A 103,966-nucleotide genomic window follows, 5' to 3' on the forward strand; every position below is an offset into this window, starting at 1 on the left:
CTTCCCCCCCCCCGCCCCTCTCCGCCCCCGCCGCGGGGGGGGGGGGCCGCCGGGGGGGGCGGGGGGGCCCCGGGGGGGGGGGGGGGGGGGGGGGCGGCCCCCCCCCCCCTCCCCGCCGCCGCGTCCGCAGCGCGGCCGGGGGCACACGGAACCCCCGGGCCGGTGACCGGTCCGGGGGGCGAGCGGGGGACGCGCGAGCGGCCGCGCCCGGCTCCGGCGGCGAGGCGCCCCGGGGGGCGCACCACCCGCCGGGACGGCGGGCGGCCTCAGCCCTGCTGCTTCTCCTGCTTGCGGGACTTGTCCAGCACCATCACCAGTCCGGCGATGACGAGGAAGAGCAGGATCGGCAGCCCGACGTAGAGACCCAGCGTCTCGCCGACGCTCAGGCCGGGGCCCGGGTCGTCGCCGTCGTCCCGCACGAGCGCGGCCGCGGGGGACGACATCAGCAGCATCATCAGCGTGGCCCCGGCCGTGAGGCCACCGGCACGCAGCACGTTCTTGTAGTCCACGGTGGACAACGTAGCGAACTCCTGCCGGCGCCGCGTGGGCGGGGTGGGCTCAGGACCGTCCCACGGACCGGGCCGGGGCCCCGCCGGCCGGGCCGCCCGCCGCGTGGAGGTGGCGGGCGAGGTCGGACATCAGGGCGTGCAGCCGGGGCGAGACGGCCAGGGTCTCCAGGGTCACGGGGCGGCCGTCGGCACCGGCGATCGGCAGCCGCCAGTTGGGGTACGCGTCGGAGGTGCCGGGCAGGTTCTGCGGGCGGCGGTCCCCGACGCAGTCGGGCAGCCAGACGCCGACCATGCGGGCCGGGGTGCGGCAGAGGAAGCGGTGCACGGCCCGGACCGCGGCCTCCTCGTCGTCGCGCGCGCCGCGGGGCAGCAGCCCCGCCCCGGTGAGGGTGTCCAGCCACTCGGCGACCTCGGCGGCCTCCTCGGCCTGTTCCTCCGCGAGGGGCCGGGTGAGCAGCCCCAGCCGGTGCCGGAGCTCCACGTGCTCGCCGGTCAGCCGGGCGGCCGTGCTCGGCAGGTCGTGGGTGGTGGCGGTGGCCAGGCAGGCGGAGCGCCAGCGTCCGGGAGGCAGCGGCCGGGGCCGGGCCGGCTCCGGGGGCGCCGTACGCGGTTCGCCGCCGTCCCCGCCGGTGTCCTTCCGGCGGGCCCCGCCGTTCGGGGCGCCGCTCCCTTTCCCGGCCGCACCCTCGCCGCCGTCCGTACCGCCCGCGGCGCCCGCGCCGTCCGCGGCGTCCGCGCCGTCCGCGCCGTCCGGGCCTTCGGCGGGCGGGGCCGTCTCCGCCGCCGCTCCGTCGTAGTCACGTTCGAACCAGAACACGGACGTGCCCAGCACCCCGCGTTCCGCCAGGGCGTCCCGCATCCCCGGTTCGACGGTGCCCAGGTCCTCCCCGACGACCACGGCGCCGGCCCGGTGCGCCTCCAGGGCGAGCACCCCGAGCATGGCCTCGATGTCGTAGCGGACGTAGGTGCCCTCGGTGGGGCGGCGGCCCTCGGGGACCCACCAGAGCCGGGAGAGCCCCATGACATGGTCGATGCGGAGCGCGCCGGCGTGCCGCAGCAGCCCGCGCAGCAGCTCCCGGTACGGGGCGTAGCCGGTGCGGGCGAGGGCGTCGGGGCGCCAGGGCGGCAGCCCCCAGTCCTGGCCGTGGGGGGTGAAGGCGTCGGGGGGCGCGCCGGTGGACATGCCGCCGGCGAAGATCTCCTGCCGCGCCCAGACGTCCGCGCCGGAGGGGTGGACGCCCACGGCCAGGTCGTGCACCAGCCCGACGGGCATTCCGGCGTCGAGGGCGGCGCGCTGCGCGGCGGCGAGCTGGCTGTCGGTGAGCCAGGCCAGCCAGCAGTGGAGGTCGACGCGGTCGAGGAGTTCGCGGCGGGCGCGGGCGGCGCGCGGGGAGCGCGGGTCGTCGAGGCCGGCGGGCCAGCTCCGCCAGTCGGGGCCGTGGACCTCGGCGAACGCGGACCAGGTGGCGTGGTCGTCGAGGGCCTGCCCCTGCTCGGCGAGGAAGGCGCAGTAGGCGGCGCGCCGGCCGGGGCCGAGCGGGACGGCGCGGACCAGTTCGAGGGCCTCGCGCTTGAGGCGCCACACCGCGTCGCGGTCGATCAGGGCGCCCCGGTGGAGCACCGCGTCACGCAGGGCGTCCGCGCGCCCGGCGAGGGCGGCGGCGCGCTCCCGGGCGGCGGGGCCGAGCTGCGTGAACTCGGGCACGTCCGGGACGCGGAGGTGCACCGGGTCGGGGAAGCGGCGGGAGGAGGGGCGGTACGGGGAGGGGTCCGTGGCGCCCGTGGGGCCGCCGGGCACGGCGGCGTGGAGCGGGTTGAGCTGGAGGAACCCGGTGCCCAGTTCCCGGCCGGACCAGGCCGCGAGTTCGGCGAGGTCACCGAGGTCGCCCATGCCCCAGGAGCGGGACGAGAGCAGGGAGTAGAGTTGGACCAGGAAGCCGTGGGTCCGCCCCGGCGGTTCGGGCATCCGCGGGGGCGCGACGACCAGCGTGGCCCGGCCGGACCGGCCGCCGGGCGCCTCCGCGTGGAGGGTGTGCGCGCCCGGCGGCGGGGCCGGGGAGCGGGCGGGCTCCCAGGCCAGACGTTCCCCGGTCTCGGTCGTGACGCGGAGGACCGTGCCCTCGGGGAGGGCGGCCAGGGCCGGCGGCTCGCGGTGCGCCGGCCCGTCCGCGCGGACCACGACGGTGGGCGGGAGGAGGCGTTCGCGTTCGGCGCGCCGGTGCCGTTCGAGGGCGGCCTCGACGGTCCGCGGGGTCGAGGCGTCGACCCCCAGCGCGGCCAGGACGGCGACGACGGTGTCCTCGGGAACCTGGAGCGTACGGCCCGGCGAGGGCGCGTACGAGGTCGCGACTCCGTGCACCGCTGCCAGCCGCGCCCGGTTCACTCAGACCTCCGACCACTCCGACTGGGCGGGGTAGCCGGTGGCCGTGGGCTCACTGGTCAGGGGAGGTTCGGTGGCGAACGCGGGTTCGCTGGTGAGCGCGGTGGCTTCGGGGAGGGGAGGTTCGCTGGTCAGCGGGGGTTCGAGGTACTCGCCGGAACTGGCGCCGTCCAGACCCGACTCGATGTCGGTCAGCCCGTCGAGGTCCAGCGGGTTGACCTGCACGGCCGGGTCGCCGGGTTTGGAGAGAAGCGGAGCGGAAATGGCCACCTGGGCCTCCGTAGGTCGGGGTCGGTCGACACAGCAGCCCTACCCCGCGGGAGCGCGGACAGGCCTCCGGACGAGAGGAACGTGACCCTCGTCACATTCCCCTCCCGGTAGTTGATTCAGCGGTCTGCGGGCGTTCTCGGCGCAGAGCTTGAAGTGAGAAGGGTAGTCACGACGGCGGATTTATCGCGAGCCCCGCCGGGGGCATCGTGGCGGACGCAACGAACGAATCAGGACGTAAGGGCGTATAAGCCACGCCCCTGGCGTCCCGTCCGGGGCGATCCGCACCAAGGGCCCCATCGGTCCCGGCGGGCACGGCGGTCCCGGCGGGGGCGCGCGTCACCAGACGCGCGGGCGCGCCCCCCAGCCCCACGGCCGGAGTTCCGGCGCGACCGCCGCCTCCACCTGGGCGGCCAGCGCCAGCAGCGGCCCCTCCGCCCCGTGGGCGGCGCCGAGCATCATCCCGACCGGCAGCCCGCCGTCCGTCCATCCGGCGGGGAGCGAGACGGCGGGCAGCCCGGCGATGTTCCAGGGCGCGGTGAAGGGGGTGAAGGCGGTCTGGGCGGCGAAGTCGGCCGCCGGGTCCGCGTCGTCGCGCAGGGCGCCCACGGGCACGGGGAGGCGGGCGAGCGTGGGCATGAGCACGGCGTCGTAGGGGGCGACCGCCGCCGCGAGCCGCCGGCCGGCCTTCTGCATGGCGTTCAGCGCCCGCGCGTACTCCACCCCGGTCGCGGCCCGGCCCCGCTCGCGCAGCCAACGCGTCAGCGGCAGCAGCGCGTCCTCCCGCTCCGCGGGGACCGGCGCCAGCGCGGCGAGCACCGACCAGACGGGGGTGAAGGCGTCCCGGTCGCCGGGGCGCAGCGGCTGCGCCACGTCGACCACCTCGTGCCCCAGCCCGGCCAGCAGCGCCGAGGTCCGCTCGTACACCGCGAGCACCTCGGGCTCGACGGTGACCCCGGGGACGTCCGGCTCGGCCCAGCGGGCGATCCGCAGCCGGCCGGGGGCCCGTTCGCACCAGCGGAGGAAGGAGGTGTCCGGGGCGGCGAGCGGGACCGGGTCGCCGGGCGCCGGGCCCGCCATCACGTCCAGCAGCGCGGCGGCGTCCCGTACGGTCCGGGCGAGCGGGCCGGCGGTCGGGAGCCCCGAGACGTCACCGGCGGGCGCCGTGCTCACCCGGCCCCGGCTGGGCTTGATCCCGACCAGCCCGCAGCAGCTCGCCGGGATACGGATGGAGCCACCGCCGTCGCTGCCCTGCGCCGCGGGGGCCAGCCCGGCGGCCACGGCCGCGGCCGCGCCGCCACTGGAGCCGCCCGCGCCGCGGGACGGGTCGTGCGGGCTGCGGGCCGGTGGGCCGACGCGGCTCTCGGTGTAGGCGGGCAGCCCGAATTCGGGGGTGTTGGTCTTGCCCAGCAGGACCGTGCCCGCCTCGCGGAGCCGCGTGACCACCGCCGGCTCACCGCCGGGCGGGCGCTCCGGGACGACGTGGCCGGCGAAGGCGGCCGAGCCGTAGGTGCAGCGGACGCCGGGCACCGGGTCGAGGTCCTTGACCGGCAGCGGGACGCCGAGCAGCGGCGGGAGCCCCGCCCCGGCCGCCGCTTCCCCGCCGCCGGAGGCACCGCGCGCGAGCAGGCCGGCGGCGCGGCGGGCGTCCGCCAGGGCCCGGTCCGCGGTGACGGTGAGATACGCGCCGACGGAGCCGTCCAGGCGCTCGATCCGCCGCAGGTAGTGCTCGGCCAGTTCGACGGGGGACAACTCCCCGGCACGGAGGGCAGCGGCCTGTTCCAGCATCGTCAACTCATGGGGTTCCGCCATCCGCCCACTCTAGGGATCGTCCCCCGGCTCTCCGGGGCGCGCCCGGCGCCGGGCAGGGCGGCGCCCTCGGGCCCGGGACGGGGTGCTGCTCGTCGCCGGGCCGCGGCGGCCCCGGGCACCCTGCGGAGCGGGGGCGCGTCCCTCCGCCCGGCGCGCACGGCTCCGGGTCCGCGCGCCGGTCCGCGCCCGATCCGGCCGCTCCCCCGGGCCCGGCCGTCCCCGCCCGGACCGGAAGCGTCCGTTCCCGGGTGCCGGGCCGGCCTTCCCCGGTGCCGGGCCCGGGCGCGCACGGGGCGGGCCGTGGCCGGTGCCGGGCCGGAGCGGCTCCCGGTGGACGGCCGGGGATCCGTCCGCACGGGTACCCCACCGGGGCACCCGCCGCGTCCGCGTCCAGGGCGGCCGGTGGGCCGCCCGGCCCGCGACGCTCGCGCTGCCGTGTCCCGGCCGGGGTCCCCCGGGGCACAAGTGAGCCCGGATCTAGGCCGATATGCCGTCGATCCGGGCCATGGCGTCGTCCGCGCCATAGGGTTGCAAGTAGGGCAACCACCGGGGGTCCCGGTGCCCGGTGCCGATGATGCGCCAGGCCAGCCCCGAGGGGGGCGCGGGTTGGTGGCGCAGGCGCCAGCCCAGCTCGGCGACGTGCCGGTCGGCCTTGACGTGGTTGCAGCGGCGGCAGGCGGCGACCACGTTCTCCCACGAGTGCTGGCCGCCCCGGCTGCGCGGGATGACGTGGTCGACGCTGGTGGCGGCGGCGCCGCAGTACGCGCAGCGGCCGCCGTCCCGGGCGAAGAGCGCCCGCCGGGTGAGCGGTACGGGGCCGCGGTAGGGCACCCGTACGAACCGCTTGAGCCGGACGACGCTGGGAGCGGGCATCACCCGCGTCGTGCTGTGCATCAGGGCGCCGGAGTCCTCCAGGCTGACGGCCTTGCCGTTGAGGACCAGCACGAGCGCGCGGCGGAGCGGTACGACGCCGAGCGGCTCGTACGACGCGTTGAGGACCAGGACGTGCGGCACGGTGCCTCCTTGTACGCCGGCGGCGCGTGGCTCGCGCCGGGACGATCTGCAGACAGTTTCCCCTCAGCGCAGGTGATGGCGCCACCAGTCCGGGAAACGCGGCGGAAGTGTTGTGAACCACACTCCGGTCCGGACCCGCGAAAACGGCTCCCTTCCGCGTAGTTCTCCGTGGAGAACGACGGGGGGTGTCACGCCGCCCCGATAAAATCTGTCCGGTCTGCGGGCCGGGGGCGTCCGCCACCGGCCGCCGGGTCCGTCACGGAGGGTTTCGCACTGTGTCGTGGTTCCTCGCCGCCGCCTCCCCCGCGGCGCCGACGCTGCGGGAGGCGCAGGACAACGCCTCCCAGGCCGCCGGATGGGTGGAGGAGAACTGGGCCGCCTGGCTCGCCGCCGGCCTGCGCATCCTGCTGATCGTCGCCATCGCGTTCGCCCTGCGCACCGTCGTCCGCCGGACCATCACCCAGTTCATCGCCCGGATGAACCGGGGCTCCCGGGCCACCGAGGGGCTGCCGCTGCGCGGGCTGCTGGTCAACGCCGAGCGGCGGCGCCAGCGCTCCGAGGCGATCGGTTCGGTGCTGCGCAGCGTCACCTCGTTCGTGATCCTCGGCACCGCCGCGCTGACGGTGCTGTCCGTGCTGAACATCAATCTGGCGCCGCTGCTGGCCAGCGCGGGTGTGGCGGGCATCGCGCTGGGCTTCGGCGCGCGCAACCTCGTCACGGACTTCCTCTCCGGGGTCTTCATGATCCTGGAGGACCAGTACGGCGTCGGGGACGTGATCGACGCGGGCGTGGCCACCGGTGAGGTGATCGAGGTGGGACTGCGCGTGACCAAACTCCGCGGCGACGAGGGCGAGATCTGGTACGTGCGCAACGGCGAGATCAAACGTATCGGCAACAAGAGCCAGGGCTGGGCCACCGCCGTGGTGGACGTCCAGCTCCGGCCCGACGAGGACCTGGAGAAGGCGCGCCGGGCCATCACCGAGGCCGGGGAACGGATGGCCGCCGGGGAGCCGTGGAGCGAGCGGCTGTGGGGCCCGGTCGAGGTGCTGGGCCTGGAGTCGGTGACGCTGGACTCGGTGGTGATCCGCACCCAGGCCAGGACCATGCCGGGCAAACGGCTGGGGGTGGAGCGGGAACTGCGCTGGCGGATCAAGCAGGCGTTCGACGACGCGGGCATCCGGATCGTGGGCGGGCAGCCCGAGCGGCAGCCGGAGGACCCCGGTCCCGACCCGCTGGCCACCGTGGCGCCCCCGTCGGCCCTGGCCGGCCCCTCGCCGCAGACGGAGCGCGCCTCGCCGCTGCCCCACCAGTCCACCGGGCCCACGGTGCCGAGTCAGCACACACCGAACCTGGCCAAGTAGCCGCCGGCCCCTGCTGCCCCGGCGCCCCCGGCCCCGGGCGGCGGGCGTGCGCCGGCCCCGGGCAGCGGGGATGCGCCGGACCCGGGCGGGGCAGCAACACCGGGAGCCGGCACCACGGCCGGCCGGGGAGGGGACGGACCATGCGACTCGCCGTCGTCGGCGGAGGATCCACCTACACACCGGAGCTGGCGGAGGGTTTCGCCCGGCTGCGCGACACGCTGCCGGTGGACGAACTGGTCCTGGTCGACCCGGACCGGGAACGGCTGGCCCTGGTCGGCGGCCTGGCCCGCCGGATCTTCGCCCGCCGGGGCCACCCCGGGCGGATCACCCTCACCGGTGATCTCGACGCCGGCGTCGAGGGGGCGGACGCCGTGCTGCTCCAGCTCCGCGTCGGCGGGCAGGCCGCCCGGCAGGAGGACGAGCGGTGGCCGCTGGAGTGCGGCTGCGTCGGCCAGGAGACCACCGGCGCCGGCGGCCTCGCCAAGGCGCTGCGGACCGTCCCCGTGGTGCTGGACATCGCCGAGCGGGTACGGCGGCGCAGCCCGCACGCCTGGATCGTGGACTTCACCAACCCGGTCTCCATCGTCACCCGCGCGCTGCTCACCGCCGGGCACCGGGCGGTGGGGCTGTGCAACGTGGCCATCGGCCTGCAACGGAGGTTCGCGGCCCTGCTGGGCACCGACCCGGCCGCGGTGTCCCTGGACCATGTGGGCCTCAACCATCTGACCTGGGTGCGCGGGGTACGGGTGGCCCCTTCCGGCGGGCCGGGGCCGGGCGGCGGCGAGGGCCAGGACCTGCTGCCGAAGCTGCTCGCGGAACACGGCGAGACCCTGGCGGACGCCGTCGGGCTGCCCCACGCGCTGCTGGCGCGCCTCGGTGCCGTCCCCTCCTACTACCTGCGCTACTACTACCGGCACGACGCGGTGGTGCGGGAGCAGCGGGAGAAGCCCTCCCGCGCTGCCGAGGTGGCCGGGATCGAGCGGGAGCTGCTGGAGCTGTACGCGGACCCGGCCCTGGACCACAAGCCGGAGCTGCTCTCCCGGCGCGGCGGCGCCTACTACTCGGAGGCGGCCGTCGCGCTCACGGCCGCCCTGCTCGGCCCGGCCGTGCCGCGCAGGGCGGCGCCCGGCGCGGTGACGGGCGGCGGGACGGACCGGTCCGGCGCGGACGGCACACCGGCCCCCGCCCGGGTGCAGGTCGTCAACACCTTCAACGAGGGCACGCTGCCGTTCCTGCCGGACGACGCCGTGATCGAGGTACCGGCCCAGGTCGGTCCCGGCGGCGCCCGCCCGCTCCCGGTGCGCCCGCTGGAGCCGCTGTACACGGGTCTGATCGCCCAGGTGGCGGCGTACGAGCGGCTGGCGCTGGACGCGGCGCTGCGGGGTGGGCGTGACCGCGTGTTCACGGCGCTCCTCGGCCACCCCCTGATCGGTCAGACCGACCGGGCCGAGCGGCTGACGGACGCGCTGATCGCGCACAACCGGGACCATCTGGCGTGGGCGTGACCGCGCGGCCGGGCGGCGGGGCCCGCCGGCCGGGAGCGGACGGACCGGCCGGCCGCGGGACGCCGCGGGCCGGGGAGCCACGGGAGGGCGCGCCGGCGCGGGACCGGGGGCCGCGGGACCCCGTGGCGCGGATCCGGGGGCCGCGGGACCCGGTGGCGCGGGACGAGGCGTCCCCGGCCCGGCCGGCGGGGGGCCGTCCGCCGGCCGCCGTCCTCGCGATCGACGCCGGGAACAGCAAGACCGACGCCGCCCTGGTCACGGCCGACGGGCGGGTGCTGGGTACCGGCCGGGCCGGCGGTTTCCAGCCCCCCGCCACCGGGGTCGAGGCCGCGGTGGACGTCCTCGCCCGCGCGGTCGCCGGGGCGGTGGAGGCGGCCGGGTTCACAGCGACGGCGGCCGGGTTCGCGGCGGCCGTGGCCGGAGAAGGGGCGGCCGGAACCGGCGAGCGCGCGCCGGGCCGCCCCGGGCCACCGGCGGCGCACGTCTCGGCCTGTCTGGCCAACGTCGATCTGCCCGTCGAGGAGGTCGCGGCGCGGACGGCCGTCGCGGCCCGCGGCTGGGGCCGGAGCACCGAGGTCGCCAACGACGTCTTCGCCCTCCTCCGCGCCGGTACGGACGAGCCGCGGGGCGTGGCGGTGGTGTGCGGGGCGGGCATCAACTGCGCCGGGACGGCCCCGGGCGCCCGCACGGCGCGCTTCCCCGCGCTCGGCGCGCTCTCCGGGGACCTGGGCGGTGGCCGGTGGCTCGCCGAGCAGGCCCTGTGGTTCGCCGTCCGGGCCGAGGACGGCCGGGGTGAGCCGACCGCCCTGGCGGACGCGGTGCCCGCGCACTTCGGGCACGGCGGGACGGCGGAGCTGGTCGAGGCCCTGCATCTGCGCCGGCTCGACCCGGGGCGCCTGCACGAACTGGTGCCCGTGCTCCTCGCGGTGGCCGCCGGTGGTGACGCGGTGGCCCGCGCGGTCGTGCACCGCCAGGCGGAGGAGATCGTCACGCTGGCCGTGGTCGCGCTGCGGCGGCTCGGTCTGCTCGCCGAGGAGACAACCGTGGTGCTGGGCGGCGGGGTGCTCGCGGCCCGCCACCCGGTGCTGCACGACCGGGTCACCGAGCTGCTCGCCGAGCGGGCGCCCAAGGCGGTGCCCCGGGTGGTGACCGCTCCCCCGGTGCTCGGTGCCGCCCTGCTGGGACTCGACCACCTCGCCGCGCCCCCCGCCGCCCACGCCCGGCTGCGCGCCCACTTCGCACCGGCCGCGGGGTGACCGCGGGGACTGCGGGGACTGCGGGGGACCGCGGGGACTGCGGGAAGCCCGCGGGGACTGCGGGAAGCCCGCGGGGACTGCGGGAAGCCCGCGGGGGCGAAGGCCGGGACCGGCGCGGCAGCCGTGCCGTCAGCCCGCCTCCGCACAGCCGATCGACGGGTGCCCCCTGCTCCGGACCTCCCCCAGGGCCGCCCGGCCCGCCGCGCCCCCGGCCCCACCTGCTCGTTCCGGCACCGGCCCGCGGTGCCGGAACACGCGGTGGGGCCCTGCTGGGGGCCACGACGCCGCGCAACGCGGGACGCGTCGCGGCGCGCACCACCGCGAAACGGCGCGCGCCTGGCAGGATCGGCACGGCGGGGCGCGTAAGGGCGGCAGGACCGGGGAGTATGACAGCGCACTGCGAAGGTGATCGGCGACGGGCGGCGCCACGGCGGCGTCCCCGCACACGGGAGAGGTGATCGATGGGGGACCCGGGATCCAGCCCCGGCTCCACGGACGAGCCTCGGAGTCCGGTCCTGGACGCCGACGAGGCGGACCGCGCGCTGGCACGGCTGCACGCGGAGCACGAGGCGATCGAGACCTCGCTGCTCGCCCTCCAGGACCACGCGGGCCGCCGGCTGCTGGAGGGCGCCGGACTGACCGGTGTCACCAAGAGCCGCTGGGCGGTCACCGAGGAGGTCATCGGCCGGCTGTGGACCTGTTTCGACGCCTGCACGGCCACCCTCGCCCGCGCCCGGCACCTGCGTGAACGCCGGCTCCGCCCCGGCCCCGGCGAACTGGCCGAGCTGACCGCGCTGTTGCGCGGCCCGGCCGTCCTCGTGCCGCCGTACGTGCCGGACCGGGGCCAGGAGGGGACGGACTCACCGGAACCCCAGGAGCCGGACGGGGCGCCTCCGGAGGACGCGGGCGGCGCGTCCCCGGCCGGTGAACGGATGACGCTCCGAGCCGCCGTCGAACGGCTGAACGCCGACTACGCGCGGGCGCTGGACGTGGTCGTGGCCGCCGAGGCGGTCTGGTCGGCGCTGCCGGCCCGGATCGACATGCTCGCCGCCGAACTCCGGCGCACGCGCTCCCTCGCCCGCTCCGTCGGCGTACGCCCCGGGGAGCATCCCGCGGGCGACCGCCTGGAGCGGATCACCGGCGAACTGACCGCGCTCCGCGCCGAGGTGGTCTCCGACCCCCTCGCCTACTGGACGCCCACGGGCGGCAGTTCGGCCCCCGGCGGCGGCCGGCCCGACACCACCCGCTACGACCGGGAGGCCCGCGCCCTGGAGGACGTCCGGCGCGAGATCGAGGCCGTGCTCGACGTACGGCAGGACGCGGAGCAGCGGCTCCACCGGTTGCGGGACGTCCTCTCCCGCGCCGACCGCACCCTCACCGAGGCCCGGACCGCGCGCGGCGAAGTGCTCGCCAAGATCGCCGCCTCGGAGGTGCCCGCCGTCAGCGGCCCGCCGACGGCCCTCCAGGAGCAGCTCACCGCCGCCGCCGGATACCGCCGCCACGGCCAGTGGCACCGCCTCTCACCCCTGCTGGACAGCCTCGAACAGCGCGCCGAGGAGGAGCTGGAGCGGGCACGCGAGTCGCTGACGGCGGTGACCGCGCCCCTCGCCGTCCGGGCGGAGCTGCGCGGCCGGCTCGACGGCTGCAAGGCGCGGCTCACCCGGCATGGCGTGACCGCTGACCCGCTGCTGACCGAGCGGTACGACGCGGCCCGCCGGCTGCTGTGGAGCGCGCCGTGCGATCTGCGCGCCGCGGAGCGCGCGGTGCTGCGGTACCAGCAGGCGGCGGCCGAGGCGCTGACGCCGGGCCCCCGGAGGCCGGCCGAATGAACGGATCCACCCCGCACCCCGGCGACCGGCACCCGCACGCGGACCGGCCCGGGCAGGGGTACGGATACGGGCCCGGAGCCGGGCACGGCGCGGCGGGCCACGGTGGTCACGGCCACCCCGGCGACGGACACCGGGAGCACGGGGCCGGAGAACACGGCGGGGAGCACGGAGCCGGAGAACACGGAACCGGGGAGCACGGAACCGGGGTGCACCCTGCGGGCCGGGCCTCTTCCGGCGGTCGCGGCCGCCCCGAGTACGGGAGCGGGCGGCACGGGCCCGGGGAGCACCCGGCGGATGCCGCCTCGTCTCCCGCCGTCCGGCCCGGCTCGCCTCCGCTCCCACCGGCCGCGGGACCGCCGTCTCCGCCTCCACCGGTTCCGCCTTCATCAGTTCCGGGACCGTCGCCTTCACCCCCACCGGTCATGGGACCGCCACTTCCGCCCCCACCGGTTCCGGGACGGCCACCCCCACCCCCGCCGGTTCCGGGACCGCCGACGCCTCCCGCGCCACCGGCCAGTGGTCCCGTGCTGCTGGGCGGGCGCAGCGCGGGGCGGGGTACCGACGGCGGGGCGCCTCCCGTACCCGGCGCGCAGCAGGGCCCGCACCACCCGGGCGCCACCCACACCACCCCGGCGGCGGGAGGCGGCACGGGGACACCGGCCGCCGGGACACGCCCCTTCCCAGAGGCCGGGACGGGGGTGGAGCCCGCCGGTCCCGCCCCGGGGCCGGGCCTCCCGCCGTTCCCCTCCCCGTTCCCCACCGGGCCGTCGTCGCCCCCCGCGGACCAGCCCACTCTCGCCCTCTCGGTACGGAGCCTCATGGAACCGAACGACCCCTCGCCCGCTCCGCCCCACCCGGCCCCGGCGGACGACCGTCCGTCCCCGGGGGACCCGGCGCACCCCGGGCTCCCCGGGCACCCCGGGCTCCCCGGCGCCGCGGACGGCGGCGGGTCCTCCGGCGTACCCGGCGGCGGTCCGGCGGAACGGTTGTCCGGCCCCGCGGACCCGCGGGACGCGTACGGCGACGAGGCCCCGCCCTCAGCACCCGCAACACCCGCGGCACCCGCCGGGCCGCTCCCCGACGCACCCCCCGGGCCCGGGGCCGCGCCGTCCGGCGAGCCCGGAACGGGCCCGGCCCCGGTCCCGGCCCAGTCGGGCGACGTTTCCCCGGCAGGCCGGGCGGACGACGACCCCGCGGCACCCCCCGCGGGCGGGCCCCCCGGCCCCGCGGTCCCCGCCCCCGGTACGGACCCGGCCGGCGGCACCCCTGGTGCGAGCGGCGCGTCCCCCGCAGCCGCACAGGGGCCGGCTCCCGCCGGAGCCGAGTCACCCGGTGGGGCCGAGTCACCCGGCGGGGCCGACGGCGACGCGGCCGTCTGTGTGGCCTGCCGCCGCGGGCCGGTCGCCCGGGACGGCCGCTGCGAACACTGCGGGCACGCGCAGCCCCGCGAACGCGACCACCAGGAGGGCGAGATCGCCGTACCCCCGGGGCAGCCCGCCGGTTCCGGCGGGGCCACGGCCCCCGGTGGGACCGGAGCCGCCGCGGTGAGCGACCGCGGCCTGCGCCACCAGCGCAACGAGGACGCCTTCGCGCTCTGCGCGGCGGAACTGCCGGACGGGACACCGGCGGTGGCGGCCGTCGTCTGCGACGGCGTGTCCTCCGCCACCCGCCCGGACGAGGCCTCCGCCGCCGCCGCGGAGACCGCCCGGCGGTCGCTCGCCGCCGCCCTGCCCGCGGGCACACCGGCGGAGCAGGCGGTGCGGGACGCCCTCACCGCGGCCGGCGCGGCCGTCACCGCGCTGGCCGGGGTGGACCCGGCGGCCCACCGCTACGGTGACTCCGGCCCGTACCGCAACGCCCCGGCCTGCACCATCGTCAGCGCCCTCGTCGCGGGCCCGGCCGTCACCGTCGGCTGGATCGGGGACAGCCGGGTCTACTGGGTGCCCGACGACCGGGGAGCCCCGGCCCGGCTCACCGAGGACGACTCGTGGGCGGCCCAGATGGTCGCCGGCGGACTGCTCACGGAGGCCGAGGCGCACGCGGACCCGCGCGCCCACGCGATCACCGGCTGGCTGGGCGCGGACGCCTACGAACTCGCCCCGCACACCGCGTCCTTCACCCCGGAGGGCCCGGGGACCGTGGTGGTCTGCACCGACGGCTTGTGGAACTACGCGGAGACCGCGGCCGAGATGGCGGTGGCGGTGCCCGCGGACGCGCGTGCCCGCCCGCTGCCCGCGGCCCGGGCCCTGGTCGGGTACGCGCTGGACGGCGGCGGGCACGACAACGTGACGGTGGCCCTCCTCCCCGTCCCGCCCCCGGCCGTCGCGGCCGGGTGAGACACGGCCCCGCCGGCTGACGGCCGTTGACACGGACGGCCGGCGCGAGCGGCCGGCGGGGACCCTGCCCGTGCCGGGACGGGTTGGGACGGGTTGGGACGGGACCGCGGCACCGGCGACCGCTCCCCGGGCCTCCGTCCCACCTCTGCACCACCCCTGTCCGCCTCAGTCCCGGCTCAGTCCCGGCTCCGTCCCGGCTCCGTCCCGGCTCGGTCGCCGCCGAGGTCCGGCGGGGCAACGGGCCCGGGACCGGCGGCCCGTGGGGCAGGGCCACGGGGACCGCCGTGAACCGCGGCCGTCCCGCTCTCCTGCCACCGCCGTACCGCCGCTCTCCCCTCGCCGTCCCCGTGCCGCCCCCGTGCCGTCCGGACTCCGGAGGCCCCTGCCCGGTGGCCGGGACCCCTCCGCGGCACCGGGTGTCCAGGGCCCGCGGCGCCGTCCCGGAGCGTGAGAGATCCGCCGCAGCGGGGCCCACGGTGTCCGCGCCGCCCGGTACTGTGCGGCTGGAAGCGAAGCTGCGGAAACCGACGCCCGGCCGCGCCCCACCCCGGGGGCGGATCCGGGATGCCACACCTCGCGGGCCCTGAGGCCCGGGTGAAAGGGGGAAACGCCGACATGCCGACCTGCCCGAACGGTCATCAGTCGGGATCCGACAACTGGTGTGAGGTCTGCGGGCTGCTCATGCCCGGAGCCGCGGCGCCCGCGGGAGCCGCCCCGCCGCCCCCTCCGCCCCCTCCGCCCGGTCCCCCCGGGCCGCCTCAGGCACCCGGCCCCGGGAGGGCCGGCCCCGAGGACCACGGCCCTCCCGGTGGCTACGGCTTCCCCGCTCCGCCGGCGCGGAACGCGCCCGGTCCGCCGCCCGCCCCCGGGCCGTACGGCGGCTCCGCGCCGGGCGGTCCGCCCGGATACCCGGGGCAGGCGGGCCACCACGGCGGGCCCGGCCCGTTCCCCCAGCCCGGTCAGATCCCGCCCCCGGGTCAGCCCGGCCAGCCCGGCCAGCCCGGTCAACCCGGCCAGCCCGGCCAGCCCGGCCAGGCGGTGCCGGCCGGGCAGCCCGAGGCCTGCCCGCGCTGCCGGCGCCCGCGTGAACCCGGCTCCTCCTTCTGCACCGAGTGCGGCCACCGGTTCTCCGCCCCGGACACCGCGGCCGAGAGCGGCGCGCCGTCCTCGCCGCCGCCCGGCCACAGTCTGCTGCCGCCCGCGTTCCAGCAGCCGCAGTACCAGGCCCGGCCGCCCCAGCAGCAGCCCCCGGGGTACGGCTACCCGGGCGGACCGCCGCAGCAGCCCGCCGCCCCCGGGGAGCCGCGGGGCGGGGACCCCGGCCCCTTCCCGCAGCGGACCGGGGCGGAGCAGGCGCCGCCCGCGCCGCAGCAGTCGTCCTCCGCCCCGCCCCGGGACGCCGGGCCGCCCGCCGGGTTCCCACCGCCCGCGCCGCCCCGGCGCCCCGCCGAGGACGACTGGCCCCTGGCGCCGCCCGGCCCCGGCGCCACGCCCCCGGCCCAGCGGCAGCCGTCCCCGCAGGCCCCGCCCTCTCCGTTCGGCGACCGGCCCGGCTTCGGCGACGGCCCCGCCCCGGGGACCGGCCCCGGCCCCGTCCCTGACCAGGGGAGCGGGAGCGGTTACGGGAACGGCTACGGCGAGGACCCCGGGTACCCGGTGGGCCCCGGGTACGGGGGCGCCCAGGGGTACGGCTCCCCCGCGCCCGCCGGCCCGCCGTCCTCCCAGGAGAGCTCCCCGGCCGGACCCGGAGCCGGCACCGACGAGGAGTGGGTCGCCGTCGTCGCGCCCGACGCGGCGTACTTCACGGCGATGCTCAGCCGCAGCGGCCCGGAGGCAGCCCAGCTCAGCCTCCCCGACCACTCCCCCGAGCAGCGGCTCCCGCTCAGCGGCGAGCAGATCACGATCGGGCGGCGGCGGAACAGCACCGGCGAGGCACCGGACATCGACCTCTCCCTCGCCCCTGAGGACCCGGGCGTCTCGCACCGGCACGCGATGCTGGTGCGGCTCCCCGAGGGCGGCTGGACGGTCGTCGACCAGAACTCCACCAACGGCACCACCGTCAACGGTGCCGAGGAGCCCATCGAGCCGTATGTCCCGGTGCCGCTGCAACCGGGCGACCGGGTACACGTCGGAGCCTGGACCACGATCACGGTGCTCCGCGGCTGACGGGCCGGGGCGGTGCCGGCCGCCGTACCGCTCACCTGCCGGGCCGGAGGCGGTGGGGGCGGCGGAGGCGGCGGCCCGCTGCCGCCCCGGGCCGGCCGCCCGCCCCGGGGGCGCCCGCGGAGCGCGGAGGGCGCGGCGCTTCCCCGGACGGTTTGAGAGCATGGAGGGGTGATGAGGATTCCGCGCGGCACGCTTCAGGAGCAGACCTTCTACGAGCAGGTCGGTGGCGAGCCGACCTTCCGGAAGCTGGTGCACCGCTTCTACCAGGGGGTCGCCGAGGACCCGTTGCTGCGGCCCATGTACCCGGAGGAGGACCTCGGCCCGGCCGAGGACCGGTTCGCCCTCTTCCTGATGCAGTACTGGGGCGGCCCGACCACCTACAGCGAGACCCGCGGCCACCCCCGGCTGCGGATGCGGCACGCGCCGTTCACCGTCGACCGCGCGGCACATGACGCCTGGCTGCGCCATATGCGCGTGGCGGTCGACGAGTTGGAGCTCTCCGCCGAGCACGAGGAGCAGCTCTGGAAGTACCTCACCTACGCCGCCGGGACGCTGATCAACAGCGAGGGCTGAGGACCGGAGAGGGCCGGAGAGGGCCGGCCGGGGCGCGGCGGGCGGGCACCGCGCGGGTGAGTGCGGCCCGGTTCCCGGTTCCGTCCGCCTCCGTCGGCGCAGCGTCCCCCGCCGGCCCCCGTGGCCGCGCCGTCCCGCGCGGTTCGCCGCTTTCGCCGCCCCGCCCCGCCCCGGTCTCAGCGGTCCCGCGTGCCGCTGAGGTAGGCCAGCACCGCCCGCACCCGACGGTTGTCGTCCTCCGAGGGCGCGAGGTCCAGCTTGGCGAAGATGCTGGTGGTGTACTTCGAGACGGCGCCCTCGCTGAGTACCAGTTCCCGGGAGATGGCCGCGTTCGACCGGCCCTCCGCCATCAGTTCCAGCACCTCCTGCTCGCGCGGGGTGAGGCGGGCCAGCGGCGCGTCGCGGGCGTTGCTGGCCAGCAGTTTGGCGATCACCTCCGGGTCCATCGCCGTGCCGCCGCCGGCCACGCGGCGCACCGCGTCCAGGAACTGCCCGGAGTTGAACACCCGGTCCTTCAGCAGATAGCCGACGCCGCCCCGCCCGTCGGCCAGCAGTTCCCGGGCGTAGAGCTGGACGATGTGCTGGGAGAGGACGAGGACCGGCAGCCCGGGCCGCTCCCGGCGCGCCTCCAGGGAGACCTGGAGCCCTTCGTCGGTTTGCGTGGGAGGCAGCCGGACGTCCACCACCGCCACGTCGGGCCGCTCCTCGCGCAGCGCCCGGGCCAGTTCCGGGCCACTGGCCACGGCTGCGGCGATCTCGAAGCCATGGGCCTCCAGCAGCCGGGTCAGACCCTCTCTCAGCAGGAAGAGGTCCTCGGCGAGGACAACGCGCACGGTATCTCCAGGGTCAGCAGGGTGGGTCCGCCCGCCGGGCTGCTCAGGGCGAGAACGCCGTCAAACGTAGCGAGCCGGCGTTCGACGCCGCGCAGCCCTCCCCCTTCGGTGAGGTGCGCGCCGCCCTGCCCGTCGTCGGTGACCGTGACGCGCAGCGCCTCGCGGGGCGTGCCGCGTTCGACCGAGTGCAGATCGATCCAGGCCCGCCGGGCGTCGGAGTGGCGGGCCGCGTTGGTCAGCAGCTCGGACACGGCGAAGTAGACGGCGGAGCGGAGGGCGGCGGGCGGCTCGCCCGTCAGTTCGGAGCTGACCTCGGTCTCCAGCGGGCTGTCGACGGCCACCGCCCGCACCGCGTCCACCAGTCCGCGCTCGGCCAGGACCGGTGGGTGGATGCCGCGCACCAGGCCGCGGAGTTCGGCGAGGGCCCGTTCGGAGGACTCACGGGCCTGGGCGGCCACCGCCCTGGCGGCGGCCGGGTCGTCCTCGACGAGCTGTTCGATCGCCCCGAGGTTGAGCCCGACGGCGATCAGCCGGGCCTGCACCCCGTCGTGGAGGTCCCGTTCGATCCGCCGCAACTCGGCGGCCTGCGCGTCGACCGCGTCGCTGCGGGTCTCGGCGAGCTGCCGGACGCGGAGGGAGAGACGGTCCCTGGCCGTGGGCCGGAGCAGGAAGGCCGAGACCTCGTCCCGGACCCGCAGGGCGGCCGGGGCCGTGGCCAGGCCGAGCCCGATCACGGCGAGCCCGGTGGGCACGGCCTCCAGCGGCGAAGTGGGCCAGGAACCGGTCCAGGAGTGCGGCGGTTGACCCGTCAGCGCGGGCAGCAGCAGCCCGAAGACGGCGTAGCAGACGGCGGCCAGGGGCACCGCGGCCACCACCGCGAGCACCGGGCTCACCGCCGCCCAGACGAAATCACGCCAGGTCGCGGGGTCGGTGATGTAGCGCTGGAGTTTGCGTTCCATCGCCCGGTAGCGGGGCCCGTGCAGCCGGCCGGACGTCACGCAGCCGCGCCGGTGGGCGGGCGGGCGTTGTCCGGATCCGACCTCGTCCGCCGGCCGGTCGCCGTCCTCGGCCTCCCCGGCCGGGGGCAGCGGGGCGTACGGCCGCTCCACCGGGACTCCGGTGCGCTCCCCGAGCCGGCGCCGCTCGGCGTCGGCCACCCGGCGCAGCCGCTCCACGGCCGGTGGCCAGGTGAAGACCATCCCGAGCCCGAAGGTGAGCACCATCGCGGCCGCCGCCATGACGGCGGCCAGCGCCGCGTCGGCCGCCTCGTGCAGCTCCGCGGCCCCCCGTCCCATCGCCCGCAGCCCGCGCTCGCCCGGCCACCGGCGCGGGCCGCGCTTCTCCCGCCGTTCCCCGTTCTCCGTCATGCCCTGATTCTGCGGGCACCGGGCGGGGCCGGGCACTCCCCGTGCACCCCCGGCCGGGGTGGGGCCAGACCCACCCCGGTTCGTGACCCCGGCTCCGAGGTCGGTCGCGGCCCGGCCACCGCCGGAACCGCCGACGGGGCGACGGGCGACGGGCGACGGGCGACGGGCGACGGGCGACGGGCGACGGGCGACGGGCGACGGGGAAGCATGGCGCGGGCGGGGCCGGCCCGGCGCCGCAGGGCCCTCCCCGCCCCCGCCACTCCCGCCATTCGGGAGCCCCGCGGCGGGCCGGCGATCAGGCGGGGGTGACGGAGAGACCCGGCAGGCCGGCGTTCCGGACGGCGATCGAGCCGTATGCCGTACGGAGCCGGAGCCAGCCGCCCGAGCCGAGCAGGGCCGGGGCGGGGTCGGGGACGGTGGGCGCGGGCGGGACGGTCACGGCCGTGTGCGCCCCCGCGGCGCCCGCCGCCCCACCCCGGACGCCCCGGACGCCGGGGACGCCGCGGACGGCGGGGACGGGCTCGGTGGCACGGCGCGGCGCGGGGGGCCGGAGGAAGCCGAGGGACTGCGCCGCGTGCGCGGCCCGGAGCGGGAGGCCGGTGGTGCCGAGCGGCCGGGACCAGATCTCGCGCCCGATCCGGTCCCGCTCGGCGCGGGTGCGGCGCTCCTCGGGCAGCGCCGTGTCCCGGGCCCGGAACTCGGCGACGGCGGCGGAGAGCGCCGCGTGGATCTCCGCCGGGCCCGGCAGGCCCGGAAGCGGCCGCCAGCCCCCGCGCGGGGGCAGCACCCCGGCCCACGGCGGGCCGGTCACCCCGGCGGGGAGCGCCGCCTCGCACGCCCCGGCGGCGCCGTCTCCGGCGCGCGCCGCCGCGTCGAGCGCGTCCGCCAGCTGCCCGGCGGAGACGGTCAGATCCAGCCCGGGGGCCCGGGACGGGGCGGGGGCGGCATCCGCCGCTTCCCCGGCGAGCCGGGCCGTGCGTACGGCCAGCACCTCGAAGGGGGCCGGGCGGCCGAAGACGGCGAGCACGCCGCCGCCGGCCTGGAGGCGGACGGAGGCGGCCCGGTCGTAGTGGAGCAGCCGGGTCAGGAAGGCGGCGAGGTCCGCCGTCTCCCTCCGGTCGGCGAGGCGCAGCGCCGTCATGGAGCGGCGGCCTCCCCGGCGGGGCGGGGCCGGGACGCGCCGGCGGCCCGCGGCTCGGGGCCCCCGGCGGAGTCGTCCGTGTACCGCTCCAGGAAGGAACGCTCCTCGGCGGTGAGCCGGCGTGGCCGGCCCGCGGCGAGGTCGTAGGGGACGACGACGGTGGCGGCCCGCGCGTACACCTGCGCGGCGTCCTTCACCTCGTAGGCGACGGTCAGCGAGGCGGCGCCGATCTTGGTCACCCAGGTCTCGACGGTGACCGGCTCATGGCGGTGGAGCAGGGGCCGCAGGTAGTCGATCTCGTGCCGGGCGACCACCGAGCCCTCGGCGAAGGACGGGGCGCGGTGCCCGTCCTCCGCCGGCCGGCCCCCCGGCGCCAGCCGGAACATGAAGTCGATCCGCGCCTCCTCCAGATAGCGGAGGAAGACCACGTTGTTGACGTGGCCGAAGGCGTCCATGTCCGACCAGCGCAGGGGGCAGGGGTAGACGTGTCGCACGCTCAGCCCCGGGTCAGCTTCTTGTGCGTCGCGCGGTGCGGGCGGGCGGCGTCCGGGCCGAGCCGCTCGATCTTGTTCTTCTCGTAGGACTCGAAGTTGCCCTCGAACCAGAACCACTTCGACTGGCCCTCGTAGGCCAGGATGTGCGTGGCCACGCGGTCCAGGAACCAGCGGTCGTGGGAGACGACCACGGCGCAGCCGGGGAACTCCAGCAGCGCGTTCTCCAGCGAGGAGAGCGTCTCCACGTCGAGGTCGTTGGTCGGCTCGTCGAGGAGGAGCAGGTTGCCGCCCTGCTTGAGGGTGAGCGCCAGGTTGAGGCGGTTGCGCTCACCGCCGGAGAGGACCCCGGCCGGCTTCTGCTGGTCCGGCCCCTTGAAGCCGAAGGCCGAGACGTAGGCCCGCGAGGGCATCTCGACCTGGCCGACGTTGATGTAGTCCAGCTCGTCGGAGACGACGGCCCACAGCGTCTTCTTCGGGTCGATGTTGGCGCGGGTCTGGTCCACGTAGGAGATCCGGACCGTCTCGCCGACCTTGATGGTGCCGCTGTCGGGCGTCTCCAGCCCCTGGATCATCTTGAACAGGGTGGTCTTGCCGGCGCCGTTCGGGCCGATCACGCCGACGATGCCGTTCCGCGGCAGGGTGAAGGAGAGGTCTTCGATGAGGACCTTGTCGCCGAACGCCTTGCCCAGCTTCTCCACTTCCACCACGACGTTGCCCAGGCGCGGGCCCGGCGGGATCTGGATCTCCTCGAAGTCCAGCTTCCGGGTCTTCTCGGCCTCGGCGGCCATCTCCTCGTAACGGGTGAGGCGCGCCTTGGACTTGGCCTGCCGGCCCTTTGCGTTGGACCGCACCCACTCCAGCTCGTCCTTGAGCCGCTTGGCGCGCTTGGCGTCCTTCTGGCCCTCGACCTTGAGGCGGGCGGCCTTCTTGTCGAGGTAGGTGGAGTAGTTGCCCTCGTAGGCGATGGCGCGGCCGCGGTCGAGCTCCAGGATCCACTGGGCGACGTTGTCCAGGAAGTACCGGTCGTGGGTGACGGCGACGACGGTGCCCTTGTACTTCGCGAGGTGCTGCTCCAGCCACTGCACGGACTCGGCGTCCAGGTGGTTGGTGGGCTCGTCGAGGAGGAGCAGGTCGGGGGCCTCCAGCAGGAGCTTGCACAGGGCGACGCGGCGGCGCTCACCACCGGAGAGGGTGGTGACGGGCCAGTCGCCGGGCGGGCAGCCGAGGGCGTCCATGGCCTGTTCGAGCTGGCTGTCCAGCTCCCAGGCGTTCGCGTGGTCGAGCTTCTCCTGGAGCTTGCCCATCTCCTCCAGCAGCGCGTCGGAGTAGTCGGTCGCCATCTGCTCGGCGATCTCGTTGAACCGCTGGAGCTGGTCGATCGTCTCGCGCACGCCGTCCTGGACGTTCTCCAGCACGGTCTTGGTCTCGTCCAGCGGGGGCTCCTGGAGGAGCATGCCCACGGAGTAGCCGGGGGTGAGGAAGGCGTCACCGTTGGACGGCTGCTCCAGACCCGCCATGATCTTGAGCACGGTGGACTTGCCGGCGCCGTTCGGGCCGACGACGCCGATCTTCGCGCCGGGCAGGAAGCTCAGCGTGACGTCGTCGAGGATCACCTTGTCGCCGTGCGCCTTGCGCGTCTTGCGCATGGTGTAGATGAACTCAGCCAAGAGAAACCGTCCGGCAATCGATGAGTGGGTGGGTGCCCCCATCTTGCCGTACGGCCGCTGCCGACCGGAAACCCGTTGCCCGCGCCGCGCCGCCGTCCGGGCCGCTCCCCGGGCCGCGCGGCCACCCGCGGCTGCCCCCGCCCGCACATGCGAGAAGCCGGACCCCTCGGGAGGGATCCGGCTTCTCGCACGCGTGTGTCACCTGCCCTCGTGCGGGGCATGGCGGCCGCCACCGGTGCGTCCGGTGTCAGCGGCGCCGCGGCCCGGGGGCCGCCGTGACCGTGGTCACTCGCCCGCGACGGCCTTCTTCTTGCGGAGGAAGAAGACGGTCGCGCCACCGGCCAGGACCAGCGCCAGGGCAACGCCCGCGATCATCGGGGTGGCGCTGCTGCCACCGGTCTCGGCGAGGTCGCCACCGGGGGTCTCGGCGGGGGTGTCGCCGCCGACCTCGTCACCGGAGCCACCGGCCGTGGCCGGGCTGGGCTCGGAGGACGGCACCGGGCCGTTCTCGGTGCCGGTGGTCTCGCAGTCCAGGACGCCCTCGAAGGTCTTCTCGAAGCCGTTCGGGCCCTTGATCGTGAACTTGTAGGCCTGGTCCTCCTTCACCGGGATGGTGATGGTCTCGGACTTGCCCGCCTCGACGCTGTGGCTCTCGCCGGCGAGGTCGAAGGTGAACGGCTCGTCACCCTCGTTGGTGGCGGTGATGTCCACGCCGCCCTTGGCGCAGTTCTCCTTGGCGGAGACGGCCGGGATCGGGCCGGCCTTGGCCCACTCCGCGGTGGCCGTGGCCGTCACGGTGGACTCGCTGGAGCCGGCGAGGATCTGGGTCTGGCTCTTGCTCTTGCTGGCGAAGGCCCGGCCGACCTCGACCTTGGTGGTGGCCTTGACGCTCATCGACGTGGAGCCGGGCTCGGTGCCGGTCGGGACGTCGAAGAACAGCTCGCTGCCGTTGGACGCGCTGGTGACCGGCTGGCCGTTCTTGTCGACGATCTTGACGTCGGCGGAGGCGGCGCCGGGCTCGACGGTCACGCTGTCGGCGTTGGTCTGCACGCCGATGGGGCCGAGGCGGTCACCGGGCTTGCCGGAGACGGCCGGCGGGGTCAGGCTCAGCGAAGCCTTGGGCTCCTCCAGGCTCTGCGCGTTCTGCTCCAGGTAGTCGGCGAGCTTCTCGGCCTCCGGGTTCTGGGCCTCGACGTTCGCCTTGTCCGAGAAGCGCCAGATGGCGACCTGCGTACCGGCCGCGGCGAGCTCCTTGGTGAGGTTCTGCGCCCCGGCCTTGGAGGCCAGCGCGGAGAGGTCGTTCACCTGGGGGTAGGAGTTCTGCAGGATCCAGCGGATCTTGCCGGCGTCGGCGTTGTTGTGGAGCGAGGTCTGGTCCCAGGCCCGCTCCTCGTACTGCGCCTTGCTCTGGGTGGGGTTGGCGATGTCGATGCAGTAGGTCTGCAGACTGCCGCCACCGTTGACGGTCAGGCCGAAGAGACCGGCGCCGACCTTCTGCTTCTTGCCGTCCTTGTGCGTGATGACCGCAGTCGCGGACTCCTGCAGGCCGTTGAGCGTGGCGGTCACGCCGCCCTCGAACGGAACGGCGTCGTCGGCGACCGCCGGGGCGGCGGTGGCAACCGCGCCCGCGGCGATGAGGCCGGACGCCAGAACCGCCGCGGCGAGACGGGCGGAACCCCGTCTGCGAACAGAGATCATGAAGTTTCCCCTCCGAGCGAGACCCACCCTGGATGAGCCTCGCGGTCAAACCTGTAAGCCCCTGAACCCCCGTGGCTACGCAGAGGGATCTTAGGAAGGAAGTCCGACCGGGAGGTCGGCGAACTCATCGAGCAAGCGTTCCGAAGCGGAATCGTTATACGAATCCAGGTTTCTGAGCTGGTTTTATCGACAAATCTACTTACCCATCAGGGGGTATCACAGGAGGTACCCCCGATTTCCCGGCCCCACCGGGGCAGTCTCCGGAAAGCACGCCGAAACTGCCCCTTCAGGGCGCTCCGTCTCTCCCTGCGAGCACACCACCCGCCGCGCCACGGTCGTACTCCGCCGCCCCGGGATCGGCACCGGCCGCCGGAGCGGCCCAGGGATCGGGGCTTCCCGCCGCGCCAGGGCCCGTGGCGGACGTCCACCGCTCCGGCTGCTCCTGCTGCTCCTGTTCCCCCGGCCGATCCATGAGATCCGGGCGCCCGGGCGGTCCGGCGCCTCTCGGGGGTGCCTCCCGGCGCGCCGCGCCCTCCGTCGGTCCCGATTCCGTCCCGCCCTCCCGCCGGTCCTCCCGCCGGTCCTCCGCCCGGCTCCCCCGCCGGCTCCCGGGCCGGTGCTCCGGGTGCTCCTCCACCCTGCGTGCCGTCAGTTCCGGAGCGGCGCGCACCACCCGGCGGAATGCCGAGGTCCCCCGCGCGAGGTCGTGCCCCACGGTGAGGGCGTCGATGTCGGCGGAGGTCCGCGGCCGGCCTTCGTGCTCCGACTCCCGCACCCGCAGACGGCCCCGCACGACCAGCGGCTCCCCCACCGTGACCGACGCGGCGACGTTCGCCGCCAGCGTGCGGCGGGCCCACACCGTGAAGAAGCTGGTCGGCCCGTCCGCCCACGCGCCGCGCTGCCGGTCCCAGTGACGCGCCGTGGTCGCCAGCCGGAACCGGGCCACCGTCAGGCCGGCCTCCGTCTCCCAGCAGTCCACCCGGGTGGCGGCGTTGCCCGTCACCGTCAGCAAGGTCTCGTTCATCCCGGCGTCTCCCCCTGAGTCTCCGTCTGTCTTCCACTCCGTCACGGCCCGCCTCGCCGGCCGCGAGTCGTGTCACCGGCCCGCGTCACCGGTCCCGCGCCGCCGCGATCCGCGTGCCCCGCGCCCGCATCGGCACGGACCGCGGCGGCACCGGTCCACGCAGGAGGGGACGCGGTCCACCCGCACCCCGCCACGCGGACGGAGCCATCGTGACCGCGCCGGCCGTCCTCCGCGCGGCCCTGTGGACTACCGGCCGGTTGTGGAGAAACGGACTGCCCGTACGGGGGATGGGGAGCCCGGCGGGACCGTGCTACAGGTGGGCGGCGCCTCCCGCCGTGACGGCGTGCTGCACCCGCGCCTCCCGGTACCGCAGCGCCTCCGCGGCCACGGGTTCGAGGATCCGGGACCGCCCGCACGCGGCGGCGGCGTCGCGCAGCCACCGTTCCGTCCGCCGTCCGCGGGCCCGCGCCGGACCACGCGCCGCGAACCGGCAGGCCCGCGCCAGCAGCGGCCCCGCGACGGCCGATCCCCCGAGCACCAGGGCAGGGGGCGCCCAACCGCCCGGCACCCCGCCCGTCGCCGTTGTCACCAGCCACGCCCCGGCGGCGAGTTGGACCGCCAGCAGCAGCCACTGGAGGAGCGAGACGAACGTCCACCAGCGGGGCGCGACGGGAGCACCGGTGGCCGCCACCCGCGCGGCGGCCGAGTCGAGCGCCTCCGACAGCTCCCGTGCGCCCCCTACGGCGGACTCCAGCACCGCGTGGGCCCACGGCCCGGGGAGCCCCCCGGCCGCTTCGGCCGCCACCACGCGCACCGCCTGCTCGACCACGGCACGGGCCGCCCGGGGCTCGGGCCCCGGGCCGGACCGGTCCGGGGCGTCCGGCGTGTCACCGGAGGCCGGGCCGCCGACCGCCGGATCGCCGGCCGCCGGGCCGCCGACGGGCTCCGCGGCACCCGGGCCCTCGCCCACCCGGCTCGGCACGGCCGCCCTCCCGGCACCCTCCGCGGTCCGCGCGGCCGCCGCCTCCGCGCCCCGTTCGCCCGGCACGCCCCGCCGGTGCTGCTCGTCCCGACCACCCCGCCCGGCCCGGACGGCCTGCTCGGCTTCACCGGCTTCACCGGCTTCACCGAACTCTCGGGCTTCCCCGGCCCCGGCGGCTCTTGTGGCTCTTGCGGCTTCCCCGGCCTGTACGGCCTGGCCGGCCTGTCCGCTCCCGGCGGTCTCCGCCGCCTCCACCCGCTCGGCGGTGCTCGCGTTCCGCGGGGCGCGGGCGGCCCCGGCGGCCTTCACGGCCTTCCCCGCCCTCGCGGCCCTCATGACCTTCGCGGCCCATCCCTCCGGGGAGGCCGCCGGCGCGGCTCCCGCCCCCGAGGCCGTCGGCGCCCCGGCGACGTCCCGCCCCCCGGGCACCTCCCGGGCCTGCGGCAGTGCCGCCGCCCCCCGCACCCCCGCCGGCCCGGCGGCGCGGTCCTCCGTCTGCTCCGCTGCCGTCTCCTCCGCCTCCGTCACCCCGCGCGCCCCGCTCCCGCCGCCTCCGCGCCGCGCCTCGCGCCGGCCGCGCACCTGGCTCCACGGTGTGCCGCACCGGCGTGCCGCCAGCCGCAGCCACTCCCGTTCGGCGGCCTCTCCGGCGGCCACGGCGCCGATGGACGCGGCCAGCCGGTCCTCGAACTCCGCCCGCGCCCGCGCCGACAGGCCCGTCCGGCCCTCGGTGCGGCAGACCGGCGCGAGCCGGCGGGCCGCTCCGTCGACGTCGGCGGCGAGCCGCCGTTCGGCCGCCGCTCCGGTGGCGACGAACCGGGCGAGCTGTTCACGCAGTTCGTCGAGGCCCTCCCCGGTCAGCGCGGACACGGCCAGCACCGTCGCGCCCGGTTCGCCGTGCTCCGCGAGGGCGAGGCCGTCCTCGTCCAGCACCCGCCGCAGATCGTCGAGCACCTGTTCGGCGGCCTCGCCGGGCAACCGGTCGACCTGGTTCAGCACGACGAACGTCACCTCGTCGTAGCCCGCGAGCGGACGCAGGTACCGCTCGTGCAGCACCGCGTCCGCGTACTTCTCCGGGTCGACCACCCACACCACCGCGTCGACCAGCCCCAGCAGACGGTCCACCTCCCGGCGGTGACCGGGCACGGACGAGTCGTGGTCGGGCAGGTCGAGCAGGACGAGCCCGCTCAGGTCCGGGGCGGTGGCTGGCGCTCCCCGCCGGTGGCGGAACGGCCCGGGCGCCAGACCGGGCCACTGCCGCGCCGGGTCCCGGGGTGCGCGCCGCCGTAGCGCGGGCGGGATCCCGAGCCGGTCCAGCAGCCCGTCCGCCCCCTCGGACCAGGTGCAGGCGAGCGTCTCCGTGGTCGTCGGGCGGCGGACGCCCGCCGCCGAGACCTGTGCCCCCACCAGGGCGTTGAACAGCGAGGACTTGCCGCTGCCACCCGCGCCGGCCAGCGCGACGACCGTATGGCCGAGGGAGAGCCGGTGCCGGGCCACCGCCTCGTCCAGGACGTGCCCGGCCTCGGCGAGCGTGCGGGCGTCCAGCCGGGCGGCCGACAGACCGACGAGTTCGCGCAGCGCCTCCAGCCGGGTCCGCAGGGCGCGGCTGAAGCCGGCCGGGTGGGAGGCCGCCGGGTGGGAGGCCGCCGGGTGGGAGACGGTCGTGGCGGTCCCCGGACGGCGTTCGGGAGCCCGGCCGGAGGCGCCGGGTCCGGCGGCGGCCTCCGGGGGCCGCGCCCGCTCGATGTCGAACGGCCGGGAGGAGCGGAGGGCGCCGTTCCCCGGGGCGCGCCGGGCGATGAGACCGTCGTTCCAGGCCAGCCCGTCCCCGGAGGTGCCGGACGGCGGGGCTCCCCCGGGTTCGGTCCGCCCGGACCCGGGCGGTTCGGAGGCGGCGGAGGACGGGCCGCTCTCCGGAGCGGCGAGCTCGTCCACCACGGCCGGCTCCTCCCCGGACGGCGTGTTCCCGGCCGGCGCGCTCCCGGCGGGCACGTTCCCGGGCGGAGGGGAGGTCTCCACGGCGGCCGCCCCCTCCGCCTCCGCCATGACGAGCAGTTGCGACGCGGCGGGGAGCTCCGGCCGCCCCTGCCCCGTACCTGCGCCGGAGCAGCGGAAGCCACCGGAGCCGCGGGGGCCGCCGGGACCGCCCGGGGCACCGAGAAGCGCAGCCCCGTCGGAGCACTCGGAACCCCCGGAGCCGTCAGTGCGCCCGGGGCGCTCGCCTGCCTCGGTCACGCCGCTCACCTCTCCTTCTGCAGTACGGACAGCGCCGCGATCAGCCGCGCCTGCACGCCGGGCGTCACATGGAGGTCGTCGAGGGGCGTCAGCCGCCGGTCGCACTCGCCACCGAGGGTGCGCTCCAGGCACTCGGTGAGCAGCACCTCCCCCCGCTCGCACAGCAGTTCGGCGACCTCCTCCCCCACCGCCCCGGTGAGCCGGTGACCGGCTGTGCGGGACCGCCTGCCGCCCACGAGGGCGACGCCGAGCATGGCCGCCACATGGTCGGTGTCGACGGCTCCCGGGCGTTCGAGCAGGCCGACCGCCTCCTCCACCGTCTCCTCGACGCATCGGGCCCAGCGCCGCACGGCGACCCCGATCCGGTCGGCCGAACCGGTGGCGCGGGCCGCCATCTCGGGCAGCGGGCCCGCACCCGCCGACCGGTCGCGCCGCCAGCGCTCCCGGGTGCGTTCGTCGGCCAGGACGACGGCGCAGCAGAGCTGGGCCGTGAGGCTGTCGGCGCAGGCCTCGAGGAGTTCGCGGGGACCGCTGTGCCAGGGGTAGCCGCGCCACCGGGCGAGCGCGTCCCCGGCCAGGACCGCTCCGGCGGCCAGGTCACTCCGGACGCCCGCCTCCGCGTCCGCGTACGCCCGTTCGACGCACTGGGCGAGGCGGACGGCGGCGGAGTGCTGCGCCGCGGCGGCCGCGGCGAGGGCGGGCACCCGCACGTCGAGGGAGGCCAGCACCCCGCCCACGGTGCGGGTGGCGGCCACCGCCCGGGCGACCGGGTCCCGGGCGCGCTGGGCGAGCCATTCGCGGAGCCCGGCGACCGCGCTGGCGGGGAGCAGCCCGCCGCCGTCCCCGGCGGACTCGGGCAGCTCCGGCACGGTGAAGCGGGGCACGTCCCCCAGCCCGGCCCGTTCGAGCAGAGCGTCGTAGCTCCGCGAGACCTCGCCGACGACCTGGTGCGGCACCCGGTCGAGGACGGTGACGAGCGTCGCGTCGTACTCCTTCGCGGAGCGCAGCAGATGCCAGGGCACGGCGTCGGCGTAGCGGGTGGCGGTGGTGACGAGCACCCAGATGTCGGCCGCGCAGACGAGCTGGGCGGCGAGTTCGCGGTTGGGCGCGACGAGGGAGTCGATGTCGGGGGCGTCGAGCAGGGCGAGCCCGGGCGGGATGGAGTCGGCCGTCTCCACACGGAGCGCGGGCCGCTCACCGTCGGCACCGGCGGCTCCGGGTCCGGCGGTGCGGGCGGTGGGGGCTTCGGCGGGGTGGGCGGCGGCATCGGTGCCGATCCCGGCCCCCGTCCCGGTCCCGGTCCCGGCCCCGGGGAGATCGTCCCCGGTGTGCCCGTCCGTCCCCTCCGCGCCGTCCGGCGGCGGCAGGTCACGCCCGTCCCGCGCGCGGCGGCGGCCGGAGCGGGGCGGCGGGTCGGCCGGGGCGCGGACCAGCCCGGGCAGGACCCGCCGGTCCGCGAACCAGTGACGGTCCCGCGGATGGCAGACGAGCACCGGCGTGCGGGTCGTGGGCCGCAGCACCCCGGCCGGGCTGACACACCGTCCGACGAGGGAGTTGACGAGGGTGGACTTTCCCGCCCCGGTCGATCCGCCGACGACGGCCAGCAGCGGGGCCTCGGGGTCCCGCAGACGGGGGAACAGGTAGTCGTCGAGTTGCGCCAGCAACTCGGCCCGGTCCTGCCGGGCCCGGACCGCCCCCGGGATCGCCAGCGGGAACCGCAGGGCGGCGACCCGGTCGCGCAGGGTGGACAGCGCGTCGAGCAGCTTGGGCTGTGCATGCGAAGTCGACACATGCGAAGAATGCCCGGTTTTGTTCGTTTTTTGAAGCGTATGACAGCCCTGCGCGCCGAGGAGATCGTGATACGGCTGTGACCCGTGGGGGTCAGGCATAACGAGTACACAACACCCGGCCCCAACGAAGCGAAAAGCGATGCGGGAATCGGACCTGCCTGCGAGTATCTATCCCGCTTCACGGAACCTCCACAAGGTGGCACGGAGGTGAAGCAAGCGGGGCGAGGTGCGAGGAGCCCTATCCTTGTCCCGGCAGTACGAGGCCACGGTCGGCCGCTCCGGGCACCGGCACCACCGCCCGCGCGACGGTCGGTCACGGCCGGCACCGGGCTCCAGGCCACCGAGGCCATCACCGGCCCCCGTAGCTCAGTGGATAGAGCAGGTGCCTTCTAAGCGCTTGGCCGCAGGTTCGAGTCCTGCCGGGGGCGCCACTGACCGCCGGTCAGGCTGGCGACGTTTTCGCAGGTCAGACTGCGTTTTTCTGGTCTTCCGCGTTAATCGGACTCTTCGCCTCCGCCGGGGGTCGAGTCCGGCTGGCACCGGCCAAAACCGGGCTTCTACGGGTGTCCGTCCCACATACGTCCCACAAAATCGGGGGGCGCGGGACTGCCCGACACCCCCTCGGAGCACAAACCAGAGCGGCCTCGGCCCCCCTCTTCGTGGGGTTCTGAGGCCGCTCTTCACGCCGCCACCTCTGGGAGCTCCAGAGCAGCTTCGGCGCGTTTCAGGTAGACCTCCCGCTGGCCGATGATGCAGCGCGCATAGATGGCCTGCAGAACCGGCACACTGTTGCCGGCCATCTCGGCGACCTCTGAATGCGGGATGCCCTCGTTCATCCAGGCTGTCAGGCAGGTGTGACGCAGGTCGTACACACGCTTGCCGGTTGGCGACTTGAACTCGTGCTCGGAAAGGACCTCCTCGCGCGCCTTGGCCCAGACACGCCGGAACACTGACCCCGCGAGCATGTCCCCCCTCTCTCCCGGGAAGAGAAGGTCGGCCGACCCGAGGTCATACTTCTCGATGATCTCGCGAAGGATCACGGCGAGACGCGGGTGGATGGGGACCAGACGCGTGTCGCCCTCTGCCCGTCCTTTGAGATCCCGCTTCTCATGGACCTCACCGGTGTCGGTCCACTGGCTGCCGACTTCGGGCTGAGCCTCATGGACCAGGAACTCACCCCACCCCGTCTCCGGCAGCGTGGCGTCCCCCACACGGAGGGCGACCGCCTCCTCGGGCCGAAGGCCGGCGTAGTAGAGGGTGGCGAAGAACGCCCGGTAGATGCGCCCGCGACGCGGGCGCTGGCCTATCCAGTCCAGCATCTTCGCGACCTGGTCTCCGTTCAGCAGGCATCGCTTGTCGATGGCCTGGGCCACCTTCGGAGCGGTGCGCTCGCCCTTACCCTTCGGCAGAGGGTTGGCCTTCAGGTAGTTGTGCCTGATCGCGTAGGCCATGACCAAGTTCATGATGCGGTCGTTGCGCCTGACGGAGCTGGCGGCTGCCGCAGTACCGTCAAGGCGCGTGCTGAGGGCTGTTACGACCCTGTCAACGTGCTCGGTCTTTTCCCACGCGCTCATCGGGAGAGAGTTGCGCTTGACCCAGTTGAGGATCGTCTGCACCTCGGCCGGCACGGGCTTCTCCGCGTCCGTACGCTGTCGGACATTGAAGGCGTACTCCCGCAGCGCTCTGCGGACCTTCACCGGTTCGAAGTGCTGGGGCGGCGGCGTGCGCAGCAGGGCGACGGTCACGGGTGTGAGAGCCTTCGCCAGGTTCTTCCGGGTGTTGCTGGAGGCGCTGGGCCACTTCCAGTCGACATACTCGACCGCAAAGTCGTACCAGTTCACCTCAGCAGCCTTGGACATCCAGGAGATCGGCCGCCCGGTTTCGATGTCGAACGGCTCGCGTTTCCTGTGCGCGGACATCAGCTTCGCGCGCTCGTCGTCGGCTACCGCGCTCTTCTTATAGGTCTTACTGTGTTTCTTGTGGGCCACCTTCCAACGGACGGTGTAGGTGTTTCCCTTGGCTCGCTTGTTCGTCTCAATGGGGTAGAAGCGAACGTCCAACGAGCTCGTGTCCGTCAAGAGTGGTCCTCGCAATCCATAAGCCAGTTTTCGAAGTCACCGCGCCGTATTCGGAGGGAGCCGTTGGGCAGTCGAATGCAGCGCGGGCCGCGCCCCTTCTGGCGCCAGTCGTAGAAGGTCGATCGGGAGATCTGCAGCTCAGCGCAGACCTCGTCGACTGTCAGCTTCTGCCCAGGTCGCACCGCTACCGTCATGGCGCCACCTCGCGATTGCGGATGGATACGGGGTTGGCGAACAATGCGGGCGGGTCCGCCGGCCCGGGGTGGAAAAGGGCAGGCGGTATCGCGGATCGGCACATGAGGTGGTTCCTTGCGATGGAGCGCGCGGGGCGACAGAGCGGAATTAACAACGCCGGGAGCCCACGCCTACTCGGCGGAGGCATCGCTGCATTTCAGCGAACAGGCGCTGTGGATTTCAGGGCAGCAGCAGGCGGGAGCCGATCATTTTCCCCTTGCGTCTTTTGCGGCACTGCCTACTGCGTCCGCCACGGCTCCACCGCCAAGCACAGCCGCTGCGAACACCCTCAATGGTCGTCACGATCGCCGGTTTGGCTAACCGGCGATCGTGGTCTATGTTTCGCCCCGCCACAGGGAAGTTCCGGGACAGTTCTCAACTGATGAAGCTCAGGAGGCCAGCCGTCGCGACCGGAGCCCCGGGGTCGTGCCGCCTGTCATGAGCACGAACCAATCGTCGGTGAGCCGGTCGAGGAGGGGTGCCACGATACGCTCGGGAGCGCCGACCGCTCGGGCGACGTGCCAGGTTGCGACTCCAGGGTGTGTTGCAGTGTGCACGAGTACCGTTCGGTCCCAGCGGTAGCCGTGTTGCAGCAAATCGTCACCGAACAACCCAGCCGCACAGGCACAGAAACGCTGCGCCGTGGAGAGGGCGCCGTAGTCCTCTCACTCCTGTGCAGTCCACGCGTTCGGGGTGACAAGCGCCAAGAGATGGCAGCAGTGAAGCAAGCCGATCGGAGAGCGGGATTCGACAGGTGGGCCTCCTTGGGGCGGGCCTCGGCAGCAAGACCGAGTAGGACGCGGGTACAGGCTGCCGGGGAGGTCGGCATGCCGCGGTCGCCCCGGAGGCCCGCGTCTATACGCTGACCTGGTGTTTTACGGGACGTTGTACGTTGACATGGTCCCGGAGGAGGGTTCCAGTCCTTTGGCGCTCTTTCTCGTCTGCCGTGGGCGAATCCGCCCCGGGAGCCTGTGGGATCTCAGGCCCCGTGGCCGAATTTCACGAACCATGGCCACTGAGTGGCCAGTTGGCCGCAGTCGTGAGACTGGCCGGCTACCTCGTCGCATTCACAGCCACCAGCCGGCGCGGCCGGGTTCCCCTTTGGCGTGATCTTCGGCGTGAAACAATGCCGGGATGGATGAGGGGGCAGCTGCCGTACTCGCGGCGCTGATCGCGGTGGCAGGTGTGGCGCTTGGCCTGTTTGGGGCCCGCTGGCAGGCACGCGGCATGCAGGAGCAGGCGAACGCAGCCATCGAGGCGGTCAAGGCGCAGGGACGAGACCAAAACGCACAGTGGCGTCGGACCGTAAGGCGCGACGTCTGGGTCGAATATCTCGGCGCCGTGGATGAGTTCAGACTGGCTGCCGGGGAGGTAGCAGGACATCTCGCTGACGAAGACTTGCCGGAAGCCGAGCTGGGACTCGAAGTGGCTCATTCTCGGTCTGTGGTCGCAACCGACGCATATCGCAAGATCGAGCTCGAAGGACCTGAGCAGATCGTCTCTAAGGGCTACGCCTTGCAGGGCGCCGTGGTCCAGACGATCTTCGAGCTGGAGCAGGCACTCACCGCCGCGCGAGCGATGGGAGTACTCGAAGAATCCGCGCAGCGTGAGCAGCGCGAAGTTCCCTCCGATCAGCATCGGCCGATCGCGGCGGTTCTCAGTTCGCTACGCGAGCTGCGGGGAATGGAATCCGACGATCCGGGCCGAACGGAGTACGGACAGCGCCTCGGCCTCCAGATCCTCGCCTTGGACTTGCTATCTGCCTCTGACACCACGGCCCTCGTTTTCACGTACGCACACCAGCTGTCGCTAAGCGAGGCTGTGGAGCGCTACCCCCACGGGCGGTGGCAGCGTTTCCACGAAGTGCGAACAGACTTCGTTCAAGCGGCTCGCTCGCATCTCGATGGCAGCACTTGAGCCTGCCACCGGTCAAGGCTCGGGTAGGTCGTCGCTCAAGCCGAGCGCCGGTCCGAGGATTCCGACACAACCGTGAGACTGGCGGGCCGGGGCACAGCGCGAGACTCGGGCGAAACCGGGCACGATGCGCTGCATCACACGAGCTGCGAGATCCTACAAGCCCCACTTGCGGCGGCGAGGCTGAGTACCCCGGCCAGTCCTCGCTGAGAAAGCGACCCCGGAGGACCCCGTCATCATCGCCCACTGCAATCAGCGAACGGCGAATGGAAATTTTTCAGTCATTTTCTGGAGTTGGCGCTTCTCCGGACGCCGTCTTGGTCGCGCCTCCATGCTTCGTCACTCTGGGACGGCACCGGACACGGACCGCACCGTGAGTGAAAGCCTTATCTGTTGCCTTGCTTGCCCATACGTACGCTTCACCGGGCTGCAACTGTGACATCTGCTCGGAACGCAGCCCGGAGAAGGCGGCGTTGGCCTTCTGAAGGTGCTTCAACCAGGCGGGCGACGTGAACTTGTGCAAGATGACGTGATCCGAGAGCTCGATCAGGGAGATCGGTACCGAAGGTGGGTCTTGGCTGGCAACCAGAACGCTCATGCCCTTGTGTCGCATCTCTCGGACCGTCTCGACGAGTCCTGCGACGAGATCGGGGCTGTCGATGTACTTGTGCGCCTCGTCGAACACGACCAGCTTGTTGAAATGCTCACCGCCGCTGCGCGCCTCGGCGAACAGCTGCATCAGCACGACGAAGAGGCCGAGCGCCTCGTCCTTCTCGATAAATTCGTCACGAAGGTCGACGATGATCAGACGTCCCGGGCGGATGAGGCTGGTGAGCTGGGCGTTGTCGTCGATGTAGTCACTGGCGAGGTTGAGTCGCTCCTGGGCAAGCTGCTTGACATGGTCCGGCATGCCCGAGTCGGCCACGCCCTGTCGGATGACGTCGAGCCTCAGGTCGTTGCGATGCGCTCGCATGATCCGCGTGAGCTGGCGGATGTAGGTGGACTGGTTGCCCACGGCCCCCATGAGGAACCGCCAGTGGGAAGCCTGCAGCTCGGCGGAGGAGAAGGCCAGCGGCTGGACCGCAATACCGGGGAACTGCCGCTGCCGATCGGCGACTTGGTCAGCCGGCGCGAGCAGCAGGACGTCCTCAAGGGCTCGCGGCTCGGCCCCGTAGCGCTCCTTGAGGACCCTCAGCTGAGCCTTGTCGTCGTTGGGGCGCGCCATCGAGGTGAATTCCGGGGCGTAGTCCATGGTCTGGCTGTAGTGGAAGACCACGGTTGCCAGGGGGTGCGGGAGCTCGTTCACCGGCGGTGACGGTAGGGAGGCCATCTCGATGATGCTGCCAAGGGTGTAGCTCTTCCCGCCTCCCTGGACGCCGAACAGGCTAATCGTGTGTGTCTCGTTGAGGTCGAGCGCGACTGTTCTGCCTGCCACCTCGCCCAGCAGGCCGTGCTGCGGCGAGGGGTGGTCGACACCGAGAAAGATTCCAGGGGTCGACGAAGCAGGCGCTGAAGCCGCGGCTGAAGGAGCCAAGGGAGCATTGACGGTGACAGCGTCTGGGAAGCCCTGTGGGGCGTGCATGGTGGCTGAGCGGGGAGGCAAATCAGTGTCACCGGGAGCAGGGCCACCGTGTGCGCTATCGTGCACGTCATCCCGCTCCGGGCCAGGCTCCGATTCCACCGGATCCGGTCCCGACGGAGGAGTTACGGAGTCCGTTCGGTCCTGCTGGTCCGATGATGCACTCGGGGTGTCGGTAGAGGCCCGGACATCAGCTTCGTCCTGCTCGGTGACGGCCGACTCCGACACCGGAGCGTCCTCGCTGTTGCTCTCCGGGGGAGCCTCTGCTTCCTGCGCACGGAATTCCGCGTCGGCCAGGCGTGGCACCGACAGCTGCAGCAGCGCCAAGGTGGGCGCCGTGGCTTCGCCGTCCGGCTCCGGGGCCTGGTCCTCCACAGGGGTGTCCCCGAGCTCGGGCAGTCCCGGCCGTACGGTGGGGATGGCGTTGATGAGTTCGGTGATCAGGTCGCTGCCGATCCGGTGGAAGTGAACGCCGTCGTCGAGCTCCCGGTCGGTGCCGCTGCGGGCGAGGTCAAAGATCAGGCCGCTGCGGGTGAAGCGCAGTTTGTACCCCTTGTCGAGGCTGTCGAGCAGCGCGTGTGCTGCCTCGCGGGGTTTGTGCCCCATGGTGCCGTGGCGGGCTGCTCGCTCCAGGTAGAAGCGCAGCATGGAGCCAAGCACAAGGTTCTTGACCGTGCGGTCGACACGGTCAGGAGTGGTACGCGCCGGGTCGAAGGACTCCGCTAGGACGGTTTCGCTGCGCTCCAGCTGCTGAGCAACCTTCGTCTTCAGCCTTTGGTAGGCGCCGATGTCGTCAAGGGCGGTGTAGCACTTGACCTCGATGAGGTGGCAGACGACGGTCCGTTCCCTGGCATTGAGGTGGAAGAGGGCCAGGTCGCTGCGCTGGAAGGAGAAGGCGTCGCCGAGTTCCCGGGCCAGGCGCCTGGCTTCGCTGTACAGCTCAGGGTGGGCGTCGAGAGGGACGACGATCTGGTTGTGGAGGACGTCCTGGTAGTCCAGGTAGAGGCGGGCCAGGGAGAGGCCGAGGACTTCGGTGCGCTGGTTGGGTGCGGTGGAGGCCAGTTTGAATGCGAGGTTTCCGGAGAGCAGGCGCAGTTGCTCGAAGAAGGTGTTGAGGTGGCGTTCTTCGACGTCGAGTCCGTGTTGCTCCGCCGTGGGGCCGAGCAGGGTGCGTAGTTCGTCGACCGAGTTCGAGCTCACCATGATCTGGTGGCCCAGCCCGCCGGCGAGAGAGGGCGCGTAGTCGATGACGTATTCGGGCCTACCGTGCTGTCCGGCGTGGTCGAAGTACTCCAGGCCAAGGGTTCGGTCGATGGTGACGACCCAGTCGCCGGCCTGGTGTGCCTGGTAAAGCAGGGCCCGGTCCGCGTTGCCGAGCGACAGGACGGTGCACGGGACGTTGCGCGGTGCCTGTCCGGCGGTGGCGACATTGGCAGCCGCGCTGGCGAGCAGCCCAGGCATTCTGCTCATGAGTGTGGCGAGGTCTTCGGCGTCCTCTGTGGCCAGGGCGGTGCCTAGACGCGGGGCGGTACGCCAGACGATCTGCTGTTCGTTGTCCGCGTAGGTGGAGGCTGTCGTTTGGACGAGTCCGTGTACCGGCGCGTTGACGATGTCCTGGCGTACAACGGAGCTGTACTGTTCGCCGCCGAAGGCGTCGATCAGGATGGTCAGGTGGGCGTCGAACTCGGCAGGGCGTTGGTTGAACTCCTGTACGGAGCGGACGGAGTAGACGAGCTTCGCGGTCCGTGTGCCCCCCGCTGTGTGCAGAAAGGCTTCAGCCTCGGCGGAGGCGATCTGGTTCTGGGCGCTGAGCAGTTCGCCGAGGGCCGCTCCGGTTTCCTGTGCTTCCGGGTCGGTCGCGCACAGGCGGATGTCGTACGTGAGGTCGCGGGTGGCCGTGCGTTGCTGCAGTTCGAGGAGCGCGTCGGCGATGATCTCGCCGCGGCCCGCGTTGACGACGTTCAACACGAGGGTGCGGACGTACGGGTGGAGGCGGACGTACCTTTCGATGCGGTCGGCCAGCGCGGTTCCGGACAGTGCGCTCGCGCCGTTCGAGGTGCGTGAACTTACGGTGGGGAGATTCAGGGCGGTGGTTAGGCGTCCGAGCAGGCCGCGGGGGTCCGAGGTCTCGCTGGGGAGGTAGGCGCCCCAGTATGGGGTGAGGTTGTCCGCGGCGGCCATGAGTCGCCCATCCTGGCGGGGAACAGCGAACGGGAAGCCCAGTGGGGACAGGGTGCCAAGGAACGATTCCCGGGCCGCGATAATCTGGCGTTTGTCTGCGTCGCCGAGTCGCCCGACCCACTCCTGGCCCATAGCGGACCAGGTCGCCAGCCAGAGCGCGCGCAAGGGATGGGTGGGCGAGACGAGCAGGATCGTGTCGCGCTGCCCGAGGCCGTCGGTGAGGGTGATTGCGGCACAGTCGATCTGTTGAAGTCGCGCCAGTGTCACGAGTGCGGCGCCACGGGTGTCGTCTGTGGACCGCTCGACCTGGAGCGATTGAGCTGCCACCAGCTCGGCGTACGCCTCGGCATAGGCAACTAGGACTTCGCGTACCGGCTCGAAGTCGATCGCCTCGCTCACCAGGAGGTCCCCGGTGTCCGCTCCGCCTGCTCTTTCGTCGCTCTGACCGCTCACTGCGGTGAAGTAGGCGTGCCGTGCGGCGAGGAAGGTGTCGTACGCCTCGGCTGCCCGCCCGCTCAGTTCGCGTTCCAGGTTTTCGTCGGTGCCGGTGGGCGATTCGACTGTGCCGTTCGAGTTCAGCATCAAGCGGCGCAGCGTGGTGTCGCTGGGCCGAGCCAGCAGGTCCTGCTGGATCTGTACCAACAGAGGGGCGAGGCGGATCTCGGCGCTGCCGGCCGTGTGGATTCTGGCGTTGAGGACGCGCTGCGGGCTGCGCGGGGTGATCGCCTTCCAGCGGATATCAGTGACTGTTACACGCGACGGGTCATCGCCGGCGGCCAATGCTTCGAGCTGCAGGGACCGCAGTGCCTGGACGACGCCGTCGTAACGCCCGGCGCTCCGATCGGGTGGTTCCTCGGTCTCCGCATCGGGGATGACGTAGAAGCGTTCACTCTCGCCGCCGGGTTGGTCGTGGGCGCTGGGTGCGACGTCGAGCGCGACGTCCGACGCGTCGAGTGGGGTGACGCGCACGTAGTGCCACCCCTCCTCCCAGTCGATCTTGTTCAGACGCTGCAGCGGGGCCCTGAACTCGGCTGTCGCCGTCTTTCCTTTGCCGCGGTAAGCGATCCGTCCGATCGGTCCGCCGTTCTCAGAGACGATTTCCACCCGGAAGCGTTCGAGCCCGTCCACCTTGCGGGGGTCCGGCTGCACGGAGAACCGTGCCGTCACCTGGCGTACGCCCTTCTCGCCGGCGAGAAGGTAGGGCTGCCCCACCATGGCCTCCAACGCCGGATGGGCGCGCAGATCCTCGGGGTTGTCTCCGGCGGCCGGCAGTCCGAGCTCTTGCACTTCGATGGAAACGGTGGCGCGCCGTCGCTCGTCGATGTGCCAGTTACCGAAGGACAGTCCCCAGTTCTCCCGCTCGACGACGATACGGCGGGTCCAGGCCACCGGATCTTCCAGTCCGCAGCGGGTCGCAAAGCCGGCGAGCCGGGCAGCGAAGTCCGCATCGCTGAGTCCAAGGTCTAGGACGCGCTGACGTTCAGATCGCGTCGATCCGGTCAGCTTGTCGACCAGCCCGCGGTTCCGCTCTACGCGTTCCCTGACGAGGGTAGGGTCGGCGAACAGGTCGAAGTCGGGCACCAGCCCGAAGTGGAAGACGGCGGCGCCAGCGACCTGCTCACGGTACGCGTTGGCCTGAAGTGTCAGCAGGTACATCGCGACAGCACGGTCACCCATGCGACGGTCCGAGCCGTCCCGGAGCGCGGCGAGCAGCTCGTCCACGCCTTGGCGCAGTCGGTCCGGCACCTGGTCGAGAAGGTGCTCTGCCAGCTGCCCGTATGCATCGCCCAGCGGCACCTCTTCGAACGTCGCGATCCCGAAGGAGTCTTCGGCGCTCACGCGCATCCCCGGCGGCACGAAGACCAGCAGAGGACCTGGGAGGACTTCGTCCTCCGTTCGGTTGCGGAGCTCGACCAGCTTGGTGCTGGTCACAGTGACGTCATGGAACGGCAGGTCAGGGGCCAGGTCGTTGGCAGTGCCGAGGACACAGACTGTGGCGTCGGGGCCGAGCGCTCCCCGAAGCCGGCGCACAAGCGGCGCAGCGAGTTCGGCCTCCACCTCGGTGATCCGCATGCAGTGCCCAGCGGTCCGCTCACCGACGAGCTTGGCCAGCCGGGGAACGAGGACGCCTTCGAGGGCCTCGCGGAGATCTTTGGGGGTGATCTCTGCCAGTCCGATTGTGCTCATCGGGCCGTCACTCCCATCTTCTCCACTGTGCCAATGGCGTACCGGGGAGTGATGGTCTGCGTCAGATAGGCGTCCGACATATCCTGGTAGTAGCCGATCTCGCGAAGCCGGTTAAGGAATGCCGCCGAGTTGGCGCGCAGTGCTGCCTGGTCGTCGAGGTGTGCGCCTGAGAAACCGTCGGAGTCGGGCAGCTGGTCGATGTACAGCCCGTAGCGATCCCGCAAGAGGGCGAGGAACTCATCCACACGCATCGGCGATGTCTGCAGATCACCGGACGAGTTGTTGCCCTCCCGGAGCAGCGACACCTGAAGGAGCACTTCTAGTAGCCGCGCATCCAGCACGAAGCGGCGGGCGGAGTTCTCGCCACCGCTGCGACCGCCACGCGGCTGGGCGAGCAGGGCGCCGGGCCGGTGCTTGAGCAGCATCGAGTCGAGGCAGTCGACGAAGTAGCGGCGGTAGTAGCGCCCCTTGTAGTGCATCAGCATCTCGACGTACTCGTCGAAGGGGTCAAGATCAAGCTGGGTGATCTGCTTCAGCTCCGCGGGAGTGTCCTCTTCCTCGTCGCGCACCCGGTTGGTCCGCTGCAGGAAGAAGGCGTCGCGATCCTTGCGGTACGACTTGCCGAGCAGCCGCAGAACTTCCTCCGGGGTGAAGTAGTTCCTCCCGCGGGGCCGACTGAGTTTGTCTGTCTTGACGGCAAGGTGCTCGGCGAAGTCGTCCAGCTTCTTCACCTGGTAGGTCGCCTGCACGAAGCGGGGAATCCGCCGGTACCAGATCTCCGCACTGCGTTCGGCCAGCACGGCGGCCGGGGTGCCCGGTGTTCCTTCGACGTCGAGGAAGAGCCGCACCCTGTACGGACAGCGGTCCGCGGCGTCCTCCCCAGCGTGTCCTTTGCGGCAAGACGCGGGGGCCGCGCCCGCCTCGACGACGGCGGGCAGCAGCTTCATCATGCGCAGGTGGTAGAGGGACAGATGGAAGGCGAAGAGGATTTTCAGATAGTCCACGAGCACGGTGCGCGGCATGTGGTCCTGGTGGTACAGCAACCGCATGACGTCCTGGCACAGCTGCCGCGCTGGCTGAGCGCACAGCGGCGGGTAGGGCGTGCGGGGTTTGCTGGTGTCCGGCCGGTCCTGCATCTGGTTTCCGGCCTTCTCCACCAGGTGGAGCAGAGCCTGCGTCTCCACGTCGGTGCCCGGGCCGGGAGTGATCGCCCCGGTGGCCCGGTCCACGTCGGAGAAGAAGAACTCACGCAGGCCCGCCAGGGCGCCCGGGTCCTCGGCGAGCATCTCGTACAGCTGCTCGTCGGCCCCGTACGGGCGAGACTTTCGGCTATTGCGGAAGCGGTAGGTGAATCCGTGCAGAGGCCGGGGGCTCGCCACCGCCTCGGTTGCCTTGCCCCGGTTGACAAGATCCAGGAGATGGGTGGCCGTCCAGCGGGTGGTGGTCTCCCGGTCGAAGCCGTCAAACACCTCGGGATGTTGCAGGAACAGCTTGACGAACACGTCGACCTCGAGGGTCTTAGCCCGGCTGATCTTGCTGGGCAGTCCCTGGTGCCAAAGCCGTGCCAGGAGCGCGGTGAGGACACGGTCCATGTCCAGCGCCTTATAGTCGATCCGGCTGATGCCGGGATGGTGGAAGGTGCCCAGGGACCCGGTCAGCGCCATGTTGTCTCCTCCACCCGGTCGGCGCCCTCGGCGAGCGACTCATCTTCGCCGTCCGGCTGCCGTGCCGTCAGCTCTTCCATGTGCAGTACGGAGTCCTCGGTGCGGTGGATGCGACGCAGGTCGTGTCCGTGTGTCGTTAGCAGCACTTCCTGATACGGGACGGCGGCCAGCCTGTTCTTGAACACGGCAAGGGCGAGCTGCTGTCCTTGGAGGTCGGCGACAGACGGCCGGTAGCCACGCTCGAACCGCTGCAGAAGCTCGAACAGGTCGAGCCGGATGTCCAACTCGGCTGTCCCGCCCTGGCTGCCGGCCGGGTCGCGGTAGCTGAGGCGCAACGAGGTGCGCCCGGACTCGATGTATGTCGAGTCCGGGGCTTCTCCGGGTTCGAGGCGGAACCCTGCGGAAGGGAATCGGCGGAAGCTGCGGACGGTTCCGCCCTGCACGTCCCGCACCTTCAGCGCGAGGGCGTCACCGATCCGCTCGGGGACAACCAGTCCTTCGCCGCGGTTGAGCGCACGCAGGATGCCGTCCCGCTCCTCTGCAAGGGAGCTCCGGGCCGAGAGCAGGTCCATGAAGCGCAGCACCGAGGGGAACGGCAGCATCCGCTCTGCGCGCTCCTCGTCGTGGAGCTCGAAGTAGAGCAGACGGCGGGCCGCGTCCACGTAGCGGCGGTGCGCCGCCGCCTGGGAGGTGCGGGCGGCAGCCGACCGGCCCAGCTGCTGGAACTGCTGGTCCAGCAGTGTGCGGCCGTGGTCGCTGCGGCCGTCGACCGTGACCAGTGCACGGTCCTCGAGAAGTCCCGCATAGTCGAGCCGCCGGTCCAGCTGTGGCTGAGGAACCGACGCCACATCGGCCTCCCGCAACAGGGAGAGCAGCCGGTCTCGTTCCCGTGGAGTCCCGTCGGCTGCGGGCGGAGTGCCAAGGTGCGCGGAGAAGTAGAAGCTGTCCAGAATCTCCCGGGCGTCGCCAGCCGCATACAGCTGGTGGATCTCGGCGCAGTCACGGCCCGAGGTGAGGGTGAAGGCGAGGGCCGACCTCAGGTCCCGGAGGGTGATGTGCAGCTTGCCACGTAGCTGGGTCAGTTCGTAGACCCGCCTCAGCCGCCGCTTGACCTGTGGGCCGGCTGCGGGGTGCTGGAAGGTTTGGGCGTTGTGCCGTGCGTAACAGGTCGCGGCGAGGTCACAGCTCTCGCAGTCCTCCCAGAACCGGTTCTGCGTCATCCGGTCGAGCATGCGCTCAAGCAACGACTCGCCGTCTTGGGGCATCCCATCCGTGTCGAGGGGACGGGCCGCCACGTCACGCGCGTTGAGATTGACCACGGCGGCGGCCTGTCCGGTTGGCCGACCCGCCAAGCCCAGGTTGACGAGCTTGGCAAGGTGTGGAAAGCGGTCGTGGTGATGGCTAAGGAAATCGACCAGACGCCCCTCGTTGATGGCGATCAGCCTGGTCTCGCCTTGAATCGGCCACGCCGAGTCGTCGGCACCGGTGAACGGCGCGAAGAACTCTTCCAAGACCTCGTCGCCGCTGGTCTCGCCTTCGTCCTGGCTTCCGTCGTGGTTGGTGCGGAAGCGGTGACCATCCAGGGTGAAGTCGGTGCCGTTGGGCCGCCGCGGCCCGAACGTGGCCCCGAGATCGCGGGCCTGCCGTTCGAAGCTCTCCAGAAACGCGGTCTTGCCGTCGCCCGCGTTGCCGGTGACCACGACGAGCGCGTGCCGACCTTCGCGGAGTGCCGGTACGAGCTCACGGTCCAGGGCCGTCTCGACATACACGGACATGCTGTGCGGGTCGAGTCCGCGAGTGCCTCGGTTACTGCGGCGGCTCTGGCTGTACAGCGTCTGGAGGTGCGCGACGAAGGGATTGCTGTTCGGCTCAGACCGCAGAGACTCGTCACCGCTGCTGGTGGCCGGCGGAGCGGGCGCCACTTCGGAGCGCGCGGGCAGTGGCGGCGGTACGGGCGCGATGCGCGCGGATTCCAGGGCCTCCAGTGCGCGCAGCAGCTCTTCAGCTGTGGTGAACCGCTCGCCACGGTAGGGGGAAATGGCCCGCAGCATAATCTCAACTAGGCCCGGTGAGAGGTCTCCGAAGCCGCTGTAGGCGGTGCGCGGATCGACCGGGCGCACCCCGGGCGGCGGATACTCGACGCCTTCCCACGGATACTGTCCACCGGTCAGCGCCTCGTACAGGGTGACGCCGAGCCCGAACAAGTCGCGGTCGGTGTATCCGGTGCCGTCAGCAGGGACCTGGTCCAGATCGGGCGGGGTGTAGCGCGGACTGGTGTAAGTGTGCCCTTCGGAGGAGTCCGAGGTCTTGGATATCCCGAAGTCGATCAGCTTGACCCCGTCGTCGGTCCAGAGCAGGTTGCTCGGCTTGACGTCGCAGTGCCATACCCCGAGTTCGTGGATGTGCCGCAGCCCGCGGGCCGTGTCGATCGCGAGCCGCAGCACGTCCGCCGCGCCCATCCGCCCGCCGCGGACCACCTCGGCGACGTCCTTGCCGTCAATGAACTCGAAGACCAGGTAGGGGTATTCGTCGGGAGGCAGCAGCCTGTCCGCGTCCACCATCGACACCACGTTGCGATGCGGCGCGTGTTGGAGTCGCTGCAGCACGTCTGCTTCACGGCGCAGCCGCTCCAGGACGGAGTCCCGGTCACGAAGGACCAGCTTCACCGCGCGGTCAACGCTCCTGATGGTGTCGTACACCCGGTAGGCCACGCCGAACGATCCGGGGCGGCCCAGCCGGTGCCGCACCAGGTACTTCGTTCCCAGCTGGAAGTCGGCGGGCAGGTCCTTGAAAAACTCAGGACCGCGCGGTCCATCCACGCCCGCCGCAGAGGCGGACTGGGGCGCTGCGGAGGAGCCGATGCGCTTGGACGGCATGTTTCGCGCGCCCATAGCGAGATCGAGTCGCCGCAGCGCCTCGAGCGCCGTCGGCCGATCCGTCGGGTCCGTCGCGCAGAGCTTCTGGAGCCAATGGGCAAGCTCGACCCGGACACCGGCACCCTCCAGGCCGCTGACCGGGAGCTGCCCAGCCACGCTTACCTGCTCCGTGGCCGAAGTGAAGGGGAGCTCGCCGGTGAGAAGCTGGTAGCCGATGACGCCAACCGCATAGATGTCCGACTTCATGCCCATCGCGGCGGGGTCCGCATGACATTCGGGCGCCAGATAGGACCGGTCGGCAACCTGGTGGGCTTCCTGCATCACCGTGTGGACGCGCCGCTGCGCGGTCTTCGCGTACTCGAAGCCGGTCAGCATCGCCCGGCCGTCCTGCGCGATCAGGATGGTCGACGGATTCAGCTCTCGGTGCGCGATACGCCGTTGGTGGGCATGGGCGAGGCCCATCAAGACATGCCGGATGATCCGCAGTTTCGCGTCGGCGGTTAGCGGATCCTCGGACCCGGTCAGATGCAGCTTCAGAGCGTGGCCGGGTACATCGTCGAAGACGGTGACGAAGACGTCCTTGTCCTCGTCCGCGAAGAAGTCCCGCACCCCGACGATGTTCGGGTGCGAAGGCAGCTTGCCCAGCGCCTCGTAGGCGATGCCTATCCGCTTTTGCTGCAGCAGCCGATCGGCCTCCGGAGCGTACGGATCGGCCTTGCGAACGGAGAGCCGGACCGTGCCCGACCCCTGCACGGCCAGCGCATTCTTCGCCCGGTACTCGCTGTGGATGTCGGCACCGTCATCGGGTGCCGTCTCGCTGAGCCGCTCGATGACCTCCCAGCTGCCGAATCGCAGCGGCCCAGACGGCGGTCGGGAGGACCCCTGGACCGTACGCACGATCAGCTCGTGATGCGCCGCGATGTCCGTGTCGAACCGCCCCGAGACCGTGGGGACACGGGTCACATCAGCAAGCCGTCCGATCAGGTCGGGCAGCGTGACGGTGTCCCTGGCATCCTGCTGTCGCGGCGTGCGATCGATGAGCAGGGCATCCCGCGCAGTCAGCACCACAAGCGCGTCGGTGTAGAGCCGGGACAACGGCCGATGGGCCGTCTCCAGGATCGTCTTGAGCTGCTTGGCGTGCCCGCGCAATTTCGGCAGCGGGCTCCGGAACGGGGCCCGTCTCGCCGGATGCCACCGGTTGCCAGCGACCTCAATACGGCCGCGGGTGCCCTTGACGTCGATGACGAACACGGCATGTCCGGTGACGACGACCAGGTCGACCTCGAACAGCTCGTTCCGGTACGGGATTTCAACAGAGTGCAGGACCGTCCAGTCGTCGGGGGCATGATCACGCAAGTGCGCGATCACCCTCCGCTCGGCATCGTTGACGGCCTCCCCAACAGCAACGATCCTGGCACCCATCAGCCGGCGGCCTCCTCAATGGCAGCGGTGAGCAGCGCGAGCGCCTTGTCTTCGAGGACGTCAGCGCGGTCGCGGCACTGGTAGGCATAGCGGACGGTCTGGGCGATGCGGGCGCGGTCGGCAGGGGGCGCGAGCGGGACCGGGATCTCGGCGCGTAGGCCCTCGTGAATGTCCTGCTGCTTGCCGCCTGTGCTCAGAGAGCGCAGGAGACGGAAAGCCACCTCGGAGCGGAAGAAAGCGAAGAGATAGGCGCCGGGGATCTCTGGGTCGCCACTAACGACACGCAGGAAGTGCTCAGAGTAGGCATACTGCAGCCAAGAACCCGTCACCAAGATCGGGCGGCAGTAGACCTCATTTTCACCCAACGTGCCTTGCGCTGCGACAAGGATCGTCTCATCCCTCGCGAAAACCTCCGCAGGCGTCGTCGACGCCCTTAGCCACCGACCCTCGGGCCGAAGCCAGAACGCCTGCCGCTGCCCGACGAGCTGGACGCCGTGCTCAGGGTCACTATCGGTCCTTTTGAACCGAATCCCTCGACTCAGCTGACCGCTGGAGCAGATATCCCCGAGCTTCGCACCCGGCACGGAGTCCAGTCGCTCTACCAATCGCCGCGCCCTGGGCGCGAAATTCAATGCCCGCAGCGAGATCGGCCCCACGCTCGAAACCTCGAACCCAAGGTCTCGCTCCTGGTGCCAGCGAATGTCGTTCAGCTCGGACAATCCGACGCTGCTGAAGAAATCCTTCGTTGCAGCGACAAGACCCGCTTGGTACCTCGCCCGCAGCCACGCGCTGCGTTCCACCATCTGGTGAATGCGCTCCTCCAGCCCCTCATCGAACCGAGGTACGGGAAGCCCAGCGATGTGGTGCGGCTCGATGTGCTTCACGGCCGACCCGTAGACCGATCCGCGGACGAGTGACTCCCCGAACCGGCTGAGTAGGAAGGCGTAAAGATACCCGGACTTGATCTTCTCCGGGTTGGGTTCAACCTTGAGTGTGTCCTGCGAGGACCAGCAGTCGCCCATGTCCGGGCGGACGTAGGCCCTCCTGCCGGCGTTGAAGCCTGAGCATGAGATCAAGGTCATCCCGGGCTTGACCTGAAGGTAGGACAGGGCCGCCGACGTGGCGTCGGACTTCCGTAGCCGGGGCAGCCCCGTGAGGTCAGCCGCCATCATGTCCTTCGTGCCGAGGAACGGCACGCTGTGCTCAGGGTCGGTGAGATAGACCCGGCGAAACATGGGTCCATTGAAGATGCCCCCATTGTGGCCAGAGGTCACACTCGCCAGCGGCACCGTGTCCGGCAGGCGCTCGAGCATCTTCTTCGCTTCCAGCGAGCCCGCGATGTATGGCGATGCGTCGAGCCGGAGCCCCTGGTCCGCCAGCCAGTCGGACATCACCGGGTTGGAAAGGCTGGCGACCTTCACGTGCCCGCCTCCGTGCCCCTGCGCGGGTCCACGCCCGGCACCGGGTGTTTGGCCCGGAACTCCCGGTATTTCTCCGCGATCACCGGCAGGTCGTTGTCGATGACCGGCTGGCTACGCTTCAGCGGCCGGGTCACCACCTTGCCCCGGATACGGAGCCGCTCCATGTCGACCTTCGTCTCCACCACGATGTCCCCATTGGGCTTGCGCTTGTAGAGGTCGTTCCCCCGGCGGTCGAACCCGACCGTCTCGGCGACCGCCATGAAGACCGGGTACGGCTTCTCCGTTCCAATCCTGTGGTTGCGCACCTCCCGGTCGGTCTTCCGCTTCAGGAAGAGAAGTGTGGTGAGGATGTTGACGTTCGCGTCGACGATGAAGGTCTCCACCGGCAGTTCGATGCTCGCGAGCACCCAGCAGTGCTCCAGGATGTACCGGCGGATCGCCTCGTCGGTCGGCCCGGGATTCGACAGGATGCCGTTGGGCAGGACGATGCCGATACGGCCACCGGGCTTGACCCACTCGATGGCGCGCTGGATGAACAACTGTTCGGGCGCCATGCTTGCCGGTGTACTGATCCCGCTGGCCTCGACCTTGCCGGTCTCCTTGTTCCGCGCCCACGACTTGGCGATGCCGTCGCGGAACGCCCCAAGGACCGACTCGTCGCTGACGGGGATGTCGGCGCCGAACGGGGGATTGGTGAGAAGTACGTCCACAGCCTCGCCGAGCGGAATTTGCTTCTTCGCCAGCTCGACGTCAGGCAGATGCCCTCGGGGGAAGGCCAAGGAGTCCATGTGGAAAACATTCCCGGTGGTCTCCGCGAGCGTCATGATGTTCATGGTGGTCGCCCGGACCAAGAACCGGTCGAAGTCCGCGCCGAACAGGTGCTTTTCCGCGTACGCTTTCAACCGATCCCGGAAGCGTTCGCGCTGCTCGTCGGTGTCGGGGAAGCCGAAGGTCCCTTCCTGTTTCTGCCAGGTGTGATGCAGGTGGTTAAGCGTCGCCTGGAGGAAGCCGCCGGTACCGCAGGTCGGGTCGAGGACGGTTTCGTCCTCCTGGGGATTGAGGATCTCGACCATCAGGTTGACCGCGCCGCGCGGGGTGAAGTACTGCCCCCGGTCACCGCGCAGGTTAATGCCGACGAGCTCCTGGTAGGCGATGCCCTTGGCATCGACGTCCGTGCCGCTCAGGTCGTAGGGCGCAAGCTCGCTGACGATGAAGGCGAGGGCTCCGTCGGACAGAGTGATCTCGTCGGTGGGCTTGAAGACATCTTTGTACTCGCGCTTGACGTCCTCGAACAGTTCCTTGACCCGGGCGCTGATGGCTGCACGGCCCGCCGGGTCAAACATCTCCTTTAGGCCCGTACGGAACCTTCCGTGGGCGGTTCCCCGGCTGACCCGCTCGTCGTACATCTTCGCGAACAGGAGGTAGAGGAACTGCCAGAAGGCGGCATCCTTCGGCATGCCCTCGTTGCCATGGATGTAGTTGTGGCAACGTCGGAAGGTCGTCTTGAGCATCTCCGGCTCAGCTCGCCGAAGCCGCTGATGAGAAGCCACGGTCCGGCTGCCTCTAGTCCCCTCGGCGACCTCCCAGTCGCTCCGGTCCTCGAAAGTCGCCCCAAAGTCGCCGATCACCTTCTTGAGGAAGAAGAAGTCGACCCCGTCCGTCCACATGCCGTCCGCGCATTCGGGACGGTCTTCGTTGCCCATCAGCTCCTGCAGCTCGGCAAGATCCTTCTCCGCCTGCCGCGGCTCGCGAAGCTTGACCACGTTCTTGCCGCGCTTCGGCTCAGGCTTGCAGATCACCACGCGGCGTAGGTTCGCTGTGGTGTGCTGGGCGCCGGACTCGAAGATCGCGATGTCGGCCTTCTTCGTCCGCTTACGGGGAGCCCCTTCTTCACTGACCGTGACCGAGAAATCGCGCGACATGTCATGAGGGTCGATGCCGTGCTCGTGTACCAGTGCACGAACGATCCTCTGTCGGACCTTCTCCTTCGGGGTCTCCTTGATCGCCTCACCGGTGATGTAGTCGACGACCTGGCCCTCTTCCAGGGCGGTGACCCTGGGCTGAGTGTCCTCCGCCGCTGGATCGATGCCATCCCCGAGCTGCGGCGGGATGTCCAGGTCCAAGGTCAGTTCCTCCATCAGCGTGCTGCTTCTTCCCTGTGCTCGGTGGTGCTGGCGGTGCTTGTGGGACCTGACTGGTCCGCACCCATCGCAACCCGCAGCCTGCGATTCTACGACCGCAGCGGTATCCTCCGCGGCGCTTCCCGCTAGGCTGCGGGCTCTCTGCCATGCGGTGCGGCGCGAGCCTACAGCGGACCACTGACAATGCCCCCTATGTCCGCCCTGGACAGCAGGCCCACCGCGCTCCGGGAGCTACGTCGCTCGGGCGGGCAGTCACCGTCCGCCCCAGGGTCAGCCGCCGGCCGACTCGTCCCCCGTGTCCAGCCCTTCCTCCAGGCGCACGGCCAGCGCCAGTTCATCGAGTGACCCCTCGCCGGGCACGAACCACCGGAGGGTGCCCTGCACCGAGGAGCTCACCCCTGAGGCGAGACGACGCATCTCCCGCGCGAGGCCGCTGGGCGAGTACCACTCCTCGTCCGCATGCCATTGCAGTGGGTAGCGACCACCGTCGTTACTCCAGGTCGCGCGTGAACGCTTCGGGTCCTCCGCCAGCCACTCTGTCATGTCGCGGCGCTCGGGCTTGCTGTACGGCCGGTACTCGAGGACCGTGCCGTCCGGAATACGCCCCTTGGCAATCAGGGTGGTAACGGCGTTGACCTGACGTCCGCGAGTCTCGACCTCCGTGACCTGGTAATTGTCTTCCAGAGCTGGCGCGTTGCGACCGGAATCCAGGCCGCGCAGGGCTGCCCGTACGACCCGCTCGATCCGCTCGGTGTTCCGAACTGCGGCGATGATGTGGCTGGTCTTGCCGTACTCCTCGTCGATGGCGGTCAGCGACCAGGCGAGGGTGTCCCGTACCAGGTCGGGGACCTTCGCAAGCTCTGCAGCCCAGTCGTATTCCGGGTCCTCGATTGAGCGGGTGTTCAGACGGCGGAAGACGATGTGGGTGACCAGGAGGTCTCCATAGAAGGCGGCTGCATCGGCGCGCCAGAGCAGTCCGTCCCGCAGTGCTTGAAGATGGGTGCGGACCTCGCGGAGAAGCTGGACGCAGCGCCAGACGCGGAATGCGTTCGGAGCTGGCCCGAAGATCTCTTGGTACGTCTCGTCCTCCCACAGGCCGGCGAGGTTCTGATCGCGCTTGGCCACGGCAGCGAGTTGGGCGTTCGGGCTCGTGGCGGCCAGAGCCTCAGCGGCCTCCGCCATCGAGCAACCGTGCTCCGGCTCCGGAGTCGTCTCACCCCGCTTGATCACGTAGCTGAGGTGCAGCAGGAGGGCGAAGTCGTCGCGAAGCTGGACCTGTCCACTGTCGAGGGACTTGAAGTCGCGTTCCTCGATCGGGTTCTGCGTATTCGTGGTCGTGGTCACATGATCGCCGAAACCGGGAGGGCAGTCCTCCAGGGAGATCAGACGCACCATCACCCGTCCGTACTGCGCGGTGTCGGGGTCGGCGGTGTACGCCCGGTGGATGGCACTCACCGTCTGGGCACCGTTGACCACGCTGGCCCCAGTGAGCTGGAAGTCCCCGACCTTGCCGGGCACCGCCTTGCCAACCGGCTTGATCGTCTCGCAGAGCATGGTGATGCCGTTGCTGAAGTACCAGAAGTGCTCCGGCTGCTCAAGCAGCGTGTTCCTGATCTTGATGTTGACGTCGGTCAGATCCAGGGAGTCACGGATGTTCCGCGCGAAGAGGCCGCGCCGGTGCTCGCCGTAGAGGTCCGCGAGGTCGGGAACGGTCATGGTGCCATACAGGGCCTTGTACGGAGTCGACTCCTGCACGAAGCCGTCCAATCGGACCTTGGCGTCGATCCTCGGCGCCGCGGCGTCGCCGAGGATGGCACGGTGGAAGTCACGAAGGTCGAGGATCTTGTACTCGACCATCTCCTCGACCTGGTTCAGCTCCGCGACCTTCTCCTCCAGGAGCTCGCGGACGTCCTCGTTGATCGGAGCGGTCCGCATTAGCGCGAGGACGAGTGTGATCTTGGGCGTCCCGAGCTCATATGCCCGCTCAATGTCGGGGACGAATGGCTGAAACCGGCTGTTGAACTTCGTGAAGTGGCGGTCAAGCATCAAGTTCAGGCCCTGGATCATCTTGTGAACCTCGGCCTCGCCGAATCCGCCCTTGCCCTGGTCGCTCCACTTGGCCTGCACCAGGCAGATTCGCGGCTGGGCGGACCTGAGCTCCACGGCGATGGAGTCCAGTCCGCGGTCGTCCTGACCGTCGAAGACACTGAGTGCCGCGGCACGGTCACTACACGGGTGCTCGATCTGCACGGCGAGTGCGGCTAACCCACGACTAAGGAAAGCTTGATGGCGTTTCTCGTCGGAAAACCGTGCTTGGTCCGTAATGTCGATTAGGCCGGTGAAGCGCTCTTCGATCGCCTTACGGACGTACCCGACGTGCAGTTTGCTCATGCCCCCACTCCCGTCAATGCTCCTGGCCATCGAGACTCTATCGGGCGAAGAACCTTGGTGTTCCTCGTGCTTCACGCCTTGACCAAGTAGATGATCCCCACCCAAATCGGCAAGATTAGGTATTAGCTGACATACCTGGGCCCATGCGCAACAGGGCAGCTCGCACCAGCGCTCGGTACGGCGGCATCATCCACAGATACAGGTAGGGCTCACGAGGCTCGCGCCCCAGGGCCTCACACGGCAGGGGGCGACCAACGCCGGATCGGCACCCGCGGCGCTCCCCGCGCTGAGGGGGAGCAGGCGTTTCCCAAGCGGGCAAGTCATTCGCTTGTTGGGGCCTGGGTGATTCCAATTGCGGCGGTGATATCACCTCAGGAATAGGGAGTCAGGCCGCCTGTGGTCCATGGTGGTCGTCCGCCACCTGCTGGGCTGCTGTCGTCCGTGCTACCGCAAGGAGGCCGGCGGCTACCGCACGGCCGAGCGGGGGACCCTGCGCGGGCACCAGTTCAACAAGGTCGAACTGTTCCAGTTCACCCACCCCAGCGCTTCGGACGCCGTGCACGGAGAACTCCTCGGCAAAGCCGAGGCGTTGGTGCAGGAGCTGGACCTGCACTATCGGATCACACGGCTTGCGGCCGGGGACACGAGCGCGGCCATGGCCAAGACCTACGACGTCGAGGTATGGCTGCCGAGCGTCAGCGCGTACGTCGAGGTCAGCTCGGTGTCGAACGCCCGCGACTACCAGGCGAGGCGCGGCAACATCCGCTACCGGCCCCGGCAGGGCAAGTCGGCGTACGTGCACACGTTGAACGCCTCGGACCTGGCCACCAGCCGTCTGGTGCCCGCGCTGCTGGAACAGCACCAGCAGGCGGACGGCACCGTGGCGTTCCCGGACGTCCTGCGGAAGTGGATCCCGAGCGGTGTCCTGGCAGCACCCGTGCCGGCCTGACGCTGAGCGGGCTGCGCGTCGAGCACCGAACGGATGTCCCGCGGGTCAGAATGCCCAGCCACGCCGGTCGGCCAGCCACCGCAGGGTGACCTCTCCGCACCACGTCTGATGCTGACGAATGTGCGGGGACCACTCTGCTGGGGGCTGTCCGCCGGAGGTCAGGAAGAAACCCGAGAGTGTGGCCAGCGCCGCATCGAGTTGTTCGTCGGCGACTCCACGGGCTGTGGGGTGCTGGATGAAGAGGGACGTGGCATCGTGGCCGTCGGCGTAGGCAGTGGCCAGGAGGAGGACCAGATCGAACCAGCTCGCCCCCAGGCATGGCCAGTTCCAGTCGCAGATCCACGCGGCGCCATAAGTGTCGATCAGCACGTTGTCCTGGCGCAGGTCGTGGTGAAGGACGGCATTTCCAGCGACGGCCTCCCGCCAACCGCTCTCCAGGCTGGCCAGCACGTCTAGGAGGTCGAGTGGCATCCATGAGGGGAGGACGTTCGTGGGCGTCGCGCCACCGGCGAGGTCGCACCAGTCAGCGAAGTCACCATCTGCACCCACTGGCTTGAGACCAGTGTGCTGGAGTCGTGCAGGTGGGGTGGCGAGCGCTTCCGCAGTGATCGTGTAGGCGTCGAGGGTGGCCGTGAGCTCGTCAGGTTTCCATGGCGTGGTGGGCAAACGGCCGCCGTCGACAGCATCGATGCCGAGGACGACCCATCCGTCCTGCTCCTCAATCCACTGCAGGCGTGGCGCCGGAATCGGTGCAGGGAGCGCCTGGTTGATCAACGCTTCCCGGCGGTAGCAGTCGGCGACCACCGCATTGTCCGAGCTGTTGACCGCTTTGATGAACTGAGGCCCGGACGTGCCACGGAGCACTGCGGCGAAGCCGCTGGTGAATCCGCTCCCCGTGCTTGGCTCGGCCTGTACCTCGCCTCCGAGGCGGTTTGCGATGAGTTGGCGAATGTCCTGGGGGAGGTCCTGCCAGTGTGGGCGTACCGCCGTGGAGTCGTACCGGAGGCGGGGGGTGATTATGTGGGGCATGCCGTCAGGATGAGGGAACCGTATACTCCAGCGCCACGCAGTTGTCGCGTGGACGAGTCCCGGTCCATGCGCTCACTGAGCCGCGTAAGGGGTCTGGCCCTCATCCTGATGATCATCGGTGCGCCGCACCCGCTCGCGAATCGGCCGACTGGCACGATCACGCGCTGCGGGCGGAATGAGGCTTGGCCCAACCGGTGGCGGCCACCACCTCCCGCGCGATGTCCACGACAGGTCGTCCGTCCGTCACCACCCGCACGGTATCTGCGGCGGCCCGCAGGTCCAGGGGCCGCGCCTTGCGGACGCTCCCTTCCAGCTCCTTCTCCAGCAAGATCACACCCTGCTCAGGAATCTCGCTGTCCTCTCGGGGGCCCGCGTCGCTATCCTCCGTGGCAACGCGATGACGGAGACGAGTAGCCCGGGATCACGCGAGCCGAGAGAGCTGCCAGCAGCTGGGAAGGCAGCCTCGCGCCCCGTGGTGAAGACCCTCCCGAGTGCGGGGAGGAACGGCCCGCCGGCCCAATGCCCCGCCGACTGGCCCCGTAACCGGCCACGAAAGAGGCCGCCGCCGTCGAGTGGCGGTGAAGGCGCGGTGGAACCGCGAGTCCCCTTCTCGCCCGCGCCCCCAAGGGATCACCATGACGCCCTGGAGGGCTGCGATGATCCACACGACCAATCGTGTACTGGTATCCGACCTGCACGAGCACGTGGACCGGACCGTGTCCGTGTCGGGCTGGGTACACACACTCCGTCTGCTGAGCAAAGTGCAGTTCCTCGTCGTACGCGACCACACCGGCTGATGCAGGTCACTCACCAGCGAGGCGGCGCAGGCGACGAGATCGAGGCCGCCCTGCAGCAGCTCACCCCGGAGTCCGCGGTGCGGATCACCGGCCGCGTCGCCGACAACCCGATCGTGAAGCTCCACGGCCTGGAGATCATCCCGGAGCGGGTCGACGTCCTGAACCGGGCAGAGACACCGCTGCCCATCGACGAGGGCACCGGCCTTGAACACCGCCTGGACTGGCGATTCCTGGACGTACGGCGCCGCCCCGGCCGCGCAGCTGCTGTTCGCCGTGCAGACCACGCTCGAGCAGGGCATGCGCGAGTACGCCTACGGGCAGGGCTGCACCGAGATGCACACGCCGAAGCTGATGGGCACCGCCTCGGAGTCCGGGGCCGAGGTGTTCGAGCTCGGCTACTTCGGCCGCTCCGCCTACCTGGCGCAGTCGCCACAGTTCTTCAAGCAGATGGCGATCGCGGCCGGCGTCGACAGGGTCTTCGAGATCGGACCGGTCTTCCGCGCCGAGCCGTCCTTCACCTCGCGGCACGCCACCGAGTTCACCGGAGTGGACGTGGAGCTAGCGTGGATCGACGGGGTCGAGGATGTCATGACGTTCGAGGAGCGGATGCTCGCGCACGCCATCGCCCAGGTCGCCGACGCATACGGGGAGGCGATCCGGGAGACGCTCGGCGTCGAGGTGACAGTGCCGGCAACGCCCTTTCCACGGCTCACGATGGCTGAGGCTCAGGAGATCCTGCGGGAGAAGGGCTGGGACCCGCAGGGCGTGAAGGAGGACCTTGCCCCCGAGGGCGAGCGCGGTATCGGCGCGCATCTCAGGGAGCACACCGGCCATGAATGGGTGTTCGTCACCCACTACCCGACGAGTGTCCGGCCCTTCTACCACATGCGGCCGACGGACAACCCGGCTGTGACGCTCAGCTTCGACCTGCTGTGGCAGGGACTGGAGGTCACGACCGGCGCGCAGCGTGAGCATCGCTACGACGTGGTGAAGCAGGCTGCGGAGAAGGGCCTGAGGCATGAACCGATGCAGGACTACCTCAACGTCTTCCGGTACGGCTGCCCGCCCCACAGTGGCCTGGGCCTGGGGCTGAGTCGGGTGCTGATGGTGTTGCTCGGGCTTGACTCGATTCGCGAGGCCACGTTCCTGTTCCGCGGCCCGAGCAGGCTGACTCCGTAGCGGCCGAAAGACCGGGGTGTAATCAACGGTTTGTCGCTTCACGGCAGTTCAGTGTGAGGCTGACGTCGTCAAGGGGACCCGATAGCCTGCATTGAGCGATCTCTGAGGGGCGAGATTCATCCTGGCTGAGATTGGTCAGAACTTGGGGGCGAGGATGGGCGCAACAAGAACGGTGGCCGTCTACTCTCTCGGCGGCACCATCGCCATGACCACCGATCCGGCGACCGGCAGCGTCGTCCCGGCCCTCTCCGCCCACGACCTCCTCGCGGCCGTGCCCGGCCTGGATGGCCACGGAATCGATCTGCGCGTGCACGACTTCCGCCGTGTGCCCGGTGCCTCGCTGACCTTCGACGACCTCACCGAACTTGGCGCGGCGGTCGACAAGACCCTCGCCGGCGGCGACGTCGACGGTGTCGTGATCACGCAGGGGACCGACACCATCGAGGAGACCGCGTTCTTCCTTGACCTTCATCACGGCCACGAGCAGCCGATCATCGTCACTGGCGCCATGCGCAATCCCACCATGGCCGGTCCCGACGGACCCGCCAACCTGTACGCGGCCGTCCTCGCCGCATCCGACCCGCAGCTGCGTGGCGCCGGTGCCCTGGTCGTCCTGAACGACGAGATCCACGCGGCACGCCACGTCCGCAAGTCCCACACCACCAGCCCCTCCGCCTTCACGTCACCCGGCGCAGGGCCCATCGGCCGGATCGCCGAGGACCAGGTACGGCTGACCGCTGCGCTTCCCCACCGCTATGGCCCCTTGACACGGCCGCGAAGCCGTGAGGTGCGTGTGGGCCTGTATACGGTCAGTCTCGGCGACGATGGGGAGCTGCTCGCGGCATGGGACGGCCGATGTGATGGGCTCGTCGTCGCTGCTTTCGGTGTCGGCCACGTTCCTCAGCGACTCGTCGAGAGCCTGGAACGGCTCGCCGCGCGGGTCCCCGTGGTCCTCTCATCGCGCATCGGGAAGGGCCCTGTCCTGACGAGGACGTACGGTTTTCCTGGATCCGAGAAGGATCTGATCAGCCGTGGGCTCATCCCAGCTGGCGATCTTGGCCCCTACCAAGCACGCCTCCTACTCCATGGGCTGCTGGCACAAGACGCGGACCGCGAGACGATCACGGAGAAATTCTCCCTCTTCGCGCGCTGACCTGCGCACCTCAGCCCGTCCGACGGGACCCCAGAGACGTGCCAACGGTGCCGTTCCCGAGGATCGGGAGGACCGAGGAACAAGGGATCCAGCAGTTCGGCAGCCGACCTTTTAGGGATCACCACTGATCGGGTGACTCGATACTGACCAGGCCAAGTCCCAGTTCGTTGCGGCAGATGTGATGACTCGCCACCGCAGTCTGACGACAAGATCACGAGCAGAAGTGGAGCATCAGGAGACTGTCCGCAAAGGTGGGCCTGGAGCGGCAGCTACGGGGCGGAGCATCGGCCCCGTGATGTCGACGGGCGCGTTCAAGCCGTCCAGGAGCACGATGATCCGGTCGATGTTGGTGAGGCGTCGCTGCCCAGATTCCAGCATCGACAGAAAAGCCTGGCTCAGCCCCGTGAGGAGGGCCATGTCCTCCTGACGGAGGTGGCCGTACTCTCGCACGAGTTGGCACAGCCTGCCGAAGTCCTTGTGTAACAGGGCGTCCCTGACGTCCTGGCGAGCCCATACATGGGGTGGAACGGGGCGCGCAGGCTGTACGACTGTCCCACTCCGAGCGCAGCCGGAACAGATATCTTCCCTGTTGTACCGACTCAGGCGACATCGGCAGAGGCTGCAGAGCCGGGTGCGGCTGGTTGGCGTGGAGGTGCTTCTTGTGGCGCTCACGGGGATTCGCTCCGTGCCCGACGGCGTTGGGGCGGCATCAGACGAGCGTCGAGATGAGTAGTCATTGCCACCCATCGCATCCGCGCGTGCGTTCGGGTCGCTCTTGGATGCGTCGCCCCGGGTCGTTGCGCTGGGGAGCGCCGCGCTCAATCCCTGATCGGGCATCCGGTCCCTCCGTCAGCCGGTGATGCCCTCAGACTGGCGCCGGTCAGGACGAAGGGCCCGGACAGACTGTCCGGGTCCAATTCTTCTTGTTTCCGAGCTTTATTGATGGAACGTCAGGAGATTGCCCTGCTGGCCTCGTCGAGTACGGCTTCCCACGGGTACCGGCGCCCCGGCATCCCAGCCCGCGGCTCGGCGAGCGGCCATACCTCGTCTCCGTAGATCAACCGCACCCCTGAATCGTGAAGGGCTTGGATGTGCCCTTCCCATGCGGGGTGGCGAGCGTGCGCGGCGTTCACGCGGGGCCAGACGACTACCGGGAGGTCCAGTGTTCCGATGGCTTCGTTGACCTGTGTCAACGCCTGGTTGTCTGAGATCCCCAGGGCGAGCTTGGCGACGGTGTTGGCACTTGCCGGGGCCACGACGTAGCAGCCCACCGGGGGATGTGGCCGGGAGTCACCCGGCAGGCGTGATTCGGACCGTACGGGAAGGCCGGTCAGCCCTTCGAGCTGCGCCGTCTCCCCGCTCACGCGGAGCCACTGACCTGCAGTCGGTGTGAGCGTGACCGCAACCGTCCAGCCCCGTTCGAGCGCCGGGACCACGAGCCCTGTGCGGAGGTCCTCAATCCCGCCGGCGCTCGATCCGACGACGCCCAGCACCTTGCCCTGCATCGAAGTCACTGCACCGCCCTGCATCGTTGGGCCATGGCCAGCAGCTCGGACGAGTGGCTGCCGCCCGTGACCGGGGACTGCTTCCTCAGGTCGCGAAGGGTCTCGCGTACACGTGGATTGTTCCGCACGAGCTGGGGTGAGGTGCGTTCGGCCTCCCGCAGTTCCCTGAAGGACTCGTCGACGCGCCCCCTGAGGCAGAGGCCGCGGGCGTAGTCGATGCGATGAGACACGGCGCGTTCCGCCGGCATGTGGGAAACGTCGATGCCGCCATGCTCGACGACGTACGGGATGTTCTCCAGGTCAAGCTCGATCGACAGGCGGTGCAGCTCGACGTTCGTGGGACCGAAGCACGTCTGCCAGTGGTTCTCGTCGGAACCGAGCCGGTCGGCGAGCCGCTTCGCCTTCTCCAACAGGGAGTTGGCGGTGTGTCGATCCTGGTGCCGTGCAGCGGCCACAGCAGCCCGCAGATGAACCATGCCAAGCAGGCTCAAGGCGGCCGGGTCGTCCTCGCGAACCTGACTGGCGAGCCAGGCCGCGGCGGTATCGCCCAGTTCGAGGGCGTCCTCGTATCGCCCGTTGGCCAGCAGTGCATGCGTACCGGAGCGGGCGGCGGAGACGAGCGACAGCGGGTCCTCGGATTCGTCGGCGGCCCGCATGGCGCGCTCGGCCGCGAGCCACGACAAGTCGGACTCGCCCACCTTGGCGAGGGTGGTTGCCGCCAGGTGATGCGTGCGGGCCGAGACAGCGAGGCCGCATCGCCGCTGATCGCCAGGCGGAAGGTCTTCCAGATCCTGGGCCGTCCTCAGCAGACCGGGCAGGGCGGCAATGACGTCGCCAAGAAGGCCAGCCTGATAGTCATCCCAGCTGCGCTCGACGAAGACCTGCACCTGCTCCGGCCTCGGCAACTGCCGGTCCGCCGTGGGACCGAACAGCTGCTTGGAGAGCCGTCGAGGGCTCATCAGCGCATCGCGGACTGCTGGCACGTCGTCCATGTGCTTTTCCTCGTCCTCCAAGAGGACGGGCTGCCCCATCAAGTCGCCGAGCGGGACACGCAGTACGCGAGCGAGCTCAGCGAGCTTGTCGATTCTCGGAGGCTTTCGTACTCCTCGCTCAATCTTCGACAGCCAGTCGGTGCTGTGCCCGACGAGGCCGGCGAGGACGGGCTGCGTGTAGCCCCGGCGCTCGCGGTAGAACGAGATCCGCTCTCCTATGCTGAGGTGATCACCAAGACCACGCATGCGCGCTGCCTCCCCAACTTTGGTCCGTCATTCACGGTAGCGGCCGAGCAGACCGCGAGATCAGGCAGCGAGTCGGGCTGCGGTGCCATGTTCAACATCCGCTCTCGGGCCTGGAACAGCCCGGACACTTTGTCCGGCTACACCCACAAGTCCAGGAGGTGCCAGAGCTTTGCAGGTCCGCCTTCCCTGCCAACGCTCTATGCCCTGGGGATTACTTGCGTGGCGGTGCAACGCAATGGAAGTCGCCGATCCGCCGGATTATGAAGAAGTCTCCAGCGAACTCGTTGCGCACTCCACCCCACAGCAGCGCCTTGCCCTCAGTCAGAAGGCATCACAAGATCTTCGGTAGAGCTGAATACTGGGATCGTCCACAGTGACCCGAGCGCCCGTTGGAAATCGGTAGGCTGCCTGTATGCCTGATGCCTCCACACGCGTGCGTTTCGCCCCGTCTCCCACTGGAATGTTCCACGTTGGCGGGGCTCGGTCGGCTCTCTACAACTGGGCCGTCGCACGACAGTCGGGAGGCAAGTTCGTCCTGCGCATCGAGGACACCGACACGGCACGCAACAAACCCGAGTGGATCGAGGGCATCATCAGCGCGCTCGCGTCCATCGGGATCTCCAAGGACGATCCCACGTTCGAGGGCTCCTACTTCCAGTCGCACAACGCCGACCGTCACCGCGAGGCCGCCCAGGAGCTCTACGCAGAGGGCCGCGCGTACTACTGCGACTGCTCCCGTGAGCAGGTGCAGGAGCGGACCGGCTCGCAGCACCTCGGCTACGACGGTTTCTGCCGGGACCGGGGCCTGGAACACGTGGAGGGCCGGGCTCTGCGGTTCCGTACGCCCACGGAGGGCGAGACGGTCGTCGTGGATCTGATCCGAGGTGAGCCGTCCTTCCCGAACTCGGCGATCGAGGACTTCGTCATCGCCCGCGGCGACGGCTCTCCGGTCTTCCTGATCGCCAACGTCGTCGACGACCTCGACGAGGGCATCACCCTCGTCATCCGTGGTGACGAGCACCTGTCGAACACGCCCAAGCAGCAGTTGCTGTGGGAGGCGCTCGGCGCGAAGCCCCCGGTGTGGGCGCACCTGCCGGTGATCGTGAACGAGAAGCGGCAGAAGCTGTCCAAGCGTCGCGACAAGGTCGCTCTTGAGGACTACCTCGCCGAGGGTTACCTGCCGGAGGCGATGACCAACTACCTGATGCTGCTCGGCTGGGGCCCCGGCGACGATGCCGAGCTCCGCCCGTACGAGGAGCTGGAGCAGAAGTTCCGCGTCGAGGACGTGAATACCTCGCCGGCCTTCTTCGACATCAAGAAGCTGACCGCCTTCAACGGCGAGTACATCCGCGCCCTTCCGTTGGAGAAGTTCATCGAGGCATGCGAGCCGTGGCTGCGCGCCCCGTATGCCAACTGGGCGCCCGAGGACTTCGACCAGGCCGCCTGGGAGGCGATCGCCCCGCATGCCCAGACCCGCGTCGCCGTCCTGTCGGACATCACAGCGAACGTCGATTTCCTGTTCCTGAAGGAGCCGGTGGAGGACGAGGCGTCCTGGGCCAAAGCAATGAAAGGCGACCCGGCAGTCCTCCTGGCCACGGCCCGCGCCAATTTGGAGACGGCCGACTGGACCAGCCCCGAGTCCCTCAAGGAAGCGGTCCTGGCCGCCGGCGAGGAGCACGGCCTGAAGCTGGGCAAGGCCCAGGCCCCGGTGCGCGTCGCCGTCACGGGCCGCACGGTCGGTCTGCCTCTCTTCGAGTCCCTGGAGGTCCTCGGCAAGGACTGCACACTGTCCAGGATCGACGCGGCTCTAGCGAAGCTCGCCGGCTGACACTTCGCGATCAAGATCCCGTCGCCCGCGTGGGGAGGCGGGACCCGACGTCGCGAATTGTGGGCATGGACCGCAAGAGGAGGAGGGGCGGAGTGCGTTCGCCAACGCGCGGATTGTTCGGTTGTTGCCGCCGTGTGAATGACCGACCCGCTCTCAATGACATTGCGGCGGTGATATCACCTCAGCGATAGGGGGCAGGCCGCCGGTGGTCCATGGTGGTCGTCCGCCACCTGCTGGGCTGCTGACGGTTTCGTTGGATCACCTGTGGACGCACCCGGTGAAGTCGGCGAGCGATCCATTCACTTGTGGGAGATCGCGTTGACGCCATCGCTCCCGCCCCCGCGAGAGGTCACAGCCATGCCCCGCCAGTCCGGAGATTCGCCCTACGCGTTCACTGTTCCCCCCTCGGTGGAGGCGGTGCCAGCCGCACGAGACCGTGTTGTCCGCCGCGCGCAGCGACTCGGGCTGATCCTGGATGAGGAGCTGACTAACGACCTGCAGTTGCTGGCCGGAGAAGTAATCGCGAACTCGGTCACGCACACGCAGGCTGCGTGCGTGGTGTCCGTGCGGTATATCGGAGAGCGGCTGCGCGTAGAAGTCACCGACGCCGACCCCACCTTGGTACGCCCCTCCCAGGCCGACGTGATGGACGAAAACGGGCGTGGCCTGTTCCTCGTTGCCGCCTTGGCAACCGCGTGGGGCTCACAGCCTTGCGCGGTGGGGAAGAAGACATGGTTCGAACTGGCGGTCTCCGCTTCCGGGGTGGACACCGCAGACGTGGCCGCCTCACAGGCTGATGCTGCTGCAGAGGAGTCCCCGTCAATAACCGGTGCACAGTTACGAATCGAGCATCGAGCAGCCTGACCTCCCCCCAGGCCGACATCGCCGACAGACCGATCGGAGCCTTGCCGAAGGGGCCGCAGAGGTGGGTCCCAGGTGGCGTTCCAGCGAGCCCACCATCACACCGCGACTCCCCTGCTCGAAAGGCACGGCGACCAGCCCGACGCGCCTCGGTCCAGATGAGGGAGTCTCGACGAGGGCCAACGATTCAGCCGCCGCCGGCAGCGGGAACATAAAGATCACACGTGTGCGGGTGGGAGGTGCGCGCGTCAACCACGGGCACCATTGGCTTCCCCATCTCACGTGTGATCGGCCGGACCAACGTGGCAAATCTCGTGGTGGAGCCCTGCCCTCCGGCCACGGGGGGAGCCGAAGGGCAGGGCCGCTCATCAGCAGAACGGTCATGTGAGACCGAGTCCTGTTGGTGCTCTATTGCAGTTCGCCAATCAGCGAGGCAGCGAGTTCAGCCATGGTGTCGGTCAGCGGTGCCTTCCTTCCTGTCCGGCGGAAGGCGCGCTCGACGTTGGCGCAGAGTAGCAGGCGGGACAGCTTGCCGCTGCGAGTCGAAAGGACGTCGGAGAACAGGGTCTGTACTCGTTCTGCGAGCGCCGGCACGGTCAGGGAAGCGGACCACAGACAGGCCGCGTCCCATCCAACTGGGCCCATACCCCAGCTCTCCCAGTCGATGATCGACAGACCAGGGCCGCAGAGGTTGGCGTAGCCGAGATCTCCGTGGGCGCAGGCCCAGTCGGCGATCGTGGTGTCGATGTCCTTCCCGTAGACCTCGTGGATTCGCCGAGTGAGGTGGGCTTGGCCCATGGACACGCGGTCTGTGGAGTGTTCCGAGAGGTTGGCAAGCGCGATCCTCAGGTCCATCCACCACTGCTCCGGCAGTCCGGGATCCGAGGTGATGTCGCCTGTGGCGGAGAGAGCCCCGTCTTCTACGAGCGTCATCTCGTCCGCACGCCACACCACGCCGCGTGTCTGGTCGGTCCAGACGGCTGCTGCCAACCATTCGGGACGAGGAACGCCTTCGATGGCAGCTGCAGCCTCGTAGCCGGTCCAAGCCTGGGAGTCGATCTCCACCGTGCGTCGCCAGGCGAGCCGAACCCACGTGGCTTCGTCGGTTCGGAAGCCGGCGGTGCCGTTGTACTTGCTGAAGTGGCCATCCTCCCTCTTGAGCTGCCGTCCGAGCCGCCGCTCGACGTCATCGAGGACGTCATCGAGCGCAACGGTCGAGAGGTCATCCAAGGTGGCTTGCACTATCGTTCCTTCCTGGACAGGGCTCTTGCGCTCACGGTAGCCCTCTCACGCAACAGCGCCCGATACTCCGTCACCCTTTCGGTGCTGACCTCAAGTCGCGAGCCACAGACCGCTTCGGCGAGATGCTCGACGACGGAGGTGCCGACCGCGAGTCGGGTGACTTTGGGTATCGCGAACGCTGTGGCGACGCCTGCCTGCAGCGCTCCGCCCTGCTGGCCCGGGAGGAGAAACGTGGAGGTGTCCACGGTCTGCCATATCGAGTCGTCCGCTTTTCCCGCGAAGGGAGCCATGCCCCACAGCTCGGTGATCTCTGCACGGTCGACGAGCTCGTCCACTGCGTTGAGGATCGCGGCGGAGACCGTCAGGCCGGCGCGGACCATCACCACGTCGGGACGTGGGATGGCCCAGTGGGCTTCGAGGAGACGCCTCGGGTCCCAGGTAGAAAACCCCCAGTTCTTGCAGAGTCCCGCGTCGCGCATCTCCCGGAGCACGGTGCACGCGCAGGCGAAGCCCTCAACCGAGGACTCGGGGTTGTGCAGAAGCACCGTGTCCGGAGTGCGGCCGAGTTCCCTCGCCGACTGCTCGACCGCAGCGCGAAGCCGCGCCGGGTCGAAGTCGTGGCCGTCGGGGAAGTAGCCGACCTTCGTGGAGATGGTGAAGGCGGGGAGCAGGTCGCCGGCGATCGCCGCGAGGGTCCGGTGCGAGGCAAAGTGGTGGTAGTTGAACGCGGTGTCGAGGTCCGTGACACCCAGCTCCAGTGCGCCCTCTAGTAGGTGCCGGGTGTGACCAGTCCGGTATAGGCCGAGAGCGATTCGGCGGTCAGCGGTGCGCACAGCCCCTCCTGGATCAGGTGCTCGGCGAGCGTGTTGAGGTCTTCGTCGTTGTCGGAGAGGCGCACCGGGTGCCCGGACAGGAGGCTGCGGAGGCCGGGTTCTGCGCGGCCATGGAAGGTGAGGCGCTTGCCGCCGCCGACCACTTGGACCGTGTCGCCGGAGGGTGTGATGACCGGTTCGAACTCGGTGACGGCCGCGACGTATTCGAGCGGGCCGAACACCGGGATGTGGGGCATGTGCCGAGCGGGCGGGGTGTTCGCCCGTAGTTCGGCGAGGTACCGCTTGGGGTCGTACTCGCGGGCGAGGTCGGTCAGTTTCGCGGCGAGTACGGCGCCGTCGGCGGTGCCGTCGCTTCGCTCCAGGTCCATACGGAAGTCTTCGTCCGCGCGTGCGGCGTCGGACAGGAAGTTGGCCCAGGTCACGCCGGTGCGCTTGGTGAGGCCGAAGGTCACGTGGAGGGAGTGACCGTCGTCGCCGGAACCGATCCTCGTCGCGGTGTGCCAGAAGCCGCGGGGTATGTGCATGACGTCACCGGCCCGCATGGTGCCCTTCCAGAGCACCTCCTCCGACGGGGTCAGGTTGCGTTCGGCGTCCCTGTACATGGGTGCCGGCCGCGATGGGCCTCGGACTTCCCAGGACTTCTCGCCGGAGAGCTGGACGGCGATCACGTCGTGGTCGTCCCAGTGGAGATTGAAACCGTCCGTGTCGCCGACGGCCAGATAAGCGTTGGCGGATGTGAGCTCACCGGACCACCAGCCCAGAGCACGGCAGGCGACTTCCAGCGTCGGATCGAAGAAGTCGACGTGGTCCAGGACCACGGTTCCGCCGCCGTTGAGGATGCGACCGAGGGCCGCCATGTCGGCCTGGCTGACGGCCTGCCTGCGTCGGTTCACGTTGGTGGACAGGAAGAGTGAGGGGTGTACCTCGTCTCCCTCCGCGTAGCAGCGCAGCTGGGGGTTGGCGAGGTGGCGGTGCCGGATGGTTTCCAGCAGCCGGTTCGGGGTCATCAGGCGGGTAATCAGGTCCGGGTCGGCGAGGTGCCCGCGAGCGAACGCGGTGCCCACGGGCCCCGGCCCGCCCCAGCCGAGCGCCTTCTCGATACCAGTGACGAGCCGGTGCTCCATGGTGCCTCCTACTCCTTGGGAAGGTTCAGGTCGCGGTTGTCGCCGTCATCGCCCGCGCTGTTCTGCGAGCTGGTGATGTCGGACCGCTCCGCCTCGCTGCGGTCGTGGGCCACGGCGAGCTGCTCGACGGCGACCATCAGGCTGACGCTGGTCCCGCCGCCTTCCTTGGCCTTCGTGCCTTTCGTGGTCGTGGTCACTCGGCTCTCCTCTCATCGGGGCCGCTCAGCCAGCGAGTGGCCCAGGGATCCTGCGGCTGCGGGGGATGCAGCCGCTGAGCGGTGGTGCAATCTGGCGCTGGAGACGCCAGGAACCGCCCCCGGGTGTCCGAGGTGTTTCGGGTGGAGCGGGGGCGGTGCTTGTAGGCGGCACGATGCCTCGCGGTTATGCGGCGCTGAGGCGCCTGCACTGCCGGAACCATGTGTTCCTGGACGTCAGCCCGAACTTGTGGGCTGCTCATCCACTGGCCATAACCCTGCTTCCAGTGGGGCGACTTCGCACATCACAGTCGTGATATCACCCGGGTAATCCAGGGTCACCTGTTGCGCATCGCGGTGGATCGAGAAAGACATAGAGTACGACTGCTGAGGAAAAGGAACCCAAAACTCCCCCCTTCCAGAAGCCGCGTCGGCATGCATTGCATGTGGAAGAATTTTCAGAAAATTCCTCGCCTTACATATTCCTGCTCACCTAGCCACACCCATCAAGTCATCTCTACAATCGAAGCATGGGGCCAGTTAGTTCGACTGGCACCTCAAGACCGTTAAGCAACTCGACGATCTTGTCGATGTTGGTAAGTCTTCGCACCCCTGACTCCAGCATGGACAGGAAGGCTTGACTGAGGCCCGTAAGCTCCGCCATATCACTCTGTCGTAGAGAGCTTCCAATTCGCACAAGGTGACAGACTCGACCAAAGTCTCGGGCGTAGAGAGCTTCCCGGACGTCTTCCCGCTTCCAAACTTCTGGCGCCACGCGGGGCGGCGGCGAAGGGGTGGTAGGTACATGCCGCGAGCAAGCACTGCAGTACGGTTCACTGTTATATCGGCTCAGGGGGTGTCGACACCATCGACACCGACGTTCGCGCCCAGCGGCGTCAGTTCTTGACGAGGGCGAAATGCCGCCCTGCCGGGCCCCTGCCCCAACTGTCGCTACACCTAATGACGTCCGGAGTTCCTGGGAGCCCTCGTCAACTGCTAAGGCGAGCAGATAGCCATCACGAGCATCAGTCGACATGGGTCGCGCCGTCCCGCGAAGGGTAGTCAAACTCTGCCCATGTCGATACCCCAGCACCCAAAGATTTGTTCCACCGGTCGGCCAAGGCACCTATGAGCCTCCGCTGGAGATCTCGAACGGTACCCGAGACGTCCGTTATCGCCTGCCGAAATTCATGAATTCCATCATGCACCTCGATCCGTAAGCCACTTCCGATTCGCAGATACCGAGTCTCGATCTCGCCGATTTTCCGCAAATGGCCATGCCGTATCGCATTAGTCAAGATCTCCGAGAGCACGAGGACTGCTGGGTCCTCAATGCTTGAGAGGCCCCATTCGCCGAGCGCCTTGCGGAGTTCACGACGCGCAAGACCAACGCAGCGCGGATGGCGACTCCAGCGGAGCACCACCGCGTTACCACTGCAGTCGGACCCGACGCCATCGTCCGGCCGGTAGGTCATGGGCACTCCGATGCCTCCCCGTACGCGTGGCTTGGTCGCAACGACCGTAGAAGCCGACGGGGAGGCAGACCCGGAAAATTCTTCCGGGTCTGACCTTGAACCTCTTTGCAAGAGGCTCTACTTGATGGCGCCGAGCCGCACCGCCAGGTCTTGGACATCCCGGCGGCGGGAACGCTTGTGGAGACGACGCGCTAGGTCCCGGGCAAACTCGTGGGCCTTGATCTGCTCGGGAGCTGTCCGGTAGGCACGCTTGAGATGGTCTATCGCCTCATCGGTCCGCCCTGCCTCGGCGTACGCGCGGGCAACATCCAGTCGCGCCCGCCCTCGTCGTTCTATGGGTAGTCCTGTCGCTCTGACACTGGGTGCTACGTCCACGGCCAGTTGGACGTCCTCGAACTCCAGGGCGAGCGCCAGCCGGTGGATCTCTACGTTGCTGGGGCCGAAGGACGTCCACATCTCGTTGGAGTCGCCTCCAAGGAGGTGCGCTGCCTCGTCGGCCTTACCCATCATGTGATCTGCCAGCGCACGGTTCCTCATCCGAGCGGCTGCGACGGCCCCATTCAGGAACAGGGTCCCGTACAGCGAGAGGGAGGCCGGCGTGGAGCGCCACCAACCGCGCTCGAGGTCGTCGGCCGCGTCCAGTGTGACGCTCACGGCCTCTGCCGGCATGCTGGCGCCGAGTTGGACATGTGCGACACCTCGCCGCAGGGCGAGCATTGTGGCGGGGTCCCCGGACTCTGCGGCAGCCATGTCGCCTTGGTCTACAGCGGTCCAAGCCAGGTTCGTCTCGCCCAACTTGCGTAGAAGCACCGCTGCGACGTGGCAGGCCAATGCGAACAACCGTAGTGACTCGGCGTGTTCGGTGCTAGAAGTGCGCTCCTGTGTTGCCAGCCGGGCATCCGCCAGCAGCCCAGGCAGGCACGCTCCAAGGCGCGCGAACTGGCAATTCTGGTAGAGCCGCCAGGCTTCCTCGACAGCGAAGGAGAGACGTTCAAGGCGCACGGTTTCACGGTCGTCGTACAGCGAGCCCGCCAGTCGTCGTGACTGCATGAGTGCGATTCGAATCGCCGGAATGCTGGCCGCGTGCGGCCCGCGGTCGTCCAAGAGTGTTGGCGTGCCCTGAAGATCCTCAACGTGCACTCGCAGAGCGTGCGCCAGGTCTGCGAGCATCTTCACGTTGTTCACCGGGATGCGTTCGGACTCCACCCGGTACACCCAGTCCTCAGAGCGTCCCAGAAGATCGCCGAGCTGCCGTTGGCTCAGGCCCCGGCGTTTCCGGTAGAACCGGACTCGCTTGCCGAACGGAAGATGGTCGGTCATGCCCCGCATTGGCGCGCTCCCCTCACCCTGCTCGATCGAGTGTCACACAGTGTGAGCGCGTAGGACAGGAGAGCCATCGCCTGAAGACGTCTGTGATCCGGAACGTAGGCTGGTGCCCATCGAGGGTGCGGCTGATCTCCGTGTGATGCCCGGAGACGGGGCTGTACGTTTTCAGCGGCGGGGCGCAGTCGTTGGCGAACATTGGAGGGCGAGGGTAAGTGATCTCAACGCAGGCATGGGCGGATGCTCGGCGGCTGTGGGACTTCCAGCAGATGCGCCACGAGCTGCGCCCTTGCTCCGTGGCGATCGGACTCGGGAGCCACGACCTGGGGGTGGCCGACACCACCGCAGACTTGTACCACCGTGGCATGGCGCCGCTCATTGTCTTCACCGGAGCGACGAGCCGTACCACGCGTGAGCGGATGCCCCGCGGTGAAGCCGAACACTACCGGGACCGCGCGGTGGAGCTGGGGGTTCCTGCGAGCGCCATCATCGTCGAGCCGAAGGCCAGGAACACAGGCGAGAACATCCGCTTCTCCCGCGCCCTGCTCGAAGAACAGCGTGTTCCCGTCTCGTCGGTCCTATTGGTCAGCAAGCCGTACGAGGAGCGACGGGCCTACGCAACGGCGCGAAAGCTCTGGCCGGATGTCGAGTGGGTGAGCGCCTCCACGCCTATGACGCTCTCCGAGTACGTCGACTCGATCCAGGACGCGCGTCTCGTCATCGACATGTTGGTGGGGGCCCAGCAGCGTCTCATGGTGTACCCAAGGCAAGGGTTCATGATCGAGCAAGAGATTCCTGACGAGGTAGCGGCGGCTTTCGAACGGTTGCGTAGCGAGGGCTTCACGAGTCGGCTCGTGCCGGAAGAGGCGGAACGGGCCTGAGCGCCGGTCCACCCCCTCTGAGACCGCGTCCTATGTGGCGAGCTTCGCGCATCGCGTCGGTTGTATCGCTTAGGTGATCCAGCGGCCTTGAGAGGCATCGAATCGGGAGACCATCAGAAAGCGGGCTGGCGCTCAGGCGCGCACACTTTGCCCAGAGCGCCGGTCCGTGCAGGCGATAGCCGTTGCATCTCAAATGGCCGGATCACTGCATCACTCCAGTGATATCACTCGTGAAATGTGCGGTTCGCCGCCGCAGTCACCAGTCTTACGGAATGCGTCCGGAACCCGTGCTAGTACGGCGGGCGCGGACGGCACTCTCATAAGCGCCCACGAACGAGGGCGCAACTCGCCGCCCATCGTGGAGTGCGGGCCGACCGAGCATGGCTCCGCATCCCACGGCGGCCTCCGACGGAGGTGACACCGTGCTGGGCCAGGGGACCACGTTTGGCGAGAGCCAAACGATGACCTTGATGACCACCACCGGGCAGTCCACACAGACGCCCTCGTTGCACAGCACTCCCGCATCTGCGCTTTGCTGCCGACCTGACGGTCTGCCACCTTGTGTGCGCCCGTTTCACAAACGGGCTGAGCCCGGGCGTCATCGCCGACACAGTCATGGTCACAACCGAACTGATCGTCAACGCCTCTGCGGCTATGGGGCATCCGTGCCGTGAAGTTCGGCGTCTGGTCGGCTGACGCAGATGGTGTCGACCAGGTAGAGGGCCCGGCCGGCAGCAGGCCGAGGATGTCGGACGACGAACAGATGGAGACCGGCCGGGACGGATTCTGGTCGCAGAGCTCACCCACGAGCGGCCGGACACCGTTCCCCGAGGGGACAGAGTCGTCTAAGGGCTGATCAGCACGGCCCCCGATTCGTTCGCGAAGACCAGCCGGTGCCGAACCTGGCTGGGCCCGCCACACCCTGATCGCACCATGAGCGGGCACAGCTATGCCAAGTTTCATCCGAATTGCGAGAAAGAGGTGTTATGGATACCTCCACAAGGAGGCAGGATTTAGCGGGGCGAGCGCCTTTCCGCCGAGCCGTCGTCACCGGAGGTTGCGGATTCGTCGGCTCCCACCTGTGCGATCTGCTACTCGACAGCGGTGTCGACGTGGTGTGCGTTGACAACCTTCTTACGGGCTCAGCGGACAACATCGTGCATCGGCAGACGGATGGCCGTTTCGAGCTGCTGGTTCACGATGTCACCCATCCGCTCTCGATACAGGGCGCTGTTGACCTAGTACTGCATCTCGCTTCGCCGGCCTCCCCACAGGACTACATGCGCCTGCCGATCGAGACCCTCCAGGTCGGCTCGTTGGGAACGCTCAACATGCTGGAACTGGCCCGGCGCAAGAAGGCCCGCTTCATACTCGCCTCCACCTCTGAGGTGTACGGCGACCCGCTTGAACATCCGCAGCGCGAGTCGTACTGGGGCAATGTCAATCCGGTCGGGCCGCGCAGCGTGTACGACGAGGCGAAGCGGTTCGCCGAGGCGGCGACCATCGCCTACCGCACCGAGCATGGCGTCGACGCCGCGATCGTGCGGATCTTCAACACGTTCGGGCCGCGGATGCGTGCCGAGGACGGGCGGGCGGTACCGACCTTCATCCGCCAGGCGTTGGCGGGCGAACCGCTGACCGTCACCGGCGACGGCTCGCAGACACGTTCGCTGTGCTACGTGGACGACACCGTCCGTGGCATCCTCGCCGTCGCCGCAGGTCATCACGCCGGCCCTCTGAACCTGGGCAACGCCGCCGAGACCACGGTCCTGGAGCTTGCACATCTGGTCCGCGAACTGTGCGGATCCTCGTCTCCGATCAAGTTCGTTGACCGCCCGGTCGACGACCCGGGCCGTCGCAGGCCCGACCTCGCCTTGGTCTGGGAGAAGTGCGGCTGGAAGCCGGAGACCGACCTTCGCAAGGGCCTCAGCACCACCATCGACTGGTTCGCCAACCAGCTCACCCCCACCGCAGCGAGGGAACGATGACCCAGCATCCACCGCGCCCGACCGGCGCCTTAGCGTCGCCACTCGGCGAGGAGCCGCTCCGAGACTTTCATACGGACGGCTACACCGCTCTTCCCCAGCAGGTTACTGGGGTGGCGCTTGAAGCACTCCGCATCGAGGCTGCCAACCTGATCCGGCGCTTCACCCATGACGGCTTCCGGTCGCCCGACTACTGGTACTTCACACCCGCCGGCACCGATACACCCGTCCTCTACCGGATCCACAACCTGCAGGACCAGGGCGCACCGGAATCGGCACGCTTCTACACCGACGGAAGTCCCCTGCACCTTCTGGCCGCCGCCATCCTTGGCGGCCCCGTCCGCGCCACCGCCTGCGCCATGATCGTCAAGCTGCCCGAGGTGGCCGCCCCCGTGCCCTGGCACCGCGACCGGACCGATGTGCCGCCCCACACCGTGTGCAACCTGAGCGTCTTCCTCGACGACTCCGACCCGGGCAACGGATGCCTGGAATTCGTCCCCGGCTCGCACTTCCAGCCCGACGGCGAGGACGCCGAAGCGCTCCAGGCGCAGGGCCCTGTCCGCGCGGTCTCGCTCGCAGCGGGTGACGTAGCCGTCCACGACGTACGCATCGCCCATGCCTCGCGCTGCAACACCTCCCCGCGCATCCGGCGCAGCATCGTTGTCGAGTTCGCCCTCGCAGACCTGGAGCTGCCGTGATCGGCCCCCACTCCGCCGGACAGGCGCCGCTCGTGCGGGTAGCGACGATTACGGTTGGCACCAACGAGCGCCGCTGGCTGGAGCCCTGCTTAGCCTCACTCCTGGAGAGCGACATCCCCGGGATCGACCTGGCGGTCTGGTATGTCGACAACAACTCCCACGACGGCAGCACCGCCTTCGTGAAGGACCGCTTCCCGCAGGTGCGGATCATCCAGAACGAAGGGAACGTCGGCTTCGCCCGCGCCAACAACATCGGCATGCGTGCGGCGCTCGACGACGGCGCCGACTACGTCTTCCTCGTCAACCCGGACACCCAGACTCCGAAGTCCCTGCTGCGCGACCTGACCGAGTTCATGGAGACCTGGACCGACTACGGCGTGGTCGGCCCCATGCAGTACGAGTACGACGAGTCGAGCAGCATCGCCCTCGACGCGTACAACGACTGGTCAAAGACCGCTCTGCGCTGGGGCGAGCAGCACGCCTTCGCCAGTGACTGGCCGAACCACCCATCACCCGCCGGCCCGCCCGAGGGGCGAGCCCCGAACACCCTGGAACACGCGTACGTCCAGGGGGCGGCCTTCTTCGTCCGCGCCGCGCTGCTACGCACCGTCGGACTCTTCGACGAGGTCTTTCATACGTACTACGAGGAGACCGACCTGTGTCGTCGCGCCCGCTGGGCCGGCTGGCGCGTCGCCCTCCTGCTCAACCTCGGGATACAGCACTACGGCGGCGGTGGAACCACGGGTAGCAGTTACCGGCGCGTCCAGATGCGCCGCAACCGCTACTACTACCTCCTCACCGACATCGAATGGCACCCACTGCCCATGCTGCGGCTGGCGACCCGGTGGCTGAAGGACGATCTGCGCGGGCATGGCGTGGGCGGAGTCACCACCTGGTGGCGCGGGACGTGGGAGACCGCCGAGGCCGTGCGCTGGCTCATGCGCCGCGCACCATTGATGCGGGCCCGCCGCCGCGCCCACCGCCAGCTCGGCCGACGGACGGACAGTCACAGTCGTCCGCAGGCGAGGAGCGCACGATGACCACACCCCGGATTCTGTTTGCTGGCGTCTTCCACTGGAACGCGGGCTCCAGCCACATGATCGCCGAGTACTCCCAGGTCGCTGCAACGGCGGGATGCGAAGTCGGCGTCTCCAGTCAACTGTCGCGCCTGGACGGCACGGTGAACGGCCACCTGCCGCTCGTGGACGACCTCACCTGGGCGACCCACCTCGTCCTCGTCTTCGAGAGCAGGCAGTTCCTCTCGGCCCAGCAGCGTGAACTCTGCGAGGCCGTGCCGCGGCAGCGGCGGATCGTCGTCGATCCCGACGGCCACTGGGGTCCGTACGTCACCGCCGGCGTGGACGACAACGCGGGTGCGGACACCGTCGAGTCCTGGCACAAGCTGTATGCCGACCTCAGCGATCTGGTCCTGCAACCGCGCATGAACGAACGTCTTCCCGACGGAGCCGAGTTCTTCAGCTACTTCGGTATGCCGGACATCCATCGGCTCGCCAGCGACCTCCCGCACCCGCAAGCACTCCCGTACGAGCTGCAGTACGTCGGCGCGAACTGGTGGCGCTGGAGCGAGATGACCAGCCTCATCCGGGCCGCAGCCGCAGCCCGGCCGCCGATCCGGCGCATCCGCGTGTGCGGACGCTGGTGGACCGGCGACCCGCACCCCGACCACCTGACCGCCACCGCCAACGTGTCCGGCTGGATGCAGGATCACCGTGTCGAGGTGGCACCACCCGTTCCGTTCGGACAGGTGATCTCCACCATGTCCCAGGCGGCGATCACGCCGGTGCTGGCCCGTCCGCTGCTCGCGCGGATGGAACTCCTGACCCCTCGCATGTTCGAGACCCTGGCTTCGGGCAGCATCCCCGCGCTCTGGCCGGACCTGGGCTACCTGTCCGCACTCTACGGCGACGACACGGAGCTGTTCCTGCTCGACGACGATCCCGCCGAGAGCCTCGCCCGAATGATCCGCGAGCCGATCCGGTACCGCGAGCGGCTGGCGACCATCCAGCGCCGAGTACACGAACGCTTCAACTACCGCGCAGTTCTGGCCGAACTCATCCGGTTCACCCGATGAGCCCTGAAAGGTGTGCTGTGCCCAACGTCCTGATCACCGGCATCACCAGCTGTGAGAGCCGCGGCGTCGAGGCCCTTGCCCGCTCCATCATCGAGCAGCTGAACACCGAAGGCAGCAAAGGAGGCAACAACGTCACCGTCCTCACCCAGACCCCGGTGCTCGACGCGGAAGCCCTCGCCCCCACCGGCACCCGTTGCGTGGCCGATCCGTTCGTCGTCTCCCGTTCCTGGCAGCAGATGCGCCCCCAGGAGAGCCCTGCCGAACTGGCCGCACGCCGCGAGCAGCTCCTCGCCGAAACCGATCTGGTCATCGCCACCGGTGGCGACCTGCACACCTCGGACTACGGGGTCTCCACGCCGTACCTTCGTGCCCTCACCGCCGCGCAACAGCGGGACATCCCGACGGTCATGATCGGCCAGTCCGTCGGACCCTTCGACGACCCGGCCGATGCCGCGGCGTGGCTCACGGTCGCCGCCCGGTGCCATCTCCTCACCGTCAGGGAGAGCGTCTCCCTCGGCTATCTCGTGGGCAAGCTCGGCCTTCCCGAGCACCGTGTGCGGCTGTCCTCCGACCCCGCCTTCCTGCTGCCGGCAGCCACCGGCGAGCGGATTTCGGCCGTGCTCGGACCGCTGGGGCTCGCCCCTGAAGACCCCTACCTCTGCCTCGCTCCCAGTCAGGGCATCACCCGCTTCAGCACCCTGGAGGATTCCCAGCACGCGGCAGCGCTGACTCGACTGGCCACCTCCCTCGTCCGCACCCGGAAGATGCCGGTCGTCCTCGTCCCGCACTGCCACGACTCCCGCCCACACAACGACGACCGCATCCTCGCCGCCCGCATCGCCGAAGCTGCCGGCATGCCCGAGGTCATGGCGCTGCCGGGCACACTGACAGCCTCCGACTACAAGGGCGTGCTGTCACAGGCCGAACTCGTCATGTCCGAGCGCCTGCACGCCGCGATCGGCGCACTGTCCGGCGGCACCCCGGCCATCGCGATCGGCCACTCTCACAAGTTCAACGGGGTGCTCGCCGAAACCTACGGCGACACGGTCGACGTCGACGGCATCCACGCGGACGTCCGCACTTTCGCCCAGGACGCCACCGTCATCGACCGGCTCGTCAACGACACCGACGCGACCGTACTGCGCACCACCCTGCGGCAGCGGCTTCCGCTGATCACGGACCGCGCCCGCAGCGACTTCGCTCAGATCAGCAAGCTCCTCGGAGCCTGAACCACCAGTCGCACAGGGCGGGCGCCTGCCCGCACGGCATCTCGCACCACCCGCTGCGGCCCGCTCCGGGGCAGCAGCGGGACCCCACTCAAGCCATGGGAGACACGACATGCCCACGCATCTGGTGACCGGCGGCGCCGGTTTCATCGGGTCCCACCTCGCCGCGTCCTTGATCGAGCGCGGCGACGACGTCGTCGTCCTGGACAACCTCGACGGCGGCAAGACCGAGAACGTACCCGACGGCGCGACCCTCCTCGTCGGCTCGGTTGCCGACCAGGCAACGGTCGCCGAACTCTTCGCCTCTTACCGCTTCGACGGTGTCTACCACTTGGCCGCCTTCGCCGCCGAAGGCATCAGCCACGCCGTCAAACACCACAACTACTCCGTCAACCTGCTCGGCAGCATCAACCTGATCAACGCCTCACTCGCCGCCAAGGTCAGGTTCTTCGGCTTCGCCTCGTCGGTCGCCGTGTACGGTCACGGACACGTCCCCATGCGCGAGGACGAGCGCCCCGTCCCCGCCGATAGCTACGGCAACGCGAAGCTCGCCGTCGAGCGCGAACTCGCCGTCACCATGAAGCTGCAGGGCCTGCCGTACTTCGCCCTGCGCATGCACAACGTCTACGGCGAGCGGCAGAACATGGGCGACCCGTACCGCAACGCCGTCGCCATCTTCCTCAACCAGATCATGCGCGGCGAGCCGATCAGTGTGTACGGAGACGGCAGCCAGATCCGCGCCTTCACCTACGCCCCGGACATCGTCGGCACCTTCCTCGCCGCGGCCGACCAGCCGGCCGCCTGGGGCCAAGTCCTCAATGTCGGTTCCTCGCATACCAGCACCGTGCTGGACATGGCGCTCGCCGTGCGCACCGCCATGGGCGTACCCGACCACCAGATCAAGCACTTGGCAGCCCGCGCCGAGGTCCACGCCGCGTACACCGACAACGGCCTCGCCCGTAGGACGCTCGGCGACTGGGCCGACACCCCGCTCGCCGAAGGTCTGCGACGCACCGCGGCCTGGGCCCGTAAGCACGGCCCCGTAGAACCCGTGACCTCCCTCAGCATCGAGAACGACACCGAGGACAAGCCCGAGTGGTTCACCTGGGCCGCCGGACGGGCGGTCACGTCATGACGGGCCACACCCTGGCCATCGACGTCGGCGGCATCCTCTACTACGACGAGCCCTTCGACCTCGCCTGGCTCCAGGGCGTCTGGGAACTCACGCACGCGGACGATCCAACCCTCACCATGAAAGCCTTCCTCCAGGCGATGCGGGACTTCTACCAGGACCGCACGCCCGGATCACCGCCTCCCAGCCTCTTCCCACCCAACGGCACGAAAAGCTGGCAGAGCGTCCGCGAACACTGGACCTCGCTCGTCCAGCCCATTCCTGGAGCCGTCGACGCGCTCGGCCAACTTGCCGGGGAGTACGACGTGTGCATCGTCGCCAACCAGCCCCCGGAATGCCTCGCTGCCCTGTGTGCCATCGGCGTCGAGGACCAGGTCCAGCTCGTCGCCCTCGACTCCCTCGTCGGCTACGCCAAACCCGACCCCCGCCTCTTAAAGTGGGCCTTGGAGCGGCTGAGCTGGAAGCCGGAACACACCATGGTCGTCGGCGACCGGACCGACCACGACGCTGCTCCGGCCCTAGCTCTCGGCTGCTCCGCAGCGATCGTCAACGTCGACAGCGGATGGAACGCTCCTGCTGGAGTCGGTCCCGAGATCGTGACCGCCTACCGCGAGCTGAAAGCCCATCGTGACCACACAACCGAGGGAGGCGCGAGGCACTGCGCCGTCGCTGCCTTCGGAGACCTGGCCGATGTTCTCCGGGCAATCGGCCGCGATGAGAGCTGCCCACGGCCGAGCCAGGAGGTGCGCCTGTGACTCCCGGCGCCCACCTGCCCCTCACCATCGCCATCTGCAGCAACCGCCCTGATCTCCTGCCGGGAGCCGTCGCTCGTACCGCCGCGGCGATCGGCCCCCGAGACCGCCTGCTGATCATCGCGGATATGCCCGCCATCCACCTTCCCGCACTACCCTCGCGCTCCTCGCTGCCTCTCTCACGCATCCGCGTCATCTGCAATGAGGGAAACCAGGGACTCGCCTACAGCCGCAACAAGGCCATGAAGGAGGCCACGACACGGCACCTCGTCTTCCTCGACGACGACATAGTCCCCACCGTCGAGGCGCTGACGCAGATACGGGCCGCGCTGACCGCCGGTGCGCATGTCACCGGGACGAGGATCAGCGCCCATCTTCAGGGGCACCACTGTCCGTGGTTCCTCACCTCTGGCCAGCTGCACTACCTCGGATCCCATGTTCCTGCCCGGCCGGCGTCGATCTGGGGCGGCAGCTTCGCCATCGACTCCGAGCAGGCCCGCTTGCTCGGAGTCGGCTTCGACGAACGCCTCGGCCGGATCGGCGGCTCCCTCAACTCGGCCGAGGACACCACCTTCGTACGGGAGATGACCGCGCGCGGCGCCACCGCGACGGTCTTGCATGACGCCGAGGTCCAACACCTCATCCCCGCTCACCGGCTGACCCTGTCCTACTTGCTGCGCCGCGCCTTCTGGCAGGGGCGCAGTGAAGCACGGCGCAACGATGCGCGGCGAGGCATCGGGAAGGAATGGAACCGTAACTGGTCGGGGGACGGCCCCCGTCCAGTGCGAGCTGCCCTCGCTGTGCTCTACACCGCGAGCGTCCTCCTCGGAGTCCTCCGGGAGGCCATGGCCCAGAGCCCGACCGGCGCCGCCAATGTCGAGACCAAGGGTGACCGATGAAGGTGGCCATGGTCATTCCGCCGTATCGGTACGGGGCCGACCCCAGTCAGTGGATCACTGTGCCGCCCCAGGGCTACGGCGGTATCCAGTGGGTCGTAGCCACGCTCATGGACGGACTGCTGGAGGCCGGGTGCCAGATCCTGCTTCTCGGAGCCCCTGGAAGCCCCGTCCAGGCGGGAGTCACGGTGTCCGCCGCGGTTGAGACAGCCGAGATCCACGCCGCCATCGAGGCGTTCGCCCCGGACATCGTCCACGACCACTCAAACGCTGCCGCGCTTCCACCGGACGTGCTAAGGCCAACCGTGAGCACGCACCACCTCAACGGCGTGCCGGAGCGTCAGATCAACGGCATCTACCTCTCCTGCGCACAACGCACCGCCGCGGGGTCCGTGTCCGCCCCGGTGATCCGGCTACCGGTCAATCCCTCGCGATATCCATTCCAGGAGGCGAAGGACGACTACCTGCTCTTCTTGGGTCGGGTCTCCGCACACAAGGGCGTACGCGAGGCGGCGGCATTCGCACGCGCCGCCGGCCTGCCGCTGACCGTTGCCGGACCAGCCTGGGAGAAGGACTACCTGGACGCCTTGCTGGCCGACTTCCCGCACACCGTCCGCTACGTAGGCGAAGTCGGCGGCGGCACCCGTACCCGACTCATCGCACGCGCCCGGGCACAACTCGTGCTGTCTCAGCCCTGGGGCGGCCCGTTCGGCGGACGATGGATCGAGCCCGGCGCCACCGTGGTCTCGGAGGCCGCAGCCAGCGGCACCCCGGTGATAGCCAGCGACAACGGTTGCCTGCCTGAGATCGTCCCCGGCGTCGGCACGGTACTACCGGTCGGGCAGAACATCACCCTCGGAGACGCGAAGCGGGTGCTGGCATCGCTGCCCACGGCCCAGGCCGTGCGCGAAACAGCGGTCGACCGATGGGGCCACCACACCATCGCGCGCCAGTACCTCGCGGTCTACAAGAGAGCGGTCAGCGGCAAGGTCTGGACGTGACCTCGGCAGATCACGCCGAGCGCTGCCTCGCGAGACGCTGACGGCGCGCCTCGTAGAGAACGACGGAGGCGGCGTTCGACGCGTTCAGGGAGCTGGCCGAGCCCGTCATCGGAATGCTGATCACGTGGTCGCAGAGCTCACGCCAGGCCGCACTGAGGCCCGCGGTCTCATTGCCGATCAGCAGCAGGACCGGCTGGGTCAGGTCGAATTCCGAGACTTCGGCGTCACCGTTCTCGTCCGTGCCGACTACGGCCACCGGCCGCCCCTGAGTGCGCACCTTCTCCAGCCACTCCATGACCTCGTGGTGCGACTGGCTGCGCACCACGGGCACGGCGAAGAACGACCCCGTGGAGGCACGCACCGACTTGGGGTCGTACGGATCCGCAGCGTGTCCGGTCACGATGAGCCCGTCGGCACCGAACGCGTCGGCCGACCGCACGATGCTTCCGATGTTGCCGGGCTGCGTCGGCCGGTCGAAGACAAGACCGAGAAAGTCGTCGTGGACCTTGATCCGCGACAGACTGTCCGGCGCCATCTCGACCACCGCTAGGACCTCCGCAGCCCCGTCGGCCTTCTCGCTGAGCTCGGCGAGCAGCTGCGGTGCCATCGCTACGCGCTCGGCACCGATGCCGCGAAGTAGATCCTCAGCCCATCGGGAGAGCGGGCGGCTGGCGTCGTAGAGCAGGGAACGAATGGTCCAGCCGTGCTCCACGGCCATCGTGATCGGACGTACGCCCTGGACCAGGAACTCCTTGGCACGCCCTCGCTTGGTGCGGTTGTTGAGCAGCGTCTGCAGCTGCTGGAAACGGGCATTGCGGGTCGTGATCCGCTGCACTGCTACCCGTCCTCCAAGCCAAAGATGAACATTTGCTAGCCCGGCCGTCCCTCGGTGAACCACGACACCGGGCAACCAGCAGGTTACACGCCCCGCAGAGGTGACCATGTGTGCCCGACTCGTTACACCATGGGCTCGGTCGCGATGTGCGCGGAGGTGAGGGCCGGCCAGTTTTCGAAAGGGGGCCGCTCGCGCCCAGGCGATGTGGTCGAACTCCTTCGGCGGAGCGCTGCGCCTCTCGAACCGGAGAACGGCCCGAAACCGTAGGAGTGGCGATCAAGCTGCGCTCCACTGGGCCTGACCGTCTTCGTTCCTGAGCGTTTCAATGCGGTAGCCAAGCTGCTTGCCAGCCGCTTCGTCGCCACGGTCCGCACGCCGAATGAAGGAACCGAGTGTGTGTAGGTCACGGATTCCGCAGAGGACCCGAAGGCCAGGCCACTCCCTGATGTCATAGCCGTACCGAAGGCTGAATTCGTCCAGTTCCTCAGTGCTACGACCGAAGCGGATGCCTTGGAATGTGTTCGCCAGGTCGATCTCGCGTGGACCGAATGATGCCTCGTCCCAGTCACCGAGCCTCACCTCTTGGCCGTCCCACAACGTGTTGCCTGGATACGCGTCGGCGTGGAGATGACCGTACCCGAGAGGAAATTCCAGATCCCTGTAGGACTCCAGGAGCTCACCTCGGCGTGCGGTGAGCCATTCACGCTGAGATGACGTCAGGTAGGTGCTGGCGTCCAGCGCAACCTTGAGAGAGGCGAGTGGCTCGTACTCCGGCAGCTCGAGAGGTGGGGACGGCAGATCATGCAGGGATCGCAGCAGGCTCCCCAGGTGCCCGGCCGGCGGGGTGCTCGATGCTGGCTGCGGGTAGTGCCGCCAGAACGTGATGACGTACGAGCTCTCCGCTACTGGCTGTGAGACATCCGCTGGTTCTGTCGCGGGGAAGCCGCGCGCGAGGAGCCAGCGTGTCAGAGAAACGGCAGTTTCGAGGCGCTGCCGCTGCGGAGCTGAGCTCACCCGGACCACGATGCCTTCATCCGGCAGCAGGAACACCGAGGTGGCGTGGTTATGAAGCGGAGTGAGAGACCGGCCGTCCAATCCTGAAAGCCGGCAGGCAGCGCGGGCGGCGGACTCGGGAGAGACCGTCGTTGTCATGAGGTGAGGGCCTTCGCTCGGGTGTCGATCGCCTGATAGCCGCGTGTCGCGTCTGCAAGCTCGCGGGCAATCCGGCTGCGGGCGAGCCGCGGGTCTTCTAGAAGCCTAGCCACTCCCTGCATAGCGTCGCCGATCTGCCGGATCCGCCTGTCCTCGGGGAGTTCGAGGATGGGCTGGAGCTGCTCGCCAGCTCCCTCGATCTCCCCTGCGGCTATGCGTGCGGTGACGATGTCGAGCCGCGCCAGGGCCTCATCACCGTACGACCGTTGTTCCCTCGGACCACCCTCATACAGTTCGATCGCTGCGGTAGCGTGCTTCTCGGCCTCGTGGTGGTCACCGAGCAGCGCGTAGGTTCCGCCGATGTAGTACTCCTGCTTGGCCTCTGGGAACGTGAGCAGCCCGCCGAATCGGGTGAGGCCGTCTGCGGCTGTTCGTTGATCGCGGGCACGCTGCAGTTCTTCGAGCGCGGCCAGTGCTGTGCTGCGGTCGCCGATGCGTGCGGCAGCCCTGGCTTCGATCGCGGCCGTCCTGATCCGCGTCTCGCCGCTGGGTGCCAGTCCGGTCGCTTGCTTTGTGTAGTCGAGGGCTGTGCGCTGGTGAGTCGACCATTCGGCGATCAGTGCCGCTGTTCCCTTCACCCAAGCACGCAGATCGGTGTGGCCGGCGTGCTCTGCGAATGTCCATGCCGTCTGGAGTTGGGCCACTGCAGAATCCTGGTCACCAAGGTTCTGTGAGGCGTGTGCGAGGAGCAGGCAACTGGTGCCGCCGAGGAGGAACAATTCGCAGGTCTGGCGCGGCGGCTGATGGCCACTCAGCAACGAGAAGATCTGATCTCTCGTGGACAGGAGATCCCTGAAGAGGGGATATAGCGGAGCGTGGACGTAGTCGGTCGCGATTCTCGCGATCCTGGACTCCAGTTCCTCGAGTTCCACATCACTCACGTTGCTCTTGGTGATTTCCTCGGTGAACTGCAGCGATTCTGCGGCAGCCTGTGCCGCCAGGTCGTGTAGGCCGACCGTGCGTCCTGTGCTCACAGGATCAATCTTGTGAGCAACTCGTCCTGGCGGCGAAGGCGTCGCCGACGTGGAATGCGCGTCGTGTTCACGGAACGGAGGGGGAAGCAGGGCGTGAGGTGTTTCAATGCCGCTCAGGAACTTGGCGACCTTGTCCAGGTTCGTTAAGCGACGGGTTCCCGCTTCCAGCATTGACAGGAAGCCTTGGCTCAGCCCGGTCATGTGAGCCATGTCGTCTTGACGTAGCCTCGCCCGTGTGCGGATGAGGCGACTTGCCCGGCCAAAGTCCCATGCAGCAATCGCGGTTTGGACTTCGACATCGTGCCAGACAGCGTCTGGCACGCGAGGCCCAGCGTGGACATCGAATCGCCTGTCGCGTGCACACGCTGCACATCGGTCGTCTTGGTTGTATTGGCTCAGCCGACATCCGCAGTCCGCGCACACTCGAGCGTGCTTCCGCATCGCACCCCCGTTTCTCGTCCGCGCGCGACAGCGTATGTCGGGGCACTCAAATGCTCCTATCACTCGTGTGATACGGGCAGCTGAGACGTACCGCCGGCGAGTCGCTGTCACTCGTGGTTGACGGTGACGGCGGTGATCACGCTCAGGAGCTGAGAGACGTCTTCAAGGCTGTCGAGTACCACCTCGGCTCCCGCCGACGCTAGTTGGCTGGAGGTGGTCTTGCCGGACGCGATTCCGATTACCGGTGCGCCGCCTGCAAGACCAGTACGGACGTCCTCGAGGGAGTCCCCGATGATGACGGTGTTGGAGCGGGCAAAGGCCGCCCCATGCTTTGCCTGAGCGCGTTTCTGGGCGACGGCGACGAGCGCCGGACGGTGCGCATCGTCAGAGGAGTATCCGCCGATCTCCGTGTCGAGGAACCCATCGAGGTGGAACGCTTCGAGCTTCAACAGTGCGTTGGGCCGGAGATTCCCTGTAACAACCGTCGGTACGAGGTTCGCCTGTGCGTGCACCGCTTTCAGGGCAGGCACGGCACCGGGCATGAGGACTCCTTGCTCACGTAGGTCCTGCGCATGTGCCGCGAGACGCCGTGGCAGGAGCTCCACCATGCGAGGGAGCAACTCAGGGACTTCCAGTTCCGGGACGCCGTTGTCGAGAAGCAGGGACCGGATCGCGAGGGGCATGGTTACGCCAGTACCCCGGGCCGGTAGCTGCTCCGCAGGGCGCCCGACGACCTCGGCGAAGGTCTCGCGGTAGACCTGACGGTCGATGTCGCCGACGTACAGCAGAGTGCGGTCGATGTCCCACAATACGAGGACCCGCTGGGTCTCGCTCAATTTCGGCCTCCTGCTCCCGTCACGGTGGCGGCTCGTTCCAGTACCTCCTGAGCGTACGGGGTGTGGATCACCGGTTGGAGCCGGCGGAGCATGGCCTGGACATGATCGTTCAGGCGAGCAGACTCGAGCTGTTCGGCGAGATCGAGGGCTTCGTGCGCCGCGGCGCATCCAGCTTCGAGATCCGCTTGGTCGATGTGGGCGGTAGCAGCACGGGAGAGGAACAGGGCCTTGGTGCGGTGGTCGGTCGGGTTGAGAGCTTGACGCGCCTTGGTGAAGCTCGAGACAGCGTTGCCTGGGTCGCCCAAATCGAGGTAACAGCTGCCGGCCTGTCCATGAATCTCGCCCTCGTTGATCCAGTACAGCCACTGAGGATCGCGTTCTGAGCGCCCTTTTGCGCAGAGTTCGGCTGCTCTTCCGAGTGCGGCGAGGGCCGCTTGTCGCTCGCCGAGTTTCGCGTGTCCGCGTGCCTGTCGGGTCAGCAGCATGGCTTCGAGCGCGGGAGTGCCGAGCTTCTTGACCTTCTCACGTGCCCGGTGTGCTGCGGTGACAGCGTGGTGCGGCGCTCCGGTGGAATAGCCGTGGATTGCGATGTAGGACAACGCGCCGGCACCGAGTCGGGCATCTCCCGATGCCTTGGCAGCACGGAGCCCGGCGTACAGATACCCCAGCGTCCGGTCACGCTGGCCGGAGTCGAAGACGAACCAGCCAGTCTGCGTAGCAGTGTCGGCGATGACGGCTGCGAGCTGCCGTCCCGTCGTTTCGTCGTACGACGTGTGTTCCACGAGGTGCGTGAGAAACCGCAAGTGCTTGTCACCCAGCGCTGTGAGGGTTCCGCTGCCGTCGCTTGCATCCATGCTCCGAAGGCTGTCCGTCGTGCGCTGGAGCCCATCGAGCAGACTGTGCGAGAGGCGGCTTCCCCCGGCCGCGCGACGTAGGGGCTCGGCCTCGGCTATGTCCCACTGGTTCACGAAGGCGGTCAGCGCTATGCCGCTTGCGGTGAGGAACTGCCGACGGTCCATCGTGCTGCCTCCTACCGCAGAGTCCAGTGCTGCCACCATACGGGCTGCGGTCCAGGGCAGGGTCGGGTCCGCGTCGCCAGCGAACGGGTCCGAGATTGGTTGCGGCACGTTTGCCCTGGCCTGAGGGACGGGGAGCGGGACGAGTTCGGTGGGCACGCCCAGGCCCGTCAGGAACTCGACGATCTTGTCGATGTTGGTGAGGCGCCGACTGCCCGCCTCCAGCATGGACAGGAATGCCTGACTCAGACCGGTGAGCTGAGCCATGTCCCCTTGCCGGAGCGAACCGCGCAGTCGGATCAGGCGACTGGCCTGGCCGAAGTCCCATGCGGCGAGCGCAGTATGGACATCCGGGTCGGACCAAACATAGTCCGGCACGATAGGGGTGTGTTGTTGGAGGACGCGGGATCGAGCACAGGCGAAGCACAGCGTGTCGGTGTTGTAGCTGCTCAGTTGGCCACCGCACCGGTCACAGCTCCGCATCGGCTGCTGATGCACGTCATGCCTCCCCACAAGTGAGCCCGCGCAACCCCAACTACTCCTGGTGAGCTGGAATCACACAAGTGATATCACCTGCGGAATGTGTGCGCGGGACGTTTTGCCGCCAGTGTTGGGAGCCCCGGAGCGCGGCGCGCAGAGCGGGCCGAAAACTGATCATCGGCCCATCTGCTCGTCGCGCTAACGCGAACCAGTCGCTGATCCCTCAACGGAGTCCACTTTGTCCTCCGCACCACGAACAAGGTTGGCCTGCGGCCTGATCCTCTCCCCGCAGGGCACATTTCATGTGCCTCATTGGGCGGGAGCACCGGGCCACTGGATGGTGCACAGTGGCCGTTAGCATCTCCGCCGTTGTGCTCCTGGGCATCCTCGTCTTCATCTTCGTCAAGAAGAGCGGCCTGAATGCGGCGCATGCCATCGTGTGCAGTCTGTTCGGATTCTTCCTTGCGAGCACGTCGATGGCTCCGAGCATCAACCGGTTCGTTACCGGCATTGCAGACATGATCGGTCAGATTCGCTTTTAGGGCGACTCGTGTCATAGCCGGGCGCCCCATCCCGCCGAGTTGGTTGACGCCCCTACATTTTGCGGCCATTCCCCACAATTCCCCTGAGGCCCCCCTGATGGCAATCACGCTCAACCGGAGACGCACCTCGCATCCTGCTGCCCGCCCTCAGACGAGCAGCCCCGTCCAGCCTTCGGGGCGTGGCCAATCCCGATCCGAGGGCCCGTGATGCGTCTTGTGTATCACCCAGCGGGTCATGACGACGACCTGCGTGTGGCCTTGGAGGAGTTGGAGGCGGGCCGCTGGCGAACTACCAGGAAGCTGCTTCTGGACACTGGCACGCACTGGGCGCTGCGGACGTCGCGCACTCAGGTGCTGGCCGTGGCGGCAGCTCGGTCGGATGTGGTCGGCGTGTGGCTCCACGAGGAGCCTGGCTGCTACGACGCGCAGGTGATGAGTGCTCGCGTATCAGTCGAGCGGGCGCTGCGTGCGCACCGTCAACGGCATCCGGGGACATTGGAGTTGGAGTTCAAAGCGCGGCGCGAGGTGTTGCTCGCGGCTCGTCGCGTGCCGCAGGATCCGGTGCCGTGGGTGTGCCTCATGGCGTTGGCGCAGATTGACACCCGCCAGCTGCGTCATGAGCACCGTGCGGTGCCCGCCGAGCCGATGCTGCCGAGCGGTCCGTGGGGGTTGCTGTACGAGGTCAACCAGCGTGATCCGTACAACCGCGAGGCTTATCACCGCGTGCTGCAGTTCATGCTCGCACTCGACGGACTGCAGGCCGCGTCCCTGGCCAGCATCTTCGACTTCGGGCGATGGGTGGCGTCGCAGCGGCCCGTTGGGTCGCCGTTGTTGCTGCTGCCGGCGTACGCCCAGGTCGAGCAGCGGCGACGGTCGCAGGCTGACCCTTTGTGGCGGCGCCAGTGGGCGCAAGAGTCGACGCTCGACTACACGCTGAATGCCTTCTACGACTGGTTCCGCAAGGCGCCCGCTCGGGAGCGATCGGTGGCCGATCTGAACCTTCTCGCCTACGCGTTGTGGGCGGGCCACCAGTATGTGGAAGCCGCCGAGGTCTTCGAGGCGATGGGCCCATACGCGGCTCGCGAGCCGTGGGCCTCGGTGCATGACGGGGCTCCAGGGCCGGACCCCGGTACGGCTCTGCTCCTGAGAGCGCGTACAGAGTCACTTTCCTTCGCCCGCACACATAGACCCCGCACCAGGCCCCATCCGTGACATGGGACTTGGCATGGACCTGCTCACATTCTCTTCACCCTGGACCTTGGAGGTTGCCCATGTCTCGCTTGAGCCCTGGCCATCGCGCAACAGCCCGGAAGCCCGACGACGCGTACTTGCGGGAGCTCGGCTACGAGCCGGTGCTGACCCGGCGTATGGGACCGTTCGGGAACTTCGCGATCAGCTTCTCCGTCATCAGCGTCTTGTCCGGCTGCATGACCCTGTATGGGTTCGGTCTGAACACCGGCGGTCCGTCCGTGATGCTGTGGGGCTGGATCGTCGTGGGTGCCATGGTGATGTTCATCGGCGCCGGGCTGGCCGAGGTGACGTCCGCCTATCCGACCTCCGGGGCCTTGTACTACCAGGCGGAACAGCTCGGTGGCAGGAAGTGGGGCTGGTACACGGGCTGGCTCAACCTGTTGGGCCTGCTCGGCGCGATCGCCGGCATCGACTACGGGGCCGCGCTGTTCACGGGCGCGTTCCTGAACCTGCAGTGGGGCTTCGAGCCGACGCCCGGCAAGATCATGGTGATCTTCCTGTGCATCCTCGCCCTGCACCTCACACTGAACCTGTTCGGGGTCCGGCTGGTCAGCATCCTCAACAGCATCAGCGTCTGGTGGCACCTGGCCGGCGTCACTGTGATCGTCGGCGCGCTGGCGATCGTGCCCTCGCACCACCAGTCCACCGACTTTGTGTTCGGCGAGTTCGTCAACAACACCGGTTGGTCCAGCCCCTTGTACGTGGCGGTGCTCGGCCTGCTGTTGGCCCAGTACACGTTCTGCGGCTACGACGCCTCCGCGCACTTGTCGGAGGAGACCACGGACGCCCAGGTGTCCGCGTCCCGCGGGATCATCCACGCGATCGGCTGGTCCTGGCTGGCCGGATTCGTACTGCTGGCCGGCCTCACGTTCGCGATCCAGGACTACGCAGGCACCGTCGGCACGGCAACGGGGGTGCCGCCAGCGCAGATCTTCCTCGACGCTTTGGGCGTGGCCGGGGCGAAGGCACTGCTCCTGGTCGTGATCGTCGCCCAGCTGTGCTGCGGCAACGCCGAGACCGCCGCGGCCAGCCGCATGGTGTTCGCGTTCTCGCGTGACGGTGCGCTGCCGGGCTCGCAACTGTGGCGACAGGTGGACCGCCGTACGGGTACTCCGCGCAAGGCCGTGCTGCTGTCAGTGGTGTGCGCCGCGTTGCTGGCCCTGCCGAGCCTGTACAGCCCGGTCGCCTACGCGGCGATCACCAGCATCAACGTCGTCGGCATCACCCCGGCGTACGCGATCCCGATCTTCCTGCGGGTCAAGAACCGGCATCGGTTCAGGCCCGGCCCGTGGAACCTGGGCAGTTGGGGCGTGACCGTGGGCACGATCGCGGTCATCTGGGTGGCGTTCGTGACCGTCCTGTTCTGTCTGCCGCAGACCCGCCCCGACGGTGGCGCCCTCGTCACGGTCGACACGTTCAACTACGCCCCGGTGGCTCTACTGGTCGTGCTCGCGCTGGCGTGGGGGTGGTGGCACAAGCAGGGCAGCACGTACGAGGTGCCGGCCCAGAACTTCGACCGCTCGGGGAGCACGTACGCGGACGAGGTCGTGTGATGACGGGGACCATAACGGACAACGGCACGCCGGCACGCCACGTCTCTTCCTCCGCTGCTCCGGGCAGGCGCTCCGAGAAGGCGGTTTCTCCGGCCGATCTGCGCAATATGGTCAAGGCGGGCACGATCGACACGGTGTTGCTCGCGCTGCCCGACCTGCAGGGGCGGCTGAAGGGGAAGCGGTACGACGCGGGCCATTTCCTCAAGCGCGTCATACACAACGGCGCGGAGATGTGCGCGTACACCTTGGCGACCGATGTTGAGATGAGCCCGGCTGATGGCTTCGAGCTGACCTCGTGGGACAGCGGCTATCAGGACCTGACGGTTCGGCCGGATCTGGCGAGTGTGCGCGTGGTGCCGTGGATGCCGCGTACCGCCGTGGTGCTCGGCCACGCCGTGCACGAGTGTGGCACGCCCATCGGGGTCGCGCCCCGCCAGATCCTGCACCGGCAACTGGCCCGACTCGCCCGGCATGGCCTGCACCCCCAGGCCGGTATCGAAACCGAGTTCGTCCTCTACCAGGGCGCCTACGCCGAGGCCGAACAGACCGGGTATCACGGGCTGCGGCCGGTGACGACGCAGAACCTGGACTACGCCCTCGACCATGATCCGGTCTCCGACCGGTTCTTCCGCCGCCTGCAACGGGCACTCGCCGGCGCCGGCATGCCCATCGAGGCAATCAAGACCGAGGCGGGCCCCGGTCAGGTCGAGGTGACCTTCCCGTACGGACCGGCGCTGACCGCCTGCGACCAGCACCTGCTCTTCAAGCACGCCGTCCGCACGCTGGGCTCGCGCGCCGGGCTGACCCCCACCTTCATGGCCGCCCCCGAGACGGGCCGGGCCAACGGCCTGCACCTGCATGTGTCGCTGTGGTCGAAGTCCATCAGCCAATTCCACGCCCACGATAACGACCACGAACTGTCCCCGACGGGGCGGCACGCGATCGCGGGTCTCCTGGCCGGCCTGCCGGACCTCGGCCCGTTCTACGCGCCGAACGTCAACTCCTACAAGCGGTTCACACCCGGCTCCTTCGCGCCGACCGTGATGAGTTGGGGCCGCGACAACCGCACCTGTGCCGTCCGCGTCGTCGGCCGCGGGGAGGGGCTTCATCTGGAGATCCGGGTGCCCGGAGCGGATGCCAACCCGTATCTGGCCCTGTCCGCCGTGCTAGCGGCCATCGATCACGGTATCGAGCAGCAGCTGCCCCTCGGCACCGAGGAAACCGGCAACGCCTACCGCGGAAGCGGAACACTCGTGCCGCCCACCCTCGCCGACGCCTTGGTCGCCTTCCAGGCAAGCACCCTGGCCCAGAACGCGTTCGGCACCGAGGTCGTCGAGCACTACGCCCGTCTCGCCCGCCTGGAACTCGACCACCACGAGCGCCTGGTCACCGACGCCGAACGGCAGCGGTGGCTGGCCCGCGCCTGACGACCACGCCCATCGAGAAGGAAAGGATCCAAGGCTCCCGTGAGTGCACGACCGGCGCGCCCAGCCGCCACGCCCCTCGATCTCACCCCCGCACAGGTTCGGATTGTTCAGAAGGTCGCGGAGGGTAAGAGCACCGGTGCGATCGCATCCGACCTGACGATCACTGCCGGAACGATCAACGTGCAGATGAAGCACTGCGGTCAGAAGCTCGGGGTCAGCGGCCGGGCGGCCGTCGTCCACGCCTGCTACGTCACGGGGCAGCTCAAACGCCCCGAGAAGGTCGCCTTCCCGGCGACCTTCTCGGAGGCCGAGATTGAGACGTGGCAGATGATTGCCGCCGGTGCGGCCTCGAAGGACTACGCCGACCGGGCCCGCATCAGCCGCGGCGAAGCCCTGAAGCGGATCAAGGCGCTCCGAGAGCGCGTCCGGGCGGACAACGACCCGCACCTGGTGACGCTCGGCTGGACGTACGAGGTCCTCGACGAGTCCCTCGTGGAGATGCTCTCCGGAACGGTCCTCCGTGCCCCGGCTCAGCTATGACCAGCTCACGCCGCATTGTCAGTGCCCTCTGGCACACTCCCCACCCGCACGCAAGTACTCAGAGCACCCAGTCCCTCACAATGCGCGATTCGGCTGGGTGGCTTGGTCAACGGAAGGGCACACCAGACGTGACCGATATGCCCAGTGCACTCCACCAGCTGGTGGAATCGGTGACCGACACATACACCGTCATTGCCGAGCACCCCCGGCCCGGCAACAACAGGCCGTCCCTCTGGGAGATCGACGGGCTCTACGGCGCGCGGTGGTTCGCCAAACAGCACGCAGGCCCGAAGCTGCACCGGCGCGAGGTCGACACGTACCGGAAGTGGACGGTCTGCCTGGGCGCCGACCGCGCGCCCGAACTGATCGCTGCCGACACACAGACGCGCTCCGTCCTGGTCACCGCAGTGCCCGGACGAAGCCTGGACACACTGCGACTGCCAGCCGAGCAGGAGCGCAAGGCGTACGAGCAGGCCGGTGAACTCCTGGCCCGGCATCACACCGCAGCAACGGACGCGCCAGCCACGGACGCGGCCGAAGAGACCTGGGACGCGACCGCTGCAAAGCTGCTGGATGGTGCCGCGTCCTACGTACCGGAACACGACATCGCGATGGTGCGGGCGCTAGCCATGGAAGCTCCGCCGCGTCTGCCGCACGTGGCAGCACACGGCGACTACATGCCCAAGAACTGGATGTGGGACGACACCGAGCAACGGCTTCGGATCATCGACTTCGAGCGGGCCGAACTCCAGCCCGCTGCCCGCCGGGACTTCAGCCGCCTGCGCTACCGGGTCCTGCTACAACGCCTTGACCTCATTGCCGCCTTTCACCACGGGTACGGCCGCCAGCTCACCGACGACGAACTGGCGGCATGCCGGGCCTACGGGGCTTTGGACGCCCTCGACTCGCTGTCCTGGGGGATCCAGCACCGCGACATCGGGCTCGTCGACGAAGCCCACACCATGCTGGAGAACCTGCGCCGAGAGAACGGTACGCGTATGTGGGGCGGGTGGGGTGCGTGAACGCCTTTGCCGGAACCTCCTCCTATTACCGGCGCTTCCGCCCCGGCATCCCAGCTGATCTCGCTGCACTTCTCGCCCATGAAACGCCCGCGGGCTCTCCGCGGCGCCTGCTCGATGTCGGCACCGGTCCAGGGCTCGTTGCCCTTGCGCTCGCGCCGTACTTCGACGACGTGATCGCTGTCGATTCCGACCCGACGATGTGCGCCGAGGCCGATGCCGTACTCCGTCCCGCGCTCTCAGCTGGTCACCGTTTGCAGATTGGGCACGCGCTCGCAGAGGACTTCGAACCGCCGGCGGGATGGCAGCCGCACCTCGTGACGTGTGGCCGTGTCTTTCACTGGCTCGACCAACGCCACTTCCTCAACCGCCTGGCCGAGTACGTCGCGCCCGGCAGTGTGCTGGCGGTGTTCAGCGACCGCAGTCTGTGGACCGCCGCCAGCGCCTGGCAGCAGGCCGTCCGCGCCGTCGTCCAGGAATTCCTCGGCGAGCAGCGGCGCGCAGGGGACGGCATCTTCGGTCCGGACGGGCCGCCGTATGAGGAGGTGCTGCGCGCTTCCGCCTTCTGCGATGTCACCACCGCGGCCATCCCCGTGCGCCGCGAGTGGAGCATCGACGAGGTCATCGGCTACCTGTACTCGACGTCGTTCGCGGCCCCGCACCTGTTCGGCCACCGCCGCGAGGCATTCGAGGCTGCCGTCGCCGACGCCCTTACGCCTTTCCTCGACAGCGGGTTCCTCGTGGAGGACAACGCGTTCACTGTCCTCACCGCACGGCGGCCCTCCTCCAGAGGCCGGTGAGGGGGATGAGCGATGCGGACTGGAACGCGTCCGTGGCAGCTGACGTACTGGAGGAGCGGTACGGGCTGGTTGCGCTCGTGGTTGAGCCCGTGCCCATGGGCACGGACACGATCAACCGGCGGGTCCTGACCGAGGACGGACTACGGCTGTTCGTCAAGGAGTACCGGTCCAGTGCGGACGTGGAGGCGGCTCGCACCGCCTGGGACATGTCGGAGTACTGCCGGGCCGCGGGCCTTCCCATCCCGCGTGTCTGGGACGACAAGGATGGCAACCTGGTCACAATCGCGGAGGGAAGCGCGTGGGCCGTGGTTGACGAGGCGCCCGGCCGTGTGACCACCTCGGCGATGACGGTGCCGCTCGCTGAAAGTATCGGCGCGGTGATGGGGCGAATGCACCGCGTTCTGGCTGCCTACCCGCTGCCGAAGCACGTGCAACAGTCCCGCTGGCGGACCGGCAGGGTCGAGGACGCAGTCGCCAAGTGCGACACCGTGATGGCCACGGCGCTGCGGCAGGAGCACGAGGGCCATGAGCAGCTCCGGGCCGACCTCGATCAGCGGCGGAAGGACCTGAAGAACCACGTGCCCCGGTTGCGCAAGCACTTGCCGGGCACGTTGGTGGAGCAGGCGCTGCACGCTGACCTCTCCCGCACCAACTTGATCGTCCTCGCTGATGTCGTCACCGGTGTCATCGACTTCCGGGGCGCAACCGGCATGCCGGCCTGGGAGCTGGGCCGGGCCGCGTTCGATCCGCGCACCGTGGCCACCAGCCCGGAATGGGACGCCTGCGCACTGGCCATGGTGGGCGCCTACCACGCAGAGAACCCCAGCCTCCCTCTCGAGGAAATCCGAGCCTGCGCCCGGATCGCATTGCTGTACATGCTGTTCAGCTTCTACGGCGCCACGACTGCCGAATACGGGCTTCCGCCCGAAGCGGAAGCCGACCTGAAGCGGCACTGGAACGAGCGGCAGACCGCCATCCGCCGCTTGCTGAACAGCCTTTCCGACCTCGATGACGGGTTCGCCAGCCTCCCCACGGGCGGAGGCCGCTCGTGACAAACCCACCGCGCATCGGCCCACAGGTCAACCCTCTCGGACCTCACCCACTGCGGGATGACGCCAATCGCTCGACGAACGTTCCCCACCTGCCGCCCACAGGGGAACCCCGACTCCATCCGCTTTCCGACATCCAGTTCGGCGTGACCCACCTTGCCCTCGAACTCGTCGAGCGCGGCCACCGCACCCCGCCCGCCTCTACCAGCTCGCCCGCTCCTGACCCTCACGCCACCAACCGCCGAAGGAGACAGCCCGTTGGCCTACACCGAACAAAAGGAATGGGACGAGCACTACGCCGGAGGGCAGGGCTTCCGGCAGCTCGGGGAGAGTGAGCAGAGGCTGCTGGCCGAGCATGTTCCCGCCCCCGCCGAAGACGGCCGCGCTCTCGACCTCGGCTGCGGTCTGGGGGACCTGGCCGCCTACCTGGCGTCGCTGGGCTACACGGTCGACGCGGTGGACTGGTCCGAGAGCGCCCTCGCCCGCGCCCGCGACCAGGGGTCCGGAGTGCAGTGGCTGAGCCTTGACATCGAACAAGGCGACCTCGAGCCGCTCCGCGAGGGCGGCTACGACCTGATCACGCTCCGGCTGATGTATGCGTTCCTAGGCGACCGCACCCGCGTCATGCACGAACTCGGCTGCCAGCTGCGCGAGGGTGGCGCGATCGTCGTCATCACCCCGCTCGCCGCGAACACTCCCGCAGACAGGCAGGACATCGCCCTGGACGAGAAGGAGATCAGCCTGCTGGCCAGCGGGTGGGAACGGATCCAGCGATTCGATGCGGACGGGTTGGCCGTGCTCATCCTGCGCGGCCCACGCCAGGAACACGCCAAACCTGTAGAGAAGGAACGGCCCACCACGCATGCGGTGACCGGTGCCTGCGCGGTGGTCACCGACGGCAACGGCCGAGTCCTGCTGGGCCGCACCAGCAACATGTGGGAGCTGCCCGGCGGACGCACCGACGCCTCGGAACCGTTCGAGGAGGCAGCGGTGAGGCAACTGGCCGAGGAGACCGGCCTGATCGCCGACCGGGCTGACGCCCACGTGCTGACGATGCTCTGGGACGATAGCCACGGCGTCCCCCGCCTGACCGCCGTGGTCCGCCTCACCGCCTTCTCCGGCACCCTCACCTGCCGTGAGCTCACCAAGTTCTCACGGTGGGAGTGGCACCCTCTGCACCTCCTGGCCCACCTCGATCGGATCTTCGCCCCGTCGGCTCACGCACTCAACGTGGTCTGGCCCGGCGTCATCCCCGGCCTGTCACCCGTCCACGACTACCCGCACGCCACCAGCCAGCTGCCCGTGCCCGGCGAGTCGGCCGAAGCCATCCGGCTGCGCCAGAAGATGGCCGAGACGGTCATCGCCGGCGGATGGGCCCCGTCCGAGCCGGTCCAGCAGGCGCTGCGCACGGTGCCCCGCCACCGCTTCGTCCCGGAGAAGGACCTCAAGACCGCATACGACGGCACCGACCGGGCCGTCATCACCCGCCGCGACGAGACCGGGCAGGCGACCAGTTCGGTGTCCGCAGCCTGGCTCCAGGCTGACATGATCGAGAGCCTTTGCCTGAAGCCGGGGGCGAGCGTGTTCGAGGCGGGCTCCGGCGGCTACAACGCCGAACTGATCGCCCACGTCACCGGCCCCACGGGACGGGTCGTGAGCGGCGACATCGACCCGTACGTCGTGCGCCGGACCCACCGGTTCCTCGCAGAAGTCGGCAGCGGACGTGTCACCGTCTTCCACGGCGACGCGGCCCTCGGCGCACCCCCCAGTCTCGTGCCCCGGGGCGGATTCGACGGAAGCATGATCACGTACAACGTGTGGGATATCGCCTCGGCCTGGCGAGAGCAGCTTGCCGAGGGCGGGCGCCTGGTCCTGCCGCTCGAGATCCACGGCTACACCAGGGCCATCACCTTCGAGCGTCGCGGTGCTGTTTTGCACGCCCGGAAGTTCACGCACTGCGGATTCGTCCGCGCCCAGGGCGAGCATGCCCACAGCACCCCAGTCCTCGACCTCCTCGGTGGTGAACTGCAGCTCCGTTTTGAGGACGGCGACGCTGGCCCCACGGAGGGGGTGGAGGAGGCGTTGCGCGGGCAGCGGCACGAGGTCGCCACGGGGGTGACCATGGACAGCGGCTTCTACTTCGGCTCACTTCAGCTCTACGCGGCCACGACCGTGCCTGGCTTCTGTCGGTTGGCCGTCCTCCAGGAGCCGAGGGCCGGGGTCACTCAGATCACGAAGGGCAGGGACGCGCCGGCGATCCTCGGCGACGCCTCGCTGGCCTACCTCATCCATGTCCCGACCCGGCACGGAGACAGCCCGGCCGAGAGGGAGTGGGAGTGGGTCGTCCACGGCTTCGGCGAGCGGGGCACGCAGCTCGCCGAGCAGCTGGTGGAGACGGTGAGGGCCTGGGACCGTTACGTGCGCAGCGACGACGGCACGGGAGGCGACCCGATTCTGACTGTCCATCCGGCCGGCACGTCCGACCGTTTGCTGCCCGCCGGGGACGTCTTGGACAAGCGTGACTGCCGCTTGGTGTTCCAGTGGCCGGGCCGTAACGCACTTGCCCCGGCCCCCGTTGAGGGCACCGAAGAAGTCGCCGCGACAGTGGAGGAGGCAGGGTCCTCTGGCTGAAGGGGGCCGTTCGGCGGCGGGAAGTGCGCCCTTGTCTCGATGACCACTCGCTCGGAGTCCGGGGCCGGAGTCCGCCCCTCGACTTCCGTAGCTAGTTACTCGACCACTGTCCGTGTCCAGGCGCACTACGGCCGTACTGTCCAGCATCGCCGACGCCAGGCGCCGATGGCATGAGACAGTCAGCCGCGTGCCCGGAACACGTCTCGCCTGGCGCCGCACCAGCGTTCGTCAGCGCATCGCGCTGAATACAACAGCGGCGGCCAGCCCTCCAAGCAGGGCGCCGACAACCGTCTGGGCGGGAGTATGGTCGCGGAGCGCGACGCGGGACCAGCCGATTGCCGCGATGCCGAGTACCAGCGGTGCCATGCTCGCGCCGTAGGCGAGGAGCAGGATCACGACCACTCCGCCGGCAACGGCAGTGTGGACCGAGACCTTCCACCAGACGGTCACCATCATGGTTGTGATGAGGCCGACGAGCATGGCGACGACCAGGGCGAAGACCTCGCGGGGTGCCTGGAGCGCGACGAGCAGCGAGATGCCGATCAGTACCGACGCCATCGTGGCGAGGAGAGGCACGGCGCGCTGCTCACGGACTCGCACGTGTTTGTCGGTCCAGTGGCCGCGCTTCACCCCGAGCATGATGACGGCGAACGGAATGCCACCGCAGAACAGGGCAGCCAGTAGGCCCCAGCCGAGCCCTGTGACGCTGCTCGTGCTGTGCCAGCCGATGATCAGCAGTATCGCAACGACGAGGTTGGCCGGCGCGAGGGTGTCGGTGATGAGGCGGGCCATGCGGGACTCGGTCACTGTGTCGTCTCCAGCGTTCGGGCGTGGTCGAGCTTGGCGGCGAATGCACGGGTGAGGTCGGAGTCGTAGGCCCTGGCAAGTTGTTTGAGCGCGTGGATCTCGCTGGGCAGATCTCGGCCGCCGCTGGCGGGGGGAAGCGGCTCGCCGGACGAGGGCTCGTTGTGCTGCCGGGCTTGTTGGGCGCCGATGATCCAGCAGGCTTCGCCTGCGATGTCGGCTTGGGCACCGATGAGGCCGGAGGCCGCGACGTGGGCGCGGGCCCGGTCGCGCAGCGCGCTGGGGGCGTGTTCGCTGAGGGTTAGCACGGCGTCTCGGATCTCGATGGTGCGGCGGTACAGCCGGTCGTGAACGTGACGGGGCCGGAGAATCTCGGAGGCCCATCGCCTGGGCGGGTCGAGACGAACGTCGGGTACGGCGTCCGTGAGGCTGAGCCAGAGCGGGTACAGCTGCAGCAGGTCGCGGTATTCACGGCTCCAGCGGCGCAGTCGGCCGGCGGCGGGCAGCGTGCTACCGATCACGATGAAGAGCAGCGCGCTGAAGAGCAACAGACCGCTGATCGCTTCAGTCGTGCCGGCCGAAAGGGGGCTCTGCCCCAGAAAACGCAGCACCACGGCGGCCACGCGGTGCATGGCGTAGACCATGCCGATGGTCGTTCCGATGCCCGTGAGGCGCAGGCCACGGCCGAGGAGGCCGGTGCCGGGCTGCCGGCCCCAGCGCCAGCACAGCCGGGAGGCGCTGAACAGCGCCGCCCCGAGGTACGCCGTCCACACCCCTCCATAGGCAGCGATGCGCCAGTCGGTGGCGTACTCGGTCAGCAGATCGACCGCTTCGTGCGGCTGCGGAGTGGCCATGAACAGCACCGTGATGATGGCTGCCGCAGTGGTCGGGACCACTAGGTGGAGGCGGGAGGACTTAAGGCCGGCTGCCTTCTCCTCGGCCATGTTGTGGACGAAGGTCAGCACTGAGTGCGCCGCGACGATGCCGCTGAGGTGCTTGCCGAGAGAGCTCAAGTTGTTGACGCCGAGTGCAGCGTCCATGGGGGCGGCGATGGAGGACAGCCTGAGCGTCATGGCGACAGCCAGGGCGAGGAAGGCGCTCCACAAGACGCGTTTGCTCGGCTTACGCCATGCGGCCGGGGTGCGCCACGCGGTGACCAGCCACAGCAGGACCGCACAAAGCGTGTCGATCATTCCAGGGCACTCTTACGAGTCGCTGAGCGCGTCGCCCAGGCGCCGCAGGACACTGCTGCGGGGCGTCTTGCTGGTCCGGGAGGTGGCGGCTTTGCCTGCGATCAGCCCTGCGAGACGCTCGGCGTCCCGTTCGTCCTCGGTGCCATAGCTGGTCCTAGTGAGGAGACTGACCACAGTGTCTGGGTCGATGTCGGGGAACAAACCGCCGCCGTCTGTCTGGACGCCGTCGAGGATCGAGCGGTGGCCCAGGAGCATGTGACCGATCTCGTGCAGGATGATGTGGTCTTGGTGCAGCGGGCTTGTCGCCGCCTCGTGGAAGATGTGGTCGGCCTTCTCGGTGGCGATCCATACTCCGCAGGGGGCATCGCTGCCGGAGATGCCGGGGACACTGTGCAGGTGGAGCGGGCGACCGCGCTGCGCCGCGATTCGGTCACAGAAAACCTGCACGTCAAATGGGTCCGGGATGTCGATCGAGGCGAGCACGTCCCCGATGTCCGGGCGGTCTTGACGTCCGTCGCCCGGCTGCTCTCTTCGACTACGCAAGGGCAACTCGGCTCCGCAGGTAGCGCTGTACGTGTCCGCGGCAGATGCGGCGCCGGAACCCAACATTCCGGCACAGGAACGATACGGCAAGCCACAAGGAAATATGCCAGCAGCATGCTCAAATTGAGCTCAACGCAATAATGATCAAGAAATCCGCCTGATTCGGCATCACTTGATCAAGGCTGAATTGCGCGGCAATCCGGGAGCACTCCGCCGCGAACCACGCAGGCAGATTCCCCGTAGTGACCTGCACCACTTCTTCCGTCGGGCCGCACCCTCACACCCCGGGTCACGTCCCGTTCACTCGCTGGATGCTTCACCGTCAGCTAGCCCTTCCAGCTGGCGGGCCCGCTCGATGAATCCCTTGATCGTCTTTAGGGTCTCCACCGACAGGCCGGAGGCCCTGGTGGCGACCTCGACCACATCGTTGTTCCGCATGGTCTCGATCAGTTCCAGCTGGGCAGCGATCCGCTCAGAGGACTCGTCATTGAAGAAGTAGGCGGGAGCGACACCGAAGAAGCCGGCAAGGGCCTCCAGGTGCTTCATGGTGGGATTGTCCTTCTTGCCCTTCCGAAGGGTCCAGATGTAGCTCGCCGAGATGGTGGGGCCCCCCGCCTCTTGGATGGCTTGCGCCACCTCTTCGTAGGTGTACTCACCGCGGTTCTTCGGGTGGACCGTCCTGAAGAGGTGGTCGAGCTTCTCCGCGAGGGTGCGCTGCTTCGCCGGCGCTCCTTCGCTCATACGGGCCCATCCTTCGGTGACTCACAGGGGCTCTTCGACTGGCGTGAACGATACACCGCCAGGCGCAACGATTCCATTCTTGCCAGTTGACGTGATCCATCTTCACTGGTCTATTGTCATCGCAGCTGCATCGACTGGTGCGAATGCGCAGGCAGCGCTTTCGACGCTCCGACGGGAGGGGGACGCCGTGTTCCGTCAAGGTGATGACGGAGAAGGACTCGCACCGTCCCCTGCTGCGGGCAACGGTCCGCCCCGCTTCCCGCCAGGCGCGCGACTTCTACAGGGTTTAAGAACCAAGTCTGGATCTTGACACAGAGTCGTGCGTATGTTCGTCGTCCCCTGGGCAGCCCGCCCGGCACGACGAACACAAGGAGCAACCGGCATGCGCGCACTCCGGGCCTCGTAGGCCCGCATACAGCGACGGCGCCCGAGAGCGGCAACTCCCGGACGCCGAACGCTTCACGGCACAAACCGCCCCGGCAAGGGCGGATATCGCCACCATCACCACGCTGATCCCTTCCACGGGGCGTCTCAGCGTGGCAACACCAAAGGAGAGTGTTACATGCGCTCTGCCCTGCGCAAAAGGCCCGACGGCCTGGCCTGCGCGGCAGCCGCCCCCTTTCCCGCGCCCGCCCGCCTCGGGCGTGAGCGCACCCGTGCCACCGCGCCGGCGTACACCTCCCTCCTGTCGGCCGGGAGCGGCCGATGAGCAGCGACGCCCGCGAGTGGGTGTGGGAGCACAGCTCCAGCCGGGGAACCTCTCGCCTGGTCTTGCTGTCGATCGCCGACCGGGTGCCCGACGAGCAGTGCGCCGCCTGGGCATCCCTCTCCAGCCTGATCGAGCGTACGAACGCCAGCCGTACCGCGGTACGCGACGCCCTCGACAAGCTCATCACCAGCGGCGAGCTGGAGCAGCGCGACGACCTCCAGGGCCCGCAACGGACCACGGTCTACCGCCTGCCCCTCGCCGCCGCGTTCCTGGCCAGGGTCAAGGCCGACGAGGAGAAGGACCCGGCCGCGGAGATCCCCCAAGCACCGGAGGCGCACCCGGTGCCCGAGCTGAGGATCGAGGAGCTTCGGCCGTACGGAATCTGGCCCAAGAACGGTACGGATTCCGGCCCCTCACGCCGGAATGCGACCGGTACGGATTCCGGCCCCTCACGTCGAAATCCGACCCCCCGACGTGCCGGATTCCGACCCTCGGAGGGAACGGATTCCGACCCCCAGAACCGTAGTGAACCGAAGGTGAACCGTAATGGCAGCAGTAGTGCTGCCGTCACCTCAGCCAGCGCATGGCAGGTCGACCCAGCCACCCACGCCTGGGCCCGCCAGCAAGGTCACCTCGCCCGCCTCGGGGAGGACGGCCTGCGCTCCGCCGACGCGAAGTGGCGCGCCCACCGTGCGGCCTGGAAGCCCCGGCCGGCAGGCGCCTGGGCTGCCGACTGGCGTGCCTGGGTCGCCCGAGAGCACGCCCCAGGCCGCCCGAACCTCTACGCCCTGCCCGGAAAGGATCCGGCCCTGGCAGCCGGCATGACCCGCGCAGAGGCGCACACCGCCGCCCTCCTCGCTGCCCTCGACGAGCCGACCGGAACGGAGTAGCCATGGACCGTCGCGAAATCGCCGCCCTGCTGGCGTACATCGGCCGACTCGACCCCCGCACCATCCGCACCGACCAGGGTGAGGCCCGCGACCAGCTCGCTCAGTGGCACGAGCTGCTTGGCGACGTGCCGATGGCCACGCCGCACGGCTGGGACGCCCGCGTCGCCGCCCGCCAGCACATCCGGCTCTCGCCGTACCAGATCCTGCCCGCGGACATCGCCCGCCCGTGGGAGAGCTACCGGCGTGACCGCCTTCAGCGTCACACCGATCCCACCCCCACCGCCGACCCGGACGACCAGGCAGCATGGACCGCCGAGTTGGTCCGCACGCGGCACGCCGTTGCCTCCGGAGCCGCAGCACCCACGACGTACCGGCAGATCGCCAGCGGCCGGGGCGACCCGGGCCTCGAAGGGCACCTCAAGGCGATCGGCCGGTACATACCGGATGCCGTCCGCGCCGAACTCGCCCCCTACCGGCCAGCCCGCGCGGCCCGCGAGGCCGCTGTCGCCCAGGGGCAGCCGGACTTCCTCAGCGTCCGCTGCGAGTGGTGCCACGCGCAGGTCGGCGAGCCGTGCCGCCGTCGGCGCATCGGCCCCGACGGCGGTGCACGCGGTACCGCGCCCCGCGCAACCCCGCACCCCGGACGCGTCGACCTCGCCGCAGCGCGGGTCCAGCAGCCCGCGATGGCCTGACCGGCACACCCTCGGTGCACCCCGCCCGGCGCACCACCGCACACCACCGTCCTGTCCGGCTGCGGCGCCCGCCCTGCGCCGCGGCCGACGCCTGACGCCGCGTCCGCCCACCGTCGGAGTTGACCGGCCGACGCGCCAGCACATCGGAGACAGACTTGCGCACCATCACCACCCACAACGCGCCGGCCACCGGCCTACGCGGCATCGGCGACACCAGCTGGCAGCCGCATGGCGTGTGCCACGGCATGGACCCCGAGGACGCCGACGCAACCTTCTTCCCGCTGCCCCGGGACCATGAAGCCATCGCCGAGGCCAAGGAGCTGTGCGCCCAGTGCCCGGTCAAGCGGGACTGCCTCAACTTCGCCCTCGAGAACGTGCTGAAGGAGGGCATCTGGGGCGGGCTCACCGAGGCCGAACGCCGCCCATGGCACGACGGGCTGCCCCAGCGCCTCGACTACAGCCGGGTGATCGCGTTCTTCAACGGCCGTGACGTGCACCTCACCGCCAAGGAGCAGAAGGTCGTCGTCGATCACGCCTATGCCCGGGGCTGGCGTGCCGACCGGCTCGCGGTCGCCCTGCAGATCAGCCACAAGCACGCCCGCGACCTGCTCACCCAGGCCGCCCACAAGGTCTTCCACCGGGACCTCACCCTGGGCGTGCCCCCGAGGAAGAAGAAGCGGAAGCAGTCGAAGCCGTCCACGAGCAAGCCCCCGACCGGCCAGCACGCCAAGGAACAGCCGGTGTCCCGCCCGGTGAAGTCGACCTCCGCGCACGCCCCTCTCGGAAAGGCAGCATGACCCACCTCTCCCTGTCCTTCGGTGCCGCCCCGGACCTGTCCGTGCTCCTCGCGGTCGGCATCCCCGTCGCCGCCCTGACCCTGGCCCTGACCGGCTGGGCGATCCTCCGTCGGGGAGCCGGCCTGCAGAAGAAACGTTCCGGGAGCGCCGCAGTCACGGTCGCCGCCCTCGCCGCGCTCGGATGCACCATCTACAGCGCGGACACGAGCTGGCGGTTCGCCGCCGACTACCTCGACATGGCCGGCACCGCCGAGCGGGCCGGCATGTTCGCCGCCGCCGAGCTGGCGCTGTTCGCGACCGCGCTAATGGCGCGGCAGAACCTGGCCATCCAAGGGGCACCGGGCATGCCGGGCACCCTGGTCTGGGTCATCACCGGAGTGCAGGTGATCCCCGCCTACGCCGAGAGCGGCCTCGTGGGCGGCACCGTCCGCGCCTTCGTCGGCCCGATCCTGGCGGCCGTGCTGTGGCACCTCGCCATGGGCATCGAACTGCGCCAGCGCACCCCGGGCGCCGCCTCCCGCGGACTGATCGCCACCCTCGGGCGGGAAGCACGCGAACGTCTGCTCTCCCGCCTGGGCATCGCCGCACGCGACCGCGACGCCGCACAGATCACCCGCGACCGCGCCACTGCCCGTGCCGTCACCCTCGCCGCCCGCCTCGCCGAACGCACTCCCAAGCAGCAACAAGGCCGAGGCGGTCGACGGCTTACGCGGCGGCTCTCGAAGGCGATCGGCCGGGCCTCGGTCGGGACGGACCCTGCCCAGCGCGCCCAGCTGCTCGGCCAGCTCGCGGCCCGTCGGCACGCACTCGCCCTCGCCACCATGCCCCTGCCCTCCCCCTGGTCCCCGCACTCCGACGGAGCAAGTCTGGTCCCCGAAACGATCGGCGGGACCGCCGCGCTGAAGGCCGCGGTCCCCAGCGACGGTCCCCGTCCCCACGCCAACCCGGCCGGGGACCGGACCGCACAAGAGAGGGGACCGGTCCCCGGGACCGACCCGGCACCCGGCGGTAGCACGGTCCCAACATCCGGGGACCGTGAGGCGGGGACCGCGAGCACACAAGCTGGGACCGAAGCGTCTGAGCCGGGGACCGACAGGTCCCTAGGCAGCAACGAGGGGACCGGCCAACAGTCGCACGAAGTGCCTGCTCAAACCCCCGCGGGCCAGGGGCCGAGCGGCGCCGAGTCGGGGACCGACCCCACCGGGGACCGGGGACCAACCGACACCGACACGGGGACCGACCCCACCGGGGACCGGGAACCGACCGACACC

76 protein-coding genes, 1 tRNA gene and 2 pseudogenes are annotated in these 103,966 nt (G+C 69.7%); 37 read left to right on the top strand and 42 right to left on the bottom strand.

Going from position 1 to position 103,966, the window contains the following annotated elements; all coding sequences use genetic code 11:
- Positions 1-266: 266 nt before the first annotated feature.
- From HCK00_RS23340 to HCK00_RS23360, 5 genes are all read right to left on the bottom strand, one after another.
- Positions 267-509 carry a hypothetical protein gene (locus HCK00_RS23340; protein WP_168104005.1) on the bottom strand — a complete coding sequence of 81 codons (243 nt, stop codon included), beginning with the start codon at positions 507-509 and terminating at the stop codon, positions 267-269.
- Positions 510-558: 49 nt separating this feature from the next.
- Positions 559-2,892 carry a 4-alpha-glucanotransferase gene (malQ, locus tag HCK00_RS23345; protein ID WP_168104006.1) on the bottom strand — a complete coding sequence of 778 codons (2,334 nt, stop codon included), beginning with the start codon at positions 2,890-2,892 and terminating at the stop codon, positions 559-561.
- Positions 2,893-3,159 carry a hypothetical protein gene (locus HCK00_RS23350; protein ID WP_311765447.1) on the bottom strand — a complete coding sequence of 89 codons (267 nt, stop codon included), beginning with the start codon at positions 3,157-3,159 and terminating at the stop codon, positions 2,893-2,895.
- Positions 3,160-3,495: 336 nt separating this feature from the next.
- A complete protein-coding gene (locus tag HCK00_RS23355; protein ID WP_168104007.1) occupies positions 3,496-4,968 on the bottom strand; it encodes an amidase in 1,473 nt (490 codons plus the stop codon).
- 477 nt (positions 4,969-5,445) lie between these two features.
- Complete coding sequence (locus tag HCK00_RS23360) at positions 5,446-5,982, bottom strand: HNH endonuclease (RefSeq protein ID WP_168104008.1); 537 nt, start codon at positions 5,980-5,982, stop codon at positions 5,446-5,448.
- 275 nt (positions 5,983-6,257) lie between these two features.
- On the opposite strand from HCK00_RS23360, the gene HCK00_RS23365 reads away from it, so the two are divergent.
- The 7 genes from HCK00_RS23365 to HCK00_RS23395 all read left to right on the top strand — a co-directional run bounded on the left by HCK00_RS23365 (position 6,258) and on the right by HCK00_RS23395 (position 17,008).
- Positions 6,258-7,343, top strand: coding sequence for a mechanosensitive ion channel family protein (locus tag HCK00_RS23365; protein WP_168104009.1), 1,086 nt, complete (start codon positions 6,258-6,260; stop codon positions 7,341-7,343).
- 140 nt (positions 7,344-7,483) lie between these two features.
- Positions 7,484-8,848: a 6-phospho-beta-glucosidase gene (locus HCK00_RS23370; protein WP_168104010.1), complete on the top strand. Its 1,365-nt coding sequence runs from the start codon at positions 7,484-7,486 to the stop codon at positions 8,846-8,848.
- Positions 8,849-9,000: 152 nt separating this feature from the next.
- Positions 9,001-10,104 (top strand): N-acetylglucosamine kinase, encoded by a 1,104-nt coding sequence (locus HCK00_RS23375; RefSeq protein WP_168104075.1) that lies wholly within the window; start codon positions 9,001-9,003, stop codon positions 10,102-10,104.
- 461 nt (positions 10,105-10,565) lie between these two features.
- Entirely contained in the window at positions 10,566-11,933 is a 1,368-nt protein-coding gene (locus HCK00_RS23380) for a hypothetical protein (protein ID WP_168104011.1), read from the top strand.
- A gap of 818 nt (positions 11,934-12,751) precedes the next feature.
- Complete coding sequence (locus HCK00_RS28780) at positions 12,752-14,269, top strand: PP2C family protein-serine/threonine phosphatase (protein ID WP_168104012.1); 1,518 nt, start codon at positions 12,752-12,754, stop codon at positions 14,267-14,269.
- Positions 14,270-15,307: 1,038 nt separating this feature from the next.
- A complete protein-coding gene (locus HCK00_RS23390; RefSeq protein WP_311765448.1) occupies positions 15,308-16,435 on the top strand; it encodes an FHA domain-containing protein in 1,128 nt (375 codons plus the stop codon).
- Between the two features lie 171 nt (positions 16,436-16,606).
- On the top strand, positions 16,607-17,008 hold the full coding sequence (locus HCK00_RS23395; protein WP_168104014.1) for a globin: 402 nt from the start codon (positions 16,607-16,609) through the stop codon (positions 17,006-17,008).
- Between the two features lie 176 nt (positions 17,009-17,184).
- Here HCK00_RS23395 and HCK00_RS23400 read toward each other — a convergent pair whose 3' ends face one another.
- The 9 genes and pseudogenes from HCK00_RS23400 to HCK00_RS23440 all read right to left on the bottom strand — a co-directional run bounded on the left by HCK00_RS23400 (position 17,185) and on the right by HCK00_RS23440 (position 30,239).
- Positions 17,185-17,841, bottom strand: a complete 657-nt coding sequence (locus HCK00_RS23400) for a response regulator transcription factor (RefSeq protein ID WP_168104015.1) — start codon at positions 17,839-17,841, stop codon at positions 17,185-17,187.
- A complete protein-coding gene (locus tag HCK00_RS23405; protein WP_240966062.1) occupies positions 17,805-19,208 on the bottom strand; it encodes a sensor histidine kinase in 1,404 nt (467 codons plus the stop codon). The genes HCK00_RS23400 and HCK00_RS23405 overlap by 37 nt, the downstream gene beginning before the upstream one ends.
- Before the next feature lie 295 nt (positions 19,209-19,503).
- Entirely contained in the window at positions 19,504-20,349 is an 846-nt protein-coding gene (locus HCK00_RS23410; RefSeq protein ID WP_168104016.1) for a DUF8010 domain-containing protein, read from the bottom strand.
- Positions 20,346-20,843, bottom strand: coding sequence for an acyl-CoA thioesterase (locus HCK00_RS23415; RefSeq protein ID WP_168104017.1), 498 nt, complete (start codon positions 20,841-20,843; stop codon positions 20,346-20,348). The genes HCK00_RS23410 and HCK00_RS23415 overlap by 4 nt, the downstream gene beginning before the upstream one ends.
- A gap of 2 nt (positions 20,844-20,845) precedes the next feature.
- A complete protein-coding gene (gene ettA, locus HCK00_RS23420; protein ID WP_168104018.1) occupies positions 20,846-22,510 on the bottom strand; it encodes an energy-dependent translational throttle protein EttA in 1,665 nt (554 codons plus the stop codon).
- A gap of 285 nt (positions 22,511-22,795) precedes the next feature.
- Entirely contained in the window at positions 22,796-24,208 is a 1,413-nt protein-coding gene (locus HCK00_RS23425; RefSeq protein WP_168104019.1) for a Cys-Gln thioester bond-forming surface protein, read from the bottom strand.
- Between the two features lie 598 nt (positions 24,209-24,806).
- A pseudogene (locus tag HCK00_RS28570) lies at positions 24,807-25,232 on the bottom strand (single-stranded DNA-binding protein); the annotation flags it as partial.
- A 310-nt stretch (positions 25,233-25,542) separates the two neighbouring features.
- Positions 25,543-28,449 (bottom strand): GTPase, encoded by a 2,907-nt coding sequence (locus HCK00_RS28575; RefSeq protein WP_311765449.1) that lies wholly within the window; start codon positions 28,447-28,449, stop codon positions 25,543-25,545.
- A 5-nt stretch (positions 28,450-28,454) separates the two neighbouring features.
- Entirely contained in the window at positions 28,455-30,239 is a 1,785-nt protein-coding gene (locus HCK00_RS23440) for a dynamin family protein (RefSeq protein WP_311765450.1), read from the bottom strand.
- A 355-nt stretch (positions 30,240-30,594) separates the two neighbouring features.
- On the opposite strand from HCK00_RS23440, the gene HCK00_RS23445 reads away from it, so the two are divergent.
- Positions 30,595-30,670 (top strand) — tRNA-Arg (locus HCK00_RS23445).
- Between the two features lie 249 nt (positions 30,671-30,919).
- On the opposite strand, the gene HCK00_RS23450 is transcribed toward HCK00_RS23445, so the two are convergent.
- Together HCK00_RS23450 and HCK00_RS23455 are read right to left on the bottom strand one after the other, a co-directional pair.
- A complete protein-coding gene (locus tag HCK00_RS23450) occupies positions 30,920-32,317 on the bottom strand; it encodes a tyrosine-type recombinase/integrase (RefSeq protein ID WP_206320793.1) in 1,398 nt (465 codons plus the stop codon).
- Entirely contained in the window at positions 32,314-32,511 is a 198-nt protein-coding gene (locus HCK00_RS23455) for a helix-turn-helix transcriptional regulator (protein ID WP_168104023.1), read from the bottom strand. Before HCK00_RS23455 ends, HCK00_RS23450 begins: the two co-directional genes overlap by 4 nt.
- A 1,174-nt stretch (positions 32,512-33,685) precedes the next feature.
- On the opposite strand from HCK00_RS23455, the gene HCK00_RS23460 reads away from it, so the two are divergent.
- The gene (locus HCK00_RS23460; RefSeq protein WP_168104025.1) at positions 33,686-34,468 is read left to right on the top strand and encodes a hypothetical protein; all 783 of its coding nucleotides are present in this window, start codon (positions 33,686-33,688) and stop codon (positions 34,466-34,468) included.
- Positions 34,469-34,742: 274 nt separating this feature from the next.
- Here the strand turns inward: HCK00_RS23460 and mads8 are convergent, their stop codons facing one another.
- The 6 genes from mads8 to HCK00_RS23490 form a co-directional block, all read right to left on the bottom strand.
- A complete protein-coding gene (gene mads8 / locus HCK00_RS27980; protein WP_168104026.1) occupies positions 34,743-40,412 on the bottom strand; it encodes a methylation-associated defense system ATP-binding protein MAD8 in 5,670 nt (1,889 codons plus the stop codon).
- Entirely contained in the window at positions 40,409-42,076 is a 1,668-nt protein-coding gene (mads7, locus tag HCK00_RS23470) for a methylation-associated defense system protein MAD7 (RefSeq protein WP_168104027.1), read from the bottom strand. The genes mads8 and mads7 overlap by 4 nt, the downstream gene beginning before the upstream one ends.
- Positions 42,067-46,374 (bottom strand): methylation-associated defense system protein kinase MAD6, encoded by a 4,308-nt coding sequence (gene mads6 / locus HCK00_RS23475; protein WP_168104028.1) that lies wholly within the window; start codon positions 46,372-46,374, stop codon positions 42,067-42,069. Before mads6 ends, mads7 begins: the two co-directional genes overlap by 10 nt.
- Positions 46,374-47,795 carry a methylation-associated defense system restriction endonuclease subunit S MAD5 gene (gene mads5 / locus HCK00_RS23480; RefSeq protein WP_168104029.1) on the bottom strand — a complete coding sequence of 474 codons (1,422 nt, stop codon included), beginning with the start codon at positions 47,793-47,795 and terminating at the stop codon, positions 46,374-46,376. The genes mads6 and mads5 overlap by 1 nt, the downstream gene beginning before the upstream one ends.
- Positions 47,792-49,933 carry a methylation-associated defense system DNA methyltransferase MAD2 gene (gene mads2 / locus HCK00_RS23485; RefSeq protein WP_168104031.1) on the bottom strand — a complete coding sequence of 714 codons (2,142 nt, stop codon included), beginning with the start codon at positions 49,931-49,933 and terminating at the stop codon, positions 47,792-47,794. The genes mads5 and mads2 overlap by 4 nt, the downstream gene beginning before the upstream one ends.
- Before the next feature lie 273 nt (positions 49,934-50,206).
- Entirely contained in the window at positions 50,207-52,327 is a 2,121-nt protein-coding gene (locus tag HCK00_RS23490; RefSeq protein WP_168104032.1) for an AIPR family protein, read from the bottom strand.
- Positions 52,328-52,730: 403 nt separating this feature from the next.
- Between HCK00_RS23490 and HCK00_RS23495 the strand changes: the two genes are divergently transcribed.
- Entirely contained in the window at positions 52,731-53,276 is a 546-nt protein-coding gene (locus HCK00_RS23495) for an aminoacyl--tRNA ligase-related protein (protein WP_240966065.1), read from the top strand.
- 45 nt (positions 53,277-53,321) lie between these two features.
- Here the strand turns inward: HCK00_RS23495 and HCK00_RS23500 are convergent, their stop codons facing one another.
- Both HCK00_RS23500 and HCK00_RS23505 read right to left on the bottom strand, forming a co-directional pair.
- Entirely contained in the window at positions 53,322-54,305 is a 984-nt protein-coding gene (locus HCK00_RS23500; RefSeq protein ID WP_168104034.1) for a phosphotransferase family protein, read from the bottom strand.
- Positions 54,306-54,462: 157 nt separating this feature from the next.
- Positions 54,463-54,639, bottom strand: a complete 177-nt coding sequence (locus HCK00_RS23505) for a hypothetical protein (RefSeq protein WP_168104003.1) — start codon at positions 54,637-54,639, stop codon at positions 54,463-54,465.
- Positions 54,640-54,961: 322 nt separating this feature from the next.
- Here HCK00_RS23505 and aspS point away from each other — a divergent pair.
- Positions 54,962-56,281, top strand: a pseudogene (aspS, locus tag HCK00_RS23510) (aspartate--tRNA(Asn) ligase).
- A gap of 172 nt (positions 56,282-56,453) precedes the next feature.
- Positions 56,454-57,434, top strand: a complete 981-nt coding sequence (locus HCK00_RS23515; RefSeq protein WP_311765451.1) for an asparaginase — start codon at positions 56,454-56,456, stop codon at positions 57,432-57,434.
- Between the two features lie 231 nt (positions 57,435-57,665).
- Here HCK00_RS23515 and HCK00_RS28280 read toward each other — a convergent pair whose 3' ends face one another.
- The 3 genes from HCK00_RS28280 to HCK00_RS23530 form a co-directional block, all read right to left on the bottom strand.
- On the bottom strand, positions 57,666-58,271 hold the full coding sequence (locus HCK00_RS28280; RefSeq protein ID WP_311765452.1) for a helix-turn-helix domain-containing protein: 606 nt from the start codon (positions 58,269-58,271) through the stop codon (positions 57,666-57,668).
- A 113-nt stretch (positions 58,272-58,384) separates the two neighbouring features.
- The gene (locus HCK00_RS23525) at positions 58,385-58,939 is read right to left on the bottom strand and encodes a flavoprotein (RefSeq protein ID WP_168104036.1); all 555 of its coding nucleotides are present in this window, start codon (positions 58,937-58,939) and stop codon (positions 58,385-58,387) included.
- A gap of 5 nt (positions 58,940-58,944) precedes the next feature.
- On the bottom strand, positions 58,945-60,177 hold the full coding sequence (locus tag HCK00_RS23530) for a helix-turn-helix domain-containing protein (RefSeq protein ID WP_168104038.1): 1,233 nt from the start codon (positions 60,175-60,177) through the stop codon (positions 58,945-58,947).
- A 460-nt stretch (positions 60,178-60,637) separates the two neighbouring features.
- Between HCK00_RS23530 and gltX the strand changes: the two genes are divergently transcribed.
- Entirely contained in the window at positions 60,638-62,005 is a 1,368-nt protein-coding gene (gltX, locus tag HCK00_RS23535; protein WP_240966067.1) for a glutamate--tRNA ligase, read from the top strand.
- A gap of 357 nt (positions 62,006-62,362) precedes the next feature.
- Complete coding sequence (locus HCK00_RS23540) at positions 62,363-62,869, top strand: ATP-binding protein (RefSeq protein ID WP_168104040.1); 507 nt, start codon at positions 62,363-62,365, stop codon at positions 62,867-62,869.
- Between the two features lie 405 nt (positions 62,870-63,274).
- Here the strand turns inward: HCK00_RS23540 and HCK00_RS23545 are convergent, their stop codons facing one another.
- From HCK00_RS23545 to HCK00_RS23570, 6 genes are all read right to left on the bottom strand, one after another.
- Positions 63,275-64,108, bottom strand: a complete 834-nt coding sequence (locus HCK00_RS23545; protein WP_168104041.1) for a protein kinase family protein — start codon at positions 64,106-64,108, stop codon at positions 63,275-63,277.
- Positions 64,108-64,941, bottom strand: coding sequence for an aldo/keto reductase (locus HCK00_RS23550; protein WP_168104042.1), 834 nt, complete (start codon positions 64,939-64,941; stop codon positions 64,108-64,110). Before HCK00_RS23550 ends, HCK00_RS23545 begins: the two co-directional genes overlap by 1 nt.
- On the bottom strand, positions 64,875-66,065 hold the full coding sequence (locus tag HCK00_RS23555) for a JmjC domain-containing protein (protein ID WP_168104043.1): 1,191 nt from the start codon (positions 66,063-66,065) through the stop codon (positions 64,875-64,877). Before HCK00_RS23555 ends, HCK00_RS23550 begins: the two co-directional genes overlap by 67 nt.
- Positions 66,066-66,073: 8 nt before the next feature.
- The gene (locus HCK00_RS23560) at positions 66,074-66,262 is read right to left on the bottom strand and encodes a hypothetical protein (RefSeq protein ID WP_168104004.1); all 189 of its coding nucleotides are present in this window, start codon (positions 66,260-66,262) and stop codon (positions 66,074-66,076) included.
- 514 nt (positions 66,263-66,776) lie between these two features.
- On the bottom strand, positions 66,777-67,295 hold the full coding sequence (locus HCK00_RS28285; protein WP_168104044.1) for a helix-turn-helix domain-containing protein: 519 nt from the start codon (positions 67,293-67,295) through the stop codon (positions 66,777-66,779).
- Between the two features lie 556 nt (positions 67,296-67,851).
- Positions 67,852-69,054 (bottom strand): helix-turn-helix domain-containing protein, encoded by a 1,203-nt coding sequence (locus HCK00_RS23570; RefSeq protein ID WP_206320795.1) that lies wholly within the window; start codon positions 69,052-69,054, stop codon positions 67,852-67,854.
- A 218-nt stretch (positions 69,055-69,272) separates the two neighbouring features.
- On the opposite strand from HCK00_RS23570, the gene HCK00_RS23575 reads away from it, so the two are divergent.
- From HCK00_RS23575 to HCK00_RS23620, 10 genes are all read left to right on the top strand, one after another.
- On the top strand, positions 69,273-69,938 hold the full coding sequence (locus HCK00_RS23575) for a YdcF family protein (protein ID WP_168104046.1): 666 nt from the start codon (positions 69,273-69,275) through the stop codon (positions 69,936-69,938).
- A gap of 986 nt (positions 69,939-70,924) precedes the next feature.
- Positions 70,925-71,926, top strand: coding sequence for a UDP-glucuronic acid decarboxylase family protein (locus tag HCK00_RS23580; protein WP_168104047.1), 1,002 nt, complete (start codon positions 70,925-70,927; stop codon positions 71,924-71,926).
- Positions 71,923-72,621 (top strand): phytanoyl-CoA dioxygenase family protein, encoded by a 699-nt coding sequence (locus tag HCK00_RS23585; RefSeq protein ID WP_168104048.1) that lies wholly within the window; start codon positions 71,923-71,925, stop codon positions 72,619-72,621. Before HCK00_RS23580 ends, HCK00_RS23585 begins: the two co-directional genes overlap by 4 nt.
- Positions 72,618-73,661: a glycosyltransferase family 2 protein gene (locus tag HCK00_RS23590; RefSeq protein WP_311765453.1), complete on the top strand. Its 1,044-nt coding sequence runs from the start codon at positions 72,618-72,620 to the stop codon at positions 73,659-73,661. Before HCK00_RS23585 ends, HCK00_RS23590 begins: the two co-directional genes overlap by 4 nt.
- Entirely contained in the window at positions 73,658-74,713 is a 1,056-nt protein-coding gene (locus tag HCK00_RS23595) for a glycosyltransferase (RefSeq protein WP_168104049.1), read from the top strand. Before HCK00_RS23590 ends, HCK00_RS23595 begins: the two co-directional genes overlap by 4 nt.
- 17 nt (positions 74,714-74,730) lie before the next feature.
- Positions 74,731-75,942: a polysaccharide pyruvyl transferase family protein gene (locus tag HCK00_RS23600; RefSeq protein WP_168104050.1), complete on the top strand. Its 1,212-nt coding sequence runs from the start codon at positions 74,731-74,733 to the stop codon at positions 75,940-75,942.
- 109 nt (positions 75,943-76,051) lie between these two features.
- Positions 76,052-77,074, top strand: a complete 1,023-nt coding sequence (locus HCK00_RS23605; protein WP_168104051.1) for an NAD-dependent epimerase/dehydratase family protein — start codon at positions 76,052-76,054, stop codon at positions 77,072-77,074.
- Positions 77,071-77,826 carry an HAD family hydrolase gene (locus HCK00_RS23610; protein ID WP_168104052.1) on the top strand — a complete coding sequence of 252 codons (756 nt, stop codon included), beginning with the start codon at positions 77,071-77,073 and terminating at the stop codon, positions 77,824-77,826. The genes HCK00_RS23605 and HCK00_RS23610 overlap by 4 nt, the downstream gene beginning before the upstream one ends.
- The gene (locus HCK00_RS23615) at positions 77,823-78,722 is read left to right on the top strand and encodes a glycosyltransferase family 2 protein (RefSeq protein ID WP_168104053.1); all 900 of its coding nucleotides are present in this window, start codon (positions 77,823-77,825) and stop codon (positions 78,720-78,722) included. Before HCK00_RS23610 ends, HCK00_RS23615 begins: the two co-directional genes overlap by 4 nt.
- The gene (locus HCK00_RS23620; protein ID WP_168104054.1) at positions 78,719-79,720 is read left to right on the top strand and encodes a glycosyltransferase; all 1,002 of its coding nucleotides are present in this window, start codon (positions 78,719-78,721) and stop codon (positions 79,718-79,720) included. Before HCK00_RS23615 ends, HCK00_RS23620 begins: the two co-directional genes overlap by 4 nt.
- Before the next feature lie 10 nt (positions 79,721-79,730).
- Here HCK00_RS23620 and HCK00_RS23625 read toward each other — a convergent pair whose 3' ends face one another.
- From HCK00_RS23625 to HCK00_RS23645, 5 genes are all read right to left on the bottom strand, one after another.
- The gene (locus tag HCK00_RS23625) at positions 79,731-80,555 is read right to left on the bottom strand and encodes an RNA methyltransferase (protein ID WP_168104055.1); all 825 of its coding nucleotides are present in this window, start codon (positions 80,553-80,555) and stop codon (positions 79,731-79,733) included.
- Between the two features lie 276 nt (positions 80,556-80,831).
- Entirely contained in the window at positions 80,832-81,605 is a 774-nt protein-coding gene (locus HCK00_RS23630; protein WP_311765454.1) for a phosphotransferase family protein, read from the bottom strand.
- Between the two features lie 98 nt (positions 81,606-81,703).
- Positions 81,704-82,951: an NsdA family TPR-like regulatory protein gene (locus HCK00_RS23635; RefSeq protein WP_240966068.1), complete on the bottom strand. Its 1,248-nt coding sequence runs from the start codon at positions 82,949-82,951 to the stop codon at positions 81,704-81,706.
- Between the two features lie 338 nt (positions 82,952-83,289).
- Positions 83,290-84,018 (bottom strand): HAD family hydrolase, encoded by a 729-nt coding sequence (locus HCK00_RS23640; RefSeq protein ID WP_168104058.1) that lies wholly within the window; start codon positions 84,016-84,018, stop codon positions 83,290-83,292.
- On the bottom strand, positions 84,015-85,532 hold the full coding sequence (locus HCK00_RS23645) for a helix-turn-helix domain-containing protein (protein WP_311765455.1): 1,518 nt from the start codon (positions 85,530-85,532) through the stop codon (positions 84,015-84,017). The genes HCK00_RS23640 and HCK00_RS23645 overlap by 4 nt, the downstream gene beginning before the upstream one ends.
- Before the next feature lie 329 nt (positions 85,533-85,861).
- Here HCK00_RS23645 and HCK00_RS23650 point away from each other — a divergent pair, with 329 nt between their 5' ends.
- The 9 genes from HCK00_RS23650 (at position 85,862) to fxlM (ending at position 96,326) form a co-directional block, all read left to right on the top strand.
- Entirely contained in the window at positions 85,862-86,056 is a 195-nt protein-coding gene (locus HCK00_RS23650; protein WP_168104060.1) for a hypothetical protein, read from the top strand.
- Between the two features lie 207 nt (positions 86,057-86,263).
- The gene (locus HCK00_RS23655) at positions 86,264-87,268 is read left to right on the top strand and encodes a hypothetical protein (protein ID WP_168104080.1); all 1,005 of its coding nucleotides are present in this window, start codon (positions 86,264-86,266) and stop codon (positions 87,266-87,268) included.
- A 59-nt stretch (positions 87,269-87,327) separates the two neighbouring features.
- Positions 87,328-88,860 carry an amino acid permease gene (locus HCK00_RS23660; RefSeq protein WP_168104061.1) on the top strand — a complete coding sequence of 511 codons (1,533 nt, stop codon included), beginning with the start codon at positions 87,328-87,330 and terminating at the stop codon, positions 88,858-88,860.
- A 263-nt stretch (positions 88,861-89,123) separates the two neighbouring features.
- A complete protein-coding gene (locus HCK00_RS23665) occupies positions 89,124-90,287 on the top strand; it encodes a glutamine synthetase family protein (protein WP_240966072.1) in 1,164 nt (387 codons plus the stop codon).
- Between the two features lie 39 nt (positions 90,288-90,326).
- Positions 90,327-90,827: a helix-turn-helix domain-containing protein gene (locus HCK00_RS23670; protein ID WP_168104063.1), complete on the top strand. Its 501-nt coding sequence runs from the start codon at positions 90,327-90,329 to the stop codon at positions 90,825-90,827.
- 170 nt (positions 90,828-90,997) lie between these two features.
- Positions 90,998-91,849 carry an aminoglycoside phosphotransferase family protein gene (locus HCK00_RS23675; protein ID WP_311765456.1) on the top strand — a complete coding sequence of 284 codons (852 nt, stop codon included), beginning with the start codon at positions 90,998-91,000 and terminating at the stop codon, positions 91,847-91,849.
- The gene (locus HCK00_RS23680; protein WP_168104064.1) at positions 91,846-92,646 is read left to right on the top strand and encodes a class I SAM-dependent methyltransferase; all 801 of its coding nucleotides are present in this window, start codon (positions 91,846-91,848) and stop codon (positions 92,644-92,646) included. The genes HCK00_RS23675 and HCK00_RS23680 overlap by 4 nt, the downstream gene beginning before the upstream one ends.
- Before the next feature lie 5 nt (positions 92,647-92,651).
- Complete coding sequence (locus HCK00_RS23685; RefSeq protein WP_206320798.1) at positions 92,652-93,698, top strand: phosphotransferase enzyme family protein; 1,047 nt, start codon at positions 92,652-92,654, stop codon at positions 93,696-93,698.
- Between the two features lie 255 nt (positions 93,699-93,953).
- Entirely contained in the window at positions 93,954-96,326 is a 2,373-nt protein-coding gene (gene fxlM, locus HCK00_RS23690) for a methyltransferase, FxLD system (protein ID WP_168104066.1), read from the top strand.
- 228 nt (positions 96,327-96,554) lie between these two features.
- Here fxlM and HCK00_RS23695 read toward each other — a convergent pair whose 3' ends face one another.
- The 4 genes from HCK00_RS23695 to HCK00_RS23710 form a co-directional block, all read right to left on the bottom strand.
- Positions 96,555-97,118: a phosphatase PAP2 family protein gene (locus HCK00_RS23695; protein WP_168104067.1), complete on the bottom strand. Its 564-nt coding sequence runs from the start codon at positions 97,116-97,118 to the stop codon at positions 96,555-96,557.
- An 11-nt stretch (positions 97,119-97,129) separates the two neighbouring features.
- On the bottom strand, positions 97,130-98,323 hold the full coding sequence (locus tag HCK00_RS23700; protein ID WP_168104068.1) for an MAB_1171c family putative transporter: 1,194 nt from the start codon (positions 98,321-98,323) through the stop codon (positions 97,130-97,132).
- Between the two features lie 12 nt (positions 98,324-98,335).
- Positions 98,336-98,806 carry a hypothetical protein gene (locus HCK00_RS23705; protein ID WP_206320799.1) on the bottom strand — a complete coding sequence of 157 codons (471 nt, stop codon included), beginning with the start codon at positions 98,804-98,806 and terminating at the stop codon, positions 98,336-98,338.
- Between the two features lie 360 nt (positions 98,807-99,166).
- Entirely contained in the window at positions 99,167-99,607 is a 441-nt protein-coding gene (locus HCK00_RS23710) for a helix-turn-helix domain-containing protein (protein WP_168104069.1), read from the bottom strand.
- A gap of 705 nt (positions 99,608-100,312) precedes the next feature.
- On the opposite strand from HCK00_RS23710, the gene HCK00_RS23715 reads away from it, so the two are divergent.
- From HCK00_RS23715 to HCK00_RS23730, 4 genes are all read left to right on the top strand, one after another.
- Positions 100,313-101,206: a helix-turn-helix domain-containing protein gene (locus HCK00_RS23715; protein WP_168104070.1), complete on the top strand. Its 894-nt coding sequence runs from the start codon at positions 100,313-100,315 to the stop codon at positions 101,204-101,206.
- Between the two features lie 2 nt (positions 101,207-101,208).
- The gene (locus HCK00_RS23720; RefSeq protein WP_168104071.1) at positions 101,209-101,898 is read left to right on the top strand and encodes a zinc finger domain-containing protein; all 690 of its coding nucleotides are present in this window, start codon (positions 101,209-101,211) and stop codon (positions 101,896-101,898) included.
- A gap of 155 nt (positions 101,899-102,053) precedes the next feature.
- Positions 102,054-102,695: a WhiB family transcriptional regulator gene (locus tag HCK00_RS23725; protein WP_168104072.1), complete on the top strand. Its 642-nt coding sequence runs from the start codon at positions 102,054-102,056 to the stop codon at positions 102,693-102,695.
- Positions 102,692-103,966: hypothetical protein (locus HCK00_RS23730; RefSeq protein ID WP_168104073.1), on the top strand; the 1,275-nt coding region annotated here is incomplete at its 3' end. The genes HCK00_RS23725 and HCK00_RS23730, both read left to right, overlap by 4 nt.

This window comes from Streptomyces zingiberis (assembly GCF_012034935.1).
Lineage (GTDB): Bacteria > Actinomycetota > Actinomycetes > Streptomycetales > Streptomycetaceae > Streptomyces > Streptomyces zingiberis.

Coding starts and splice junctions, on each gene's coding strand:
- HCK00_RS23355 (WP_168104007.1), bottom strand. CDS start 4,968: ATGGCGGAACCCCATGAGTTGACGATGCTGGAACAGGCCGCTGCCCTC.
- HCK00_RS23370 (WP_168104010.1), top strand. CDS start 7,484: ATGCGACTCGCCGTCGTCGGCGGAGGATCCACCTACACACCGGAGCTG.
- HCK00_RS23380 (WP_168104011.1), top strand. CDS start 10,566: ATGGGGGACCCGGGATCCAGCCCCGGCTCCACGGACGAGCCTCGGAGT.
- HCK00_RS28780 (WP_168104012.1), top strand. CDS start 12,752: ATGGAACCGAACGACCCCTCGCCCGCTCCGCCCCACCCGGCCCCGGCG.
- HCK00_RS23395 (WP_168104014.1), top strand. CDS start 16,607: ATGAGGATTCCGCGCGGCACGCTTCAGGAGCAGACCTTCTACGAGCAG.
- HCK00_RS23405 (WP_240966062.1), bottom strand. CDS start 19,208: ATGACGGAGAACGGGGAACGGCGGGAGAAGCGCGGCCCGCGCCGGTGG.
- HCK00_RS23410 (WP_168104016.1), bottom strand. CDS start 20,349: ATGACGGCGCTGCGCCTCGCCGACCGGAGGGAGACGGCGGACCTCGCC.
- HCK00_RS23425 (WP_168104019.1), bottom strand. CDS start 24,208: ATGATCTCTGTTCGCAGACGGGGTTCCGCCCGTCTCGCCGCGGCGGTT.
- HCK00_RS23455 (WP_168104023.1), bottom strand. CDS start 32,511: ATGACGGTAGCGGTGCGACCTGGGCAGAAGCTGACAGTCGACGAGGTC.
- HCK00_RS23460 (WP_168104025.1), top strand. CDS start 33,686: ATGGATGAGGGGGCAGCTGCCGTACTCGCGGCGCTGATCGCGGTGGCA.
- mads8 (WP_168104026.1), bottom strand. CDS start 40,412: ATGAGCACAATCGGACTGGCAGAGATCACCCCCAAAGATCTCCGCGAG.
- mads7 (WP_168104027.1), bottom strand. CDS start 42,076: ATGGCGCTGACCGGGTCCCTGGGCACCTTCCACCATCCCGGCATCAGC.
- mads6 (WP_168104028.1), bottom strand. CDS start 46,374: ATGGGTGCCAGGATCGTTGCTGTTGGGGAGGCCGTCAACGATGCCGAG.
- mads2 (WP_168104031.1), bottom strand. CDS start 49,933: ATGGAGGAACTGACCTTGGACCTGGACATCCCGCCGCAGCTCGGGGAT.
- HCK00_RS23490 (WP_168104032.1), bottom strand. CDS start 52,327: ATGAGCAAACTGCACGTCGGGTACGTCCGTAAGGCGATCGAAGAGCGC.
- HCK00_RS23495 (WP_240966065.1), top strand. CDS start 52,731: ATGGTGGTCGTCCGCCACCTGCTGGGCTGCTGTCGTCCGTGCTACCGC.
- HCK00_RS23500 (WP_168104034.1), bottom strand. CDS start 54,305: ATGCCCCACATAATCACCCCCCGCCTCCGGTACGACTCCACGGCGGTA.
- HCK00_RS28280 (WP_311765452.1), bottom strand. CDS start 58,271: ATGCCCGATCAGGGATTGAGCGCGGCGCTCCCCAGCGCAACGACCCGG.
- HCK00_RS23525 (WP_168104036.1), bottom strand. CDS start 58,939: ATGCAGGGCAAGGTGCTGGGCGTCGTCGGATCGAGCGCCGGCGGGATT.
- HCK00_RS23530 (WP_168104038.1), bottom strand. CDS start 60,177: ATGCGTGGTCTTGGTGATCACCTCAGCATAGGAGAGCGGATCTCGTTC.
- gltX (WP_240966067.1), top strand. CDS start 60,638: ATGTTCCACGTTGGCGGGGCTCGGTCGGCTCTCTACAACTGGGCCGTC.
- HCK00_RS23540 (WP_168104040.1), top strand. CDS start 62,363: ATGCCCCGCCAGTCCGGAGATTCGCCCTACGCGTTCACTGTTCCCCCC.
- HCK00_RS23555 (WP_168104043.1), bottom strand. CDS start 66,065: ATGGAGCACCGGCTCGTCACTGGTATCGAGAAGGCGCTCGGCTGGGGC.
- HCK00_RS28285 (WP_168104044.1), bottom strand. CDS start 67,295: ATGTCGACTGATGCTCGTGATGGCTATCTGCTCGCCTTAGCAGTTGAC.
- HCK00_RS23570 (WP_206320795.1), bottom strand. CDS start 69,054: ATGACCGACCATCTTCCGTTCGGCAAGCGAGTCCGGTTCTACCGGAAA.
- HCK00_RS23580 (WP_168104047.1), top strand. CDS start 70,925: ATGGATACCTCCACAAGGAGGCAGGATTTAGCGGGGCGAGCGCCTTTC.
- HCK00_RS23585 (WP_168104048.1), top strand. CDS start 71,923: ATGACCCAGCATCCACCGCGCCCGACCGGCGCCTTAGCGTCGCCACTC.
- HCK00_RS23595 (WP_168104049.1), top strand. CDS start 73,658: ATGACCACACCCCGGATTCTGTTTGCTGGCGTCTTCCACTGGAACGCG.
- HCK00_RS23605 (WP_168104051.1), top strand. CDS start 76,052: ATGCCCACGCATCTGGTGACCGGCGGCGCCGGTTTCATCGGGTCCCAC.
- HCK00_RS23610 (WP_168104052.1), top strand. CDS start 77,071: ATGACGGGCCACACCCTGGCCATCGACGTCGGCGGCATCCTCTACTAC.
- HCK00_RS23620 (WP_168104054.1), top strand. CDS start 78,719: ATGAAGGTGGCCATGGTCATTCCGCCGTATCGGTACGGGGCCGACCCC.
- HCK00_RS23635 (WP_240966068.1), bottom strand. CDS start 82,951: ATGGCTCACATGACCGGGCTGAGCCAAGGCTTCCTGTCAATGCTGGAA.
- HCK00_RS23655 (WP_168104080.1), top strand. CDS start 86,264: ATGCGTCTTGTGTATCACCCAGCGGGTCATGACGACGACCTGCGTGTG.
- HCK00_RS23660 (WP_168104061.1), top strand. CDS start 87,328: ATGTCTCGCTTGAGCCCTGGCCATCGCGCAACAGCCCGGAAGCCCGAC.
- HCK00_RS23665 (WP_240966072.1), top strand. CDS start 89,124: ATGAGCCCGGCTGATGGCTTCGAGCTGACCTCGTGGGACAGCGGCTAT.
- HCK00_RS23685 (WP_206320798.1), top strand. CDS start 92,652: ATGAGCGATGCGGACTGGAACGCGTCCGTGGCAGCTGACGTACTGGAG.
- HCK00_RS23695 (WP_168104067.1), bottom strand. CDS start 97,118: ATGGCCCGCCTCATCACCGACACCCTCGCGCCGGCCAACCTCGTCGTT.
- HCK00_RS23700 (WP_168104068.1), bottom strand. CDS start 98,323: ATGATCGACACGCTTTGTGCGGTCCTGCTGTGGCTGGTCACCGCGTGG.
- HCK00_RS23710 (WP_168104069.1), bottom strand. CDS start 99,607: ATGAGCGAAGGAGCGCCGGCGAAGCAGCGCACCCTCGCGGAGAAGCTC.
- HCK00_RS23715 (WP_168104070.1), top strand. CDS start 100,313: ATGAGCAGCGACGCCCGCGAGTGGGTGTGGGAGCACAGCTCCAGCCGG.
- HCK00_RS23720 (WP_168104071.1), top strand. CDS start 101,209: ATGGACCGTCGCGAAATCGCCGCCCTGCTGGCGTACATCGGCCGACTC.